The organism is Pseudomonas sp. P2S-1, assembly GCF_057197725.1.
The window spans coordinates 2,851,415-2,962,236 of record NZ_CM170068.1 but is presented as its reverse complement, the minus strand read 5'-3'; the positions used below and the strand labels follow the sequence as shown (position 1 = coordinate 2,962,236).

Here is a 110,822-nt window from a genome sequence, read left to right as displayed (position 1 = left end):
GACCGACGAGGAACTGGCCCGGCCACCGGCCTGGCGCTACTGGCGGGCGCTGCCGGCCAAGGGGCGGATGGGCGTGTTCTTCGGCAACTGGTACAGCCAGATGCTCCAGGGCCGGGTCCACGGGCATTTCAAGGACGCCGTGCTGGACCAGGCGATCAGCGCCTCCGAGCGCCTGGAGCAGATGCTCTGCGATGAAGGCGCGCTGATCTTCAAGTTCTGGTTCCACCTGTCCAAGAAGCAGATGAAGGCCCGCCTCAAGACGCTCAAGGACGACCCGGTGCACCGCTGGCGCATCAGCCCGCTGGACTGGCAGCAGTCGGAAACCTACGACCGTTTCGTGCGTTTTGGCGAGCGGGTGATCCGCCGGACCAGCCGCGAGTATGCGCCGTGGCACATTATCGAAGGTGCCGATCCGCACTATCGCAGCCTGGCCGTGGGCAAGCTCCTGCTCGAAGGCCTGCAGAATGCCCTGAAAGCCAAGGCGCTCAAGGACCCGACGCCGATTGCGCCGCTGGGCGAAAGCATCGACGAGCGCAGCCTGCTGGACAGTCTCGACCTGAGCGTTCATCTCGACAAGCACGACTACCAGGAGCAACTGGTGTTCGAGCAGGCGCGGCTCGCCGGGCTGCTGCGCGACAAGCGCATGAAGCATCACTCGCTGGTGGCGGTGTTCGAAGGCAATGACGCGGCGGGCAAGGGCGGGGCGATCCGTCGGGTGGCGGCGGCGCTGGACCCGCGCCAGTACAGCATCGTGCCGATCGCCGCGCCGACCGAGGAGGAGCGCGCGCATCCGTACCTGTGGCGCTTCTGGCGGCACCTGCCGGCCTACGGCAAGTTCACCGTGTTCGACCGTTCCTGGTATGGCCGGGTGCTGGTGGAGCGGGTCGAGGGCTTCTGCAGCCAGGCCGACTGGATGCGCGCGTATGGCGAGATCAACGACTTCGAAGAGCAGATCAGCAATGCCGGGGTGGTGGTGGTCAAGTTCTGGCTGGCCATCGACCAGCAGACCCAGTTGGAGCGCTTCCAAGAGCGCGAGAACATTCCGTTCAAGCGTTTCAAGATCACCGAGGAAGACTGGCGCAACCGCGACAAATGGGACCTGTATGCGCGGGCGGTGGGGGATATGGTCGACCGTACCAGCACCGAGATTTCCGCCTGGACCCTGGTGGAAGCCAATGACAAGCGCTGGGCGCGGGTGAAGGTGCTGCGCACCATCAATGAAGCGCTGGAGGCGGCGTTCCGCAAGCACAAGAAGTAATTCTTGAAGCTGACACCAAACCCTGTGGGAGCTGGCTTGCCAGCGATGAGGCCGGCACTGACAAACATGTCGTCAGATCTGGCCCTATCGCTGGCAAGCCAGCTCCCACAGGGTTCTTTTTGAGCTTCACGATCTTTTGTAATCCCTTTCCTACGCACTAGACTCTCGCCATCCACCACCCCGGGCTATCGAGGCCGTCATGCATATCTCTTCCGGACGCTGGGCCTACGGGCTGTTCCTGGCGCTGTTGACCGCCGTGCTGTGGGGCATCCTGCCGGTGAAGCTCAAGCAGGTCCTGCAGGTGATGGACCCGGTCAGCGTCACCTGGTACCGCCTGCTGGTGTCAGGCGGGCTGCTGTTCGCCTGGCTCGGGGCGCAACGCAACCTTCCGTCGTTCTCCGCCCTGGGTCGCCGTGGCAAGTGGCTGGTGGCCGTGTGCGTGCTCGGGCTCACCGGCAACTACGTGCTCTACCTGATCGGCCTGAACCTGGTCAGCGCCGGTACCGCGCAACTGGTGGTGCAGATCGGCCCGGTGCTGCTGCTGATCGGCAGCGTCTTCGTGTTCAAGGAATCCTTCACCGTCGGCCAGGGTATCGGCCTGGCGCTGCTGATGGTCGGTTTCGGCCTGTTCTTCAACCAGCGCCTGGATGAGCTGCTGACCTCCCTGGGTGCCTACACCACTGGGGTACTGGTGATCATCGCGGCGTCCTCGGTCTGGGTGTTCTACGCCCTCGGCCAGAAACAGTTGCTCACGGTGTGGAATTCCAAGCAGGTGATGATGGTGATCTACCTGTTCTGCGCGGTGCTCCTGACACCCTGGGCCAAGCCGCTGGAAGTGCTGCAGCTGAGCGCCCTGCAAGGCTGGATGCTGCTGGCCTGCTGCCTCAACACCCTGGTGGCCTACGGCGCCTTCGCCGAAGCGCTGGCGCATTGGGAGGCGTCGCGGGTCAGCGCGACCCTGGCGATTACACCGCTGGTGACTTTCGTGACCGTGGCCCTGGCTGCATGGGTGTGGCCGGCGTACGTCAGCGCCGAGCAGATCAACGGCCTGGGCTATTTCGGCGCGCTGGTGGTGGTGGCGGGGTCGGCGCTGACCGCCCTGGGGCCGTCGATCAGCGCCGGCTGGAAGGCCAGGCGCGTGCCCCCGGCCGCCTGACTCAGCCCTTGCCGCCGGCTTCGAGCATCTGCTCGGGACGTACCCACTGGTCGAACTGGGCATCGGTGAGATAACCCAGGACCAGCGCCGCCTCGCGCAGGGTGGTGCCTTCGGCGTAGGCCTTCTTGGCGATTTCCGCCGCCTTGTCGTAGCCGATATGCGGGTTCAGCGCGGTCACCAGCATCAGCCCGCGCTCCAGGTGCGCGGCCATCTGCTGGGCGTCCGGCTCGATCCCGGCCACGCAATGGCGCTGGAAGTTCTGGCAGCCGTCGGCGAGCAGTTCGATGGATTGCAGCAGGTTGTGGATGATCACCGGCTTGAACACGTTCAACTGCAAATGCCCCTGGCTCGCCGCGAAACCGATCGCGGTGTCGTTGCCGAGCACCTGGCAGGCCAGCATCGACAGGGCCTCGCACTGGGTCGGGTTGACCTTGCCGGGCATGATCGAGCTGCCCGGCTCGTTGGCCGGCAGGCGTACTTCGGCGATCCCGGCACGGGGGCCCGAGCCGAGCAGGCGCAGGTCGTTGGCGATTTTCATCACGGCCACGGCCAGGGTTTTCAGACCGCCGGCCAGGGTGGTCAGGGGCTCATGGCCGGCGAGGGCGGCGAACTTGTTCGGTGCGGTGACGAACGGCAGGCCGGACAGCGCTGCCAGCTCGGCGGCGATGGCCTCGGCGAAACCATGGGGCGCATTCAGCCCGGTGCCCACCGCCGTACCACCCTGGGCCAGTTCGCAGACTGCCGGCAAGGCGCTGCGGATGGCGCGCTGGGCGTAATCCAGCTGGGCGACCCAGGCCGACACTTCCTGACCGAAAGTGATGGGCGTGGCGTCCATCATATGGGTGCGTCCGGTTTTCACCAGGTGGGTGTGGCGCGCCGACAGCTCGGCCAGCCCCGAGGACAGCTCGGCGATGGCCGGCAGCAGCTTTTCATGCACCGCCTGGGCGGCAGCGATGTGCATGGCAGTGGGGAAACAGTCGTTGGAGCTCTGCGAGCGGTTGACGTGGTCGTTGGGGTGGACCGGGTCCTTGCCGCCGCGGCCCTTGCCGGCCAGCTCGTTGGCGCGCCCGGCGATCACCTCGTTGACGTTCATGTTGCTCTGGGTGCCGCTGCCGGTCTGCCAGACCACCAGCGGGAACTGGTCGTCATGCTCGCCGTCGAGCACTTCGTCGGCGGCCTGTTCGATCAACCGGGCGATATTCGCCGGCAGGTCGCCATTACGGTCGTTGACCCGCGCCGCCGCCTTCTTCACCAGGGCCAGGGCATGCAGCACGGCCAGCGGCATGCGTTCCTTGCCGATGGCGAAATTGATCAGCGAACGCTGCGTTTGCGCACCCCAGTAGACCTGATCAGGAACTTCGACCGGTCCGAGGCTGTCAGTTTCGATGCGGCTCATGTGCTACCCACTCCTTTGCAAGATGCAAGTTTGACCAGACAGTTTAGGTCTTGATTCGCCAGGCAGGTTCCATAGCCCACTCGTCCTATTGAGCGGCTGCGTCCGTGGGCGCAGAATGCTCTACGCTGGAAACACTCACTTACTCTTTTAAGGAATTCCGATGACCCGTCTCCGCGCCCTTTGCACGGCCGTCGCCCTGGTTTGCGCAAGCGGCCAGGTATTCGCTGCCGGCCCAAGCCACGACGCTGCGGCCGAGAAGTTTCTGACCCTGGCGCACGCCGACAAGCTCGGTACGCCGGTGTACATGCAGGTGCAGCAGATGTTCGCCCAGCGCTTCGAGCAGACCAAGGCGCCTGCCTCGAAGAAAGCCGTGCTCGATAGCTACCAGGCCAAAGCCAACGCTGCCCTGGACAACGCCATCGGCTGGAACAAGCTGAAGCCGGATATGGTCAAGCTCTACACCAGCACCTTCACCGAGCAGGAACTGAAAGACCTGGTGGCCTTCTACCAGTCGCCGCTGGGCAAGAAAGTCCTGGAGAAAATGCCGGTGGTGACCCAGCAGTCCGCCCAGCTGACCCAGCAGAAGCTGGAAAGCGCTGTGCCTGTGGTCAACAAGCTGCTCGCCGACATGACCAACGAACTCGACCCGAACGCCGGCAAGGCCGCCGCGCCGGCCAAGAAGCCCTAAGCGGAGCCACCGATGTCGATGCAGCAGAAGATCGAACAGAGCCTGTCGGCGCTGGAGCCCCGGCACCTGCAGGTCCTGGACGAGAGCCATATGCATAGTCGTGGCACCGAGACCCACTACAAGGCGGTCGTGGTCAGCGAGCAGTTCGAGGGCCTGAACAGCGTTAAGCGGCACCAGAAGGTCTACGCCACCCTCGGCGACCTGATGGGCCAGTTCCATGCCCTGGCGTTGCATACCTACACCCAGCAGGAATGGGAAAAGGTCGGTGTTGCACCGGCTTCCCCCACCTGTGCCGGAGGCAGCAAGCACTGATTTAACCATCGGTATTTGCTAGAATCCGCCCCCGCGCCGCTTGTCGGCGCGTTTTTATTTGTATTTTCAAACCCGGTCCGCCCTTTGCGAGGGTGACCACTGGAGAGTTGCAAGCATGACCCAACCGATCGTCGTGGCGGCGCTGTACAAGTTCGTCACCCTCGAAGACTACGTCGAACTGCGCGAGCCGCTGCTGGCTGCCATGGAAGCCAACGGCGTCAAAGGCACCCTGCTGCTGGCCGAGGAAGGCATCAACGGCACGGTTTCCGCCACCCGCGAAGGCATCGACGGCCTGCTCGCCTGGCTGCGCAACGACCCGCGCCTGGTGGATGTCGACCACAAGGAGTCGTACTGCGACGAGCAGCCGTTCTACCGGACCAAGGTCAAGCTGAAGAAAGAGATCGTCACCCTGGGCGTACCGGGCGTCGACCCGAACAAGGCGGTCGGCACCTATGTCGAGCCGCAGGACTGGAACGCCCTGATCAACGACCCGGAAGTGCTGCTGATCGACACCCGCAACGACTACGAAGTGGCCATCGGCACTTTCGAAGGCGCCATCGACCCGAAGACCACCACCTTCCGCGAGTTCCCCGAGTACATCAAGGCCAACTTCGACCCGGCGCGGCACAAGAAGGTCGCCATGTTCTGCACCGGCGGCATCCGTTGCGAGAAGGCGTCGAGCTATATGCTCGGTGAGGGCTTCGAAGAGGTCTATCATCTGAAAGGCGGGATCCTGAAATATCTGGAAGAAGTGCCTCAGGACCAGAGCAAGTGGCAGGGCGACTGCTTCGTCTTCGACAACCGGGTCACCGTGCGTCACGACCTCAGCGAAGGCGAGTACGACCAGTGCCACGCGTGCCGCCATCCGGTCAGTGTCGAGGACCGGGCCTCGGAGCACTACTTGCCAGGCATCAGCTGCCCGCATTGCTGGGACAGCCTGAGCGAGAAGACCCGCCGCAGCGCCATCGACCGGCAGAAGCAGATCGAACTGGCCAAGGCCCGCAACCAGCCGCACCCGATCGGGTTCAACTACCGCAAAGCCGAGGTGTGATGCATGACCGCTCGCCTGCTCTATGTGATGGACCCGATGTGCTCCTGGTGCTGGGGGTTCGCGCCGGTGGCTGCGGCCCTGATCGCCCAGGCGCGCCAGGCAGGGATTGAAACCCGCCTGGTGGTCGGCGGCCTGCGCACCGGCAGTTCGGCCCTGGACGCCTCGACCCGGCGCTACATCCTCGAGCACTGGCAAGCGGTCAACGAAGCCACCGGCCAGCCGTTCCAGCTTGAGGGCGCCATGCCCGACGGCTTTGTCTACGACACCGAGCCGGCCTGCCGCGCCCTGGTGACGGCGCGCAGCCTGGACGAGGGCAAGGTCTGGGACCTGCTGGCGCTGATCCAGCAGGCGTTCTACCAGCGGGCCGAAGACGTCACCCTGGCGCCGACCCTGGTCAACCTGGCGGAGCAGGCCGGTTTCGACCGCGCCAGCTTCGCCGCGGCCTTCGCCAGCAGCGAACAGCGCACGGCCACGGCCGCCGATTTCACCTGGGTCCAGGACCTGGGCATCGCCGGCTTCCCGACCCTGCTCGCCGAGCGCAACGGCCAACTGGCCTTGCTGACCAATGGCTACCAGGCGCTGGAGTCCCTCGAACCGCTGCTCGGCCGCTGGCTGGAGCGGGCTGCCTATGCTTGATCTGCCAGGCTCGCCCGACCCGGTACCCGGGCCTGCGGCGGCGTCTGCCGATCGCTTGAGCTGGGCGGAAATCCGCCGCCTGGCGCTGCACCACAAGAAAGCCCTGTGGATCGCCAATGGCGTTGCCGTGCTGGCGGCGCTGTGCAGCGTGCCGATCCCGCTGCTCCTGCCGCTGCTGGTGGACGAAGTGCTGCTCGGCCATGGCGACGCGGCGCTGAAGTGGATGAACCAGTTCCTCCCGGGCAATTGGCAGGTGGCGGCCGGCTATATCGGCCTGATGCTCTTCGTCACCCTGTTGCTGCGCAGTACCGCGCTGATCTTCAACGTGGTCCAGGCCAAGCTGTTCGCCGGCCTGGCCAAGGACATCGTCTACCGCCTGCGCATCCGCCTGATCGAGCGGCTCAAGCGCATCTCCCTGAGCGAATACGAAAGCCTCGGCAGCGGTACCGTCACCACCCACCTGGTGACCGACCTCGACACCCTGGACAAATTCGTCGGCGAAACCCTCAGCCGCTTCCTCGTGGCCATGCTGACCCTGACCGGTACCGCGGCGATCCTGATCTGGATGCATTGGCAACTGGCGCTGCTGATCCTGCTGTTCAACCCGTTGGTGATCTTTGCCACGGTGCAACTGGGCAAGCGGGTCAAGCACCTGAAGAAGCTGGAGAACGACAGCACCTCGCGCTTCACCCAGGCCTTGACCGAAACCCTCGACGCCATCCAGGAAATCCGCGCCGGCAACCGCCAGGGCTATTTCCTCGGGCGCCTGGGCCTGCGCGCCCAGGAAGTGCGCAACTACGCCGTGGCCTCGCAGTGGAAGAGCGACGCCAGCGGGCGAGCCAGTGGCCTGCTGTTCCAGTTCGGTATCGACATCTTCCGCGCCGCGGCCATGCTCACCGTGCTGTTCTCCGACCTGAGTATCGGCCAGATGCTCGCGGTGTTCAGCTACCTGTGGTTCATGATCGGTCCGGTCGAGCAACTGCTGAACCTGCAATATGCCTATTACGCGGCCGGCGGCGCCCTGAGCCGGATCAACGAGCTGCTGGCCCGTGCCGACGAGCCGCAGTTCGCTGGCGGCACCGACCCGTTCCAAGGCCAGACCACGGTGGGCATCGAGGTCCGCGGCCTGCGCTTCGGCTATGGCGAGGAGCCGGTGCTGGACCAGTTGAACCTGTCCATCGCCCCCGGCGAGAAGGTCGCCATCGTCGGCGCCAGCGGCGGCGGCAAGAGCACCTTGGTGCAACTGCTGCTCGGCCTGTACACCGCGCAGGCGGGGACCATTCGCTTTGGTGGCGCGACCCAGCAGGAAATCGGCCTGGATACCCTGCGCGAGAACGTTGCGGTGGTGCTCCAGCACCCGTCGCTGTTCAACGACACGGTACGCGCCAACCTGACCATGGGCCGCGACTGCACGGACGATGAATGCTGGCAGGCCCTGGCCATCGCCCAGCTCGACGAGACCATCGCTGCCTTGCCGCAAGGCCTGGACAGTGTGGTCGGGCGCTCCGGCGTGCGTCTGTCCGGCGGCCAGCGCCAGCGCCTGGCGATTGCCCGAATGGTCCTGGCCAAGCCCAAGGTGGTGATCCTCGACGAGGCCACCTCGGCCCTCGACGCCGCCACCGAATACAACCTGCACCATGCCCTGGCGCGCTTCCTCAGCGCCCGTACTACGCTGATCATCGCCCACCGCCTGTCGGCGGTGAAACAGGCCGATCGCGTGCTGGTCTTCGACGGTGGGCATGTCGCCGAGGATGGCGGTCACCAGCAACTGATCGCCGAAGGCGGCCTGTACGCCAAGCTGTACGGTCACTTGCAGCAAAGCTGAGTGTTTATTGTGCGAAATCACTTATCCGCATGAAGGCAAATGGCCTAGTCTGTATCGGAACAGAGTGAGGCTACTCACCGGTGCTGTCGCAAGGGACTTCATGAAGGGAAAACGGACGCTCGAAACGCCCAGGCTCCTGGGGCTTATCTGGCCATTTATCGCTGTGGTGCTGTTCCAGGCGCTGCTCGGCAGCATGAGCCTGTACGCGCTGTCGGCGATGCGCGCCTATGTGGCGGGGGAAAGCCTCTGGTCCAAGGGCCAGAAGGACGCCATCTATTACCTGAGCCTCTACGTCGACACCCGCGACGAGGAGAACTTTCGCAAATACCAGCAGGCCTTTGCCATTCCCGAAGGCAGCCATCGCCTGCGCCTGGCGCTGGATCTGGACCCGCCGGACCTGGAAGGCGCGCGCCAGGGCATCCTGGCGGGCGGCAACCACCCGGACGATGTGGCCAGCGTGATCTGGTTCTACTTGAATTTCCGCCATGTCAGCTACCTGGAGAAGGCCATCGACCGCTGGCAGGTGGGCGACAGTTTCCTCCAGGAGCTGGACACCCTGGCTCAGGAAGTCCACGCCGGCATTCGCGCCAACCAGGCCACGCCCTGGTACCTGGCGGAGTGGAAGCGCCGCATCGTCGCGATCAACGACAACGTCACCCCGGCCGCCCGGGCCTTCAGCGATGCCCTGGGCGAAGGCTCGCGCATGCTCTTGCGCCTGCTATTGCTGATCAACCTTGCTACTGCAGTGTTCCTCATCGCCCTGGCCTGGCTACGCTCGAGCAAGCTGCTGGCCCAGCGCCAGGCCTTCGCCAGCGCCCTGCAGGTGGAGAAGGAGCGGGCGCAGATCACCCTGGCGTCCATCGGTGACGGGGTGATCACCACCGATGTCGACGGTTGCATCCTGTATATGAACCCGGCCGCCGAGCAACTGACCCATTGGGATGCCCTGCATGCCCAGGGCCTGCCGCTGGCGGCGCTGTTCAGCCTGCTCGACGACAACGCCGAGAAGGACAGCCTGACCCTCACCGAACATATCCTCAACGGTGCGCTGAGCGGCGGTTCGGAGCATGTCCGGCAGATCCAGCGTCTGGACGGCAGTACCGTGGCCGTGGCCCTGGTCGGTGCGCCGATCATCAGCGAGGGACGCATCAGCGGCACCGTGCTGGTGCTGCACGACATGACCCGGGAGCGCCAGTACATCGCCAACCTGTCCTGGCAGGCGACCCACGATGCCCTGACCGGGCTGTCCAACCGGCGCGAATTCGAATACCGCCTGGAGCAGGCCCTGAACGAACTGGCCCGGCACAGCGGCCGGCATTCGCTGATGTTCCTCGATCTCGACCAGTTCAAGCTGGTCAACGACACCAGCGGGCATGCCGCCGGTGACGAACTGCTGCGGCATATCTGCGCGGTCTTGCAGTCGGCCCTGCGCGAGGGCGACGTGCTGGCGCGCTTGGGTGGCGACGAGTTCGGCGTGCTGCTGCACGATTGCCCGCCGGAGCAGGCCGAACGCATCGCCGAGAACCTGCGCCAGTCGGTGCAGAGCCTGCATTTCGTGTGGAAGGGCCGGCCGTTCATGAATACCGTGAGCATTGGCCTGGTCCATCTGGCGCAAGCACCGGAAACACTGGAGGCGGCGCTGCGAGCCGCCGACATGGCCTGCTACATGGCCAAGGAAAAGGGCCGCAACCGCGTTCAGTTGTACCAGGCCGACGATACCGAGCTATCGGTGCGCTTCGGCGAGATGGCCTGGATCCAGCGCCTGCATATCGCCCTGGAAGAAAACCGCTTCTGCCTGTACGCACAGGAAATCGCCGCCCTGCATCCCGAGGAGGGCAATGGCGGGCATCTGGAGATCCTTCTGCGCCTGCACGATGAAAGCGGCCGCATGATCCTGCCGGACAGTTTCATTCCGGCGGCCGAGCGCTTCGGCCTGATCACCGCCCTTGATCGCTGGGTGGTGAACAGCGTCTTCGGCACCATCCGCCAGTGCCTGGACGAGGGGGCGCAAGCGCCGCTGGCGATGTGTTCGATCAACCTCTCGGGCAACAGCATTGGCGACGACAAGTTTCTTGAGTACCTGCGCCGGCAGTTCTGCGAGCACGGTATCCCGCCTGAATTGATCTGTTTCGAAATAACCGAGACCAGCGCGATTGCCGATCTTGGCAGTGCCATTCGTTTTATCAACGAATTGAAGGGATTGGGTTGCAAATTTTCCCTTGACGATTTTTGCGCCGGGATGTCGTCGTTCGCGTATCTGAAACATTTGCCTGTAGACTTCCTCAAGATCGACGGAAGTTTCGTCAAGGATATGCTCGACGATCCGATTAACCGGGCGATGGTCCAGGTGATAAACCATATCGGCCACGTCATGGGTAAGCGCACCATCGCCGAGTTTGTCGAGACGCCGCTGATCGAACAGGCTTTGCGGGAGATCGGTGTCGACTACGCCCAGGGCTTCCTGATCGAGCGGCCCCAGGTCTTCTCCTGCGCCAGCCTGCAGCGTCAGCGCGACGCGGCCAGGCCCTTGCTGTTCGGCTCGCCGGGGACATTGCGCTGACGCTTCTATCCAAATCACAAGGACAAGGAGCTGACAGTGATTGATACCTTTACCCGGACCGGTCCATTGATGGACGCCAGCAGTTATCCCCTCTGGGCCCAACGCCTGATCCAGGAATGCGCCCCCAGCAAGCGCCGTGTGGTGGAACATGAGTTTTACCAGCGCTTGCGCGACGGCCAGGTTTCCAGCCGGACCATGCACCAGTACCTGGTGGGTGGCTGGCCGGTGGTCGAGCAATTCTCGGTGTACATGGCTCGCAACCTGACCAAGACCGTCTATGGCCGCCATCCCGGCGAGGACATGGCGCGGCGCTGGCTGATGCGCAATATCCGTGTCGAACTCAACCATGCCGACTACTGGGTGCACTGGTGCGAGGCCCATGGCGTGAGCCTGGAGGACCTGCAGACGCAGGACGTGCCGGCAGAGCTCCAGGCCCTGAGCGACTGGTGCGTGCATACCTGCACGGCGGATTCGCTGGTGGTGGCCATGGCGGCGACCAACTATGCGATCGAAGGGGCGGTGGGCGAGTGGTCGGCAGTGGTCTGTTCGACCGACACCTACGCCCAGGGCTTCCCCGAGGAAGGCCGCAAGCGCGCGATGAAGTGGCTGAAGATGCACGCCCAGTACGACGATGCCCACCCGTGGGAAGCGCTGGAAATCATCTGCACCCTGGCCGGCAACAGCCCGGGCAAGGCCCTGCAGAACGAGCTGAAGCGGGCGATCTGCAAGAGCTACGACTATATGTTCCTGTTCCTCGAACGCTGCATGCAGCTGGAACACGGTGAAGCAGGCCAGGACGTCCGTCGTCGGGGCGCCCTGGCCTGATCGTTACTGGGCGTTGAACGCCTGACCGTTGACCCCGGTGCTGTCCGGGCCCATCAGGTAGAGGTAGACCGGCATGATGGCCTCGGGCAGCGGGTTGTCCTGCGGATTTTCCGCCGGATACGCCTGGGCCCGCATGCTGGTGCGGGTCGCACCCGGGTTGACGCTGTTGGCCCGCACCGGCGCCACGCCTTCCAGTTCGTCCGCCAGGGTCTGCATCAGGCCCTCGGTGGCGAACTTCGATACCCCGTAGGCACCCCAGTAGGCCCGGCCCTTGCGTCCGACGCTGCTGGAGGTGAACACCACCGAGGCATCTTCCGACAGCTTGAGCAGTGGCAGCAGGGTCTGGGTCAGCATGAACATGGCGTTGACGTTGATGTGCATGACGCGCATGAAATTATCGCCGCTCAGTTGCTCGATCGGCGTGCGCGGGCCGATGATCGAGGCGTTGTGCAGCAGGCCGTCGAGGCGGCCGAAGGCGTTTTCCACCATCACCGCCAGCTCGTCGTACTGGTGGGGCAGGGCGGTTTCCAGGTTGAACGGGATGACCACGGGTTGCGGATGGCCGTCGGCCTCGATCTCGTCGTACACCGCTGCCAGGTTGGCTTCGGTCTTGCCCAGCAACAGCACGGTGGCGCCATGGGCGGCAAAGGCCTTGGCTGCCGCGGCACCGATCCCGCGACCGGCGCCGGTGACCATGATGACCCGGCCTTTGAGCAGTTCTGGACGGGCGGAATAGTCGAACATGGGAATTGCCTCGAAAAGGAAATGGCTTCAGGCCACGCCGTCGCGGCATGGCCTATGGGCGGGTGATCAGCAGCCGCAGAGGGCGCCGTCGAGCACCTTGCGCAGTTCCAGGGGGTGATCGACCACCACGTCCGCGCCCCAGTTGTTGGGGTTGTCCTCGGGATGAATATAGCCATAGCGCACGGCGGCGGTGCGGGTGCCGGCGTCGCGGCCGGACTCGATGTCGCGCAGGTCGTCGCCGACGAACAGGACGCTGGCCGGGTCCAGGCCGAGGGTCTTGCAGGCGAGGATCATCGGCTCCGGGTCGGGCTTGCTGTTCTTCACGTGATCCGGGCAGATCAGCAGCGACGAACGCTCGGCCAGGCCCAGGCGCTGCATGATCGGTTCGGCGAAGCGCACCGGCTTGTTGGTCACCACGCCCCACAGCAGCTTGCCGCGCTCGATGTCCTGCAGCAGCTCTTCCATGCCGTCGAACAGCTTGCTGTGCACGGCGCAGTCGCGCTGGTAGCGCTCGAGGAATTCCAGGCGCAGGGGCTCGAACTCAGGCGTCTCCGGGTCCATGCCGAAGGTCGCCGCGACCATCGCCCGGGCACCGCCGGAGATGACGTCGCGGATCAGCTTGTCGGCCACCGGTGGCAGGCCGCGCTCGGCGAGCATGGCCTGGCAGATGGCGATGAAATCCGGCGCCGTGTCGAGCAGGGTGCCGTCCATGTCGAAAAGTACTGCTCGCAAACGCATGTTCATTCCTCGCGAAGGGTCTGGATCATGTAGTTGACGTCAACGTCGGCGGCCAGCTTGTAGTGCTTGGTCAGCGGGTTGTAGGTCAGACCGATGATGTCCTTGACGCTCAGGCCTGCCGCACGGCTCCAGGCGCCGAGTTCGGAAGGGCGGATGAATTTCTTGAAATCATGGGTGCCGCGGGGCAGCAGCTTCATGATGTATTCGGCGCCGATAATGGCGAACAGGTAGGCCTTGGGGTTGCGGTTGATGGTGGAGAAGAACACCTGGCCGCCGGGCTTGACCATCTTGAAGCAGGCGCGGATCACCGAGGACGGGTCCGGGACGTGCTCGAGCATTTCCAGGCAGGTGACCACGTCGAACTGCTCGGGCATCTCTTCCGCCAGGGCTTCGGCGGTGATCTGCCGGTATTCGACGTTCACTCCGGATTCCAGTTGGTGCAACTGGGCCACCGCCAGCGGCGCCTCGCCCATGTCGATACCGGTCACGGTGGCGCCACGCAGGGCCATGGCCTCGCTGAGGATGCCGCCGCCGCAACCGACGTCGAGGACCTTCTTGCCGGCCAGCCTGACCCGCTCGTCGATCCAGTTGACCCGCAGCGGGTTGATGTCGTGCAGCGGCTTGAATTCGCTTTCGCGGTCCCACCAGCGATGGGCCAGGGCCTCGAACTTGGCGATTTCGGCGTGGTCGACGTTGCTCATGGAACAGTCCTCTGAAACGGTGAAAATTCGGTGCGGCAGCGCGGCTGCCGGCAGGTCATTCGGTACGGCCGGCGATACGCTTGCCCCAGGCCACGGCGCTGGCATGCAAGGCCTGTTCGTCCAGGCGGGTCAGGCGGCGCTCGTCGAGCAGCGCCTTGCCGGCGACCCAGACGTGCTTCACGCAGTCACGGCCGCTGGCGTAGATCAGTTGCGACACCGGGTCGTAGACCGGTTGCTGGGCCAGGCCGCTGAGGTCGAAGGCGACCAGGTCGGCAGCCTTGCCGATTTCCAGGGAGCCGGTGACGTCTTCCATGCCCAGGGCGCGGGCGCCATTGAGGGTGGCCATGCGCAGGGCGCGATGGGCATCCAGGGCGCTGGCCGAGCCAGCCACGGCTTTCGCCAGCAGGGCGGCGGTGCGGGTCTCGCCCAGCAGGTCGAGGTCGTTGTTGCTGGCGGCGCCATCGGTGCCGACGGCGACGTTCACCCCGGCCTGCCACAGGCGCTCCACCGGGCAGAAGCCGCTGGCCAGCTTGAGATTGGATTCGGGGCAGTGCACCACACTGGTGTTGCTTTCTACCAGCAATGCCAGGTCCTCATCGCTGACCTGGGTCACATGCACGGCCTGCAGGTTCGGCCCGAGCAGGCCAATGCGCGCCAGGCGCTGCAACGGGCGCTCGCCGCGCTGCTCCACGGAATCGTGGACTTCACTGGCGGTCTCGTGGATATGCATCTGGATCGGCGCGTCCAGCTCGTCGGCCAGCACCCGGACTTTTTCCAGGTTCTCGTCGTTGACCGTGTACGGCGCGTGGGGGCCGAGGGCGATGCGGATACGCGGATGATGGCGCAGGTCGCCGAACAGCTCGACGCCCAGGTGCAGGGCTTCGTCGAAATTGCGCGCGCCGGGGATCGGAAAGTCCAGCAGTGGGACGCAGATCTGCGCGCGCATACCGCTGTCGTGCACGCACTGGCTGGCGATCTTCGGATAGAAATACATGTCGCTGAAGCAGGTGATGCCGCCCTTGAGCTGCTCGGCGATGGCCAGGTTGGTGCCGTCGCGGACGAACTCCTCGTCGACCCAGCGGCCTTCGGCCGGCCAGATATGTTCCTGCAGCCAGGTCATCAGCGGCAGGTCGTCGGCCATGCCGCGGAACAGGGTCATGGCCGCGTGGCCGTGGGCGTTGATCAGGCCGGGGGCGAGCAGGCAGCCGGGCAGTTCGCGGACCTCGGCGGCGCTGAAGCGCCCGGTCTCGCTGCGCGGGCCGATAAACACGATCTGGCCGTCGCGCACGCCCAGGGCATGCTCTTCCAGGACCACCCCGGCCGGTTCGACGGGCACCAGCCAGGTCGGCAGGAGCAGCAGGTCGAGAGGGGCGCTGGACTTGGGCATCGGGGCGGATTTCCCTGGATCATGGGGTGGTGGCGAAGTATACCCGAGCGTCCGCGCTTGGGGCTCGTTATAATCGCCGGTTTTTGATGTCCGAATGACGGGGTGAGGCATGCGCGATCGACTTCTGGCTGCAGAGAAAGTAAGGGCCATCGAGTGGCGTGATGGCACCCTTTACTTGCTCGACCAGCGCGCCCTGCCGTTCGAGGAGACCTGGCTGGCGTACCAGGATGCCACCGGGGTGGCCGAGGCCATTCGCGCCATGGTGGTGCGCGGGGCCCCGGCCATCGGCATCAGCGCCGCCTATGGCCTGTTGCTGGGGCTGCGTCGGCGTCTGGTCGAGGGCGGTGATTGGCGCGAGGCGCTGGAGGCGGATTTCACCGTGCTGAGCGAGGCCCGGCCGACCGGGGTGAATCTGTCCTGGGCCCTGAACCGCATGCGCGAACGCCTGCAGCGGGTGAAGGAGGGCGACGATCCGTCGCAGTTGCTGGAGGCCGAAGCCCTGGCAATTCATGAAAGCGATCGTGAAGCCAACCTGACCATGGCCCAGCTCGGCATGGAGCTGATCCGCAAGTACCAGGGCAGCGAGCAGACCGTGCTGACCCACTGCAATACCGGCGCCCTGGCCACCGGTGGCTTCGGCACGGCGCTCGGGGTAATTCGTGCCGCCTGGCTGGAAGGCATGATCGAGCACGTCTACGTCGACGAGACCCGGCCCTGGCTGCAAGGCACCCGGCTGACCGCCTGGGAGCTGGCCAACGAGGGCATTCCGGTGATGGTCAACGCCGATTCGGCCGCCGCGCACCTGATGAAGACCAAGGGCATCACCTGGGTCGTGGTCGGTGCGGATCGGATTGCCGCCAATGGCGACGTGGCCAACAAGATCGGTACCTACCAGTTGGCGGTCAACGCCATGCACCACGGTGTGCGCTTCATGGTGGTGGCGCCGAGTTCGACCATCGACCTGGAAGTGCCCAGCGGCGATGAGATCATCCTGGAAGAGCGCGATGGCAATGAGTTGCTGGAGATTGCCGGCACCCGCATCGCGCCCGAGGTCGAGGCCTGCAATCCGGTGTTCGACGTGACCCCGGCGGACCTGATCGATGTGATCGTGACCGAGAAAGGCATCGTGGAGCGCCCGGATACCGCCAAGCTGGCGCAGCTGATGTGCCGCAAGCGCCTGCACTGATTCCTTTGTTGTCTGTACGTGCGCCGCGAACCCTGTGGGAGCTGGCTTGCCAGCGATGAGCATAGGTATCTACACAACTCCCATCATGGTCTATAAAAGAACCGCATGGATTCGAAATGACCGGGCTCGATGCCCGACTGATCAAGCGGTACGACGAGTTAGTGATGGGACATACCAACGCACTGGCGGGCTTGGCCGCCGGAATGAAGGCCCTGCCGCGTAGCGACAGGGCCTTTTCGCAAACACAGGCCATGTGGCGGTTTCTGGGAAACGACCGGGTTAAACCCAGTGATCTGGTGAAACCCTTGCTGGCATTGGCTCATGAGGGATGCAGCGAGGATTGCGATGAGTACGCACTGGTCATGCATGACTGGTCGCGTATCAATTTCATGCACCACCACAGCAAGACTGATCGCCTGCAGATGACCCATAAGGGCGATGTCGGTTACGAACTGCAAAGCAGCCTGCTGGTGAGTGATCGTGATGGATCACCCATCTGCACACCCGCTCAAAACCTGTCGTTCAAGGATGGAATACTCAGCACCCGGACTGATGAACTCATTGCTCATGGCAAGCACATGGACGAGTTGGTGGACCGTGCTGCATGGCTTGAACAGCAAGGCTTTGCCAAACCTTTGGTGCATATCGTCGATCGAGAAGCAGACTCGGTGGGGCATCTGAGGCAACTGCAAGCTGGCAACCATCTTTGGCTGGTGCGAGCCAGGATGAACTCCACGGCTAAGTACCAGGATCGATCGCGCTCAGTGAAGCTCATCGCTGAAGACCTGTCCTTTAGAGCCGCTCGGGACGTCGTTTTCAAGGGAAAGCCGGCGATACAGTGGGTCGCAGAAACAGACGTAGTGCTGACCCGAAAAGCCCAACCAACTGCCAAAAGCAGGGCAGAACGATTCAAGCTCCGCCAGCCAGGAGATCCTCTTCCTGCGCGCCTGGTTGTCAGCCGGGTCATGAGCGAATCGGGAGAACTCTTAGCCACTTGGTATCTGCTGAGCAATGTGGGCGGGAAAGCCAGTGCTGAGCAGATTGCGCTTTGGTACTACTGGCGGTGGCGAATCGAGTCCTACTTCAAACTGCTCAAGGAAGGTGGGCAACAGCTGGAAAGCTGGCAGCAGGAAAGTGGTGAGGCTGTGTTCAAACGACTGCTTATCGCAAGTCAGGCCTGTGCAGTGGCTTGGCGATTGATGCGTGCCGAGGGTCAGTTTGCCGAGCAAACCCGAACATTCCTGGTGCGATTATCTGGCCGCCAGATGAAACGATCCCAGCCTGTGACTGCTTCAGCGTTATTGGCAGGGCTGTACATGCTGTTAGCCATGACAGAAACGCTGGAGCAGTACAGTCCTCAGGAGCTTGCCGCGTTTGCAAATGAAGCTGTTGGCTGGCTACCGAGGCAAAGGCGTTAGAGATGTGTAGATACCCATGCAGCGATGAGGCCGGAACAGGCGCAGAATCAGGTCCTGCAAGGTGCATTTTTCCTCACGCCAAGCGGCGCTTTGCCATACTCCCATGCCCCCGGCGACTGTGGTAACATCCGGCGGTTTCCAAGAGCGCCCAGCGGGGCGTTCTTCACTACGCAGATCCATGGCATAACTCGTTGATTTGTCGTAAGTCGCCGCGCAGGAGGCCCTTCGCGGCGGCGAGCTTCGTTCGTCCCATATGGATGTGACGAAGTTTCACCCGAAAAAGGAATCAGGCTTCTCATGGGCGAACTGGCCAAAGAAATCCTCCCGGTCAATATCGAAGACGAACTGAGACAGTCCTACCTCGACTACGCGATGAGCGTCATTGTCGGGCGTGCACTGCCCGATGCGCGTGATGGCTTGAAGCCCGTGCATCGCCGCGTTCTGTATGCGATGAGTGAACTGGGGAACGACTGGAACAAACCGTACAAGAAATCCGCCCGTGTGGTCGGTGACGTCATCGGTAAGTACCACCCTCACGGCGACACTGCGGTCTACGACACCATCGTGCGTATGGCCCAGCCTTTCTCCCTGCGCTACCTGCTGGTCGACGGCCAGGGCAACTTCGGTTCGGTCGACGGCGACAACGCCGCGGCGATGCGTTACACCGAAGTGCGCATGACCAAGCTGGCCCACGAGCTGCTGGCCGACCTGCACAAGGAAACCGTGGACTGGGTGCCCAACTACGACGGCACCGAGCAGATCCCGGCGGTCATGCCGACCCGTATCCCCAACCTGCTGGTCAACGGCTCCAGCGGTATCGCCGTGGGCATGGCGACCAACATCCCGCCGCACAACCTCGGTGAAGTCATCGACGGTTGCCTGGCGCTGATCGACAACTCCGAGATCACGGTCGACGAACTGATGCAGTTCATCCCGGGCCCGGACTTCCCGACCGCCGGCCTGATCAACGGTCGCCAGGGCATCATCGAGGCCTATCGCACCGGTCGTGGTCGCATCTACATGCGTGCCCGTTCGACCATCGAGGACATCGACAAGGCCGGTGGCCGCCAGCAGATCGTGGTCACCGAGCTGCCGTACCAGCTGAACAAGGCGCGTCTGATCGAGAAGATCGCCGAGCTGGTCAAGGAGAAGAAGCTCGAAGGCATCACCGAGTTGCGCGACGAGTCCGACAAGGACGGCATGCGCGTGGTCATCGAGCTGCGCCGCGGCGAGGTGCCGGAGGTGGTGCTCAACAACCTCTACGCCCAGACCCAACTGCAAAGCGTGTTCGGCATCAACATCGTCGCCCTGATCGACGGTCGTCCGCGCCTGCTCAACCTCAAGGACCTGCTCGAAGCCTTCGTCCGTCACCGCCGCGAAGTGGTGACCCGGCGGACCGTGTTCGAACTGCGCAAGGCGCGTGAGCGCGGGCACATCCTTGAAGGCCAGGCGGTCGCGCTGTCCAACATCGATCCGGTCATCGCCCTGATCAAGGCCTCGCCGACCCCGTCCGAGGCCAAGGAAGCGCTGACCAGCACGCCGTGGGAATCCAGCGCCGTGCAGGTGATGGTCGAACGCGCCGGTGCCGACTCCTGCCGTCCGGAGAACCTCGACGAGCAGTACGGCCTGCGCGACGGCAAGTATTACCTGTCGCCGGAACAGGCCCAGGCGATCCTCGACCTGCGCCTGCACCGCCTGACCGGTCTGGAGCACGAGAAGCTGCTGGCCGAGTACCAGGAGATCCTCAACCAGATCGGCGAACTGATCCGCATCCTCAGCAGCGCCGAGCGCCTGATGGAAGTGATCCGCGAAGAGCTGGAACTGATCCGCGCCGAATACGGCGACGTGCGCCGCACCGAGATCATCGATGCGCGCCTTGATCTGACCCTGGGCGACATGATTCCGGAAGAAGACCGCGTGGTGACCATTTCCCACGGCGGCTACGCCAAGACCCAGCCGCTGGCCGCCTACCAGGCCCAGCGTCGCGGCGGCAAAGGCAAGTCGGCTACCGGCGTCAAGGACGAGGACTACATCTCGCACCTGCTGGTCGCCAACAGCCACACCACGCTGCTGCTGTTCTCCAGCAAGGGCAAGGTGTACTGGCTGAAGACCTACGAAATACCCGAAGCGTCCCGTGCCGCCCGCGGCCGTCCGCTGGTGAACCTGCTGCCGCTGGACGAAGGCGAGCACATCACCACCATGCTGCCGGTCGAGGAATACACCGAGGGTCACTACATCTTCATGGCCACCGCCAACGGTACCGTGAAGAAGACCCCGCTGGAGCAGTTCAGCCGCCAGCGCAGCGTCGGCCTGATCGCCCTGGAGCTGGACGAAGGTGACATCCTGATTTCCGCCTCCATCACCGATGGCGAGCGTGAGGTCATGCTGTTCTCCGACGCTGGCAAGGTGACCCGCTTCAAGGAATCCGATGTCCGCGCCATGGGCCGTACCGCCCGCGGTGTCCGCGGCATGCGCCTGGCCGAAGGGCAGAAGCTGATCTCGATGATCATCCCGGAGGAGGGCAGCCAGATCCTCACCGCCTCCGAGCGTGGCTACGGCAAGCGCACCGCGATCGCCGAGTTCCCCGAGTACAAGCGTGGCGGCCAGGGCGTGATCGCCATGGTCAGCAACGAGCGCAACGGCCGTCTGGTCGGTGCGGTACAGGTGCAGGAAGGCGAGGAGATCATGCTGATTTCCGACCAGGGCACCCTGGTGCGTACCCGTGTCGGCGAAGTCTCCAGCCTGGGTCGCAACACCCAGGGCGTGACCCTGATCAAGCTGGCCAGCGATGAAACCCTGGTTGGCCTGGAGCGGGTCCAGGAGCCTTCCGACGAAGGTGAAGACGACGAGCTGCTGGATGCCGAGGCAGATGGCGACAACCTCGAGGCGCCGCAGGCGGATGCTGCCGGCGAGGAAGAAGCCGTACAGGACTGAGTTGTAGAACGCGTGAAATACGGAAGCGGGGCTGGTCCCCGCTTCCGCCGTTATCTTGAGCAGAGCGAGAGTGGATGTGAGCAAACGAGCCTTTAACTTCTGCGCAGGCCCTGCCGCGCTCCCGGACGCTGTTCTGCAGCGCGCCCAGGCCGAAATGCTGGACTGGAACGGCAAAGGCCTGTCCGTCATGGAGATGAGTCACCGTAGCGACGACTACGTGGCCATCGCCGAGCAGGCCGAACAGGACCTGCGCGACCTGCTGTCCATCCCCTCGAACTACAAGGTGCTGTTCCTCCAGGGCGGCGCCAGCCAGCAGTTCGCCGAGATTCCGCTGAACCTGCTGCCCGAGAACGGCACTGCCGACTACATCGAGACCGGCATCTGGTCGAAGAAGGCCATCGAGGAAGCGCGTCGCTTCGGCAACGTCAATGTCGCCGCCTCGGCCAAGCCCTATGACTTCCTGGCCATTCCCGGTCAGAACGAGTGGAAGCTGACCCCGGGTGCCGCCTACCTGCACTACGCCTCCAACGAAACCATCGGTGGCCTGCAGTTCGACTGGGTACCGGAAGCCGGTGATGTTCCGCTGGTGGTCGACATGTCCTCGGACATCCTCTCCCGTCCGGTCGATATCTCGCAGTTCGGCCTGATCTACGCTGGTGCGCAGAAGAACATCGGCCCGAGCGGCCTGGTGGTGGTGATCGTCCGTGAAGACCTGCTGGGTCGTGCCCGCAGCGCCTGTCCGACCATGCTCGACTACAAGATCGCCGCCGACAACGGCTCGATGTACAACACCCCGGCCACCTACTCCTGGTACCTGTCCGGCCTGGTCTTCCAGTGGCTGAAGGAGCAGGGCGGTGTCGCCGCGATGGAGCAGCGCAACCGGGCCAAGAAAGAGCTGTTGTACGGCTTCATCGACAAGAGCGATTTCTACAGCAACCCGATCAGCGTCAACGCCCGTTCGTGGATGAACGTGCCGTTCCGCCTGGCCGACGAGCGCCTGGACAAGGCCTTCCTCGCCGGTGCCGACGCCCGCGGCCTGCTCAACCTCAAGGGTCACCGTTCGGTCGGCGGCATGCGTGCCTCGATCTACAACGCCCTGGGCCTGGAGGCCGTGGAAGCGCTGGTGGGCTACATGGCCGAATTCGAGAAGGAACATTCCTGATGTCCGAACAGGAACTCAAGGCGCTGCGGGTACGCATCGACAGCCTCGACGAGAAGATCCTCGAACTGATCAGCGACCGTGCCCGCTGTGCTCAGGAAGTGGCGCGGGTCAAGATGGGTTCCCTGGCCGAAGGCGAGGTGCCGGTGTTCTACCGGCCCGAGCGCGAGGCGCAGGTGCTCAAGCGGGTCATGGAGCGCAACCAGGGGCCCCTCGGCAACGAGGAAATGGCCCGTCTGTTCCGCGAAATCATGTCTTCTTGCCTGGCGCTGGAGCAGCCGCTGAAAGTGGCTTATCTCGGCCCTGAGGGTACCTTCACCCAGGCTGCGGCGATGAAGCACTTCGGGCATGCGGTGATCAGCAAGCCGATGGCGGCGATCGATGAAGTGTTCCGCGAAGTGGCCGCCGGTGCGGTCAACTTCGGCGTGGTGCCGGTGGAAAACTCCACCGAGGGTGCGGTCAACCACACCCTCGACAGCTTCCTCGAGCACGACATGGTCATCTGTGGTGAAGTCGAGCTGCGCATCCATCATCACCTGCTGGTGGGCGAGAACACCAAGACCGACAGCATCACCCGCATCTATTCCCACGCCCAGTCCCTGGCCCAGTGCCGCAAGTGGCTGGACGCGCACTACCCGAACGTCGAGCGCGTCGCGGTGGCGAGCAATGCCGAGGCGGCCAAGCGGGTCAAGGGCGAGTGGAACTCCGCGGCCATTGCCGGCGACATGGCGGCCGGCTTGTACGGCCTGACCCGCCTGGCCGAGAAGATCGAGGACCGTCCGGACAACTCCACCCGGTTCCTGATGATCGGCAACCAGGAAGTCCCGCCGACCGGCGACGACAAGACCTCGATCATCGTCTCCATGAGCAACAAGCCGGGCGCGCTGCACGAACTGCTGGTGCCCTTCCACGAGAACGGCATCGACCTGACCCGTATCGAGACCCGTCCGTCGCGCAGCGGTAAATGGACCTACGTCTTCTTCATCGATTTCGTCGGCCATCACCGCGATCCGCTGATCAAGGCCGTGCTGGAGAAGATCAGCCAGGAAGCGGTCGCCCTGAAAGTGCTGGGTTCCTACCCGAAAGCGGTGCTTTGAGGCGTGATGAAGCGTGATGTTTTGAACAGGGTCCAAGCGCAGTGATTGAAGTCGAAACGCAAAAAGGCGGTCCGCTGATCGGCCGCCTGGTCGTCGTGGGTCTGGGCCTGATCGGTGGCTCCTTCGCCAAGGGCGTGCGCGAAAGCGGCCTGTGTCGCGAGGTGGTCGGCGTCGACCTGGATCCGCAGTCGCGCAAGCTGGCGGTGGAGCTGGGTGTGGTCGACCGCTGCGAGGACGACCTCGAGGCCGCCTGCGTCGGTGCCGACGTGATCCAGCTGGCGGTGCCGATCCTGGCCATGGAGAAGGTGCTGGCCCGTCTGGCCAGCATGGACCTCGGCCAGGCGGTGCTGACCGATGTCGGCAGCGCCAAGGGCAACGTGGTCCGCGCTGCCCGTGCAGTCATGCCGGAGCGCCTGGCGCGCTTCGTGCCCGGTCACCCGATCGCCGGCTCCGAACAGAGCGGGGTGGAGGCCTCCAATGCCGAGCTGTTCCGTCGGCACAAGGTGATCCTCACGCCGCTGGCCGAGACCGATGCCGAGGCGCTGGCCGTGGTCGACCGCCTGTGGCGTGCGCTGGACGCGGATGTCGAGCATATGCAGGTCGAGCGTCACGACGAAGTCCTGGCTGCGACCAGCCATCTTCCTCATCTCTTGGCGTTCGGTCTGGTCGATTCCTTGGCCAAGCGCAATGAAAACCTCGATATCTTCCGCTACGCTGCCGGCGGTTTCCGCGATTTCACGCGGATTGCAGGCAGCGACCCGGTCATGTGGCATGACATTTTTCTCGCCAATCGCGAGGCGGTCCTGCGCACACTGGACACTTTTCGCAGCGACCTCGACGCTTTGCGCGATGCGGTCGATGCAGGGGATGGGCACCAGCTGTTGGGCGTTTTCACACGCGCCCGGGTTGCCCGCGAGCATTTCAGTAAAATCCTGGCCCGCCGGGCCTATGTGGACGCTATGAACTCCAACGACCTGATTTTCCTGGCACAACCTGGTGGACGCCTGTCCGGACGCATTCGTGTTCCTGGCGACAAGTCGATTTCCCACCGTTCGATCATGCTCGGCTCCCTGGCCGAGGGCACCACTGAAGTCGAAGGCTTCCTCGAGGGCGAAGACGCCCTGGCGACCTTGCAGGCCTTCCGTGACATGGGTGTGGTGATCGAAGGTCCGCACCATGGTCGCGTGACGATTCACGGCGTCGGCCTCAATGGCCTGAAACCGCCACCTGGCCCGATCTACCTGGGCAATTCCGGTACCTCGATGCGCCTGCTCTCCGGCCTGCTGGCTGCGCAGAGCTTCGACACCGTGCTGGCCGGCGACGCCTCGTTGTCCAAGCGCCCGATGAATCGCGTCGCCAACCCGCTGCGGGAAATGGGTGCGGTCATCGAAACCGCCGAGCAGGGTCGCCCACCGATGACCATTCGTGGCGGGCACGCGCTCAAGGCGCTGACCTACACGCTGCCGATGGCCAGTGCCCAGGTCAAATCCTGCCTGCTGCTGGCCGGCCTGTACGCCGAAGGCAAGACCACCGTCACCGAGCCGGCCCCGACCCGCGACCACACCGAGCGCATGCTGCGTGGCTTCGGCTACGAAGTGAATGTCGACGGTCCGACCGCTTCGCTGGTCTCCGGCGGCAAGCTGACCGCGACCCATATCGAAGTGCCGGCGGATATCTCCTCGGCGGCCTTCTTCCTGGTGGCGGCGTCGATTGCCGAGGGTTCCGAACTGGTGCTGGAGCACGTCGGCATCAACCCGACCCGTACCGGCGTGATCGACATCCTGCGCCTGATGGGCGGCGACATCACCCTGGAAAACCAGCGTGAAGTCGGCGGCGAGCCAGTGGCTGACCTGCGTGTTCGCGGCGCGAAGCTGAAAGGCATCGAGATCCCCGAGCACCTGGTGCCGCTGGCGATCGATGAATTCCCCGTGCTGTTCGTCGCTGCCGCCTGTGCCGAAGGGCGCACCGTGCTGCGCGGCGCCGAAGAGCTGCGGGTCAAGGAATCCGACCGTATCCAGGTCATGGCCGATGGCCTGCTGGCCCTGGGCGTGAAGTGCGAGCCGACTGCCGACGGTATCATCATCGATGGCGGCGTGATCGGTGGTGGCGAAGTCCATGGTCATGGGGACCACCGCATCTCCATGGCCTTCAGCGTCGCTTCGCTGCGCGCCACCGCGCCGATCCGCATCCATGACTGCGCCAACGTCGCCACTTCGTTCCCGAACTTCCTCGCCCTGTGCGCCGAAGTCGGCATCCGCGTTGCTGAAGAGGGCAAATCGTGAACCTGCAAGCGCCGGTCATCACCATCGACGGCCCGAGCGGCTCGGGCAAAGGCACGGTAGCTGGCCTGCTGGCCCGTCGCCTGGGCTGGAACCTGCTGGATTCCGGCGCCTTGTATCGCCTGCTGGCGTTCGCTGCGGGCAACCACGGCGTCGACCTGACCAACGAAGAACTGCTCAAGGCCCTGGCCGCCCATCTGGACGTGCAGTTCCTCGCCGCGGACGAAGGCCAGTTGCAGCGCATCATTCTCGAGGGCGACGATGTCAGCAATGACATCCGCAACGAGCAGGTCGGTGCCGGTGCCTCCCAGGTCGCCGCGCTGCCGGCGGTACGCGAGGCGCTGCTGCAGCGCCAGCGTGCGTTCCGCGAGGCGCCGGGCCTGATCGCCGATGGCCGGGACATGGGCACCGTGGTGTTTCCTGATGCGCCGCTGAAGATTTTCCTGACCGCCAGCGCGGAGGAGCGAGCACGTCGCCGTTACCTCCAGTTGAAGGCGAAAGGCGATGATGTTAGTCTGTCGAGTCTGCTGGATGAGATTCGTGCACGCGATGAGCGTGATACCCAGCGCTCGGTGGCCCCGCTCAAGCCGGCGGCCGACGCGATACAGCTGGATTCCACGGAGCTGTCCATCGAGCAGGTGCTGGAACGCATTCTGAGTGAAGTCGCCCTGCGCGACATCACCGGATGACCCGGGAAGGCTGCAGGATTACCAGTCAACGTCCTGCAGGCGACCCTTACTATGAACGAAACCCACATTGTCTGGAGTGTGGCTGATGGGCGGATTTATCGCCCGAATCTACAGGAATTAAAATGAGCGAAAGCTTTGCAGAACTCTTTGAAGAAAGCCTGAAAACCCTCAACCTTCAACCAGGTGCGATCATCACCGGTATCGTTGTCGATATCGACGGTGACTGGGTTACTGTCCACGCTGGTCTGAAATCCGAGGGCGTCATCCCGCTCGAGCAGTTCTACAACGAAGCTGGCGAGCTGACCATCAAGGTCGGTGACGAAGTTCACGTTGCGCTGGACGCGGTGGAAGACGGCTTTGGCGAAACCAAACTGTCCCGTGAAAAAGCCAAGCGCGCCGAGTGCTGGATTGTTCTGGAAGCAGCTTTCGCCGCCGAAGAAGTGGTCAAGGGCGTTATCAACGGTAAGGTTAAAGGCGGCTTCACTGTCGACGTTAACGGTATCCGTGCGTTCCTGCCGGGCTCCCTGGTTGATGTCCGCCCAGTGCGCGACACCACCCACCTCGAAGGCAAAGAGCTGGAATTCAAGGTCATCAAGCTGGACCAGAAGCGCAACAACGTTGTCGTTTCCCGTCGCAGCGTCCTGGAAGCCGAAAACAGCGCCGAGCGCGAAGCTCTGCTGGAATCGCTGCAGGAAGGCCAGCAGGTCAAGGGTATCGTCAAGAACCTCACCGACTACGGCGCATTTGTCGACCTGGGCGGCGTGGACGGCCTGCTGCACATCACCGACATGGCCTGGAAGCGTATCAAGCACCCATCGGAAATCGTCAACGTTGGCGACGAGATCGATGTCAAGGTTCTGAAGTACGATCGCGAGCGCAACCGCGTTTCGCTGGGTCTGAAGCAACTGGGCGAAGACCCATGGGTTGCTATCAAGGCTCGTTACCCAGAAAGCACCCGCGTCATGGCGCGCGTCACCAACCTGACCGACTACGGCTGCTTCGCTGAGCTGGAAGAAGGCGTTGAAGGCCTGGTGCACGTTTCCGAAATGGACTGGACCAACAAGAACATCCACCCGTCGAAAGTCGTTCAGGTTGGCGACGAAGTGGAAGTCATGGTTCTGGACATCGACGAAGAGCGTCGTCGTATCTCCCTGGGCATCAAACAGTGCAAGTCGAACCCATGGGAAGACTTCTCTGGCCAGTTCAACAAGGGCGACAAGATCTCCGGTACCATCAAGTCGATCACCGATTTCGGTATCTTCATTGGTCTGGACGGCGGCATCGACGGCCTGGTTCACCTGTCGGACATCTCCTGGAACGAAGTCGGCGAAGAAGCCGTACGTCGCTTCAAGAAGGGCGACGAGCTGGAAACCGTCATCCTGTCGGTTGACCCGGAGCGCGAGCGCATCTCCCTGGGCATCAAGCAGCTGGAAGACGATCCGTTCTCCAACTACGTGTCCATCAACGACAAGGGTGCCATCGTCAAGGGTGTCGTCAAAGAAGTCGACGCCAAAGGCGCCGTCATCACCCTGGCCGACGATATCGAAGCCACTCTGAAAGCTTCCGAAATCAGCCGTGACCGCGTTGAAGATGCGCGTAACGTCCTGAAGGAAGGCGAAGAGATCGAAGCCAAGATCATCAGCGTTGACCGCAAGTCCCGCAATATCAGCCTCTCCATCAAGTCGAAAGACGTTGAGGAAGAGAAAGAAGTCATGCAGAGCATCGCCAAGGCTCCAGAAGCCACTGGCGCCACTCTGGGCGACCTGCTGCGTGCGGCACAGGCCAAACAGAACTAAGTTCTGCTTGATCAAAAAAAGGCGACTTCGGTCGCCTTTTTTTATGCCTGAAATTTCAGTCGGTTAAGCGTAGCCCCCGTAGCTGCTGGCTTTGCGGGGCGGGTCGGCATTTTTCGACTCTCGGGATTTCGTGCAAGTCAAGAAGCGTACTGTTCAAATTCATCAAGCCGTGCTACAACCAATGGAGGCAATGACCTAGCTGCTTGATACAGAAGGGAAAAACATGACGAAGTCGGAGCTGATCGAACGCATTGTCACCCATCAGGGGTTGCTCTCGTCCAAGGACGTGGAGCTGGCAATCAAGACCATGCTTGAGCAGATGTCCCAATGCCTGGCCACGGGGGATCGTATCGAGATCCGCGGGTTTGGCAGTTTCTCGCTGCATTATCGTGCGCCTAGGGTGGGGCGTAACCCGAAGACCGGGCAGTCCGTGGAGCTTGATGGCAAGTTCGTGCCGCATTTCAAGCCGGGGAAGGAGTTGCGGGATCGGGTGAATGAGGAGGAGGTTCATGACTAATGGTGCGACGGAAGGAGTAGCCTGTGCGGAACTTTAGCCGTTTTTTCTTGGTCGTACTGACGTTGGTGGTTGGTCTTGTAGCCTTTATTTTCGCCTTGGAAAACCAGCAGCCAGTCAGTCTGGCGATTGTTGGTTGGTCTTCCCCTGTGTTGCCTGTATCAGTGCTAGTGCTTTTAGCGTTTGTTTTGGGGGCGTTGAGTGGCGCTGTTTTTCTAGCGGGGTTGCGGCTTCGCAAGGGCAGGGTGCGGTCTGACTGATTTTCGTGATTGATAGCAGTCAGTTAATGCTTGTTGTAGAGGTTGGCTGTTTTCAGGGGTTTGATCAGTATTTTGTTTCAGTAATCTATAACTAATAATAATTAAATGCCAACCGAGATGGGAATGAGTTGATAGATGCAAAATGACGTCAGCAAGGTTTTTTCAGAGCAGGAGGCCAATATTCTTGATGTTGTCTGGGTATTGTGGCGCTCAAAAATCATTATTTTGGTGTTTTCCTTCCTGGGGGTGCTGGCGGCTGCAGGTTATATTTTCTCAGAGCGGACGCTCTACGAAGCGAGGGTATTTGTGCTTCCCCCCACGCAGAATGGCATTGCCGACTTGAACTATGGGCGGACGCGCGAGAGTGAGTTGATACCTTTCAGCGTGAAAGATGTTTATGACGTTTTTCTGCGCAATTTGCAGGCAGAGTCCCTCAGGCGTGATTTTTTTACCCGCTACTACCTGCCGTCATTGAGTGATTCCGAAAGAAAAGCTCCGCTCGACAGCCTGTATTCTGAATTTTCACAAAGCCTGGTAGTGTCTGGGGATGCAAAGGCGTCTCCTGACGGATATTCGTTGACCCTCCGCGGCGAAGATCCTGCCGTCATTTCCGATTGGGTTCACCTTTACATCCAGAGTGCAGAAGATACTGCCAGGAAGGAAGTTATCAAGAACGCCTCACGTGAAGCGGAAGTGCGTGCTCGCAATTTGAATCAGCAAATTGTGGCATTACGTGAGCGGGGGCAAAGATCTCGCGAGGATCTCGTTATCCAGTTGCAAGAGGCTTTGAAGATCGCGCAAAGCATTGGTCTCGAGAATCCACCGATCCTGTCGGGTGGTCTGGGGGGAGAAGTGTCAGCGGATATGGGCGGGCAATTGACCTATATGCGCGGTTCTCGTGCCCTGCGAGCCGAAATCGAGAATCTGCAGCGCCGTCAGTCGGATGATCCATTCATTCCTGGTTTGCGCGCCCTGCAGGTCAAATACAGTCTGTTCAACAGCTTTGAGGTTGCGCCGGAGAATGTATCTGTCTACCGCCAGGATGGGCCTATCGAAATTCCCGATACGCCAGTGCGGGTAAAGGTAGGATTGATTCTGGCGATCGGATTGTTGTTGGGTTGTGTCTTGGGTGTGATAGTTGCGCTGGGTCGATGGCTGTTTAAAATCGCCCGAAAATAGATAGTTGGCCAGCTTTGTCAAGTCTTGAAATGCAAGGGATTGATGTCACACTGCCGCAGGGACTCGGATGCGACGGGATCCCAAGCATGGATTACAGTTCAAGGACGGATTCTGGCGGCCCTGATCTTCTTCGAAAAATTACTGCTTGGGAGCGTGTGTCCGAATAATCTATTTTTCGAAGGCGGGCATTACATTGAGCGGCTATTTTGAGGTACCCGACAGACCCTCCGGGGACGAGCTGGACTTTTGGGCGCTATTCCAGTCGCTCTGGAGGCAGAAACTCATCGTTGGAGGGTTTATGCTAGTGGCCGGGGCTTGCTCCGTTGGTTACGCCATGCTCAGCACACCCATCTTTCAGGCCCACAGTATCCTGAAGTCTGCACCGATCAACGAACTCGATGCACTTAACCGGTCGGAGGTCTACACCCTCCCACCCGCTGCTGCGTTGGCGAGGATTGCTTCTTCGCTAGGTTCGTATGAGATGCGTTTGAGCTTCTTCCGTGATAACCAGCAGCTGTTTGCCCCTTATATTATCCCGAATCAATCGATCGAGCAGAGCTTTGATGCGTTCAACAGAAGCGTCATGGCTTTGGATGCGCTTGATGTGGACAAGGACGCTGCCGACTTCGCCCGAGCTGTCAGTCTGACCCTTGATTATCCGAAAGGGGTGGAGGGTGCCTTCATCCTCAACAAGTTCGTCGACTATGTAATAGATGTTGAGCGCAAGCATATCTCGGCTGACGTCAGTGCGTTGATCAAGAATCGACTGGCCGAAATCCAGGGCAAGATCGATGCGGCCCGTGCAAGCTATCAGATGGACAAAGAAGCCAGGATCGCCGCGCTGACCGAAGCTGATAACGTGAGGAGGGCTCGCCTTCAGGACGAATTGAGTGCGTTGAGGGTGCAGCTCAAGTTGCTGCGCGCTGATCGCGTCGCGGTTTTGAATGAGGCCATCTCGATTGCTCGTAGTCTGGGTATCAGGAAACCTGCTACGCAGTCCTCATTGGCCGAGGAGGCGATGCCCGGTTCGGGTAGTGTCATCAAGACTGAGGTCAACAGCCAGCAGGCGCCCCTGTATTTTATGGGGACCGATGCGCTGGAGGCAGAGCTGGCCACACTTCGCGCGCGCAAATCCGATGACTTTGTGACATCGCGAACCTCGGAAATCGCTAAGGAACTGCAAATGTTGCAGGTCAACCGAGAGGTTGAGGGACTGAAGGCGCGCCACAGCGAGGACCTGTTCCTCGACAACGTTCAGCCCTTGCACGCGGAGGCTGCGCGCCTTCGGAGCTTGAGCACCGATTTTAGTCAGGTACAACTGGTTACGATCGATCAGCGCGCGCTACCGTCGGAGAGTCCGGTCAAGCCGCGCCGCGCTTTGATCGTACTCGCAGGTCTTATTGTGGGCTTGGGGCTGGGGCTTCTGGTCGCGTTTGCTCGCTATCAGGTCCAGTACATGCGAATCCGCTCCCTCAGGTCTGCTCCTCCTCGAGTGCTGGAGGCTCAGGACCCGCTCTTGCGTCCGGCGGAAACGGTAAGGATCGAGTGAGTGCGCGTTTGCCCTGGTGGGCTGCGTTTTTACAATGCGCTCGGTGGGTTAGATACGTATAATCCCTGCGGCCATAAATCGACAGGCCTATAGGTAACGGCCTGGTTTTCTGGCCAGCTCAAACATGCTGAGGCGTGGCCGTATGACATCAATGTCTATACGGCTCGCCGTATTTCAGACGCATTGCGGTATGACTTCCATCAAGGCTGTACTTATATCTCGGGCGCGCCCGCCATCCAATGGACGCGGCTAGCATTGGAACGGATTAGCCCCCAAGGCGTAGGGAAGCAGAATGTGTGGAATGTAAATGATTATCAAGCAGAGGTTGCCAGGATGGAAGCTGGGGCGGAAAAATGAATCTGATTAATCTTGTTGAAGTTCAGATTCTCGGCGATGAGCGTGGTCACCTGAACGTTCTTGAGGCGAACAGGAATATTCCGTTCGATATCCGACGTGTCTACTACCTCACCGGCACCCAGCCAGGCGTCGCACGCGGTTTCCATGCCCACAAGGAACTGGAGCAAATGGCAGTCTGCGTCGCCGGGAGCTGCCGCATGATCATGGATGATGGCCGTCGTTCGGAGGAGGTCATACTGGACTCTCCGGCCAAAGTGCTGCATGTCGGCAAGATGGTCTGGCACGAGATGCACGATTTTACCGAGGACTGCGTTCTGCTGGTCCTGGCCAACGACTACTACGATGAGAGCGATTACATTCGCAGTTACGAGCAGTTCCTGCAGGCCGTTGGCAGTGCCTGAGGAACTGGCGTCGTCCCCTCTACATGCGCTCATCAAGTACCCGGTGCGGGCACTTGTCGACGCGCTCCCTGGCGATTGATCCTTGCCCAGGAAAACCGGAAAAGTTATCAGGATGGTATCCCATGGTTGAATTCCTCGATTTGAAATCAATTAACAAACTCGATCGCGAGGCAATGATTGAAGCCTGCACTCGTGTAATTGATTCAGGCTGGTACATCTCCGGCAAGGAGCTCGCAAGCTTTGAGCGCGAATTCGCCGAGTTTTGCGGTACGCAGTTCTGCATTGGCGTCGCCAACGGGCTCGACGCACTGATCCTTACTCTGCAAGCATGGAAGCAGCTTGGCTTGCTGGTCGAAGGTGATGAGGTGATCGTTCCAGCCAATACCTATATTGCCAGCATTCTGGCAATCAGCCAGAACCAACTGGTGCCGGTTTTGGTCGAGCCGAACGAGGGAAGCTTCAACCTGTGTCCAATAGCTGCCGAGGCGGCCATCACCGACAAGACCCGGGTTATCCTCGCGGTGCATCTCTATGGTCAATTGGCAGACATGCCTGCATTGAGCAGCCTGGCGAAGCGCAAAAATCTGCTGTTGCTGGAGGACTCGGCACAATCCCACGGCGCCGCCATCGGCGGTCGTCGCGCGGGCAACTGGGGTGATGCCTCAGGCTTCAGTTTCTATCCGGGGAAGAACCTGGGAGCCTTGGGTGATGGCGGGGCGATCACCACCAATGATGCCAAGCTGGCGGAAACATTGCGGGCACTGCGTAATTACGGCTCCCATGAGAAGTACAAGAATCTTTTCAAGGGTGTCAACAGTCGGCTCGACGAACTTCAGGCTGCCGTGTTGAGTGTCAAGCTGAAGTCATTGGACGAACAAACCCAGCGTCGCCGGGAAATCGCACAGCAGTATCTGCAAGGCATCGATAATCCGCTGATCAAGCTACCTGTGGTCGATGCCGGCAGTGTGCTTGATTACCATCAGCACGCTTGGCACTTGTTCGTGATTCGCAGCGAACATCGTGAGGCGCTACAGAAGCATCTGTCGGACAACGGTGTACAGACGCTGATCCATTATCCGATTCCGCCACATAAACAACAGGCGTATGCGGAGTGGAACACGCTGTCTTTCCCGTTGACCGAGCGTCTGCATGAAGAAGTGCTCAGCTTGCCCATGGGGCCAACGCTGTCCGGCGAGGAGGCCGAGCAGGTCGTGGCTGCCTGCAACAGCTTCAGCGTGGCCAGTGTTAAATGACATTTCTGAAGACTAGTTTGTTAAACGGCATAGCCGTTCTTTTCAAACTGCTCACCTTGCTGGGTATCAACAAGATCCTGGCGGTCTACGTGGGGCCGGCCGGTTACGCGGCATTGGGTCAGTTTCAGAATGCCGTACAGATGATCACCACCTTTGGTTCCGGGGCGATCAATACTGGCGTGACGAAGTACACGGCTGAATACGATGGTGATGAAGAAAAGCAGCACCGGGTCTGGTCTACGGCGGGCACCATCGTATTTTCCAGCTCTGTCGTCGTCGGGCTTTTGATCGCGCTGTTCAACCGGAGTCTGGCAGCTTGGTTCCTCAAGGATGAGGCTTACGGCGGCGTGTTTCTCTGGTTCGCTGCGTCGCTGCTGCTGTTTACCCTGAACGCCATGCTTCTGGCGATTCTGAACGGCAAGAAGGACATTCCCCGTTACGTGCTGGCGAACATTTCAGGCAGTGTTTTCGCCTTGCTCGTGACTGCGGTCATGACCGTGATGTTCGGACTTTATGGCGCATTGGTAGCGTTGGCCATCTATCAGTCTCTCGCGTTTTTTGTGACCCTGCTCCTCTGCATCAAAGCGCCCTGGTTCCGTATCGCTTCTCTATTTGGCCGGATCGACAAGACGACTGCGCTGAATCTGGGCAAGTTCACCTTGATGGCGCTGGTCTCGGCGATTGTAGTGCCGCTCTCGCAGATTCTCGTGCGTAACCACCTTGGAGAGCATCATGGTTGGGTGGCGGCAGGATACTGGGAGGCCAGTTGGCGTCTGAGTACCGCTTACCTGATGGTGCTGACTACGACGTTGAGTGTGTATTTCCTGCCGCGATTTTCAGAGATCAAGTCTGCTCGCGAACTGACGTCGGAAGTACTGCTGGGCTACAAGTTCATTGTTCCTGCAACGATCGTGATAGGCGTCGTCCTGTATGCGCTGAGAGACTGGGTGGTGGTCATCCTGTTCAGTTCTGAATTCTATGAGATGCGAGATCTTTTTTTCTGGCAGATCATAGGTGACACGCTAAAGGTCTTGAGCTGGGTACTGGCCTACGTCATGACCGCGCGAGCACTCTGGAAGCCTTATATTATCGGTGAACTGTTGTTTGGTGCGTCGTTCTATGGCTGGGTCGTTGTGTTTGATCAATACGGTGCGGTGGGGGCGACCATGGCCCATGCCATGAACTACCTGTTGTACTTTATTTTTGTTTTCGTAGTGCTGAAGAGACACAAGGTGTTTTCTTTGAAGGCGGATGACGATAAACGATTCGCTGGTGAAAAGTCTTAGTCCAGCAATGACGTGACAGGTGGTGTCCTTTCATCCATTGCTTCAGGGAGTATTAAAGCGTGAAGATATTGCTCATTGGTGAGTACAGTGGCTTGCATAAGGAATTGAAAGGTGCGCTCACCGCCTTGGGGCATGAGGTGACGCTGGCCGCTGCCAGCGATTTCTGGAAGAAATTCGAAGCCGATATCAACCTTGGATACGGCTCTAATATCTACAGTTATAAAGCACGTCAATTGATCCTGCCTTTCTTAAAGATGAAGGCGTTTCGCGGATACGACGTGGTGCACCTGATCAATTTTTATGTATTTCCGCGCCTGCCTTATCTGAATCTTCTCTTCGCCAAATATCTGAAGCGGCATAACAAAGTGGTTACGCTCTCCGGGTCGGGGGATGATCCGTTCTTCGTAAGGTATTCCGAAGAAACAATGCGCTATAGTCCAATCCCTTGGCACGAAAAATACGATCGCAACGAGCCTTATTATATGAGGGGCAAGTCTCACCTTAAGGCGATGCATGACTATATGCAATGTGTCGATGGGGTAATACCGATCATGTTCGAGTATTACTCCACCTTTTGTGCTGCGGGGTACAAGGAAAAAATTTCCGAGCCTGTTCCCATTCCGATTTCGGTAGAAAGAATTCCGTTTGCCGAGAACCGCGAAGCCGATGGCAAGTTGGTGTTCTTTCATGGCTTGAATCGCCGAGGATTCAAAGGAACCTTCCTGGTAGAGAAGGCGTTTGACCGCCTGCAGTCCAAATACCCTAACGACGTAGAGTGCTGCATCAAAGGGCATATGCCGTTCGACCAATACATGGCGTTGTTGTCCAAGGTCAACGTCTCAGTGGATCAAGTGTTTTCCTATAGCTTGGCGATGAATGCGCTGTACTCCATGGCTCAAGGAAAAGTCGTTGCCGGTGGCGCGGAGCCCGAGTCTTCGATCCTGTACGGCGGTGAGTTGCCACCTATCTACAACCTGCCGGGTGAGCAGGCAGGGCTGGACCAGGCACTGGAAAAAATCCTGGATGAGCGCGAGAGTATCGGCGAACGCTCGATTGCCTCGCGCGAGTTCGTAGTGAAGCACCACTCCCCGATCAAGGTGGCGGAGGCTTACCTAAATTACTGGAGCCGCTTCCTGTGATCTACGTCTTGTTCCTCGCGATCATCGTATTTTTCAAGGTGATGTTTTTTGCCTTCTACGTATTCAACCCGCAGAGCTTATTTAGAGGCGGAAACGATGCGGATTATTACGATTCCTATGCGCGGGGAACAAATTATCCGACGTCCAGCATCTGGCCGGATTTCTTACGTGCCCTCAATGACCTGGGACTTTACTCACGAGAGGGTGTCAGCTTCGTAATGATGTTGTTGGGGGTAATAGCCATTCCGCTGCTGGTTACCCGCCTGTCCATGTTGCGTGGCTCAATTGCCAATAATCGGATTTGCGTGATCGCGGCAATTGTGGTCAGTTTCTATCCGACACTTTTTTATTACACGCTGGATATTTATCGCGATGTCCTCATGGTGTTCCTGTTTCTGGTCGGATTGGTCGGAATCAAGGCGTTCACCGAAAGCCGCTCGCCAGCCGGCCTCTTGGGCAGCAGCCTGATGGTTGTCGTTGTCGCTGTGGTACTATTTTTGTTTCGTGGGTATCTGGGGTTCGCGTTTTTGCTGGCATTTTTCTGCTTCCGTTATGTGAGGTTTTCGAAGTTCTCGCTCATGGGGCATGTGGCGCCGATGTTGATTGGTTTGAATGTTCTGTTCGCCGCGGGGGCGCTGAGACCCGTGCTTAACTATCGAAGCCTGTTCAACGAGGTACAGAGTGCTACGAATCTAGGCATTCAATTCGACTCGGCTTCCCGATTCATACCTGACTTCATGAATAGTCTGCTGTCTCAACTTTTTGGGTTTTTCTATCCGAATCTGAGTTCTGTAATCGCATTCGCCCTAGAGAGCGTGCCCTTCTGTCTCGGATTCTTTTATCTGGTGAGGAATCGCAGGTTTTCCAACAGCCTTGTGGACTTCATCGTGGTCTTCTCCATTATCTACTCGATCATCTGGTTGCTCGGTAACGACAACCTGGGCACGGCAATGCGCTTGCGCATGTACAGCTACGTCGGTGTGCTCATTGCATGTACCATCGTTTATCAGCGCAAAGCTTATTTCTTCAAGGTATCGGCGCTTCAGCAGGTCGCTGCGAATAGCGATTCGCCTGGCAGGTAGCGTTTTTTCTTCCTGCTTGTGAGTACAAGGTTTAATGAGGACTCTCATGAATATAGCTATCACTGGTGCCAGCGGATTTATCGGACGATTGCTCACTGATGAGCTTGACGCTCTCGGTGACAAAGTTGTTCGACTCTCGAGAATCGCCGGCGACGGCGATTCGGTGATCAAGGGTGACCTGACCGAAGCGTCTGGCGCGCTGGATGATTTCGTCGCGAATGCAGAGGTCATTTATCACTGTGCGGGGGAGATCAAGAACCCCAAGCTCATGTATTCGTTGCATGTCAGGGGAACGGCAAATCTTCTGGCAGCCGTGCAACGGAGAATCCGACGCGACGGCAAACCCGTGCATTGGGTTCAACTCAGCAGTACCGGCGCTTATGGCAAGCAAAGCGACAGAGCAATTGTCGACGAGTCATTCCAACCAGAGCCTGCTGGTGAGTATGAAGTGACCAAAACCATTGCCGATGAGATGGTCCTGGCCCTGGCGCAAAGTGAACCGCTGTTCACCTGTACTTTGGTACGGCCGTCGATTGTCGTGGGTGCGAGCATGCCCAATCGATCGTTCTTTCAGCTTGCCATGATGGTCAGGAAGAAAATGTTCTTCTACATAGGCAACAGGACGATCAACACGTTCACCTACGTCCATGTCGATGATGTCGTGCGCGCCTTGATTGCCTGTGGGCGTGACCCTCGCGCTGCCGGAGAAACATTTATCCTTTCTGCGGATTGCCTGCAACAGAAGGTCATACAGGCTATCGCTGCGTGGGCGGGAGTTTCCGAACCCGTCTTTGGCGTTCCTGAGAAGTTGCTGCGCCTGCTACTGGGAGTGATTCCGTCCAGCATCCGCCTGCCGCTGACCAGTGAGCGTGTCGATGCGCTTACTAAAACGGGAGGCTTCGATAGCCGTCATATCGGCGAGCGACTGGATTTCAGGTTCTTGCACGATATTCCGCAGAGCGTACCTGCCATTTTGGCGGGTGAACAGAACGAACGATCGAGTCAAGGATGAGGCCGGCAGGATGACCAAGAAGAAGATCTGTATAGTCGCTACGGTTCCCGTAGCCCTGCGCGTTTTCATGCTGGAGCATATCCGCGCGCTATCAAGCTATTATGATATTACGCTGATGGCCAACGCTGAACGCTCTGAAATGGAGAACCTGTTTAGCGAGAACGTCAGATTTGTCCCGCTGCCTATCCAGAGAAAAGTGTCCCTTCTGAGTGACGTTATTTCGCTCTGGCAAGTTTACCGAATGTTTCGCAAAGAGCGCTTCGATTGTGTTTTCTCGATCATGCCCAAATCCGGTCTGCTCTCCATGGTTGCGGCCTTTGTAGCCAGGGTTCCGCATAGAATTCACATGTTTACTGGCCAGGTCTGGTTTACCAAGTCAGGCATCGTCAGGGCCGGTCTCAAGTTTCTTGACAAGGTACTGGCATGGAGCGCCACTGATGTGCTCGCCGATAGTCCTTCGCAGCGACAATTTCTGATCGACAACAAGATAGTCGATGCGCGGAAAATATCGGTGCTGGGCAAAGGCTCTATCAGCGGCGTGGATATCAGTCGCTTCAAGCCTGATGCCCTCGCGCGGCTAAAATATCGGCAGGAACTGGGCATTATCGGGGACGCCGTGGTCTTCCTGTTCATGGCACGTCTGACCCATGTAAAAGGAATATTGGAGTTGGGCCGTGCTTTCAGTGACGTCGCGCGGGAAATGCCAAATGCTCATTTACTGGTCATCGGACCGGATGAGGACGGAGTCGAGGGCGATTTGCTACGGATGCTCGAGCCTTTCAAATCGCGTGTCCACCGCGTAGGTTACACCTACGATCCGGAGGGCTATATGGCTGCGGCTGACGTGTTCTGCATCCCGAGTTACCGCGAAGGCTTCAGTCTTGCCACTATCCAAGCTGCGGGCGTGGGCCTGCCGGCAATAGCGTCGCACATCTATGGACTCAGCGACGCCGTTCAGCGGGATATGACCGGCATTTTTCACGAGCCCGGTAACCTTGCTGAAATGATCGAAGCGCTGAAAAAGATGTATTTCGACGAACATCTCAGGGCCCGGCTTTCAAGGCAGGCTCATGAGCGAGCGCATTCGGAATTTTCCCAGGATGTTATCGTGAACGAAATGGTCGCGTTCATCCGAAAACGCCTTAAATGAACGTGAAAAAGGCCTTTGGGCCCCTGCTTGGATTGAAAATGACATGAAACGTCTTCTCGATATCATCGTTTCCCTGGCTGCATTGCTTGTCCTTTCCCCAGTCATCGCGATTGTGGCGTGGAAGATAAGAAAGAACCTCGGTTCGCCAGTATTGTTCCGCCAGACTCGTCCAGGGAAAAACGGAAAGCCGTTCGAAATGATCAAGTTTCGAAGTATGCGTGATGCAGTGGACGAGCACGGCACGCCACTGCCGGACGCCGAGCGGATGACGCCTTTTGGTTCTTTTCTGCGTGCCTCCAGCCTGGACGAGTTACCCGGGCTGTGGAATGTACTGAAGGGCGACATGAGTTTGGTGGGGCCGCGCCCTTTGCTTATGGAGTATTTGCCGCTCTACTCCGCTGAACAGTATCGCCGGCACGAAGTGCGTCCCGGTGTGACGGGCTGGGCTCAGGTAAACGGGAGAAATGCCTTGAGCTGGGAAGAAAAATTCAAGCTGGATGTCTGGTATGTCGACAATCGTTCTTTGATGTTGGATATCAGGATACTGTTCATGACAGCGTCGAAAGTCGTCAAGCGAGATGGGATCAGCGCGGCGGGTGAGGCGACCATGTCCAGATTCACCGGTAACCGCTCGTGAGTCGCCTGGCTATTCTGGGCGCCAGCGGACACGGAAAAGTGGTTGCTGACATTGCAGAGTGTTGTGGTTGGCAAGAACTGGCGTTCTTTGATGATGCCTGGCCAGCCCGCTCCCTCAATGGCGTTTGGCCAATTATCGGCAATACCGAATCGTTGCTCGCGAGACTCCACGAGTTCGATGGCGTGATCGTCGGAATAGGCAACAACAGGATCCGCCACGAAAAAATGCAGATGCTGATGGAGGCGGGAGCCCGCCTCATATCGCTGGTGCATCCGCATGCCATCGTCAGTCGTCATGCAGTGGTCGGAACAGGCAGCGTGGTAATGGCAGGGGCTGTGATCAACGTCAGTACGGTTGTAGGTCGTGGTGTGATATTGAACACTTCAAGCAGCGTGGATCACGATTGCTCGCTGGGTGATTTCGTGCATGTGAGTCCTGGGGCGAATCTCGCCGGCGGAGTGGAGGTCGGTCAGCACGCTTGGATTGGTATCGGGGCGAGCGTTCGCCAACTGGTAAAGATTGGTGCGGGTGTAGTCGTCGGCGCCGGAGCTGCCGTGGTCGGCGACGTTGCCGATGGGATTACCGTTGTGGGTGTTCCTGCACGTCCCCTATAGTGCGCAGCAGGAAAGTACTCTAGTCATTCATGCGATAAGTTAACGGGTAAACAAGATGTTAAATACGCCATTTTCGCCCTGGCCGTCTTTTTCCGAAGAAGAAGCTGACGCGGTGCGGGACGTGATTCTGTCCAACAAGGTGAATTACTGGACAGGGCAGGAATGCCGACAGTTTGAAGCCGAGTTTGCGGCATGGTCGGAATGTGAATACGCCGTTGCTGTAGCGAACGGTACCGTTGCACTTGACCTGGCTTTGAAAGCCTTGGACATTGGTGCCGGTGACGAAGTAATCGTTACCTCGAGAACATTCCTTGCTTCCGTTTCCTCTATCGTGAATGCCGGTGCTGTTCCCGTCTTTGCCGATGTTGACGAATCCACTCAAAACATTACTCCTGAGTCCATTCGTGCAGTGATGACTGAACGAACGCGTGCCATCATCTGTGTCCATCTCGCTGGCTGGCCGTGCGATATGGATCCGATCATGGACATCGCCCGCGCGCATGACCTGAAGGTCATCGAGGATTGCGCCCAGGCCCATGGTGCGCGATACAAAGGACGGTCCGTGGGTTCCATTGGACACGTCGGCGCCTGGTCGTTCTGTCAGGACAAGATCATGACCACTGGCGGTGAAGGTGGCATGGTTACAACCAACGACCGAGCCTTGTGGTCCGCCATGTGGTCCTATAAGGACCACGGGAAGAGCTGGGAGTCGGTTTATAGCAAGCAGCATCCTCCAGGTTTCAGGTGGCTTCATGACAGTTTCGGCACCAACTGGCGGATGATCGAAACCCAGGCGGCCATCGGGCGCATCCAGCTCGGCAGGATGTCGGCCTGGCAGGCCACACGTCTCGCCAATGCACAGCGCATCTGGGCTGTTGCCCGTGACCTCCAAGGTCTGCGGGTGCCTGTCGTACCTGCGGACATCGTGCATGCGGCATACAAATGCTACGTCTTCGTAGAGCCAGAAGCTCTGAGCCAAGGCTGGGATCGGGATCGTATCGCCAGCGAGATCAATGCGTTAGGTGTTCCTTGCTTCTCCGGATCGTGCTCCGAGGTCTATCTGGAAAAGGCTTTTGACGACACTGGCTGGAGGCCTGCAAAACGTCTCCCCGTCGCCAGGACCTTGGGTGACACCAGCCTCATGTTTCTAATTCATCCAACCCTTACCGAAGAAGAAATTGACAAGACTTGTCAGGCTCTTCGCAGTGTTTTGCTGGCCGCGACGCACTAGCGCCAATTTCCCGGCGAGGAGTTGTCCTCGCCGGGATGATTGGCTGCAATATACTGACTTACACGGATTTCTGACCTCAGGACCCCTTCGTCCGTTCCGCCTTGTTCTGATTACAGCAGAGTGAGCGCATGATCTTTTTCGGGCGCTAGTTTCGATTTGTGTTAAATTGCGCCGTTGATAGAAACGAGCGTAGCGCTCGAGAATTAAGTCATGTCAGAGTGCCAATCTATCCAAGTTGGCGCCGGCTTGAAAAGCAGGAGAAGCGTAAGGTGTTTGAGAGCGTTATGGACAAGGTTCGCACTAGACTGCTCAGCTTGCCACGTCGACGGAAACGATTACTGCAAATTGCAGTTGATGTGATATTGATCTGGATTGCTCTCTGGCTCGCATTTGCTGTCCGCCTCGGTATCGATGAGATGGAGAGCCCGGTTCGCGATCACCTGTGGCTGTTCGCAAGTGCACCGCTGGTCGCTATCCCCTTGTTTATTCGCTTCGGTATGTATCGTGCGGTAATGCGTTATTTTGGCAATGACGCACTCATTACGATCATCAAGGCGGTGAGTCTGTCATCGTTGATTCTCGCGGCCTTGATCTTCTGGCGTGCGAATACCCAGGCCATCGTTCCGCGCTCGATCATTTTCAACTACTGGTGGTTGAGCCTGGTCACCATAGGCGGGCTGCGTCTGGCGATGCGCCAATATTTCCTGGGCGACTGGTTTGCAGCTGCACGCCATGTTCCCTTCGTCGGTCGGGACGATGGTCTCGTCAAGGTCGCCGTCTATGGCGCAGGGGCCGCAGGCAACCAGCTGGTTGCCGCACTGCGCATGGGGCGCGTGATGCGTCCTGTCGCTTTCATCGATGATGATAGCGGCATTGCCGATCGCGTCATCTCCGGGCTGCAGGTATTCAAGTCCTCCAGCATTCAGAAAATGATCGACATCACCGGCGCGCAGGAGATCCTGCTCGCAATTCCTTCGGCTTCCCGCGGTCGTCGTCGTGAGATTCTCGGCTATCTCGAGGGATTCCCGCTCCATGTCCGCAGTGTGCCGAGCGTTATGGACCTGGCCAGTGGCCGGGTCAAGGTCGATGACATCCAGGAAGTCGATATTGCCGACCTGCTTGGTCGTGATGCTGTTCCGGCCCAGTGCGAGTTGCTCGAGCGCTGCATATCCGACCAGACGGTTCTGGTCACGGGAGCAGGAGGCTCGATCGGTTCGGAACTGTGCCGTCAGATCCTCTCGCTCCAGCCGACGACACTGCTCTTGTTTGAACACAGCGAGTTCAACCTGTACAGCATCCTCAGCGAGCTGGAACAGCGAGTGGCGCGTGAGGCGCTGCCCGTACGGGTACTGCCTATTCTCGGGAGTATCCGCAACCAGGGCCAGCTGCTGGACGTCATGAAAACCTGGCGCGTCGATACCGTTTACCACGCGGCAGCTTACAAGCATGTACCGATGGTGGAACACAACATTGCCGAGGGCGTGTTGAACAATGTGGTCGGTACCTTGAACACTGCCCAGGCCGCGCTCCAGGCCGGTGTTGCAAACTTTGTCCTGATCTCTACGGACAAAGCTGTGCGCCCGACTAATGTGATGGGAAGTACCAAACGTCTGGCCGAGATGACGTTGCAGGCACTGAGCCGCGAACAGGCTCCGGTCCTGTTTGGTGACGATAGTAACGTTTCCTACGTGAACAAGACCCGCTTCACCATGGTGCGCTTCGGTAACGTCCTGGGATCCTCAGGCTCGGTGATCCCGCTTTTCCACAAGCAGATCACCGGAGGCGGTCCACTGACCGTCACCCATCCAAAGATCACTCGCTACTTCATGACCATTCCCGAGGCTGCGCAGTTGGTGATCCAGGCGGGCTCCATGGGGCTGGGTGGCGATGTGTTTGTTCTCGATATGGGAGAGCCCGTACGCATTGTCGAACTGGCTGAGAAAATGATTCACCTGTCAGGCCTCAGCGTGCGTTCGGAAAGGAACCCCCATGGCGACATTGCCATAGAGTTCACTGGTTTACGTCCTGGTGAGAAGCTGTACGAAGAGCTGCTTATCGGTGACAACGTGGTGGCTACCCAACACTCCATGATCATGAGCGCCAACGAAGACTTCCTCGAGTGGGGTGTCCTCAAGGGGCGTCTGTCTAGCCTATTGGCAGCGGTGCATGAGGATGATTATGCCGCAGTGCGCCAGTTGTTGCGCGAGACAGTGAGTGGCTATACGCCTGACAACGAGATTGTTGACTGGATCTACCAGCAGCGCCGTCTTGAGCCCTGACATCGAAGCAGTAAAAAGGCCGCTCGCTGAGCGGCCTTTTTGCAATTGGGTCATTCAGATTTGGTAAAGAATGCATATTTGACCCTGTACGGTGAACGACTAGGTTTGAAAGGCGGCCAAGGAAACGCTGCCACCGTCATTCAAACCCAAGGAGCTTCACCCATGCGCAAAACCTATCTCGCCTCACTCCTGATCGCCCTGTTCGGCATCCTTTCCCTGCCACTGAATGCGGCGCCAGGCAATCCGGCATCTGCAGGCGTGACTTCTGCGCAAGCCGAGTCAGCCAGGCTCGACCTGAACAAGGCAGACGCCATGGCCTTGCAAAGCCAGTTGAGCGGTATCGGCAAGAGCAAGGCAGAGGCCATCGTGGCCTATCGCGAGGAGCACGGTGACTTTGCCTCGATTGACGAACTGCTGGAGATAAAGGGAATCGGTAAAGCCTTGCTGGATCGCAACCGGGACAAGCTGACCGTGAACTGAGGTCAGCAGAGATGAAAGGCCGATCCTGTCGATCGGCCTTTTCAGCGATAGTCGCTAACGATCCCGCGCCTCCTTCGCATCCATCTCCGCATTGCGCTCATGGATCTTTCTCAACTGCTCGTCCGTCAACGGCAGCTTCTTCGCGGTGTCCCTGAGCATCATCAGGCCACCGACGATCGAACCGAGCGCCACCAACAGAATCAACCAGGCATACCAGGGCATGACGTTCTCCTTCATACGGCAATGAGTCCGTATCTGTAATATCGAGTAAAACTTGGCGCAGATGGTTCAATTATAGGCTGCGGCATTCAAGCCTGATTCACGATCACCGGCCCCCGCTGCGCCTTCGCATCGTTTACAATGCGCGCCGTTTTCGACTTGCCAAGAGACCCTGCCCATGTCCGCCTGCCAGACGCCCCTGATTGTCGCCCTGGATTTTCCCACCCGTGACGCCGCCCTGAAGCTGGCCGATCAGCTGGACCCTGCGCTGTGCCGGGTGAAGGTCGGCAAGGAGCTGTTCACCAGCAGCGCTTCCGGTATCGTCGAAACCCTGTGCAGCAAGGGTTTCGAGGTCTTCCTCGACCTGAAATTCCACGACATCCCCAACACCACGGCGATGGCGGTCAAGGCTGCGGCCGAGATGGGCGTGTGGATGGTCAACGTGCATTGCTCCGGCGGCCTGCGCATGATGTCTGCCTGCCGCGAAGAGCTGGCCAAGCGCAGCGGTCCGCAGCCGCTGCTGATCGGCGTAACCGTGCTGACCAGCATGGAGCGTGAGGACCTGGCCGGCATCGGCCTGGACATCGAGCCGCAGGAGCAGGTCCTGCGCCTGGCCGCGCTGGCGGAAAAAGCCGGGATGGACGGCCTTGTCTGCTCGGCCCTCGAAGCCCCGGCCCTCAAGGCCGCGCACCCGTCGCTGCAACTGGTGACCCCGGGCATTCGTCCGGCGGGCAGCGCCCAGGACGACCAGCGCCGCATCCTTACTCCGCGCCAGGCGCTGGATGCCGGCTCCGACTACCTGGTGATCGGTCGCCCGATCAGCCAGGCCGCTGACCCGGCCAAGGCGCTGGCGGCGGTGGTCGCGGAAATCCGCGGTTGATTTATAAGCCATAAGCTGCAAGCGGCAAGTAAAAGCGGTCATCACTCCGGCCGCTCTTTCTTGCTGCTTAAAGCTTGAAGCTTCCCGCTGTTCTCAGACCTTCAGCACCAGCTTGCCGAAGTTCTCCCCGCTGAACAGCTTCAGCAGCGTCTCGGGGAAGGTCTCCAGCCCCTCGACCACATCCTCCTTGCTCTTCAGCTTGCCGCTGGCCAGCCAGCCGGCGACCTCCTGACCCGCTGCGCCATACTGCGCGACATGGTCCATCACCACGAAACCTTCCATGCGCGCGCGGTTGACCAACAGCGCAAGGTAGTTGGCTGGCCCCTTCACCGCCTGCTTGTTGTTGTACTGGCTGATCGCGCCGCAGATCACCACCCGCGCCTTGAAATTCAGGCGGCTGAGCACGGCATCGAGGATGTCGCCGCCGACGTTGTCGAAGTACACGTCCACACCGTTCGGGCACTCGCGCTTGAGGCCTTCGAGCACGTCCTCGGCCTTGTAGTCGATGACCCCGTCGAAGCCCAGTTCATCCTTCAGGTACTGGCACTTCTGCGCACCACCGGCGATACCCACCACGCGGCAACCTTTGATCTTCGCGATCTGCCCGGCAATGCTGCCCACCGCCCCGGCGGCACCGGAGATCACCACGGTCTCGCCTTCCTTCGGCGCGCCGACTTCGAGCAGGGCGAAGTAGGCGGTCATGCCGGTCATGCCTAGCGCGGAGAGATAGCGCGGCAGCGGCACCAGCTTCGGGTCGATCTTATAGAAGCCTTGCGGTTCGCCGAGGAAGTAGTCCTGCACGCCCAACGCGCCATTGACGTGGTCGCCCACGGCGAACTTGGGATTGCGCGAGGCGATCACTTCGCCGACGCCCAGCGCGCGCATCACCTGGCCCAGGCCGACCGGCGGGATATAGGACTTGCCTTCGTTCATCCAGCCACGCATGGCCGGGTCGAGCGACAGGTAGAGGTTTTTCACCAGTATCTGGCCGTCGGCGGGTTCGCCCACCGGTACCTGTTCGAAGCTGAAATCGTCCCGGGTCACGGCGCCCACCGGGCGTTTGGCGAGCAGGAAGCGGCGGTTGGTCTGGGCAGTCATGGAAGCCTCGCGAAGGTTGGGCAAAAGTCTTGTGATAGACGTTCGCTGCCCGTTCGGCAAGTTCGTCCTGAGCCACGAATATCCGACTATCCAGCGGGATGATAAACCAGGGCGTAGATAATCATCGCTTCGCATGGTGCTCCAACCGGCGTCCTGATGATGCTGCCCAAGCGCCCTGTAGCCTGGCTAGACTCTCGGCCATTGTCCTCACCCCTGTTGCAGGAGCTATCGATGAGTATGACGTTCAGCGGCCAGGTTGCCCTGGTCACCGGTGCCGCCGCCGGTATCGGCCGGGCCACGGCCCTCGCATTTGCCCGGGAAGGGCTCAAGGTGGTGGTCGCCGACCTCGACGTGGCCGGTGGCGAAGCCACGGTGGAGGAGATTCGGTCGGCGGGTGGCGAGGCGATCTTCGTGGCGTGCAACGTGACCAGGGACACCGAGGTGCAGCACCTGATGGCCCGCACTATCGAAACCTTCGGCCGCCTCGATTATGCGTTCAACAACGCCGGCATCGAGATCGAGCAGGGCCGTCTGGCGGACGGCAGCGAGGCGGAGTTCGATGCGATCATGGGCGTCAACGTCAAGGGCGTGTGGCTGTGCATGAAGTACCAGTTGCCGCTGCTGCTGGCCCAGGGCGGCGGGGCGATCGTCAATACCGCCTCGGTGGCCGGCCTGGGTGCGGCACCGAAGATGAGCATCTATGCGGCCTCCAAGCATGCGGTGATCGGCCTGACCAAGTCTGCCGCCATCGAATACGCGAAGAAGCAGATCCGCGTCAACGCGGTGTGTCCGGCGGTGATCGACACCGATATGTTCCGCCGCGCCTACGAGGCCGACCCGCGCAAGGCCGAGTTCGCCGCAGCGATGCACCCGGTCGGGCGCATCGGCAAGGTCGAGGAAATCGCGGCCGCCGTGCTTTACCTGTGCAGCGATGGTGCCGCGTTCACCACCGGCCAGGCCCTGGCCGTGGACGGTGGGGCGACGGCTATCTGATCGCGGCGAGCGTGGCGTTACGACTGGCGCGCACCAGCGCGCCAGCCACCAGCACGCAGCCGGTCAGCAGCAGGGTGCCGAACAGTGCCAGCGCGGTGCCGGCGCCGAAGCGGTCGGCGAGCAGGCCGGTAAAGATCACCGGCAGGCTGAAGCCCAGGTAGGCCAGCAGGAAGAAGCCGGCGCTGGCGCGGGTTTTTTCCGAGCCGGCCAAAGCATTCACCGCTGACAATCCTCCCAGATAGATAAACCCGTAGCAGGCACTGCTGGCGCCGATCGCGCCCAGCAGTACCGCCACGAGCAACCCGCCGTGGGCGCCCCAGGCCAGCAGGGCATAGCTGCACGGCAGCACCAGCAGGCCAAGCAAGGTCGAGCGCGCCGAGGTCATGCGCCGGGCCAGCGGCTGGAACAGCAGGCCGCAACTGATCACGCAGAAGGTCGACAGTCCCGACCAGTTGGCCAGTTGATGCCGGGCCAGGATCGACGGCATCAGGGCGATCACCAGGCCGACACAGGCCCAGGCCAGCAGGATCGCCAGGCCGTAGGGCAGGCTGCCCTGTGGATAAAACGGCAGGCGCAGCAGGGCGGTGTTGCGCCGCTGTACCGGATCGGGCAGGCCCAGTACCGCCACGAACGCCAACGCAGCGAGGGCCAAATGCAAGGGAAAGCTCCCCGGCGCCAGGCTCGGGCCCTGCAACAGGAACAGGCTGGTCACCGCAGCCCCCAGGCCAAAACCCAATGACGTGCTTGCAGTCACCCGATTGGCTGCGGCGCGGGCGTCGCCGTCCTGTATCAGTTCGCACATGTAGGCGGTGCCGGTGGCTGACGCCAACGCCGTACCGACACCCAGCAAGGTGCGGGCGAAGGCCAGTTGGGTCAGGCCGGGTGCCAGCAGCATCAGCAGGGTGGCCAGCATCGACAACGCCAGCGCCGCGAGGATCAGGCGCTTGTGCCCGACCCGGTCTGCCAGCCCGCCCAGCAGCAACAGCACTGGCAACACGCCGATCACATACCCGGAAAAGGCCACCGCCGTCGCCGCCGCGCCCTGCCCGGAAAGGGCCGCATAGGCGGTGTAGAGCGGGGCCTGGAGATTGACCGCGAAGGTCACCAGGCACAAGGCGAAGGCCAGGGTGGCGGGGGCGTGACGGCTGATCATGACGAACTCCTTGGATGGCCCGCCGATTGTCCGAGCCGCGCCACGGAGGGAAAAGGCACAACCCCGGGGCTTTTGTGATTAACTGTTCGGTCAAAACAGACGAACACTTTCGCCATGCAGCTGAATCTCGACCGGCAACGTTCCATTCCCCTGGTGCAACAGTTGGCTGACGGCCTGCGCGACTGGATCAGCAGCCAGCGCCTGCGTCCCGGTACGCGACTGCCGTCGATTCGCCAGGTAGTACGCGAGCAGGGTGTCAGCCAGTCCTGCGCCATCGAAGCCTACGACCGCCTGGTCTCGCTGGGCTGGCTGGAAGCCCGCCACGGTGTCGGTTTTTTCGTCGCCGAGCGCAGGGGCCAGGCGCCGTTCGCCGAGGAACCGGCCTGGGACGAAGGCGCCGAGGGGCGCTGGCGGCTGTTCAGCGACGAGCAGGAAGACCTGCTGCGCCTGGGTTGCGGCTGGTTGCCGGGCAACTGGCGGCAGAGCGAGGAGATCGCCCTGGCGATTCGCCAGGTCAGTCGCGGTGCCGAGCAGGACCTGTTCGGCTATGGCCCGCCCTTGGGGCTGACCGCCTTGCGCCAGCAGGTGCGCAAGCGCCTGGCCCTGATCGGCATCCAGGTGCAGCCCGAGCAGATCCTCGCCACCCAGGGCGCCAGCCAGGCCCTGGACCTGCTGGTGCGCACCCTGCTCAAGCCCGGCGATGCGGTGCTGGTGGAAAGCCCCGGTTACTACAACCTCTACAACCTGCTGCGCCTGCATGGTGTGCGCCTGCTGGAGGTGCCGCGCACGCCCGAAGGGCCGGATCTCGAGGTGATGGTTGCGCTGCTGCGCGAACACCGTCCGCGCTACCTGTTCATCAACAGCCTGTACCAGAACCCCACCGGCACCAGCCTCACCCCGCGTACCGCCCAGCGCCTGCTGGAACTGGCCGGTGAGCACGATCTGCGCATCGTCGAGGACGATATCTACGCCGATTTCCAGGAAGGCCCGGCGACCCGCCTGATCACCCTCGACAGTCAACAGCGGGTTATCTACCTGGCGAGCTTTTCCAAGACCCTCAGCAGTTCGCTGCGGGTCGGTTACCTGGTGGCAGAGCCCGCGCTGGTCGCACGTCTGGCGGAGGTGAAGATGATCACTGGCATCGGCGCCTCGCGTTTTGCCGAACAGGTGGTAGCGCAGTTGCTCGGCAGCGGGGTCTACCGCAAGAGCGTGCAGCGCTTGCGCCTGCGTCTGGCCGAGCATATGGCCAGTGCCCTGCGCCTGCTCGAAACCCACGGCTGGGAAGTCTTCGCCGAACCCTACGGTGGCATGTTCGTCTGGACCCGCTACCCGGGTGTCGACTTTGCCGGCCTGCAGCGCATCGCCCAGGAGCAGGGCGTGCTGCTCTCGCCGGGTTCGGCCTTCGACCCGCAAGGCCGCGACAGCGACTGGTTGCGCATCAATGTCGCCTACGCTCGGGATCACCGCGCCAAGGGCTTTTTCCAGGCTGTCGCGCAAGCATCGTCGCGGCGACCTCCAGCATCCTGAAAACGACGGCCTCGTAGCTTTTTGCCATGATTGCGACAGGGGTGGCTTGTGCAGCGCCCGGCGCCGTTGCCACTCTGCGTTCCTGGATATCCGGGGTTTTCCAAGGGCAGCAGGAGAGGGCAGCGCGCAATGAAGTCAGGCACGAATGGCGGTTTTGCCAATCTGGGCATGGCCCGCAAGCTGGGGCTGGGATTCACCCTCGTGCTGTTGCTGACGGCGGTGGTGGCGGCAATCGGGATCGCTGCGCTGTATGGCCTGGGCCAACGCTTTGACGGGCTCAAGCAGGTCACCGCGTTCAACAATGGTGTCCTGGCCTTGCGCCTGCATGAACAGCGTTACGCCCAGCGTTCCGATCCCAAGGAGGCCGAGGCCCTGCGCAAGGGCGTGGAAGCGCTGGAAGGCCAGATCGCGCTGTTGCCCCAGCTGGGCGGCAGCGATGTCGGCAGCGCACTGGCCGATTACCGCAAGGCCTTCGATGAGTTCGTCGAGCTGACCCAGTCCAAGGAGCTGGCCCTGGACATGGCCAGTTGGTCGGTGTCCAGCGTAGCCAACAACCTCGATGTGCTGCAGTCCGGGCTGGCGGATGACGGCACCTGGACCTTGAAGGACTCCCAGGGCCAGAAGGGCGCCGAGTTCGTCGAGCAGGCCGGCCAGGTCGCCCAGGTGGCGCGCCTGATGCTGCAGGCCATGGATGAAGCGCGGGTGCGCCTGGAGCAGAACCGCAAGGGCGCCGAAGACCTGCGCCAGGGCCGTATCGAACAGGCCGAACAGGCCGCGCAACTGGCCGATCAGCTCAAGGGGGTGATCCAGGATCCCGGCTACCAGAGCGTACTCGGCGAAGTCATCACCCATATCGCCAGCTTTGGCGAGAAGCTGGGTGAATACACCGACCTGCTGGCTCGCGAGGCGCAATTGCGCAAGCAGTTGCAGGAGCGCGCCGACCAGGTCACGACCCGGGTCGAACAGATCAACGGGGCGATCGATGCCAGCATGCAGAGCGAGCTGAAGCGCAATGCCCTGCTGATCCTCGTGTCGTCGCTCGCGGCGCTGCTGGTCGGTGTGGTGGCGGCCATCCTGATCACCCGGGCCATCGTCCAGCCGCTGCGCCGGGTCATCGGCCGGGCCCAGGAAATTGCCGCCGGTGATCTGCGCGGGCAGATCGTCGTCGACCGCCGTGACGAGGTTGGCCAGTTGCTGCTGGCCATGCAGCAGATGGGCAGCGGCCTGAGCGGCATCGTCAGTGGCCTGCAGACCGGCATCGACAAGCTGGCCAGCAGTGCCCACACCCTGTCGGCGGTGACCGAGCAGACCAACCGCGAGGTCAGCAGCCAGAAGGACGAGACCGACCAGGTCGCCACCGCCATGCAGCAGATGACCGCCACGGTGCACAGTGTTGCCCGGGATGCCGAGGAAGCCGCCCAGGCCGCGCAATCGGCAGACGGCAAGGTGGAGAGCGGCCAGCAGGTGGTGCGCCAGAGCATGCAGCGCATCGAGCGCCTGGCCAGTGCGGCGGATTCCGCCAGCCACAGCATCGAAAGCCTCAGCGCAGAGATCCAGCACATCGGCTCGGTGCTGGAAGTGATCAAGAGCGTCGCCGAGCAGACCAACCTGCTGGCACTCAATGCCGCTATCGAAGCGGCCCGGGCCGGCGAGCAGGGCCGTGGCTTTGCAGTGGTGGCGGACGAGGTGCGCGCGCTGGCCCAGCGTACCCAGCAATCCACCGGTGAGATCGAACGCCTGGTCAGCAGCCTGCGCAGCAACGCCCAGGCTTCGGTCGCGCAGATCCAGGACAGCGGCGAGCTGGTCAAGCTGGCGGTGGCCGATGCCCTGCAGACCGAAAGCGCCCTCGGCAGCATCGCCAGCGCGGTGTCGCTGATTCAGCAGATGAACCAGCAGATCGCCGCCGCAGCCGAGCAGCAGAGCTCGGTGGCCGAGGAGATCAGCCGCAGTGTCACCCAGATCCGCAGCAGCGCCGATCAGTCGGCCATGGCCATGCGCGGCAACGCCAGCTCGAGTATCGAGCTGGCGCAGTTGGGGGCGGAGCTGAAGGGAATGGTCGGACACTTCCGGATCTGAGTCCGCAAGCGTCTGTCAGGCGTTTTTGCGCCAGTTGAGGATCAGCAGGGTCAGCACCCCGGCGACGATGCCCCAGAAGGCCGAGCCGATGGAGAACAGGGTGAAACCGGAGGCGGTGACCATGAAGGTGATCAGCGCCGCTTCCCGTTCTTTGGCCTCGTTCATCGCCACGCTCAGGCCGTTCATGATCGAGCCGAACAGGGCCAGGGCGGCGATGGACAGCACCAGCTCCTTGGGCAGCGCGGCGAACAGGGCAGCGAGGGTGGCGCCGAAGGTCCCGGCGATGCCGTAGAAGATCCCGCACCAGACCGCCGCTGTGTAGCGCTTGTTCGGGTCTTCATGGGCGTGGGGGCCGGTGCAGATGGCCGCGCTGATCGCCGCCAGGTTGACCCCGTGGGAGCCGAACGGCGCCAGCAGCAGCGAAGCGATGCCGGTGACCGAAATCAACGGCGAGGCCGGCACCTGGTAACCGTCGGCGCGCAGCACGGCGACCCCGGGCATGTTCTGCGAGGTCATCGCCACGACGAACAGCGGGATGCCGATGCTGATGGTCGCGGCCAGGGAGAAGCTCGGCGTGGTCCACACCGGGGTTGCCACCTCCAGCTTGAAATGACTGAAGTCCAGCAGCCCGAGCACGGCGGACAGTCCGGTTCCCACCAGCAGCGCCGCCAGCACGCAATAGCGCGGTGACAGGCGCTTGACCAGCAGGTAGCTGAAGAACATCCCCAGCACCAGCGTGGTGCGGTGTTGCGCCGCGACGAAGATCTCGCTTCCGATCTTGAACAGGATCCCCGCCAGCAAGGCCGCGGCCAGGGACGCCGGGATGCGCCGCACCAGACGCTCGAAGCTGCCGGTCAGGCCGCAGATCACCACCAGCACCGCACAGGTGATATAGGCGCCGATCGCCTCGCCGTAGGTCACGCCGCCCAGGCTGGTGATCAGCAGCGCCGCGCCGGGGGTCGACCAGGCCACTGTCACTGGTGTGCGGTAGCGCAATGACAGGCCGATGCTGCACACTGCCATGCCGATGGACAGGGCCCAGATCCACGAGGAGATCTGCGCGCTGGTGAGTCCTGCGGCCTGGCCGGCCTGGAACATCAGCACCAGCGAGCTGGTGTAGCCGGTGAGCATGGCGATAAAGCCGGCGACTACCGCCGAGGGAGACGAGTCGGCCAGCGGCCGCAGGTGTGCGGAAGTGGCGTTGGGCATGGGAAATTCCTTGTTCTTCGGGTGTAAGCAGATTTTTCAGACTACCGTGCGTACTGCCCGCGAGTGCGGTACAGCGAGCGTTGCATTTAGCCGTACAGTCAGCGATTCCGTTTGGCGTAAAAGAGGGGAGGGGCACGATGTACAAGGTCTATGGGGATTACCAGTCGGGCAACTGCTACAAGATCAAGCTGATGCTGCATCTGCTTGATCTGCCGTACACCTGGCTGCCGGTGGATATTCTCAAGGGAGAGACGGAGACCCCGGAATTCCTGGCGATGAACCCCAACGGCAAGGTACCGGTGTTGCAACTGGAAGATGGCACCTGCCTGTGGGAGTCCAACGCGATTCTCAATTTCCTCGCCGACGGCAGCGAGTTCCTGCCCAGCGAGCCGCGCTTGCGCACCCAGGTCCTGCAATGGCAGTTCTTCGAGCAGTACAGTCATGAGCCGTACATTGCCGTGGCGCGTTTTATCCAGTTCTACCTGGGGCTGCCGGACGAGCGCCTGGAGGAATACCGCAAGCTGCACAAGGGCGGGCACAAGGCGCTGAAAGTGATGGAGCGGCAACTGGAAGTGACGCCGTACCTGGTGGGGGACCAGTACTCGATCGCCGATGTGGCGTTGTATGCCTACACCCATGTAGCCCATGAGGGCGGCTTCGACCTGGCGGTGTATCCGAAGGTCAGGGAGTGGCTGGCGCGGGTGGCGGAGCATCCGCGGCATGTAACCATGCTGGGTTGATGTTGAAGCTGCTGGCCCTATCGCTGGCAAGCCAGCTCCCACAGGAATTGCATGCACCGCGATCCTGTGGGAGCTGGCTTGCCAGCGATGAGGCCAGTACTCACACCGCCGAGAATCGCTTGTCCAGATACTCGATGATCACCTTGGACTCATACATCCAGGTAGTCTTGCCATCTTCCTCGATCCGCAGGCACGGCACCTTGATCTTGCCGCCGCCTTCGAGCAGCGCCTGACGGTCCTGCTCGTTGTTCTTCGCATCCCGCAGCGCCACCGGCACGTTCAGGCGGTGCAGGGTGCGGCGGGTCTTCACGCAGAACGGGCAGGCATGGAACTGGTACAGGGTCAGGCCGCGTGCCTGTTCCTCGACCCGGGCTTGCGCCGCCGGGTCACGCTTGAGCTTGGCCGGACGGCTGATCCAGTCGAAAAAGACGATCATTTGGCCGAGGCCGACCCGCAGGGCTTTGACGATCATGATGATTCCTCGCAATAAAAAGCCGACCTGAAAAGGTCGGCTCGAACAACGCACCCGTTCACTTGATCAGGCTGAGAAACTCGCTGCGGGTCGCCGCATTGTCGCGGAAGGCGCCGAGCATCACCGAAGTGATCATCGACGAGTTCTGCTTCTCCACACCGCGCATCATCATGCACATGTGCTTGGCTTCGATGACCACGGCCACGCCGGTCGCGCCGGTGACCTGCTGCACCGCCTCGGCGATTTCGCGGCTGAGGTTTTCCTGGATCTGCAGGCGACGGGCATACATGTCGACGATCCGTGCCACCTTGGACAGGCCCAGCACCTTGCCACTCGGGATGTAGGCGACATGCGCCTTGCCGATGAACGGCAGCAGGTGGTGTTCGCACAGCGAGTACAGCTCGATGTCCTTGACCAGGACCATTTCGCTGTTGTCGGAGCTGAACAGTGCGCCGTTGGTGACTTCTTCCAGGGTTTGGTTGTAACCGCGGCAAAGGTACTGCATGGCCTTCGCGGCCCGTTTCGGCGTGTCGAGCAGGCCTTCGCGGGAGACATCCTCGCCGAGTTGGCCAAGGATCGCGGTGTAATGCTGTTCCAGGGACATGGATCTACCTGTGGTGTATTTCGCAAACGCGAAGGGTACGGCGGCTGTGGCGCCGCCGCAAGTGCGGCGTTACTCGTCGCGTCCTTCGAGCATGGTCCGCTTGAGCATCACGTACACCGCGCCCGTGCCGCCGTGACGGGCCTGGCACGAGGTAAAACCGAGGACTTGCGGGTGCTGGCGCAGCCAGGTGTTGACGTGGCTCTTGATCATTGGCCGCTTGCCGTCCAGACGCACGGCCTTACCGTGGGTGACGCGCACGCAGCGAATTTCGAAGCGGGTGGCCTCGGCGAGGAAGTCCCAGAGGATCTCCCGGGCCTTTTCCACGCTCATGCCGTGCAGGTCGAGGCTGCCTTCGAAGGGGATCTGGCCGATCTTCAGCTTGCGCATCTGGCTTTCCTGCACGCCGTCGCGGCTCCAGTGCAGGTCGTCTTCCGGCCCGACATCGATAACGAACTGGTCGGACAGGCCATCGACCACAGTCTGGTCGCTGCGCACCGTGGCGTTCTGCCTCAGGCTGGCGAGCTGCTTGCGGTCGGCCTTGGGTTTGCCGGTGTCGGCGCGGTCATGCTTGATCTGCTTGACGCCGCGCATCTCGCTCTTGAACAGGGAAAAATCATCGTCTTGCATGTAAAGCCTCCGCCAGAACCGCGCAGAGTCTACGCAGTCAGTCGTGTTTTTTCATCAGGTGCGGGGACAGGTTCAGTTCGCGGCCCCGGCGCAGGCGCAAGCGGCGGCGGCGCCAGACCCAGATGCCGAGATACAGCACGAACAAGCCGCCAACCAGGATCAGGCTGGCGGCGGCGGGATTGTCATTGAGCTCGCCCAGGGCGGCGGGGCGCCCGAGCAGGCTGGCGGCGCCGGCCATGGTCAGGAGCACGCCGAGGGTGGTCAGGAGCATGGCGAAGATCGCGGCCAGACGCGCACCCCAGGCGCCCGGCTGACGCGGGCGCAGGCGTTTGGCGTCGAAACCGTCGGATATTTTCATGCCGATCTCCTCAGTAAAGATCCGGCTTTTGACCGGAAATCGCCGAGGTGGTTCCGTACGCCAGCCGGGTCAGATCAGGCTGTCGACCGGAGTCACGCAGGCAAAGTTGTCGGCCATGATCGCCATTTCGCTCTGCTGGATCTGTGCGGCGGGGATCACGCCGTCCTTGAACGGCAGGTCGCGGGTGGCGCAGCCATCTTCCACCAGGGTGCAGCGGTAGCCGTAGTCCTTGGCCCGGCGCACGGTGGTGCTGACGCTGGAGTGGCTCATGAAGCCGCAGACGATGATGTCCAGGTGCCCGAGTTCCTGCAGGGTTTCATGCAGCTTGGTGTTCTTGAACGCGTTGGGCATGCGTTTTTCGATGATGATTTCATCGCCCTGCGGCTCCAGGCCCGGGATGAATTCGCCGCGCGGGCCTTGCGGGTCGAACAGGCCGCCGACGGTACCCAGGTGACGCACATGGATGATCGGACGACCGGCTTTGCGTGCCGCTTCGAGCAGTTTGCCGATGTTCGCCACGGCGTGGTCCATGCCCGACAGCGCCAGGGGACCGCTGAGGTACTCCTTCTGCGCATCGATAATCACCAGGCTGGCATTGCTCAGCTTGGCTGGCGGGTAGCCGCGTCCACTGAGGTGGAACATCGTCGTTGGAACAGACATTAAGGGCTCCTTTGGCTAGGGCTTTTTGGCTATTCTCCCTTGCTTGGCCGCCGATGTGAATCGCTTCGCGCACAAGTGGCGCAGTTAGTGGCTCCCAGCCATGTCAGCGATTGGCTCATTTTCGCCGTGGCGGCCAATCCTGGCGCGGGGCTGGTAGACTTGCCGGTCGTCTTCCAAGGAGTCTGCCGTGATCACTTCCCGCCTGCGCACGTTGCGCGACCATATTCGCTGGGCTGTCAGCCGTTTCCATGAACACGACCTGTTCTTCGGGCACGGTGCCGACAACGCCTGGGACGAAGCCCGCCTGCTGGTGCTGGGCGCGGTGCACCTGCCATGGGAAGTGGCCGACAGCTACCTCGACTGCCGCCTCGAAGACGACGAACTGGTCAACCTGCAGCGCCTGCTCAAGCGCCGTATCGAAGACCGCGTGCCCACCGCCTATCTGCTTGGTGAGGCGTGGTTCTGCGGCATGTCGTTCATTGTCGACGAGCGCGTGCTGGTACCGCGTTCGCCGATCGGCGAGCTGATCGAAAAGCGCTTCGAGCCCTGGCTGGCGGCGGAGCCTGCGCGGATTCTTGACCTGTGCACCGGTTCCGGCTGCATCGGTATCGTCAGTGCCGAGGTCTTCCCCGACGCCGAAGTGGTCCTGGCCGACCTGTCCTTCGAAGCCCTCGAAGTGGCCAACCAGAATATCGAGCGGCATGGCCTGGACCAGCGCGTCTACACCGTCCAGGGTGATGGTTTCGCCGGCCTGCCGGGGCAGCGTTTCGACCTGATCCTGTCCAATCCGCCGTATGTCGATGCCGAGGACTTCGCCGACATGCCAGCGGAATATCATCACGAACCCGAGCTGGGCCTGGCCTGTGGCAACGATGGCCTGGACCTGGTCCGGCGCATGCTGGCCGAGGCGGCTGAGCACCTGACCGAGAAAGGTCTGCTGATCGTCGAGGTGGGCAACAGCCAGGTGCATGTGGAGCAGCTGTACCCGGAAGTGGACTTCGCCTGGCTGGAGTTCGAGCGCGGTGGGCATGGGGTGTTCATGCTGACGGCGGAGCAGTGCCGCCAGCATCAGGCGTTGTTCGCCTCGCGGGTCTAAGAAATTACCTAGGTCCTGTGTCGGCTGCACTATTGCAATCGCTGGCAAGCCAGCTCCCACAGGGACCGCGCCGCCCTTAGGGGCAGCGGTAAACCTGTGGGAGCTGGCTTGCCAGCGATGCTTTTTAGCGGTGGGTTGCGATCCAGATCAGCAACCCGGCCTGGAACACGGCAAACGCCACCAGGCAGGTGATGGTAAAGCGCAGACCGCTGTCCTCGCGCTTGAACTTGGCCACCCGTTCATCCCGCTCGCGCAGTTGCGCTTCCTTCTCGTGCAGCTTCTGCTCGGCCTGCTGGAGCATGCTGGCGGCATCGATGATGTCCACCCGCTGCAGCTTGTCGGTGTTCCAGCCGCCTTTGAGCTGGCCGACCTGGGTTTGCGCGTAACTACCCTTCAGATGCTGGGCATCGGCGTATTCCACCTGCACGCCACTGGCCTGCAGTACATGGTCGCGACGCAGGCGGGTGTCTTCGTTGAGCGCATCCTTGTTCGCCAGCAGGCCGCCTTCGAGCTGGTAGCCCGACCAGCGCCGCTGCGCCCACTGTACGCCCTGGGCCACGAGGAAGCGGCCGATCCCGCGGTTCAGCGGCTCGACCTGCAGGCCGCTGTCCGGGCCGATGGTCACCAGGCGCTGGGCGTGATCGACACGGATATCGAGGACGTTCTGTTCCTTGCGGGTCTTCTGCCCGGGCAGGCGGATCTCCATGCGCAGCAGGCTGTGCTCCTTGCTGTGCCGTTCGGCATAGCCGTACTGGACGAAGCGCAGCGGGCGCGGACCGCTGGCGCGGTCGGTGGGCAGCGGCGCCAGGCGCAGCAGCTGGAAATGCTCCGGGGCCAGGTCCGCCCAGGGCAGCGGGGCAGCTTCCGGCGCAGCCGGCTCGTCGGTCGCTTCGGCAGCGTCCTGGGTGGGTGCATCAGTCATCACGGAGGTCCTCTTTTATGCGCGCCAGGCAGCCTGCAATGGCGTTGCCTGCAATCGGTCTATCGGCCGGCGCGGCAAGGACTGGAGGGCAATTTGCTCAACCCGGTGTCAACTGGCGCACAAAAGCGACGATCCGCTCGCCCAAGGCGCTGGCCAGGGGCAGTTCGGGATTGGTGTAGGCGTCGCGCTGCTGGCCGATGCCCGGCGGGCTGATGCGCAGCATATGGTTCATGCCGTCGATCAGGGCCAGTTCCGCATCGGGTTTGGCGGTATGCAGGGCGCGGGCATCGGCCGGGCTGACCTGGATATCGTTGCGGCCCTGGATGATCAGCGCCGGCACTTTCAAGGCCGCGAAGGCCGCCGCCGGGTCCTGGCGGAACAGGGAAATCAGGTAGGGCTGCACGCTGGGGCGGAAAACGTCTTTCAGTGGTGCGGGTATCTGCTTGGTCTGCTGGCCGGCCTTGAGCTGGTCGATCAGCGTCTGGGCGCGCGTGAGCTCCTTGGGTGGCAGTTGCTCCGCCAATTGCTCGCGCAGCACCTGGTCGATCGGCCGACCACTGCCGGCGAGGGCGATCACCCCGTTGGCACCCGCCGGCCCGGCGGCCAGGCTGGCGATCAGCGCGCCCTCGCTATGGCCCAGCAGGATCAGCGGCCCGAAGCGCGGATCGGTCTTGATCGTGCGGCTCCAGGCCACGGCGTCGGCGACGTAGCGCTCGACACTCAGATTGCGTTCGTCCGGGGTCGCCGCCAGGCTTTCGGCAACCCCGCGCTTGTCGTAGCGCACGCTGGCGATGCCGTTGCGCGCCAGCTGCAGGGCCAGGCGCTTGAGGATATCGATACGGCCCACGGCCGGGTTGTTGCCGTCGCGGTCGGTGGGCCCGGAGCCGGCGATGATCAGCACCACCGGCGGTGGCGTCTCGGTGCGCGGCAACAGCAGGCTGCCGCGCAGGATGCCCTGGCCGGTATCGAGGCTGACCGGACGCTGGAACACCGTCGGGGCAGCCTGGGCGAAGCAGGAGACGAACAGCAGGAGGAGGGCGGCGAGGCGCGGCATCATCGAACACACATGAAGGGATGCCATTCAGACCGAAGCGGCAGAGGAAGGTTCTGCATCAGGGATGAACTGATGGGTTAGCCTGCGTATACTGGCGGCCTTGTTCAAATCAGGCTGATTTCGCGGAGCGTCTGCATGTCCGGCAATACCTACGGCAAGCTGTTCACTGTCACCACCGCTGGCGAAAGCCATGGTCCGGCGTTGGTCGCCATTGTCGATGGCTGCCCGCCGGGCCTGGAGATTTCCCTCGAGGACCTGCAGCGCGACCTGGACCGGCGCAAGCCCGGCACCAGCCGCCACACCACCCAGCGCCAGGAAGCCGACGAGGTCGAGATCCTATCCGGCGTGTTCGAGGGCCGCACCACCGGGTGCGCCATCGGCTTGCTGATCCGCAATACCGACCAGAAGTCCAAGGACTACTCGGCGATCAAGGACCTGTTCCGCCCGGCCCACGCCGACTACACCTACCACCACAAGTACGGTGAGCGCGACTACCGTGGCGGCGGCCGCAGCTCGGCGCGGGAAACCGCCATGCGCGTGGCCGCTGGCGCCATCGCCAAGAAGTACCTGGCCACCCAGGGCATCCGCATTCGCGGCTACATGAGCCAGCTCGGCCCGATCGAGATCCCGTTCAAGACCTGGGACTCGGTGGAAGAAAACGCCTTCTTCAGCCCCGACCCGGACAAGGTCCCGGAGCTGGAGGCCTACATGGACCAGTTGCGCCGTGACCAGGATTCGGTCGGCGCGAAGATCACCGTGGTCGCCGAAGGCGTGATGCCGGGCCTCGGCGAGCCGATCTTCGACCGTCTCGACGCCGAACTGGCCCATGCCCTGATGAGCATCAACGCGGTCAAGGGCGTGGAAATCGGCGCCGGTTTCGCCTGCGTCGCCCAGCGTGGCACCGAGCACCGCGACGAGCTGACCCCGGAAGGCTTCCTCAGCAACAACGCCGGCGGCATTCTTGGCGGGATTTCCTCGGGCCAGCCGATCGTCGCCCACCTGGCGCTGAAGCCGACCTCCAGCATCACCACCCCGGGTCGCTCCATCGACAAGGACGGCAACCCGGTGGACGTGATCACCAAGGGCCGTCACGACCCGTGCGTAGGCATTCGCGCCACGCCGATCGCCGAAGCCATGATGGCCATCGTGCTGATGGATCATCTGCTGCGTCATCGCGGGCAGAACGCCGATGTCCGGGTCAGCACGCCGGTACTGGGCCAGCTCTGATGCCCCGCATCACCCCGCGCGCCACGGCTCTCTAGCCGTGGCGCTGCCTTACTGGCGCCTGTCCAGTTTCTACCTGTTCTATTTCGCCCTGCTGGGTGCCACCGCGCCGTTCCTGGCGCTGTACTTCGACCACCTCGGGTTTTCCAGTGCGCGGATCGGCGAGTTGGTGGCTATCCCGATGCTGATGCGCTGCGTGGCGCCCAACCTCTGGGGCTGGCTCGGGGATCGCAGCGGCCAGCGCCTGCTGATCGTGCGGGTGGGGGCGCTCTGTACCCTGGCCAGCTTCGCCCTGATCTTCGTCGACAAGAGCTACACCTGGCTGGCGCTGGTGATGGCCCTGCATGCCTTCTTCTGGCACGCCGTGCTGCCTCAGTTCGAGGTCATCACCCTGGCCCACCTGCAGGGGCAGACCGGGCGCTACAGCCAGATCCGCCTGTGGGGCTCGATCGGTTTCATTCTCACCGTGGTCGGCCTGGGCCGGCTGTTCGAATGGCTGAGCCTGGATGTCTACCCGGTGGCGCTGGTGTGCATCATGGCCGGCATCGTCTGCGCCAGCCTGTGGGTGCCCAATGCGCAACCGGTGGAACATGCCGAACGGCCGGCCAGCGGTGGCTTCCTCAAGCAACTGACCCGTCCCGGGGTGCTGGCCTTCTATATCTGCGTCGCCCTGATGCAGCTCAGTCACGGCCCGTACTACACCTTCCTAACCCTGCACCTGGAAAGCCTCGGCTACAGCCGCGGCATCATCGGCATGCTCTGGGCCCTAGGAGTGCTGGCGGAGGTGCTGCTGTTCGTGGTGATGAGCCGGATTCTCGCGCGTTTCTCGCTGCGTCGGGTATTGCTGGCCAGCTTCCTGTTGGCGGCGCTGCGCTGGTTGCTGCTGGGGGCGTTCGCCGAGCACCTGGCGGTGTTGCTGCTTGCCCAGTTGATGCACGCGGCGACCTTCGGTGCTTTCCATGCCTCATGCATCGCCTTCGTCCAGCGCAGCTTCGGCGCGCGCCAGCAAGGGCAGGGACAGGCATTCTATGCGGCGCTGTCCGGCACCGGCGGTGCCTTGGGCGCCTTGTATGCGGGCTACAGCTGGAAGACCCTGGGCCCGACCCTCACCTTTAGTATTGCCAGCGTCGCGGCGCTGGCTGCAGCCGTTATCATTGCCACCCGCTTGAAAGAGGACGCGGCCTAGCGTCCTTTCCCAGATTTCGAAAGATCAGGAGTTGCCCCTTGAGCATCCTCAGCGTTTATCACCAGTCCAGCCCCGACAGTCCGAACAAGGTCCTCACCCATGCCGACGATATCGCCGCGACCCTGGCCGAGCAGGGCGTGCGTTTCGAGCAGCGCGAGGTGGTGCAGCGGATCCGGCCGGGCACGCCCGAGGCCGAGGTGATCGCCAGTCTGGGCGGTCAGGTCGAGGCCTTGCGTGGCGAGTTTTCGGCGGCGCTGGTCGAGGTGTTGAGCGTCAATCCGGAGCATCAGCAGAAGGATGAGCTGCGCGCCGGGCTGATCGATGAGAGCACGCATGCGGGGGACGATGTGCGGTTTTTCGTCAGTGGGCGTGGACTGGTGAATATGCGGATCGGCGAGTACGTCTATGGGCTGATCGGGGAGAGGGGGGATTTGTTGGTGGTGCCGGCGGGGGTGGCGCAGTGGTTCGATATGGGCGAGCAGCCGAATCTGGTGCTGGTGCGGTTGTTGAGCAAGGAAGGTCAAAAGGCTCAATTGACTGGGGGTGAAAGTGCTCGGTCGTACCCGGGACTGGATGACACCTTCTAAGGCCTCATCGCTGGCAAGCCAGCTCCCACAGGGTCGGCGGCGTACGCGGTCCCTGTGGGAGCTGGCTTGCCAGCGATGCTCTTAGCGGTAGGTCGGCAGGGCAAAGCGCTGCTGGCTCTGCAGCATCGAAATCACTGGCAACTCACTGGCCTGCTCGGCCAGGTCACGGCGGATCGCGCTGATCGCCCAGGACAGCTGCTCGGCGTTGTGCAATTGGGCATAGGACAGGCAACGACGAGTCTGCTTGCCATCGGCAGCGCGCAGGGTCAGCAGGATGCCACCGTCGGGGCGGGCCTGAGTGGTGACCTGGTAGGCGGAGAATACCGAGGCGAATTTTTCCTGAATAAGGTCCATATCAGCTCCTGGCTGTGGTTGGCAGACATGGAGTGATGGGTGCAGCGTGCGTGCCAGCTTTTCATGATTAAAAAATCGTTATAAATCAATGAGTTAAAAAATTGAACCAAAGACACTGTCGTGCATCGTGCAAGGTCGTGCAATTTGCACAGTGCATTTTGCAAGGTGCGATTTTCCTGGCACGCCGATGGAATTATTCCCGCGAATCGCGGATCAACCCCTGACAGACGATTTGGCCTTGCGCCGTTCAGGAGGTTCCCGATGTCCGACCAGCAGCCCGCCAGCATGAACGCCGATGAACAGCAGGCCTTCGCCGAACAGGTCTTCGACCGCGCTCGCCAGGGCGATGCCGACATGCTTCGCCGCCTGCTGGAAAACGGTCTGCCAGCCAATCTGCGCAACCACAAGGGCGATACCCTACTGATGCTGGCGAGTTATCACGGCCATCTCGATGCATCGCGGGTATTGCTGGAGCACGGCGCCGACCCCCTGATCGCCAACGACAACGGCCAGCTCCCGGTAGCGGGCGCGGCGTTCAAGGGCAACCTGGAGATGGTCCGCCTGCTGGTGGAACAGGGTGGCGACCCGGATGCCGCGGCCGGCGACGGGCGCACGGCACTGATGATGGCGGCGATGTTCAACCGCGTGGCCATCCTCGACTACCTGCTGGAACAGGGCGCCGACCCGACCCGGCGCGATACCCGTGGCGCTGACGCCCTGGCCTCGGCCCGGGCCATGGGCGCGAGCGAAACCGCCGCGCGCCTGCTGGCGCTGGCCGGCTGACCCCCGGGCGGCTATCCTTGGCGCCTTTTTCCAGGTGTCACAGGGCCTCCCCCATGAAAGAACAACTCGTCGAACTCATCGGCAAGATCAGCTCCGGCTGCCTGTCCGACCAGGATATCGAGCGCATCGCCGACGAAGCGGCCCAGGCCTACGCCGACCCGGAAGGCTTCCTCGCCGCCAATCCCGACATCAACTACGACGACACCTTCCCGATTTCCCTGGGCGAATGGGTCGTGGTCGGCAGCCTGCCGGATACCGTGCTGTTCCAGGCCGACACCTACGAAGACCTGTTCGCCAGCATCGTCGCCTCCTTCGACAAGAGCGTGCCGTTCAATATCAAGCCCAAGCAACTGGCCAAGGTCGAGGCGCTGACCGCGCTGAACCGCATCCAGGTGCAGATGGGCAGCATGAACAAGGAAGCCGGCGGCTATGTGCTGATGAACCTCAGCCAGTTGCTCGACGATGAACTGCAGATGGTCCTGGTCTGCGGTAACGACCTGCCGCGGGTGCTGGAGCTGTGCGCCGAGCTGAACATCGCCGCAGCGCCCGCCCTGGAAGCGCTGCGGGTGGCGGTTCACGTTTAACCGAGCGCCGTATCGAGGAACATCATCACCGCGAAACCGCCCATCAAGCCGAGGGTTGCCGAGGTCTGGTGGCCGTTGCGGTGGGTTTCCGGAATCACTTCGTGGGACACGACGAAGATCATCGCCCCCGCCGCGAGGCCCATGCTGATCGGGTAGGCGAGGGCGAACCCGCTGGAAATGCCCAGGCCGATCACCGCGCCGATGGGCTCCATCACCCCTGAACCGATCGCCACCAGCGCCGCTTTCAGGCTCGACAGCCCGGTGGCACGCAGGGCCAGGGCCACGGCCAGGCCTTCGGGGATGTCCTGGATGGCGATGGCGCTGGTCAGCGGCAGGCCGACATTCAGGTCGCCCGTGGTAAAGCTCACGCCAATCGCCATGCCTTCCGGCAGGTTGTGCAGGGTGATCGCCAGCACGAACAGCCAGACTCGGTTGATCCTTTCCGCCTCGGGGCCGCAGGGGCCGGTGCTTTCGTGCTCGTGCGGAGTGAAGCGGTCCAGGCCGAGCATCAGCAGCACCCCCAGGCCCATGCCGACCACTACCGTCAGGGCGGCGAACGGGCCGTTGCCGGTGATCTCGCGGGCCGCGTCCAGCCCCGGCAGGATCAGCGAGAACGAGCTGGCGGCGAGCATCATTCCGGCGGCGAAGCCAAGCATCACATCCTGGGTGCGGGAGCTGACCTCGCGCAGCACCACGGCCAGGATCGCGCCCAGCGCGGTGGCGGAAAACCCGGCCAAACCGCCGAGCATGGCCATGTGCAGGTTTTCCTGATGGTCGCCATGGATCGCATTCCAGGCACTGGCGCCCATCAACCACAACACTGCCAGCAGGCTCAGGCCCAGGCCGGCACTTAGCCAGGGCGTGGCTTGCACCTGTTGCAGCCACGCGCTGTACATCGAGGCAGGGGCGCTGGGGTTCTGGGATGGTGGCATGAAGACTCTCCGGCAAGACTTATGTAAGCGAGTGTAACGAAGCGATCGGAACGCCATCGATGCAAGGGCGTCTATAAGGCCGATAGCCATCTATTCTTTGGGTAGCGTTTACTGGGAGTTTCAACATGGGTTCGATGTTCAATGGCCTGGCCGGCCTGATTATCCTGGCCCTGGATATCTGGGCGATCCTCAACGTGGTCAAGAGCAGCGCCGGCGGCGGCGCCAAGGTCTTGTGGATCCTGCTGATCATCCTCCTGCCGGTCCTCGGTCTGATCATCTGGGCCATCGCCGGGCCGCGGGGCAACGTGCGGATCTAGGTCGGCAACAGGCCGATTCACACGCGGATTTGTGTTAGCCGGGCAACCCGGCTAGCCTGATCCGCGTTCACGCCGCTTCAACGAAATTTTCACAATCGATTGAAGACAATCGCGCGCGTTTTTACCCATTCGTCCAATCGCTGCCCCTCCGGAACCTCTTCCCCGGAGCGGCGCCGTTTTGCGTCGATGTGCTTTCTATAACCAGAATCCCAGGGATCCTCCACTTCATGGCTAAAACGGACGCCTCGCGCCTGCAACCGACGGTCAAATCACACCTGCTCTACACCCTCCTGTGCGGCCTGGTGATCATGCTGATGCTGAGCGCCGTGCGGTTCGCGCTGCTGGTCTACAACAGCGACATGATCGGCGACACCCCGTACTCGACCGTTGCCGAAGGCTTCTTCAACGGCCTGCGCTTCGACCTGCGCGTGGTGGTGTACCTGAGCATCCCGCTGCTGCTGGCCATCCTCAGCGCCCGGGCCATGGCGGCCCGCGGCCTGTTCCGCCTGTGGCTGACCGTCGCCGGCAGTGCCACGCTGTTCCTCGGCCTGGTGGAGATGGACTTCTATCGCGAGTTCCACCAGCGTCTCAACGGCCTGGTGTTCCAGTACATCAAGGAAGACCCGAAGACCGTGTCCAGCATGCTCTGGTACGGCTTCCCGGTGGTTCGCTACCTGCTGGCCTGGGTCGCCGGTACGGTGATCATGAGCCTGGCGTTCAAGGCCATCGACCGCCTGACCCGTCCGCGCGGCCAGTACCAGAGCAACGTCGCCGGCGTGCGCAGCGTGGCGCCGTGGTACGTGCGTGGCGTAGTGTTCTTCATGATCCTGCTGGTGGCCGTGATCGCCGCCCGCGGTACCCTGCGCCAGGGCCCGCCGATGCGTTGGGGTGATGCCTACACCACCGATTCCAACTTCATCAACCAGCTCGGTCTGAACGGTACCCTGACCCTGATCGACGCCGCCAAAAGCCGCTTCTCCGAAGATCGCGACAACATCTGGAAGGCCACCCTCGATCCGCAAGTGGCCCAGCAGACCGTGCGCGACATGCTGCTGACCCCACACGACAAGCTGGTGGATGCCGACAGTGCAGCGGTTCGACGTGATTTCACCCCGCCGGCGGAAAACACCCTGCCGATCAAGAACGTGGTGGTGATCCTGATGGAAAGCTTCGCTGGCCACTCAGTCGGCGCGCTTGGCGCCGAGGGCAATATCACCCCGTATTTCGACAAGCTGGCCGAGGAAGGCCTGTTGTTCGACCGCTTCTTCTCCAACGGCACCCATACCCACCAGGGCATGTTCGCCACCATGGCCTGCTTCCCCAACCTGCCGGGCTTCGAATACCTGATGCAGACCCCGGAAGGTGGTCACAAGCTGTCCGGCCTGCCGGCGCTGCTCAGTGCCCGCGACTATGACGACGTCTACGTCTACAACGGTGATTTCGCCTGGGATAACCAGTCCGGCTTCTTCGGCAACCAGGGCATGACCACCTTCATCGGCCGCAACGACTACGTCAACCCGGTGTTCTCCGACCCGACCTGGGGCGTGTCCGACCAGGACATGTTCGACCGCGGTGCCCAGGAGCTGGCCCACAACTACGGCAAGAAGCCGTTCTATGCCCTGCTGCAGACCCTGTCCAACCACACGCCATATGCGCTGCCGAAGAACCTGCCGGTCGAGCCGGTCACTGGCCAGGGCCGTCTGGACGAGCACCTGACGGCCATGCGCTATTCCGACTGGGCCCTGGGCCAGTTCTTCGAGAAAGCGCGCAAGGAGCCGTACTTCAAGGAAACCCTGTTCGTCATCGTCGGCGACCACGGCTTTGGCAACACCCAGCAGGTCACCGAAATGGACCTGGGGCGCTTCAACGTGCCGCTGCTGCTGATCGCGCCGGGCATCCAGGAGAAGTTCGGCAAGCGCAACCATACCGTCGGTACGCAGATCGACATCGTGCCGACCATCATGGGTCGTCTCGGTGGCGAAACCCGTCATCAGTGCTGGGGCCGCGACCTGCTCAACCTGCCGGAAGGCGACCAGGGCATCGGTATGGTCAAGCCATCTGGCAGCGAGCAGAACGTGTTCCTGATCCAGGGCGACCGCATTCTCATGGAGTCCAAGGATTCGGCCCCGATGATGTGGCGCTACCAGCTCGGTCGCAAGTTCAGCGCCGAGCGCATCGACGATGCCGACAAGGCCATCATGGCGCAGAAGCTCGAAGCCTTTATCCAGACTGCGACCAAGAGCTTGCTGGATAACACGGCCGGCGTGGTGCACGGCATTCCGGACTGATTGACCGCTGTCCGCGCTGAAAACCCAGGACCCCGGCATTGCCGGGGTCTTGTTTTTTGGCGGCAAGCTTCATGCTGCAAGTCATAAGAAAAAAGCGATAGTGCTGCCGTCGAGCTTTTTCTTATGACTTGAGGCTTATGGCTTGAGGCAGGATCAAAAAACCGGAACAACGCCCCCCGCCCAAGGTCAACGGAAGGTAGGCCGGAAATACCTTGTACTTCCCTTCGAGGACAACGCCAGATGAAAGAGTGGGAAATCACCTTTGTGGACCAGAAGGGCGAACGCACCTCGCTGCTGCTCGCTTGCGAACACCGCCCGAGCATTGAAGACGCTGCGCGGCGGGTGAGGGGCCACCTCTTCCCGATCATGGACGAACTCGACCTCAATGACTTCCAGGACCGCGCCGCCTGTCCGACCGCCAAGTGGCTTAAAGAGCAGAACGGCGTGGAAATAACCGGCATCGCCGAAAGGCCCTGAATCGTCACAGCTGGCGATCTGCCCAGCCTGACGCTACGCTGCAAACACGGTCGTCGTTTTTTCCGGCGACGGCCGTTGCCGTCGTTACATCCGCTCGAGACCCCCACCCGACACGGGTGCATTGGGGGTGGCGTTACAGCGCCGAAAGTCTATCCATCGTGATTGAGGAGGACGATTCAATGAGCAACCTGTACGAAGACATCAGCAGCATCGTGCTGCGCCGCATGAAAGAGGGCGGTTTCGACTTCACCCAAATCCATCCCATCGAGTTTTACGCGGTATTCCCGGACGAGGAACGGGCGCGCAGGGCTGCAGGCAAGTTTCGTGGCGAGTCGCTGTGTGCCTCGGTGCATGAAAGCGACGAAGGCTGGCAGTTGGAATTGCAAAAGATCATGTACGCCACCCATGGCGGGATCGACGAGTTCGAGCATGACTTCGAGGCTGTGGTCAGGCCCTTGGGTGGCGAAGCCCAGGGCTGGGGCGTCAAGCAAGAGCGTGTGCTGACCTGAAACCCCTGCCGGGGCGGCGCCTGGCGCGGCCCCGGTTTCACCCGCGCTTCGCTATGAAGCGTGCGCCCCACAAGCGTGGCGATAGCTGCACAAGTCTGGTGCGGCATCTTTTTCGATTCTTCGCAACTGCTTGATTCATAAGCCTTATTGTCGCTGGCACGGGCTTTGCGATACTCCTTGGGCACGGGTGACAAGGAGTTCGGCATGATTCGCAGTTTCTATGATGAGATGTACGCCGCCGACGGTCAGCTCCGTCCGCATTACCGGGAATTCGCCCGCTGGCTGGGGCAAACGCCGCCGGAACTGCTGGCCCAGCGGCGCCGCGAGGCCGACCTGCTGTTCCATCGCGCCGGCATCACCTTCACGCTCTACGGCGACGAGCAGGGCACCGAGCGCCTGATCCCCTTCGACACCATTCCCCGGGCCATCCCGGCCAGCGAATGGCGGGTGGTGGAGCGCGGCTGTATCCAGCGGGTCAAGGCGCTGAACCTGTTCCTCGCCGACCTGTACCACGAGCAGCGCATCCTGCGTGCCGGGATCATTCCCGCCGAGCAGGTCCTGGCCAATGACCAGTACCAGTTGGCCATGCAGGGCCTGAGCCTGCACCGCGACCTCTACGCGCACATTTCCGGGGTCGATCTGGTGCGCGATGGCGATGGCAGCTACTACGTCCTCGAAGACAACCTGCGCACCCCCAGCGGGGTCAGCTACATGCTCGAGGACCGCAAGATGATGATGCGGCTGTTTCCCGAGCTGTTCGCCGCCCAGCGCATCGCGCCCATCGATCATTATCCCAACCTGCTTCTGGAAACCCTGAAAAGCTCCAGTCCGCTGGATAACCCCAGCGTCGTGGTGCTGACTCCGGGGCGCTTCAACAGCGCCTTCTTCGAACATGCGTTCCTGGCCCGGGAGATGGGTGTGGAACTGGTGGAGGGCGCCGACCTGTTCGTCCGCGACGAGCGGGTGTTCATGCGTACCACGGGCGGTCCGAAACCGGTGGATGTGATCTACCGCCGCCTCGACGATGCCTACCTCGACCCCCTGGCCTTCAACCCGGAATCGATGCTCGGCGTGCCCGGCCTGCTGTCTGCCTATCGCTGCGGCAACGTGGTGCTGGCCAATGCCATCGGCACCGGGGTGGCCGACGACAAGTCGGTCTACCCCTATGTCACCGAGATGATCCGTTTCTACCTCGACGAGGAGCCGATCCTGAAGAACGTGCCCACCTGGCAATGCCGCAACCCTGCCGAGCTGTCCCACGTACTGGCCAACCTGCCGGAGCTGGTGGTCAAGGAAACCCAGGGGTCCGGCGGCTACGGCATGCTGGTCGGGCCGGCCTCGACCCAGGCCGAGATCGCCGCCTTCGCCGAACGCATCAAGGCCCGCCCGGCGGCCTATATCGCCCAGCCGACCCTGTCGCTGTCGACCTGCCCGACCTTCGTCGAGAACGGCATCGCGCCGCGGCATATCGACCTGCGGCCGTTCGTCCTGTCCGGACGCGAAACCCGTGTGGTCCCCGGCGGCCTGACCCGGGTGGCGCTGCGTGAAGGCTCGCTGGTGGTGAACTCGTCCCAGGGCGGCGGCACCAAGGACACCTGGGTGGTGGAGGACTGAACCATGCTCAGCAGAACCGCTTCCGACCTGTACTGGATGTCACGTTACCTGGAGCGCGCGGAAAACCTCGCGCGCATGCTCGATGTCAGCTATTCGCTGTCGCTGATGCCCCAGGATGGCAGTGGCGATGGCCTTGATGAAATGACCCTGGCCCTGCGCATCACCGGCACTCTCGACGACTATTTGGCACGTCATGGCGAGCTGCATGCCGAGCGCCTGCTGCACTTCTTCGCCCTCGATCCGGAAAACCCGGCGAGCATCTACAGTTGCCTCGGTGCGGCGCGGGCCTGCGCTCACGCCGTGCGCGGCAAGATCACCGCCGACATGTGGGAGAACATCAACGCCACCTGGCTGGAGATTCGCGGCATCGCCGAGCAGGGCCTGGGCCGTTATGGCATGAGCCGCTTCAGCGAGTGGATCAAGGAGCGCTCGCACCTGTTCCGTGGCGCCACCTACGGCACCATCATGCGCAACGATGCTTTCCGCTTCATTCGTCTCGGGACCTTCATCGAGCGCGCCGACAACACCTTGCGCCTGCTGGACGCCCGCTACGAGATGTTCGGCGAGGCGGCGGAGAGTGTCAGCGACAGCTCCGCCCGGGGTTACTACCAATGGAGCGCCTTGCTCCGCGCCCTGTCCTCGTTCGAGGCCTATACCGAGATCTACCGCGACGCCCCCACGGCGCGCCATGTAGCCGAACTCCTGCTCCTGCGTGCCGATGTGCCCCGTTCGTTGCGCGCCTGCACCGAAGAAATCGACCAGATCCTCGCCAGCCTGCAGGGCAGCAACGGCCGTCCGGCCCAGCGCCTGGCGGCGGAGGTGGATGCCCGCCTGCGCTACACCGGCATCGACGAAGTGCTCTCGCAAGGCCTGCATCCCTGGTTGAACCACTACATTCCGCTGGTGCGCGAACTGGGCAACGCCATCCACAGTGCCTACCTGGAGGTCGTATGAGACTGACAATCAGCCACGAAACCGCTTACCACTATGAAGATCAGGTGCGCACCAGCATCCAGTACCTGCGCCTGACCCCGCCGGACAACCAGCGCCAGCAGGTACTGCAATGGCAACTGGACCTGCCGCGCCCGGTCCAGGCCCGGCGCGATCCGTTCGGTAATATCCTGCACGTCCTCAGCCTGGAAGAGCCGCATGCCGACCTGTTGATCGCTGCCCGTGGCGAGGTGGAAATCGACCCGGACCTGGAAGCCGAACAGGACAGCCAGTCACCGCTGCCCTTTCTGCGCTCCACCCGCCTGACCGAAGCCGACGAAGCCTTGCGCGCCTTCGCCAGCCAGCACTGCGGTGAGTATCGCGATCGCGGCGCGCTGATCGGCCTGATGGGCGCGCTGCATGACCATATCGCCTATCGTCCCGGCGCCACGGCGGTGGACACCAGTGCCGCCCAGGCCTTTGCCGGTGCGGCTGGTGTCTGCCAGGATCACGCCCACGCCTTCATCGCCTGCGCCCGCAGCCTGCAGGTGCCGGCCCGCTACGTCTCGGGCTATCTGTTCGACAACGACAACCAGCACATGGCCAGCCACGCCTGGGCCGAGGCCTGGCTGGACGACGCCTGGTACAGCTTCGACGTGACCAACCAGCTCGCCGTGCCGGAGCGCCATCTCAAGCTGGCGGTGGGCCTGGACTACCTGGACGCCTGCCCGGTGCGCGGCATGCGTCGCGGCGGCGGCTACGAGCAGATGCACGCCAATGTGCTGGTGACTTCCGGGTTCAACCAGTAGCCGTCAGCGCTTGTGCCGGGCCATATGGCCGAGATAGGCGAGCAGGGCGTCGAGATCGGCGTCCGGCAGCACCTCGGCGGTGAACTCCGGCATGCGCGCCTGGGGCCACTGGCGCAGGCTTTGCGGATTGCGGATATAGCGCTTGAGGAATTCCGGGCGGAAGTACTCGGTCGGGTTGTACGGCCGGTTCAGGTCCGGACCGAACTGGGCGTCACCGGCGCCATTGAGGCGATGACAGGCCAGGCAGTTTTTCTGGAACAGTTCAAAGCCGCGGGTGACCGTGGCGCTGGCATCCTTGGCCGGCAGCAGGGCGGGGAACCGCGTCGCGACCGGCTCAAGACGGCGGATGGTCGCCACCTGGTAAGGCCATTGTTCGGGCCTGATATTGCCGGCCTTTGGGTTGGTCCAGACCAGGTAGAAAGGGCCGGCCCCCGGTTTGTCCTGGCCCAGCGGCGGCCAGGGTTTTGCCGGATCTTCCACGGCGATCCAGGCGCGTGCCGGTCCCGATTTCAGTAGCGGCCCGGCAGGCATTTCCGCGGCGAAACCGTCGAGGGCCACGGCTTGCAGGTGATCATCCGGCGTGATGCCCTCGAGCAGCGCAGCAAGCGGCACTGCGCGATAATCCATGGTCTTCTTGTAGGAAACGTCCTGGTCGATGCGGATATCCCGGGCCTGCGGATGCGTGAGCAGCGCCTCGCTATCCCACTGCTTGCGGGTGCTGCCCAGTTCCAGGGTCAGTTGCGCGGCGTGCAGCGGCAGGCTCGCCAGGGCAAGCAGGAAGATGAGGCAACGGCGCATGGACGAGTCTCCAACCAGTGAGGGTCGGCAGCATACACCAGAGCTGAAATGACACTGGAAGGCGATCGCTCAACCGAACAGGCGCGTCAGGTTGGGCAGGATCAGCAGCAGTGTGGTGGCGAACAGAATAAGTCCCGCCTGACGTACCTTGTGTTGTTTGAACATGGCTATCTGCCTTTTTGTTGTTATTCCTGCAAGCCGGATGGCATCCGTGTCTCCGGTCCGGTGGGTGTCTCTGGGGGCACTTGTTTCGGACCTGCTATCAATGGGTATACAACCTGGAATGCCTCAACGTTACCGCCGATTTAGAACGCTTTCGTCTGTACTTTGGTCGACAAAGACCATTCGTTTATGAGGCCTTATGCCATCTGCGTACGACCTCCCTGACTAGACACATGCATCGGGTACACGCGCGGATTACAAGGAAATGACCGTTCGTCCGAGGGAATACTTGCTTGATACCAATATTCGCGGCAGGCTTCACCGGTGTTTTTCACCACTGTCGTTCAGGGCCAAGTCTATGTCGTTACGCATCTGCATCCTGGAAACCGACGTCCTGCGACCCGAGCTGGTCGAGCAGTATCAGGGCTATGGACGGATGTTCGAGCAACTGTTTACCCGCCAGCCGATCGCCGCCGAATTCAGCGTCTACAACGTGATGAACGGCCACTATCCACCGGAGGATGAAGTCTTCGATGCCTACCTTGTGACGGGCAGCAAGGCGGATTCGTTCGGTAATGATCCGTGGATCGCCCGGCTCAAGGCATTCCTCCTGGATCGCTACCAGCGTGGCGACAAGCTGCTGGGCGTGTGTTTCGGCCACCAGTTGCTGGCGCTGTTGCTCGGCGGCAAGACCGAGCGCGCCACCCAGGGTTGGGGTGTCGGTACCCATCGCTACGTGATGGCGGCCCGCGCCCCGTGGATGAGCCCGCAGGTGGAAGAACTGACCCTGCTGATCAGTCACCAGGACCAGGTCACCGCGCTACCGGAAAACGCCACGGTGATCGCCTCCAGCGATTTCTGCCAGTACGCGGCGTACCACATCGGCGACCAGGTACTGTGCTTCCAGGGCCACCCGGAGTTCATCCACGACTATTCCCGCGCGCTGCTCGACCTGCGCCAGGACAGCCTGGGCAGCGAGGTCTACCAGAAGGGCATCGACAGCCTGGGCGTGGATCACCAGGGCCAGACCGTCGCCGAATGGATGATGCGATTCGTCGCCCAGCCTAAAGCCAGCCAGAACGCTTGAAGCTGGCGAACAGCGCGGCGCAGCCCACCGCGATCCCGCCCAGCACGGCGAAATAGCCGTAGTGCCAGCTCAGCTCCGGCATGTTCTGGAAGTTCATGCCGTAGATCCCCGCGATCGCCGTGGGGAACGCGAGGATCGCCGCCCAGGCGGCGAACTTGCGTTGCACGATGCTCTGCCGTGACGACTCCAGCAGCATGCCGATCTCGATGGTCTGGCTGGCCAGGTCGCGGATCCCCGCAAGGTCTTCCATCTGCCGGGTCACGTGAATCTGCACATCGCGGAAGTACGGGCGCATGTTCTTGTCGATGAAAGGGAAGGTCAGGCGCTGCAGTTCCTCGCTGACTTCGACCATCGGCGCCACGTAGCGGCGCAGGCGCAGGATGTCGCGGCGCAGGTTGTGGATGCGGCGGATATCCTCTTCCACCAGCGAGCCGGCGAGCACGCTCTGTTCCAGTTCCTCGATCTCGCCGTGAATGGCTTCGCTGACCGGCTGGTAGTTCTCGGTGACGAAGTCCAGCAGGGCATACAGCACGAAATCCTCCCCGTGCTCCAGCAATAGCGGCCGCGCTTCGCAGCGCTGGCGCACCAGGGCGTAGGACTTCGAATGGCCATTGCGGCAGGTGATGATGTAGCCCTTGCCGGCGAAGATATGGGTTTCGATGAATTCCAGCTTGCCGTCCTGGCGCACCGGCGAATAGGTGACGATGAACAGTGCGTCGCCGAAGGTTTCCAGCTTCGGCCGGCTGTGTTTTTCCAGGGCGTCCTCGATGGCCAGTTCATGCAGGTTGAACTGGCATTGCAGGTTGGCCAGCTCCTGGGCGTTGGGCTCTTCCAGGCCGATCCACACGAAGTGCCCGGGCTTGCTCGCCCATTCGGCCCCTTCATCGATGCTGATATTGGTGACCTTGCGCCCGGCGCTGTACACCGCTGCTGCTACGACTCGACCCATGGTTGCGCGAATCCTCCGTTTGACGTGTCAGACAGCTTGGTCTGACCTCGGCGAAACGGCAACTGCTCAGCTGCGAGTGCGTTCCCGTTCCATCTGATCGATGCAGGCCTGCATCTGGGTCCGGCATTGCTCCATCAGTGCCGGAATATCCTGCTGGGTCAGGCCGGCGGTGGAGATCGGCGGCAGCGAGCGGATTTCCACCTGGGTCTTGCGCCAGCCATTGAGGTTCAGGCGCTTGCCATAGCGGCTGGCGCACACCGGCACGATCGGCACGCCAGCGTCGATGGCCATATGGAAGGCGCCTTTCTTGAAGGGCTTCAGCTCAACATCGGGGTTGCGCGTGCCTTCCGGGAAAATCCAGATCGAGGTGTCCTTCTGCAGGGTCTGGCTGGTGGTCTGCAGGGCGCGGCGGGCCTGGTAGGCGTTGCCGCGGTCCACCAGCACGTTGCCGCCGAGCCAGAACAACTGGCCGAACAGCGGAATCCAGCCAAGGCTCTTCTTGCCGATGCACACGGTGCGCGGCGGCACCACATGACCGAGCACGAACAGGTCGAAGTTGGACTGGTGGTTGGCAATGATCACGCAGCCGGGTGGCTGGTCGAACAGCGGGCCGACCTCGGCCTTGATCTCCAGGCGCAGCAGCCAGCTGGCCGGCCAGGCGTACAGGCGCGCATACAGGCGGCTGTTATCCGGATTGAACGGACGGCACAGGCCGATCACCAGGCCGATCAGGCCCACCAGGATGAAATGGATGCCCAGCAGGAGCATGCGAGGAAGAAAGAGCATCGGATGACTCACTCGACAAAACGCGAGGCAGTGTACGGGTGTACTCCGATGGCGGCAAACGGACTGTTTGGGGAAATGCGACGAGGGCCGGACAGCGTGGCGTGTCCGGCCCTCGTGATCAGGCGAAGTGTTCCTGGTCGCGGATGATCGCGTCGTCGAGGGTTTCCAGCAGGTCCTTGCGCACTTTCAGCTTGGTGTTCTTGTGCGCCAGCATATTGATCTTCTTCAAATGGCGGGCGGCGGCCAGGGCGGTTTCGGCCAGTTGTTCGGCAGGCACCACCTTGTCGAGGAAGCCGGCGGCGATGGCGCTGGCCGGGTCGAACATCTCGGCGTTGATCACCGAGCGCTGGAACGCTGCCTTGTCCAGGCGATTGCGGGCCAGTTCGATACCGGCGTGGTGCATGGTCATGCCGATCTGCACTTCGTTCAGGCCGATGCTGAACGGGCCCTCGACGCCGATGCGGTAATCGGCTGACAGCAGCAGGAAGGCGCCCTTGGCCACGGCATGGCCGGGGCAGGCGACGATGATCGGGTAGGGGTGGGAGAGCATGCGCCGGGCCAGGGTCGAGCCGGCGGTGACCAGGGCCATGGCGGCTTGCGGGCTGGAGGTCATGACCTTGAGGTCGTAGCCGCCGGAAAGAATGCCTGGTTGGCCGGTGACGATGACCACGGCGCGGTCTTCTTTCGCCTGATCCAGGGCAGTGTTGAAGGCGGCGATCACGTCGGGCGAAATGGCGTTGACCTTGCCGTTGTTCAGGGTCAGGGTGGCGATGCCATCATCGAGGTGGTAGTTGATCAGCTCACTCATGACGGGTTTCCTTATAAGGACAAGTGGCGAGAAAGTGGCACGACGTTACCCAGCCGCTGCGGTCAGGTAAAGCACGATGACTGACCGTGCGGTCACCGTTCAGGCTGGCGGCCGCGTCTTCTGGCGAAACCGCGGCAGAACCTGTCAAAGCACACCACGGATTGGCCAAATTGCCATGTCGCCTCGCGGATTTCCGGGCTTCGGCATAAATATCTGAAAATTCTGAAAAAAACCTTTGCCAATTGAAAAGGTTTCGACTAAATTAGCGCGCCTCGACAGGCTGAAAGGCTTGAAGAGATCCGGTGAAGTGTCCGAGCGGTTGAAGGAGCACGCCTGGAAAGTGTGTATACAGGAAACTGTATCAAGGGTTCGAATCCCTTCTTCACCGCCACTTTCGATGTACCAAAAAGCCCCTGGAAACGTGAGTTTCCGGGGGCTTTTTGCATTCCGGGGTTTTAGTGTTGTTCTCTCGGGCCTCATCGCTGGCAAGCCAGCTCCCACAGGTTCAGCGGTGCACACTAACCTGTGGGAGCTGGCTTGCCAGCGATAGGGCCCGAAAGAGCCCCACAATTCTCAGAAACTGACCGAAGCCGAAACACGCGCCGTCCGCGGCGCCCCCTGGAACAGATAGTTGTCCCCCAGGTAATCCCCCACATCCCGCCAGTAGCGCTTGTCGAAGAGGTTATCCACCGTCAGGCGCAACACCGTGTCGTACCCGGCGATCTTGGTGCTGTAGCGGCTGCCCAGGTCGAACACGGTGTACCCGCCGACTTCCACCGTCCCCTCCTGGTTGGCGTATTTGCTGGCGCTGTAGCGCATGCCGCCGAGCAGGGCCAGGCCGGGTACGCCGGGGATGCTGTAGTCGGCCTGCAAGGCTGCACGCAGACGCGGTACGTTCAGGGCCTGGTGATCGTCGTACGTGTCGGTGCCGCTGTCTTCGACCCGAGCACGGGTCGCGGCGACGCTGGCGTTGATCTGCAGGTCCGAGGTCAGCCAGCCGCTGGCGCCCAGTTCCAGGCCGATGTTCTTCTGCTGGCCCTGTTGCACATAGTCACCGCCCGGCTGGGTGTATTGATAGGCCTGGCGAAGCTGGAACACGGCAGCGCTGAAACTCATGCGTTGCCAGTCGCGTTTGATGCCCAGTTCGATCTGATGCGAAGTGGTGGGCGGGAGGATGTCCGGGTAATTCCCCGCAAACCATGGCGAAGCCCCGCCAGACGACAGCCCTTTGCTGTAGCTGGTGTAGATCGAAATGTCCGGCCGGGGTTTGTAGATGACGGCGGCATTGGGTAGCAGCTCATACTGCCGAGTATGGCGATCCGAAACGCCAGACGCGTCGAAAGACTCCTCGTCCAGGCGCACTTCACGAGCACCGATGACGGTCTGCCATTGTTCGTTGAAACTGATCCGGTCGCTGAAGAATACGCCGTACTGGCGGCTGTCCAGGCGGCGCTCGGAAGGGGCTGGCGTGCCCGGCGCCGAAGGGAAGGCGGGCGTCGGCTGATAGATATTGCCGTTGCCTACCCATTCGTTGAAGTAACCTCGCTGGTCGACCGTACGCCGTTGTGCGCTGGTCCCGAGGGTCAGTTCATGGTTCACGCCAAGTGCGTCGAAGCGCCCGGTGAGGGTGGCCTGGGCTTCGTCGATGCGTCGGGTGTCATTCGGGCTGCGGTAGTCGTAGATGTCGTAATTGCCTTCAGGGCTGAAGGTGTTGCCCAGGCTGCCGTAGCCGCCCCAGGCAAACGAACTGTAGTCATCGATCACCACCCGGCTACGCGACGCACTCACCGCCCCGGTCCAGGCATCGTTGAAGCGATACTCGAACCGTCCACCCAGGTTCAGCGAGTCGCTCTGCACCTGCCGCGCCCAATCCTGCCAGGCCAGGCGGTCCTTCGGGTCGATGCCATGGGGCACGCTGGTGCCGCCCAGCAACTGATAGCCCGGCACCGAGTACTGCTCGCGGTGCTGGTATTCGACATCCAGTTGCAGCAGGGCATCCGGGGTCATCTGCCAGTCGAAGGCCAGGGAGGCGAAGTCGCGCTTGCCGTCGGCATGGTCGACGTAGCTGCGGATATCCTCGTGGGCCAGGTTGGCACGCAGGCCGAACTGGCGCTCGCTGCCGAACCAGCCGCCGAGGTCGGTGGCGATATAGCGTTCGCCCTGCTCGTTGCTGGACAGGGTCACCGAGCGCACATCCTCCGGACGCTTGGTCATGTAGTTGATCACCCCGCCGGGCTCCGACACGCCGCTCTGCAAGCCGGACAGCCCCTTGAGCAGCTCAACCTGCTGCTTGTTCTCCAGCGCCACGTTCTGCTCGCCGGTGATGGTCTGGCCGTTGATCTTGTAGCTGTGCGCCGCGTCGAGGCTGAAGCCGCGCACATTGAAGTTCTCGTAGTAGCCGATCGGCGCGTAGGACTCGCCCACCGAGGCATCGCTTTGCAGCACTTCGCTGAGCAAACGGACCTGGCGGTCCTGCAACAGCTGCTCGGTGAACACCGAGACCGAGGCCGGGGTATCCAGCAGCGGTGCTGAAGAGAATCCGGCGACCTGGGCCTGACGCGGCTGATAGCCATCGCTCCAGGTGTCGGACACTTTCACCGGGGCGAGGACGACGCTGTCTTCGGCAAGGGCGTACGGGGTGCTCAGGGCCAGGCCGACGGTAAGCAGGCTGAGCGGCAGGCGGGGGCGTTGCAAGGACATGCGGCAAAACTCCTTGGGGGCCCGCAGCGGGCGCACCGTTAGTGTTCGGAGCTGCCATTGGCTGAAGACCCGGTACGGCGAGAAGAAGGCACGGGCGAAGGGGGACTGGCATTGCGCCAGAGGGCGCCGGAGCGCGGGCGCATCTTAGCAGGGGCGACCGCGTTGCGGTGCCCCGATTTGCCGTGATGCTGCCTACAGGAAGAACGAAGAAGGAGGGCGCAAATTCAGGATTTTGCCGGTTGCGACGGCTGGGTGCGGCGGCGCCAGGTGCCGTCCAGTTTCGACCAGGTCTTGCCGTCGGTCACGGCCAGTAATTTGCGACCATCCTTGAAGGTGGCGAGGAAGGTGATTTCCTCATCCTTGCTGCCCAGCCAGAGCCCGGCCAGCAGGCCCAGCGGCCCGGCCATCAGGCAGCCGGCGAAGCCCCAGCCGAGGGCGCTGCCAAGATTGCGGCTGGTTTCCTGGTTGGCGACCTTCATGTCCTTGATGCGTGAGAGTGCGATTTTTTCGCCCGGTGAGGGGCTCGCGGCGGTCTTGAGTGTGAGCGATCCATTGCGGTACTCGCCGTCACCTTGCAAGAAATCGCCGGATTGAACCGTGAGTCTTGTCATAAGGGTATCCAGGTTGAGAGGGCTATTGACCAGCGCCTACTCAGCCCTCCGGATACCCCCAAGTCAATCGCCAGGCGACGGAGGGTAGGACGTCCGTCAGACGGTTCTGACCTGCATCACTTTCCGCCCCGCCAGCCACCAGATCAGCAGGCCGACTGCACCGATGCCCAGCCCGGCGATGACGATGGCGTTCCAGCCCCAGGCCTGGAACAGTTGGGTACCGAGCAGCGAACCTGTGGCGCCGCCGATGAAATAGCAGGTGATATAGCCGGCGTTCAGGCGGTTGCGCGCTTCCGGGCGCAGGGCGATCACGGCGTTCTGGTTGCTGACGTGGACCAGTTGCACCGCCAGGTCAAGCAGCAGCACGCCGGCCAGCAACGCTGCCAGCGAGGTCGGGGCGAAGGCCAGTGGCACCCAGGACAGCAACTGCACCAACAAGCCGACCGTTGTGCCTTGCGCGCCCTTGCCCTTGTCGGCCAGGCGCCCGCCCCAGTTGGCGGCCAGGGCACCGGCGGCACCGGCCAGTCCGAACAGTCCGATCACCCCGTCGGAATACTCGTAGGGCTCGGCCTTCAGCAGAAACGCCAGGGGTGTCCAGAACAGGGCGAACAGGCAGAAGGAAATCGCCCCGAGCAATGAACGAAGACGCAGTACCGGCTCTTCGGCAAACAGCCGGAACACCGAGCCGATCAGCGCCGGATAGGCCAGCCCGGCATGTTGGTGGCGCTGGGGCAGGGCGCGGTACAGGGCGATGGCGCTGAGGACCATGAGTGCGGCGGCGAGCATATAGATGCTGCGCCAGTCGCCGAGGCTGGCCATGAAGCCGGCGGCGGTACGGGCCAGGAGAATGCCCAGCAGCAGGCCGCCCATCAGGGTGCCGACCACCCGGCCGCGTTCGCTTGGGTCGCTGAGTCCGGCAGCCATCGGCACCAGGACCTGGGCCACCACCGAGAACAGGCCGGTCAGGGTGGTGCCCAGCAGCAACCACGGCAGGCTGGGGGAGAAGGCGCTGATCAACAGGCCGACGGTGGCGATGCTGATCATGCTGACGATCAGCCGGCGCTGTTCGAACAGGTCGCCCAGCGGCGCCAGCAGGAACAAGCCGGCGCCGTAGCTGAGTTGTGCGGCGATAACGATCCAGCCGGCGCTGGCGGTGCTCAGGCCGAAATGCTCGGCGATGCTGTGCAGCAGCGGTTGCGCGTAATAGTTGCTGGCCACCGCCAGGCCGGTGGCGGTGGCCATCAGCAGGATCAGGGCGCGGCTCAGGGCAGGTGTGGAACTCATGGGTGTCTCCTTTCAAGAGCCGACAGTATCGGAAATCGACTAGCATGACGCCAACGCATAGTTTTCATCGGATCAATCTCGAAAGCAGATGGATAAATGAACCTCAAGCAGATCGAATACGCCCTGGCCGTCGCCGAAACCGGCAGCTTCACCAAGGCAGCGCAGCGTTGCCATGTCGTGCAGTCGGCGCTGAGCCATCAGATCGCCCGGCTGGAAGAACAGTTGGGCACCCAGTTGTTCGAGCGCAGTTCGCGTTGGGTCCGCCTGACCACCGCCGGCGAAGCCTTCGTACCCAATGCCCGTATCGCCCTGGATGCAGCGCGGCGGATCGCCGACGAGGTGGCTGCGGCCACCGGTGAAGTCCGCGGGCGCCTGTCCATCGGCGAGATCAGTTCGCTGACCGAGCTGGACCTGGTCGACCTGCTGGCCGGCTTTCACCGTGAATACCCCAAGGTGGATATCCGCTGGCTGATGGGCAAGAGCGAGCTGATGATCGGCGATGTCCGCGAGCGGCGCCTGGATGTGGCGTTTATCGGGGTCTGGCCGGGAGAGTCGCTGGAGGGGGTCGAGCATCGCCTGCTGGCCAAGGAGGAGCTGGTGGCGGTGTTGCCGCGGGAGCATCCGCTGGTTATCCACAGGCGCCTGTCGTTGGCGCAACTGGAGGACCAGCCGCTGGTGGACTTCCAGGCTGGCACCGGGGCGCGTCGGCAGACCGATGAAGCCTTCGCCACCGCCGGTCTGCGCCACCGGGTGCAGTTCGAAGTGGGCACCACCAACCTGATCGAGAAGTTCGTCCAGCGCGGTCTGGCCCTGGGGCTGGTGGCCGAGCGGGTGGCCGCCGGTTTCCAGCGGGTGAAGGTGCTGCCGATCAGCGATGCGCCGGTGCGTCATGTGTATGCCATCTGGTCGAAAACCCCGACCCCGGCCGCCAGTGCCTTTATCCAGTTGCTGGAACGGCACCTGGCGGCGCGGTGAACATCAGGCGGCGAAACCGCCGTCGATGGTCAGGCTGGCGCCGGTGATGTAAGCGGCTTCCGGGCCGGCCAGGTAGGCGACGAAGCTGGCGATCTCTTCCACATGCCCGTAGCGCCCGACCGCCATCAAGCCCATCAGGCTGTCGGCGAATTCGCTGTCGGCGGGGTTCATATCGGTGTCCACCGGGCCGGGCTGCACGTTGTTGATGGTGATGCCGCGTGGGCCGAGATCGCGGGCCAGGCCACGGGTCAGGCCGACCAGCGCCGACTTGCTCATGGCATAGGTGGCGCCACCGGCGAAGGGCATGCGTTCGGCGTTGGTGCTGCCGATATTGATGATCCGCCCGCCCTGGCCCATATGCCGGAGCGCGGCCTGGCTGGCGACGAAGACGCTGCGCACGTTGACCGCCAGGGTACGGTCGAAGTCGTCGAGGCTGAACTCGGCGATATCGCCGATGGCCAGCACGCCGGCGTTGTTGACCAGGATATCGAGGCGGCCGAAGTGTTCGGCAGTCAGGTCCACCGCTTGCTGCACGGCGGCCGCGTCGGCGCTGTCGGCCTTGAGGGCCAGGGCCTTGCCGCCGTTCTGGCGGATCTCGTCCTGCAGCTGTTCGGCAACGGCCTGCGAGCTGACGTAGGTGAAGGCCACTGCCGCACCCTGTTCGGCCAGACGCTTGACGATGGCCGCGCCGATACCGCGTGAGCCGCCCTGGACCAGTGCCACTTTGCCGCTGAGGTTGTGTTGAGTCGACATGCTTGATGCTCCGAAAGAACAAGGCTGGATGCCTTGTGAATGGAACCGAGTATCTGCCTGGGATTAGCGCCCGATAAGCCGGTAATCGCTATAGTCTGAATAAACCTTTGGTATGGAATCCCCGATGGAAAGCTTCAGCAGCATCGAGTGTTTTATCCGTAGCGCCGAGGTCGGCAGCTTCGCTGAAGCCGCACGGCGCCTGAGCCTTACCCCGGCTGCGGTGGGCAAGAATGTCGCCGGTCTGGAGGCGCGCCTGGGCGTGCGGTTGTTCCAGCGTAGTACCAGAAGTCTGACCCTGACCGAGGCCGGGCAGCGTTTTCTTGCCGAAGTGCGGGACAGTTTCCAGACCATCCAGCATGCGGTGAACAACCTGGCCAGCGCCGAAGGGCAGCCGGCGGGGACCTTGAAGGTCAGCATGGGGACGGTGTTCGGGCGGCTCTACATCCTGCCGCTGTTGGGAGAATTCCTGGGGCGTTATCCGGCGATCACGCCGGACTGGCACTTCGATAACCGTCAGGTGGATCTGATTGCCCAGGGTTTCGATGCGGCCATAGGCGGAGGTTTCGACCTGCCGCCCGGGGTAGTGGCACGCAAGCTGGCGCCGGCGCACCGGATCCTGGTGGCGTCGGCCGGGTATCTGGCGCGCTGCGGCGAGGTGCGCACGCCGGAGGACCTGGTCAGGGCGGACGGGATACTGATCCGCTCGCCGCAGACCGGGCGAGTGCGTTCGTGGCCGTTGACCAGCCGCTGGCAGGAGCAGAGTCCCTTGAGTTTGCGTCAGCGCATGACCATGACCGATTCCGAAGCGGCCTGTGCGGCGGCGGAGCAGGGCCTGGGGGTGGCGTTGGTGAGCATGCCGTTTGCCGTGCCGTATCTGCAGCGCGGCAGCCTGGTGCGGGTGTTGCCGGACTGGTATGTGGATGACGGGAATATCTCGTTGTACTACGCGCAGCACAAGCTGCTGCCGGGGAAGACCCGGGTGTTCGTGGATTTCGTGAGGGAGAAGTTTCTGGAGCAGGGGTTGGCGGGGCGGTTTGATGCGTTGGGCTGATCCGGAATTTGCTTTGCTCTCTCGGGCCTAATCGCTGGCAAGCCAGCTCCCACAGGTTCACCACTGTTCTTGAGAGCACCGCTGTACCTGTGGGAGCTGGCTTGCCAGCGATTAGGCCCGGAAGAACAACCTCTATCTCACAGAAATAACGGCCAACACCTGCCGCCCATTACCCACCACCAAATCCAGCTCATCGTCCTCAAACTTGCCCAACAGTTGCTGCCCCAGCGGCGATCTCGGGGTAATCACCGTCACCAGCCCATCCCCCTCGCCAATCTTCAACCCGGCCGCCTCGGGCCCGAGAAACAGCCACTGCCGGCGCCCGTCCTGATCCTCCAGCAACACCAGGTTGCTCACCTGGATGCCGCGTTCGGCGTCGTACTCACGCACGACCAACTGCTGATAAGCCGCCCGCGCCTGACGAATCTCTTCCATGCGCCGGGCCTGTCCGGTGGCCAGATAGGACGCTTCCAGGCTCAGGGTGTCGTACTTGTTCTCGGCGATGTTCTCTTCCGCGGTGGCCGCTTCATACGCGGTTTGCGCGGCACGCTGGATCATGTCCAGGTCGATGCCCAGGCGCTCGACGATGGCCTGCAGCAGCTCGTGCTTGTTCGGTTCAGCGGCAGAATTCAAGGACATTGGCCCGGCTTTTCTCGGTAGGTGCAGTGCGGTTCTGTTGCAGCCAGAACTGGCATTTGGGGTTGGACAGGTTGCGCGGGTTCCTCTCCGCGCTCTCGACGGCATCCTCGATCTGCTGTGTCTGCAAGGATTGCTGGTACTGCTCGAACATGTGGTTCTGCTCCGGCGACTGTTCCTGCGCACCCGGGCGCTGTGCTGCGGGTGGTTGCGGCGGGGCAGGGGGCGTCAGCGGCTGGCTGATCACCGCCGTCACCGGTTCGCGCACCTCGGGCACGAACTGCCAGACACCCCAAAGGGCCAGGCCGATGGCGATGAAACCCAGCCACAGTCCGAGGGCGACACCCAGGGCCAGCGGCAGGATTTTCGGAGAAATCTTGAAGGTACGAGGACGGGTTCGGTAGGACATGACAGCCTCCTGGCCAGGACAGGGACGGGATTGTCGCACGACGGATCTTTTTTCAGGGCCCGATAACCCGGACAATCGACGATTATTTGTTCGCGGCGCAAGAGGGCCTGCCATGAAACCGACCTGGGATATCTTCTGCTGCGTCGTCGACAACTACGGTGATATCGGCGTGACCTGGCGCCTGGCCCGGCAACTGGTGGCCGAGCACGGGGTGGCGGTGCGCCTGTGGGTCGATGAGCCGAAGGCGTTCGTACGTCTGTGTCCGGAGGCGGACGGCGAGGCACTGTGCCAGGTCCGCGATGGCGTCGAGGTACGCCGCTGGTTGGCAGAGTGGCAACCGGTGGCGGTAGCCGACGTGGTGATCGGCGCCTTCGCCTGCCAGTTGCCGGCGGCCTATGTCGAGGCGATGGCCGAACGCACCGCCCCGGCCCTGTGGCTGAACCTGGATTACCTCAGCGCCGAGGACTGGGTCGAAGGTTGCCATGGCCTGCCGTCGCCGCAGGCCAACGGGTTGCGCAAGGTGTTCTTCTTCCCCGGCTTCACCGAACGCACCGGTGGTTTGCTGCGCGAATCGGGATTGCTGGAGCGGCGCGACGCCTTTGATCGTCAGGCATTTCTGAATGGTCTGCAGATCCATCCTCAGCCCGAGGCTCGGCTGATTTCCCTGTTTGCCTATGAAAATCCCGGACTTGCCAGCTGGTTCGATGCCCTCGCCGAAGACGCCCGGCCCAACCATGTGCTGGTCCCGGAAGGGCGGGTACTCGGCGATGTAAAAGCCTGGCTGGCTGTGGATAACCTCGCTGTCGGAGATATCCACAGGCGCGGCGCCCTGACCGTGCAGATCCTGCCCTTCGTCAGCCAGGATGATTACGACCGCCTGCTGTGGAGCTGCGACTTCAACGCGGTGCGTGGCGAAGACTCCTTCGTCCGCGCGCAATGGGCCGGCCAGCCGCTGCTCTGGCATATCTATGTGCAGGAGGAGTACGCCCACTGGGAAAAGCTCGAAGCGTTCCTCGACCGCTACACCCAGGGCCTGGCGCCTGCCGCCGCGGCAGCGCTGGTGGAATTGTGGCGGGCCTGGAACATGGATCGGGACATGGGCGAGGCGTGGAAACAGCTGCTGCCGCACTGGCATGAACTGGCCGTGCACGCCCGTGGCTGGTGCGCGGAGCAGGCCGCTCGGCCGGACCTTGCCAAGGCGCTGGTACAGTTTTACCGAAATTGGATATGATACGCGGCCTCGATTTTTATAAATCCATCCAGATTCGGATACTTCGTAATGAAAACTGGTAAAGAGCTGAAACCCGGTACCGTACTGCGTATCGACAACGACCCGTGGCTGGTCCAGAAAGCTGAGTTCACCAAATCGGGCCGTAACAGCGCGATCATGAAGACCAAGCTGAAGAACCTGCTGACCGGCTACAAGACCGAAACCGTATACGGTGCGGACGACAAGCTGGACGACGTGATCCTGGATCGCAAAGAAGCGACCCTGTCGTTCATCAGCGGTGACTCGTACACCTTCATGGACACTTCCGACTACACCATGTACGAACTGAACGCCGAAGACATCGACGCCGTTCTGCCGTACATCGAAGAAGGCATGGAAGACATCTGTGAAGCCGTCTTCTTCGAAGGCCGCCTGGTTTCCGTAGAGCTGCCGACCACCATCAGCCGTCAGGTCGTCTACACCGAGAACGCTGCTCGTGGCGACACCTCCGGCAAGGTCATGAAGCCTGCCAAACTGAAGAACGGTACCGAGATCCAGGTTGCCGACTTCATCCAGATCGACGAGTGGATCGACATCGATACTCGCGACAACAGCTTCAAGGGCCGTTCCAAGAAGTAATCTTCCTGGCGTCCACGAAAAACCCGGCCTCGGCCGGGTTTTTTCATTTCTGAGCTCCAAGCCTCAAGCTTTAAGCCTCAAGCAAGAGCGACGCGGACCGCTGTTTCTTGCAGCTTACGGCTTGAAGCTTACAGCTCGCTTCATCAAACGCTTACGTGCAGGCGTACATCGACGTTGCCGCGGGTGGCGTTGGAGTACGGGCAGACCTTGTGCGCGGCGTCGACCAGGGCCTGGGCGTCGGCTTGTTCGAGGCCCGGCAGGCTGATGCGCAGGTCGATATCGAGACCGAAGCCGCCTTCGATCTGGCCAATGCCGACTTCGGCGGTGATCGCGGTTGCCGCAGGCAACTGGCGTTTGCCCTGGCCGGCAACGAATTTCAGGGCGCCGATGAAGCAGGCCGAGTAGCCGGCGGCGAACAGTTGTTCCGGGTTGGTCGCCGCGCCGCCGGCACCGCCGAGTTCTTTCGGGGTGGCCAGTTTCACGTCGAGGATGCCGTCGTTGGAAACGGCACGACCATCGCGGCCACCAGTGGAGGTTACGTGTGCGGTGTAGAGCGCTTTCATGGAAATGTCCTCGAACCTTGATAAGTGTTTGGCACCGGGGAAGGGTGCCATCTGGGTACGGGGATTAAGTTAGTTCACAAATATTTAGTGCGCAAGATAAATTTTAGGACTTTTTCCGGTCAGGCCAGGCGACGGGGCAGGCGCTTGCCTCAAAAGCCCCGTCGCAGAGCCATCAGAGGCTCTTTTGCAGTTGTTCGCGCAACGCCAGTAATTGCGCCTGGAGCTTCTGCAGTTGCTCCATCGACTGGCCGCTGGCGCCGAGAATGCAATGTGGAACCTTGCGCGCCTGCTGCTGCAGTTCACGTCCGGCCTCGGTGAGTTCGACGATCACCACCCGCTCATCCTCGCGGCTGCGGGTGCGCTTGAGCAGGCCTTCGGCCTCCAGGCGCTTGAGCAGCGGGGTGAGGGAACCCGGATCGGTGAGCAGGCGCTGGCTGATTTCGCCGACGGTCAGGGCGTCCTCTTCCCACAGCACGAGCATCGCCAGGTACTGTGGATAAGTCAGCCCGAGGGCCTGCAGCAGAGGTTTGTAGACTTTGGTCATCAGCAGCGAAGTGGAATGCAGGGCAAAGCACACCTGGTTATCCAGGAGCAGTTCGTCGCAACGGTCGGGAGCTTGGGTATCGGCGTTCATGCAGATCCTTGTAATCGTCTGGCCCTTGAATGTTAGCACGCAAGTTTTTAGCGCGATCGCCAGCTCAGTTCGCTCTGCAGCGCGAGATCCCAGGGCGGCACCGGGCTAAAACGGCTCTTGAGGAATTCGAGCAGCAAACGGCTGCGAGAGTTCGTTTCATGTTCAAGACGAAGCGCATAGACCCCACTGGTCTCGGTAGCGGGCAGGCCGTTTTCGCAGAACAGCGGAAGCAAATCGCCACGCAGCAGATACTCGCTGATCAGCCAGGTCGGCAGGTGGGCGATGCCCAGGCCGGCGAGCGCGCCGAACAGCAGGGTTTCGGCGTTGTTTGCGGTCATGCGCATCCGTGATGGGCGGAACAGACGCATCTGTCCTTCCAATTCGAAGCGCCAGGCGAAGGGCGGGGCCAGGCCATCCCAGTCCAGGCCGTCGTGTTCGGTCAACTCGGCCGGGCTGGCCGGCACGCCGCGCTGGCGCAGGTAAGCAGGGCTGGCACAGGCGATGCGCACCATATAGGCCAGCGGGGTGGCCACCAGTCGGGTATCCGCGAGCGGGCCGGCGCGCAGCACCAGGTCCACCTCGCCAAGGTGCGACCCGTGCATATCGACGAAGCTGTCGATCAGGCGCAGTTGCACATCGAGCCCGGGGTAGGCGACGAGGAAGTCGGCGATGGCCGGCGCCAGGTGACGTCGACCGAAGGCCGCTGGCGCATCGATGCGGATCAGGCCTTCCGGCGCGTTGCTCAGTGAGACTGCTTCGGCCCGGGCCAGGCGCAGCTCCTCGACGATCCGCCGGGCGCGCTCGGCAAAGGCGTTGCCGGCCGGAGTCGAGCGTACGGCATGGGTACTACGAACGAAAAGGCGGCTGCCTACCGCGTTCTCCAGGTTGTCGATGCGCCGCGCCACCGCCGAAGGCGTCAACGGATGGCGCCGCGAGGCGGCGGAAAAGCTACCGGTTTCGAGGACATCGAGAAACAGCGTGAGCTGTTCGGTCAGAGCATCGGGGTTCATGGTGATCGTTTGCTTGTGCGGAATTGGCACAGCCATTGTGCGTTGCTATGCGTTTCCCCGCTAGGCGCAGATCGGTAGCATGCTTGCCATTGAATAGCGGGTGAGGCCGGCATGATCGAGTGGTTGATGTATATCGTCCTGGGCGCGGCCCTGGGCACCGTGGGTGGTCTGTTCGGCATCGGTGGCGGCCTGATTGCGATTCCGGCGCTGGGGGTGCTGTTCGGCCTGGACCAGCAACTGGCCCAGGGTACGGCGCTGGTCATGGTGGTGCCCAACGTGATGCTGGCGTTGTGGCGTTATCACCAGCGCAACCGCATCGAGGCGCGGCATGCGTTGCCGCTGGCGGCGGCCGGTTTCGTCTTCGCCTGGCTCGGTTCGCTGTGGGCCGTGGGCGTGGATGCGCGGGCGATGCGCATTGGTTTCGTCGCGTTTCTCGTGGCCTTGGCGGCCTGGAATGTGGTGAGGATGTTCATGAAGACTTCGCCGCCTTCCAGTGAACTGCGTCATCCCTGGCCGTGGCTGGGTGTGTTGGGCAGTTTTTCCGGGGTGATGGGGGGCTTGTTCGGCGTTGGTGGCGCGGTGGTGGCGACGCCGGTGCTGACCAGTGTGTTCGGCACGACCCAGGTGGTCGCACAAGGCCTTTCGCTGGCCCTGGCCTTGCCGAGTACGGCGGTGACTCTGGCGACCTACGGTTTCCACCAGCATGTGGAATGGACCATGGGTATCCCGCTGGCGGTAGGTGGCCTGCTCAGCATCAGTTGGGGGGTGAAGCTGGCGCATGCGATGCCGGAGAAGATGCTGCGCTCGCTGTTCTGTGGATTCCTGGTGGTCTGCGCGCTGATGCTCGGCTTCAAAATCTAGACCCAAATCCACGGAACAACACAAAACCCTGTGGGAGCTGGCTTGCCAGCGATGAGGCCAGACCTGACAACATCTTTGTCATTGCCGGCCAAATCGCTGGCAAGCCAGCTCCCACAGGTGTATTCAGCGGCGAACCTGCTTTAGGGTCTCGGCAATCAGAAACGCCAGCTCCAGCGACTGATCGGCATTCATCCGCGGATCACAGTGCGTGTGATACCGATCGGACAAGCCATCCTCGGTAATCGGCCGCGCGCCACCGATGCACTCGGTGACATTCTGCCCGGTCATTTCGATATGAATCCCGCCGGCATGGGTCCCTTCGGCCTGGTGCACCTGGAAGAACTGCTTCACCTCGCTGAGGATCTGCGCGAAATCCCGGGTCTTGTAGCCGCTACTGGCCTTGATGGTGTTGCCGTGCATCGGGTCCGAGCTCCACAGCACCTGGCGGCCTTCGCGCTCGACGCTGCGGATCAGGTTGGGCAGATGATCACCGACTTTCTCCGCACCCATGCGCACGATCAGGTTGAGGCGCCCCGGGTCGTTGGCCGGGTTGAGAATATCGATCAGGCGGATCAGCTCCTCGGTGTTCATGCTCGGGCCGACCTTGACCCCGATCGGGTTGTTTACCCCACGCAGGAATTCGACATGGGCGCCGTCCAGCTGACGGGTCCGGTCGCCGATCCAAAGCATGTGTGCCGAGCAGTCGAACCAGTCCCCGGTCAGGCTGTCCTGGCGCACGAAGGCCTGCTCGTAATTGAGCAGCAGTGCTTCGTGGGCCGTGAAGAAGCTGGTCTCGCGCAGTTGCGGTGCGGTGTCCAGGCCGCAGGCGCGCATGAAGGACAGGGTCTCGTCGATGCGGTCGGCGAGCTGGCTGTATTTTTCGGCCAGGGCCGAGTTGGCGATGAAGTCCAGGTTCCACTTGTGCACCTGGTGCAGGTCGGCGAAACCGCCCTGGGCGAAGGCGCGCAGCAGGTTGAGGGTGGCGGTGGCCTGGTGGTAGGACTGCAGCAGGCGCTCCGGGTCCGGCACGCGGCTTTTTTCGTCGAAGCCGATGCCGTTGACGATGTCGCCGCGGTAGGCCGGCAGGGTCACGCCGCCGATGGTTTCATCACCGGAGGAGCGCGGCTTGGCGAATTGCCCGGCCATGCGCCCGACCTTCACCACCGGGCAGCCGGCGGCGAAGGTCATGACGATCGCCATCTGCAGCAGCACCTTGAAGGTGTCGCGGATCTTCGCGGCGGAGAACTCGGCAAAGCTTTCCGCACAGTCGCCGCCCTGGAGCAGGAAGGCACGGCCCTGGGTCACCTCGGCGAACTGCCGGCGCAGCTCGCGGGCTTCCCCGGCGAACACCAGCGGCGGGTAGCTGGCCAGGGTCTGTTCGACCTTGAGCAGGTGGGCGGCGTCAGGATAGACGGGTTGTTGCTGGATCGGCAGCGCGCGCCAGCTTTCGGGACTCCAGGGTTGGCTCATCACAGGCTCGGTTCTTTTATTGGCTGAGGCAAAAATGCATGCCTGCCATGCTATCACCCGGCACACGCCTTGTTGCACTGCACACATTGACGGACAATGCCGGCTTTTGCTTGGGGCACACAGGGTTGCCGGGAGACAGCATGACAGAGCGGGAAGAGCGGCTGCTGGCGCAGGTGCACGACCAGTTCGGCACCATCAGCGTGTACGAGGTCGAGGACTACCGCTTCCTGGAATTCGGCGAGGCCATCGAGCAGAGCTGCGTGTTCACCGCCGATCCGAGCTGGCTGGAGTACGACTACACCCGCGCCATGCTGGTCGGCGCGCTGTGCCATGAACAGCCGGAAAGCGCGCTGTTTCTCGGCCTCGGTGCCGGCACCCTGACCCAGGCCTGCCTGAAATTCCTGCCGCTGGACGATGTCGAGGCCATCGAACTGCGCCCGGACGTGCCGCGCCTGGCCATCGAGTACCTCGGCCTGGACGACGATCCACGCCTCTACATCCGCGTCGGCGATGCCCTTGAACTGCTGCCGACGGCTGAACCTGCGGACCTGATCTTCGTCGACCTGTATACCGACCATGGTCCGGGCGTCGGTCATCTGGCCTGGGGCTTCCTCGAAGACTGCCAGAAGCGCCTGAATCCCGGCGGCTGGCTGGTGATCAACCAGTGGGCCGGTGACGACGGCCGACCGCTGGGCGCGGCCCTGCTGCGTGGCCTGTATTCCCGCCACTACTGGGAACTGCCGGTGAAGGAGGGCAACGTGATCCTGCTGGTGCCCGCCGACCTCGACCAGACCCTCGACGAAGCCGGGCTGCGCGCCCGTGCCGAAGCCCTGGCGCCGCGCCTGGGTTACTCCTTGCAATACTTGATCGAGGTGCTCCGACCGGCGTCCTGAGTAAATCGTTTCAGCGAGCAAGCCCCCGTCTCAGGCAACCTGGGGGCCTTGGAGATCGGCAGGGCTTGTCGTTCCAAGGCTTGCGCTTGTCGTTTTCCGAAAAAAACCTCTCACCGAACGAACGAATTCAGGTATAGTGCGCGCCGGTCTTTTAACGGACCTCGTTCAAGGCAGTGCTCCGAAGTCAACTTCGGCTGCGTGTCCGCTTCGCGGACGCTTCCGGGACGTTCTTTTCTTTATCTTCAATCGTTTTCGCAAATCCCCGCCGACAAAGCTGCCAGGGTGACCTTCGGGTCTTACAAGGCATGCGCAGCTTTGGAGCATGGGTCTTTGCGGATGCACTTAGAGGCAGACCCATGACCCAGGAAACCGGCGGCTTCGCCGCTCTCGATCTTCATCCAAGTATTGTTGCTGCCGTTCTGGCTACCGGCTACGAAGAGCCGTCCGCCATTCAGCAACAATCTATCCCGATCATTCTCGCCGGTCATGACATGATCGGTCAGGCGCAGACCGGTACCGGTAAAACCGCCGCCTTCGCCCTGCCCATCCTGAACCGCATCGACCCGAGCAAGCGCGAGCCGCAAGCCCTGATCCTGGCGCCAACCCGTGAGTTGGCGCTGCAAGTCGCTACCGCATTCGAAACCTACGCCAAGCAGATGCCGGGCGTAACCGTGGTAGCTGTATACGGTGGTGCCCCGATGGGCCCACAACTGAAAGCCATCCGCAACGGCGCGCAAATCGTCGTGGCAACCCCTGGCCGTCTGTGCGACCACCTGCGTCGCGACGAGAAAGTCCTGGCCACCGTGAACCACCTGGTTCTCGACGAAGCCGACGAAATGCTCAAGCTGGGCTTCATGGATGACCTCGAAGTGATCTTCAAGGCCATGCCGGAAAGCCGTCAGACCGTACTGTTCTCGGCCACCCTGCCGGCATCGATCCGTGCCATCGCCGAGCGCCACCTGCGCGAGCCGAAGCACGTCAAGATCCAGAGCAAGACCCAGACCGTGACCGCCATCGAGCAGGCGCACCTGATGGTCCATGCCGACCAGAAGGTTTCCGCTGTCCTGCGTCTGCTGGAAGTGGAAGAGTTCGACGCCCTGATCGCCTTCGTCCGCACCAAGCAGGCCACCCTGGACCTGGCCAGCGCCCTGGAAGCCAAAGGCTACAAGGCCGCTGCGCTGAACGGCGACATCGCCCAGAACCAGCGTGAGCGCGTGATCGACTCGCTCAAGGACGGTCGCCTGGACATCGTCGTCGCTACCGACGTCGCTGCCCGTGGTCTGGACGTACCGCGTATCACCCACGTGTTCAACGTCGACATGCCGTACGATCCGGAGTCCTACGTACACCGTATCGGCCGTACCGGCCGTGCCGGTCGCGAAGGTCGTGCGCTGCTGCTGGTCACCCCGCGTGAGCGCCGCATGCTGCAGGTGATCGAGCGTGTGACCGGGCAGAAGGTTGCCGAAGTTCGCCTGCCGAACGCTCAGGCCGTTCTCGATGCACGCATCAAGAAACTGACCAACAGCCTGGCGCCGCTGGTTGCCGATGCCGAAGCTACTCATGGCGACCTGCTGGACCGCCTGACTGCCGATATCGGTTGCAGCCCGCGTGCCCTGGCCGCAGCCCTGCTGCGCAAGGCCACCAACGGTCAGGCCCTGACCCTGGAAGCCGTGGAGAAAGAGCAACCGCTGGTGCCGTCCTACACGCCGCGTGAGCGTACCGGTGGCGAGCGTTCCGAGCGTAGCGGTGGTGAGCGCGAGCGTCGCGCACCGATGCCGTTGGGCGAAGGTCGTGCCCGTTGCCGTACCGCGCTGGGCGCGCGTGACGGTATCGCCGCGAAGAACCTGCTGGGCGCCATCCTCAACGAAGGCGGCCTGGCCCGCGAAGCCATCGGCCGCATCCAGGTGCGTGACAGCTTCAGCCTCGTTGAGCTGCCGGAAGAAGGTCTGGACCGTCTGCTGGCCAAGCTCAAGGACACCCGCGTTGCCGGCAAGCAGCTGAAGCTGCGCCGTTATCGCGAGGATTGATCCTCGGCTGAATGAAAAATCCCCGACTGGTTCGGGGATTTTTTTTGCCTGTCTGGATGGCTTCCACAATGGTTGCGGCGACGCAGATCCCTGTGGAAGCCGGCGATGACGCCATCAGAAACACAGAAAAGCATCAGTCGAACCTGTAGATATCCATCCCCAGCGCCCCCAGGGTGAACCCCTGGTGCTCGATCCCGAACCGCTCCCCGGCCCCCCGGGCAAAGTACAGCGGCAGCAGATGCTCATCACTCGGATGATTGCGCACCGCAAACGGTGCCTGCCTGCGGTAGTCCAACAGCGCTGCACTATCGTCAGCCGCCAGCTTCTCCACCATCCAGTCCCGGAAGGCCAGGGCCCATGGCGTCGAGCCGTTGTCGGTCGCACGCCAGTCCAGCTCGCCGAGGTTGTGGGTAATGCTCCCCGAACCGATCAGCAGAATCCCGTCAGCCCGCAGCGAAGCGAGGGCGTGTCCCACTCGTTCCTGCAAGGCGGGGCCCTGCCGGCTGGGCAGCGAGACCTGGACCACCGGAATATCCGCCTGCGGATACATCAGTGACAGCGGTACCCAGGCGCCGTGGTCGAACGGCCGTTTCGGATCCAGCCCGGCGGGCAGGCCCGCCTCCTGGAGCAGCCCGGCCACACGCTCGGCCAGCGCCGGATCGCCGGGCGCCGGGTACTGCACGGCGAACAGCGCAGGCGGGAAGCCGCCAAAGTCATGCCAGGTGGCCGGGTGCGCTGCGCTGGCGACCCGCAGGTCGTGGCTTTCCCAGTGGGCCGAGACCACGACGATGGCCTTGGGTCGCGGCAGGCTGGCGGCCAGCCGTGCCAGGGCCGGACCGCTTTCGCCCGGTTCCAGGGCCAACATGGGTGAACCATGGGAAATGAACAGGCTGGGAAGCATGCTGAGTGTCCTGAGAGGTATGATGACCACTATCTTCAGGCAGATCATTGATCTAATTCCAATATAAGTTTTCGCAGTATTTGATCGAAATCTTCGAGGTCAGCATGCAAGCGGATTTTTGGCACAAGCGCTGGGAGCGCAATCAGATCGGTTTCCACCAGGACCAGGTCAATCCTTATCTGGCGCGGTATTGGCCAACCCTGATGATCGACGCTGGCAGCCGGGTGCTGGTGCCCCTGTGCGGCAAGAGCCTGGACCTGGCCTGGCTGGCGGGGCAGGGGCTGCGGGTGCTGGGCGTGGAACTGTCGCAGCGGGCGGTGGAGGATTTCTTTGCCGAACAGCAGGTGCAGCCGGAGCGCTATCAGCACGGTGCTTTCAGTTGCTATCGCAGTGAGGGTGTGGAGATCTGGTGCGGGGATTTCTTCGCGCTGACTGCAGAGGATGTAGCTGATTGCGTGGGGCTTTACGACCGTGCGGCGTTGATTGCCTTGCCGCCGGAGATGCGCCGGCGCTACGTGGCGCACCTGGGGGCAATATTGCCCAAGGGCTGCCGTGGCGTGCTGGTGACCATGGACTATGACCAGTCGAAGCTGGACGGCCCGCCGTTCTCGGTGGCGGATGCTGAGGTGCAGGCGCTGTATGCCGGGCGCTGGCAGGTGAGTGAGGAGGCGGTGCAGGACATTCTTGGGGAGAGCTGGAAGTTCGTGCAGGCGGGTGTCGGTAGCCTGTTGGAACGGGCCTACATTCTCAGAAGCTGAACGCCTAACCTGTGGGAGCTGGCTTGCCAGCGATTGCGGCGGTGAATTCACCACAGCTATCGCTGGCAAGCCAGCTCCCACAGAGGTTGACGGTGTGCCATGAAAAAGCCCGCCGAAGCGGGCTTTTCCTGTTACGGGTATCGCTTAACCGCGGCGACGCAGGGCTTCGATGCGGTCTTCCAGCGGCGGGTGGCTCATCAGCAGGCCGGCCAGACCGTTCTTCAGGCCGCCGTTGATGCCGAAGGCGCTCATGGTGCTTGGCATCTGCACTGGCACGCCCTGTTCCGAACGCAAGCGCTGCAGCGCGTTGATCATCGCCCCGGTGCCGGCCAGGCGGGCACCAGCGTCGTCGGCGCGGAATTCGCGTTTGCGCGAGAACCACATGACGATGATGCTGGCGAGGATGCCCAGGATCAGCTCGGCGATGATGGTCGCGATGTAGTAGGCAATGCCCTGGCCTTCTTCGTTCTTGAAGATCACCTTGTCGACGAAGTTACCGAAGATCCGCGCGAAGAACATCACGAAGGTGTTCACCACGCCCTGGACCAGCGCCAGGGTGACCATGTCGCCGTTGGCGACGTGGCCGATCTCGTGGGCCAGCACGGCACGCACTTCATCGGGCGAGAACCGCTCCAGCAGGCCCTGGCTGACCGCGACCAGGGCATCGTTGCGGTTCCAGCCGGTGGCGAAGGCGTTGGCCTCGTAGGCCGGGAAGATACCCACCTCCGGCATCTTGATGCCGGCGTTGCGGGACAGCTCCTCGACGGTCTGCAGCAGCCATTGCTCATGGCGGGTACGCGGCTGGCTGATGATCTGGGTGCCGGTGCTCATCTTCGCCATCCACTTGGAGATGAACAGCGAGATCAGTGAGCCGGCGAAGCCGAACACGGCACAGAACACCAGCAACGAGTCGAGTTTCAGGTCGACCCCGTTAGCCGCCATGATCCCGTTGAAGCCGAACAGGCTCAGGGTGATGCTGGCAACCAGCACGACCGCAAGGTTGGTGGCTACAAACAGCAAAATGCGCATCATGGTTGTTACGTTCTCCTGACGGATGGATATGTAGCGTATGCGGCTATATAAGGTGCGCGCCCCGGTGATTCAACTGATCGACTATTTCAAACTGTGTACGCGTCTGACCGTCGGGCACGCCAATCCAACCCGCGGCCCAGAGCCGCGGGTGGAAAAATCTGACGAGAGGAGTGTCGATACCCGCGTTTTTCCTACACGGGTATGACTGTAGGTTACTGCCGATAGGACTTCAGGAAATTTCCGATACGTCCGATGGCCTGCTCCAGGTCATCGACCCGTGGCAAGGTCACCACGCGGAAGTGGTCCGGGCTTGGCCAGTTGAAGGCGGTACCCTGGACGACCAGCAGTTTTTCCGAAAGCAGCAGATCAAGGACGAATTTCTCGTCGTTGAAGATCGGGCAGACCTTCGGGTCGATCCGCGGGAAGGCATAGAGCGCACCCATTGGCTTGACACAACTGACGCCGGGGATGTCGTTGAGCAGCTCCCAGGTGCGGTTGCGCTGTTCCAGCAGGCGGCCGGCGGGCAGGACCAGGTCGTTGATGCTCTGGTAGCCGCCGAGGGCGGTCTGGATCGCGTGCTGCGACGGCACGTTGGCGCACAGGCGCATGTTGGCCAGGATATCCAGGCCTTCGATGTAGCTCTGGGCGTGCTGCTTGGGCCCGGAGATGATCAGCCAGCCGGAACGGAAGCCGGCGACCCGGTACGACTTGGACAGGCCGTTGAAGGTCAGGCACAGCAGGTCCGGGGCCAGGGAGGCGGTGCTGACGTGCACGGCTTCGTCGTAGAGGATCTTGTCGTAGATCTCGTCGGAGAACACCACCAGGTTGTGCTGGCGTGCCAGCTCGAGCATGCCCAGCAGGACCTCGCGGGAGTACACCGCGCCGGTCGGGTTGTTCGGGTTGATGATCACCAGGGCCTTGGTGTTCGGGGTGATCTTCGCCTTGATGTCTTCCAGGTCAGGGAACCAGTCGGCACCCTCGTCGCACAGGTAGTGCACCGGACGGCCACCGGCCAGGCTCACGGCGGCGGTCCACAGCGGGTAGTCGGGAGCCGGGATCAGCACTTCGTCGCCGTTGTTGAGCAGGGCCTGCATCGACATCACGATCAGCTCGGACACGCCGTTGCCGAGGTAGATGTCCTCGATGCCAACGCCTTCGATCTGCTTCTGCTGGCAGTACTGCATGACGGCCTTGCGCGCGCTGAACAGGCCCTTGGAGTCGCTGTAGCCCTGGGCGGTCGGCAGGTTGCGGATCACGTCCTGGAGAATTTCTTCCGGCGCTTCGAAACCAAAGGGCGCCGGGTTGCCGATGTTCAGCTTGAGGATGCGATGGCCTTCCTCCTCCAGGCGTTTGGCGTGCTTGAGCACCGGGCCGCGAATGTCATAGCAGACATTGGCGAGCTTGTTCGATTTGCTGACCTGCATGATGTGATCCCGATAATGAAGATATCGCCGCCTGCCGCGCCTTTAAAAGGTTTGAAAAGCGGGTAACCCGGGTGCCAGACTGATGTCTGAATTGAGGCGCAATAATACGTCTCGCCCGTGCCGACGAAAAGAAGCAGCACGGGCTTTTTATTTGCCGAGGCCTGCCCATGGAAAAGATTGAGAAAACCCTAGAAGAATGGCGTGCGATGCTCGACCCCGCGCAGTACCAGGTCTGTCGCCTGAAGGGCACTGAACGCCCGTTCAGCGGAAAGTACAATTCGACCAAGACCGATGGCGTCTACCATTGCATCTGCTGCAAGGCGCCGCTGTTCGATTCCCGCGCCAAGTTCGACTCCGGCTGCGGCTGGCCGAGCTTCTACGAGCCGATCGAGGACAGCGCGATGATCGAGATCCGCGACACGTCCCACGGCATGATCCGTACCGAAGTCACCTGCTCGCGCTGCGACGCGCACCTAGGCCATGTGTTTCCCGATGGCCCGCCGCCGACCGGCCTGCGCTACTGCATCAATTCCGTCTGTCTGGAACTGCAACCGCGCTGAAGCGCGGGTTCTCAACAATCAAGGAGTGGCCTATGGCTTTGCTGGAGATTCCCTGCACCACCATCAAGGGCGAACAGAAGACCCTCGCGGACTTTCCGGCCAAGGCGGTGCTGATCGTCAACACCGCCAGCCAGTGCGGCTTCACCCCGCAGTACAAGGGGCTGGAAAAGCTCTGGCAGGATTATCGCGAGCGTGGCCTGGTGGTCCTTGGCTTCCCCTGCAACCAGTTCGGCAAGCAGGAGCCGGGGGATGAAAAGGCCATTTCGCAGTTCTGCGAGCTGAACTTCGGCGTCAGCTTTCCGCTGTTCCGCAAGGTCGACGTCAATGGCCCGGGCGCCCACCCGCTGTTCGTTGAGCTGAAGAAGCGTGCGCCGGGCCTGCTCGGTTCCCAGGGGATCAAGTGGAACTTCACCAAGTTCCTGCTGGACCCGAAGACCGGCAGCGTCAGCCGTTATGCTCCCACCACCAAGCCGGATGCCCTGAGCGCCAGCATCGAAGCGCTGCTCAAGTGATCGGCGGCGAGGCCCAGTGGTCGATCAGGGCCTCCAGTTCCTCGCGCCGGAACGGTTTGGCCAGGTAGTCGTTCATGCCCGCAGCGCGGCAGCGTTCGCGCTCCTCGGGCATGGCATTGGCGGTCAGGGCGACGATCGGCAGGTTCGGCCAGCGTCCGCTCTGGCGGATGCGCCGGCTGGCTTCGTAGCCGTCCATCACCGGCATGTTGCAGTCCATCAGGACCAGATCGAACGGGCCGCCCTCCAGTTGCTCCAGGGCTTCGGCGCCATGGGCGGCAACGCTCACTTCGCAGCCGAGCTTGGCCAGCATGCCCTTGGCCACCAGTTGGTTGACCGGGTTGTCCTCGACCAGCAGGATCCGTCCCCGGCCGGTACTGGCCGGTTTGTCGGTCTGTTCCACTGACGCTCCTTCGTCCACCCGTGCAAGCACCCGGCGCAAGGCCTGGTACAGCGCGCTGCGCGCCAGCGGCCGGGCCTGTTGCTGCAGCGGCGCCAGGCTCGCCGCCTGCTCGCCCGGAAGGAAGTTACCGTAGGCGGTAATCAGCAGGATCGGCGCCTTGCTCGCCGGGCGCAGGGTCAGGACGCAGTCCAGGTCATCGGTGATCAGCAGGTCGGGGCTGTCGCCATCGAGTTGATCGTGGCTATCCAGGCGCTTGTAGTGCAGACCCCAGCGGGGCAGCAGGGTTTGCAACAGCTCGGCCAGGCCGCTCTTGGCATTGCTGATGGCCACCACCTGGCCGCGCAGCGGGTCCGGCATGATCGCCGCGGTATGGGCGGGGAGCGGCAGTTCGGCGCTGAATTGGCTGCCAAAGCCGCTCTCTGAACTGATGCTCAGGCGTCCGTGCATGGCCTCGCAGAGGTTGTTGGTCAGGGTCAGGCCGAGGCCGGTGCCACCGTACTGCCGGGTGATGCCGGCGGCAGCCTGGGTGAAGGGCTGGAAGATACGGGTCTGGGCTTCTGCATCGATGCCGATGCCGGTATCGCAGACATCGATGCGCACGCCACCGTTTTGCGTGGTCAGGCGCACGTCGACACGGCCGAAACGGGTGAACTTGAGGGCATTGGACAGCAGGTTGCTGACGATCTGCCGGACCCGGGTCGGGTCGCCAAGGACCAGGTAGGGAAATTTCGGATCGATCAGGCAGGTCAGTTCGACGTTGGGCGCGGTGTTCTGCGACAACAGGTTGGCGGTGTCCTCCACCAGCGCGCCGAGGTCGAAGGGAATGCGTTCCAGCTCCAGCTGGCCGGCGTCGAACTTGGACAGGTCGAGGATATCGTTGAGCAGTTCCACCAGAACCTTGCCCGAATCGTGGGCAATCGACAGCTGCTGGCGCTGCTCGGTGGTCAGCGGGCTGTCCAGCGACAGGGCGATCATGCCCAGCAGGCCGTTGAGCGGGGTGCGGATCTCGTGGCTCATGTTGGCCAGGAAGGCGGCGCGGGCCTGGGCCATGTCGAGGGCGCGGCGGCGGGCGTCTTCCAGTTCGAGGTTGGACTGGCTGAGGCGATTGTTGCTCGCCTTGAGTTCGTTGGTGCGCGCCGAGACGATGTTTTCCAGTTGGTTGAGGTAATCGGTGAGGCGGTTTTCTGCCGTGCGCCGTTGCTGGATCTCGGTGGCCATGGTGACGAACTGCTGGTTGGCGACCTTGACCAGTACCCCGATTTCGTCGTGTTCGTGGCCGACCGGAAAGGGCAGTTTGCCTTGCTTGCCATTCTGTGGGTCGCTGTGGCTCAGGGCGCTGATGACCCGCACCAGCGGTTTGGTCAGCATCATGTAGAACAGCGCCAGGAGAAGGCCGGTCAGCAGCAGGCTGCGCACGAAGCCGTTCAGCAGGGTGACTTCCGCACGCTTGAGGAAGCGGCTGCCGAAGGCGAAGGTGTCGACGTCGATGTACAGGGTGCCCAGGTACTCGCTGGGCATGTGGCTGAGAAACAGGCGATTGCGGAATTCCCGGGTGTTGCCGAACAGGAAGTCGCTGATCGCCCGGTAGGCGCTTTCCTCGCGGGGGCGCTGCATATCGGCGAGGACCGTGTCGTTGTTATCGATCAGGCGGGCGCGAATGATCGCCGGGGACTGCAGCAGGCCGAGGGTCAGCTCCTGGGCCAGTTCGGCGTCGATGTTATAGGCGATACGCGATGCGGTGTTGTGGCTGATATCCAGCAGGGCCTGCATCTCGCGGTTGATGGAAGCGTCTTCGCTGGCATAATCGATGCCTATCTGGATGAGACTGAGCAAGGTTCCCAGGATGAAGCCGACGAGGACGGTCAACCGGGCTTGCTTGTACGACAGGCGATTGGTGAACTTGATATCCATGGTCCCGAGCCAGTTCCACATTCCATGCGCTGCGCAAGCATAGCCGATCAACCCCGGCTGCTGGCATGTACTGTCACACATTCGGTTCACTCGTTATTGACTGATCTGACCGAGGAATTCTTCGTGGACTCTCGTTTGAATGCGTTTCTCGATCGCGCCGAAAGTGTCCTGGCGCGTCTCGAACCCCTGTTGCCGATGTCTCGCCCGGAGATCGACTGGAGCACGTGCCTGGCTGCGCGCTGGCAGCGTGACGGGCGTAGCGGTTTTCTCCTGCCGCTGGACGTGAGCCTGGACATTCGCCTGTCCGACCTGATCGGGGTGGATCAGCAGCGTGACCAGTTGGGCCGCAATACCCGTCAGTTCCTCGATGGCATGCCGGCCAACCACGCGTTGCTGTGGGGTTCCCGGGGCACCGGCAAATCGTCGCTGGTGCGCGCCTTGCTTGCCGAGTACGCCGGCGCCGGCCTGCGCCTGATCGAGATCGAGCGCGATCACCTGGCCGACCTGCCGCGGGTGGTCGAGCAACTGCACAAGTTGCCGCAGCGCTTCGTGCTGTTCTGCGATGACCTTTCCTTTGAAGCCGGGGAGGGCGATTACCGGGTACTGAAGAGCGTGCTCGACGGTTCCCTGGAGCAGGCGCCGGACAACGTGTTGTTGTACGCCACCTCGAACCGCCGCCATCTGGTGCCGGAAAAGCAAAGCGACAACGAAAACTGGAAGATGGTCGACGGCGAGTTGCATCCCAACGAAGCCGTGGAGGACAAGATTGCCCTGTCCGACCGTTTCGGCTTGTGGCTGTCGTTCTACCCGTTCAGCCAGGAGCATTTCCTCGATGTCGTCGAGCACTGGATCAGCCAGTTGGCCAAGGGCCCGGGGCTGGCCTGGGCGCGCGACGAAGAACTGGACAAGGCCGCGATCCGCTGGGCAACCGGCCGCGGCAACCGTAATGGCCGTTGTGCCTATCAGTTCGCCCGCTACTGGGTCGGACTCAAACTGCTGGAGCAACATAGATGATCGATTTGAATGCGGCGGGCGCCGGCCTGGGTGGTTACGCGCTGCTGGCGGCGCAACTGGAGGCCCTGCTTTCCGGTGAGCGTGATTTCATTGCCAACGCCGCGCAGTTTTCTGCCTTCCTCTATAGCCAGGTCGAGGACTTGAACTGGGCAGGTTTCTATCTCAACCGCGATGGCGAGCTGGTCCTGGGTCCGTTCCAGGGCCAGGTGGCCTGCGTGCGCATCGCCTTCGGGCGTGGCGTGTGCGGCGCAGCGGCGGCGAGCCTGGAGACCCAGCGTGTCGAGGATGTGCATGCATTCCCCGGGCATATCGCCTGCGACAGCGCTTCCAACAGCGAGTTGGTGATTCCGCTGGTCAAGCAAGGCCGGTTGATTGGTGTACTGGATCTGGACAGCCCGAAGCTGGCGCGCTTCGCTGTGGAGGATCAGATGGGGCTGGAGCGCCTGGTGGAGATTTTCCTGCAGGCGACTGACTGCAACTTCTAGCGGCAAGCCATAAGCTTCAAGCTGCAAGAAAAAGCCCGGTTACCGCGGACGGCTTTCTTGCAGCTTGAGGCTTGAAGCTTGTGGCTGGTTGTTCAGTCGTAGATGACCTTCTTCTTCCAGTTCTCTTCCTCGTCCGACTTCAAGCCCTCGGTCAGGGCGTTGACGTCGTCGGCGCTGGGTTCGATGGTGTCGAGGACCATGGCGTTGGCCCGGTTCAGCATCTTCTCCATATATTCCAGCTGCTCGCGATACTGCGCGGGCTCCGGTTGCTTGCGCAGGTACTGCACGCCGCGCTCGAAGGCCAGGCGGGCATGCCCCGGCTGGTTCTGTTGCAGGGCCGCCTGGCCGAGGTTATTGAAGAACTCGATATGCAGCACCACGAGGATGTGGCGGATTTCCTTGACCCAGTACTTGGCTTCGTTGGTGGCCAGGAAACCTTCCTGGCAGGCACGCACCACCTGGCTGTGCAGCGCCTCCAGGAGGAAACGGATGTCCTTGGCCTTGGCTTCGGTCTGGATCGGCGAGGGCGGGTTGGTCACCGGCAGCGATTCGCCCTGGGCGATCAGGGTGTCCAGTTCGCCGATGCGTGCGCGGATGGCATCGTTGCTCTTGTCTAGGGCCAACTGGCGCTGGTTGAGGTTGAGCTCGAGGCGGGTCAGCAGCAGCTTGAGGGCCGGGTTCATCAACTGGCCGGGGAAGGTTTCGGTGATCTCGCCCACGCGACGCAGGCGGTCGGCCAGTTCGACCTTCAGGCGCGCGCGCTCCAGCTTATTGTTCTCGACCACATTGTTCAGGTAGCCGATCACGATCAGCAAGGCGATACCCGCCACTATAAGCAGGGTAATCATTAGTGGTGTCACCGTTCACGCCTCGTCAGTCAGGTATACCGATTGAGTGTAGTGGCTTCCCATTTGCCCGGATAGAGCAGTTTGGCAGAAGCCGGCAGGGGATTGATGGCAATTTGCCGTGAGTCACAGTTGGACAACAGGATCCCCGCTTTTTCTGTGTCGGCATGGCTACTGGAAACAAGAGGGCAGGGGCTGCCCGGAAGTCTGAAAACGCTTCGAAGTCATTGATTTAAATAAATTTCTATTTGGGGGTTGACGACCTCTCAAAGCATCCCTAGAATGCGCGCCACTTGCAGCGTAAAGCACACAGCGAAACGCGGCAGGGAGTGAAAAGTTGTAGCGTGTCCCCTTCGTCTAGTGGCCTAGGACACCGCCCTTTCACGGCGGTAACAGGGGTTCGAGTCCCCTAGGGGACGCCAATGCGGGAATAGCTCAGTTGGTAGAGCACGACCTTGCCAAGGTCGGGGTCGCGAGTTCGAGTCTCGTTTCCCGCTCCAGTTTACAAAGGCTTCGCTTAACGGCGGAGCTTGTAAAAATCCAGTATCGAGGCCCATGCTTCTGATGCCGGTCACTGAAATGAACGAAAGTCGTTTCAGGAAGAGTCCCCTTCGTCTAGTGGCCTAGGACACCGCCCTTTCACGGCGGTAACAGGGGTTCGAGTCCCCTAGGGGACGCCAATATGCGGGAATAGCTCAGTTGGTAGAGCACGACCTTGCCAAGGTCGGGGTCGCGAGTTCGAGTCTCGTTTCCCGCTCCAAATATGGCGCTACTGGATCTTCGGGTCGGGTAGCCAGGAAAAAAGGACCTTCGGGTCCTTTTTTCGTTTCTGCTGAAAAACACAATTCATAAATGCGGCGCGGACCCTGTGGGAGCTGGCTTGCCAGCGATTACGGTAGTGAATTCACCATCGCTATCGCTGGCAAGCCAGCTCCCACAGGGTCCGCGTCGTGCTTTTGCTCAGTTGCTTAGTGCTTGCTGTCCTGCTCGGACATGCTCAGCAACTGCTTCTCCTGGTTCCAGTCGAACGGCTCGTCGTTCTGCTCGGCGGCGTAACGGCGCTCTTCCAGTTCCTGATACAGGTCCAGCTCTTCATCCGGCATGAAGTGCAGGCAGTCACCGCCGAAGAACCACAGCAGGTCCCGCGGTACCAGGTGGGCGATCTGTGGATAACGCTGGATGACCTGGCACATCAGGTCCTGGCCCAGGTACTGGCTTTCCAGTGGATCCTGCGGCAGTTGTTCCAGCAGTTCGTCGAAGCGCTCGAGAAACAGTCCGTGGCTTTCTTCCGGGACCTGCTCGGCTTCGCCCAAGGCGGCGAGGATGCTGCGCAGGTGGTTGAGCAGGACGAGGTGGTAGTCCAGGTGTGCATTGGCCATGCGGGCGATCCTCTAAAGCAAAAACGGGCGCGGGAGTATACGGCTCCCCGCGCCCGATGTCCCGGTCGGATGACGATCAGCGCACCTTGCCGGCGCTCGGCAGCAACTCCTCCTTGGTGAAGGCGTCGACATCGATGACCTTGCGCCGCGCCGCTTCGGCCGCACGTAGTTTCTCCGCCTGCACTGTGTCCAGAGCGCCACTGCGCACCGCCGCGTCGATCAGCGACTCGCCGGCATTCACCGTGAATTCGCCTTTCTTCAAGGCATGGCGCAGGTTCTTGTGGGCCTCGGCGCTGTCAGTCAGCAACGCGCTGGCGTGTTGCAGTGCCCCGACCGGGTCCTGTGGATCGGTCGGGCGATAGCACCCGGCAAGCAAGGCCTCCAGTGCCGGATCTCCAGCGCCGCGACCGATCAAGGTGGCAATCTCCGCGTCCAGCTCGTCGCTCGGCCCGGTGTGCCGGCGCCCGAACGGGAACACGATCACCCGCAGCGCACAGCCGAGCAAGCGGCTGGGGAAGTTGTCGAGCAGACGGTCCAGCGCCTGTTCCGCCTGGCCGAGGCTTTCCTCCATGGCCCAGCGCAGCAGTGGTTGCAGGTGCGAGGGCGAGTTGAGGTCGTGATAGCGCTTGAGTGCTGCCGAACCCAGGTACAGGTAGCTGAGCACATCGCCCAGTCGCGCCGACAGGCGTTCGCGGCGCTTGAGCTCACCGCCCAGCAGCATCATGCACAGGTCGGCAAGCAGGGCGAAGGCCGCAGCCTGGCGGTTCAGCGCACGGAAATAACCCTGGCTCAGCGGATCACCCGGGACTTTCTCGAAATGCCCGAGGCCCAGGCCAAGCACCAGCGTACTGGCCGCGTTCCCTACGGCGAAACCGACGTGCTGCAACAGCAACTGGTCGAACTCCCGCAGCGCCTGGTCACGGTCCTCGCGTCCGGCCAGGGCCATTTCCTTGAGCACGAATGGATGGCAGCGGATCGCGCCCTGACCGAAGATCATCAGGTTGCGCGAAAGGATATTGGCGCCTTCCACGGTGATGAAGATCGGCGCCCCCTGCCAACTGCGCCCCAGGTAGTTGTTCGGGCCCATGATGATGCCCTTGCCGCCGTGGATATCCATGGCGTGCTGGATGCACTCGCGGCCGCGTTCGGTAAGGTGGTACTTGAGGATCGCCGACAGCACCGAGGGTTTCTCGCCCAGGTCCACGGCCTTGGCGGTGAGCAGGCGGGCGCTGTCCATCAGCCAGGCGTTGCCGCCGATGCGTGCCAGGGACTCCTGGATGCCTTCGAACGCCGCCAGCGGCACGTTGAACTGCTCGCGGATCTGCGCGTACTGGCCGCTGACCAGGCTGGTGAACTTGGCCGCCCCGGTGCCCACTGCCGGCAGGGAGATCGAGCGACCCACCGACAGGCAGTTCATCAGCATCATCCAGCCCTTGCCAAGCATCTCCTGGCCGCCGATCAGGTAGTCCAGGGGGATGAACACGTCCTTGCCTTCGTTGGGGCCGTTCATGAAGGCCGCGCCCAGGGGCAGGTGGCGCTTGCCGATCTCGACGCCGGGTGTATCGGTGGGGATCAGCGCCAGGCTGATGCCCAGTTCTTCCTGGTCACCGAGCAGATGTTCCGGGTCATGGGCCTTGAAGGCCAGGCCTAGCAGGGTGGCGACCGGTCCCAGGGTGATATAGCGCTTTTCCCAGTTCAGGCGCAGGCCGATGACTTCCTCGCCTTTCCACTGGCCCTTGCAGATGATCCCGGTGTCCGGCATAGCACCGGCATCGGAGCCGGCCAGCGGTCCGGTCAGGGCGAAACAGGGGATCTCATCGCCGCGGGCCAGGCGCGGCAGGTAATGGTTGCGTTGTTCGTCGGTGCCGTAGTGCAGCAGCAGTTCGGCAGGGCCGAGGGAGTTGGGGACCATCACGGTGGACGCCAGGTCGCCGCTGCGGGTGGCCAGCTTCATTGCCACCTGGGAGTGGGCGTAGGCGGAGAAACCCTTGCCGCCATATTCCTTGGGAATGATCAGGGCGAAGAAGCCGTGGGTCTTGATGTGTTCCCAGGCTTGCGGTGGCAGGTCCATGTCCTGGCCGATCTGCCAGTCGCTGACCATGGCGCAGAGTTCTTCGGTCGGGCCGTCGATGAAGGCCTGTTCTTCCGCAGTCAGTTCGGATTTCGAGTAGCCCAGCAGGGTGTCCCAGTTCGGCCGGCCGCTGAACAGTTCGCCATCCCACCACACCGTGCCGGCATCGATGGCCTCGCGCTCGGTCACCGACATCGGCGGCAGGGTGCGCTGGAACCAGGCGAACAGCGGTGCGCTGAAGAACTTGCGGCGCAGGTCCGGGAGCAGAAGGGGCAGGGCGATGGCCGCGACCACCAGCAGCAGCAGGAAGGTCAGCCAGCCTGGCGCCCGGGAGAAGATACCCATGGCAATCACGTACACCGCCACCACGGCCAGGGCAGGCAGGGCCGGTGTCCGCCGATGGGCGAGCCAGGCGGCCCCGAGTACGAGCACAAGCAACCACAACAGCAACATAGTCTTTCCTCCTGGAAACCTTTCACGTGTCAGGACATCCGTCAGAGCGTAGTTGCTCTGGGCGTAACGGCCTCGTCTGAACAGTGACAGGAGCTTTCCGGAGGAGTTCGGCGGCGATTGCCTGGGCGCCGTGCTGGGGTAGACTGGGCCTCCCTTGCAGGTAACAGGATGTAAAAAATGCTCAAGATCTGGGGTCGGAAAAATTCCAGCAACGTACGCAAAGTGCTGTGGTGCGCGGAAGAGCTGGGGCTGGATTACCAGGCGGTGGATGCCGGCGGTGCCTTTGGCGTGGTCAACGAGCCACATTACCGGGCGCTCAATCCCAATGGCGTGGTGCCGACCATCGAGGATGACGACCTGGTGCTCTGGGAGTCCAACACCATCGTGCGCTACCTGGGCGCCAAGCACGCCCCGGGCACGCCGTGGTACCCGGAGGATCCGGTGGTGCGGGCCAAGGCGGAGAAATGGATGGACTGGACCACCTCGTCCCTGGCCACGCCGTTCCGCCCGCTGTTCTGGGGCATCCTGCGCACGCCGGCGGAGCAGCAGGACTGGGTGGCGATCAACGCCGCGCACAAGTCCTGCGCCAACCTGCTGTCGATCGCCGATGAGGCCCTGGCCTCGCAGCCGTACCTTTCCGGCGCGGAAGTCGGTATGGGTGATATTCCCCTGGGCTGCTTCGTCTACGCCTGGTTCGAGATGCCTATCGAGCGTCCCGAGATGCGCCACCTGCGCGCCTGGTACGAGCGCCTGCGCGAGCGTCCGGCCTATCAGGCCGCGGTGATGACCGCGCTGACCTGATCGCTTCGCCCGGTTCGATAGTTAATATCGATAGTGTTGACTGTACTTGTGTGGCCAAGGCCAGCACCATGGCCACATTACTCGTGACCGGTACGTCCGGCACCGCCTGATTTTCCGAACAATTCCAACGGTACGCAGACCCGCTATGAGTTCAGCCCTGTCCATCCGGCAGCTAACCAAGACCTACGGCAACGGTTTCCAGGCCCTCAAGGGCATCGACCTGGATGTCGCCGAAGGTGACTTCTTCGCTTTGCTCGGCCCCAACGGCGCCGGCAAATCCACCACCATCGGCATCCTTTCGACCCTGGTGAACAAGACCAGCGGCAGCGTCAGCGTCTTCGGCCATGACCTCGATCGCCAGCCCGCCGCGCTCAAGCGCAGCATTGGCGTGGTGCCGCAGGAGTTCAACTTCAACCAGTTCGAAAAGACCTTCGATATCGTCGTGACCCAGGCGGGTTACTACGGCATCCCGGCGAAGCTCGCCAAGGAGCGCGCCGAGCAGTACCTGACCCAGTTGGGCCTGTGGGACAAGCGCGACGTGCCGTCCCGCTCGCTGTCCGGCGGCATGAAGCGCCGTCTGATGATCGCCCGTGCGCTGATCCACGAACCGCGCCTGCTGATCCTCGACGAGCCCACCGCCGGCGTGGATATCGAGCTGCGCCGGTCGATGTGGAGCTTCCTCACCGAGCTGAACCAGAAGGGCATCACCATCATCCTCACGACGCACTACCTCGAGGAGGCCGAGCAGCTGTGCCGCAATATCGGCATCATCGACCACGGCACCATCGTCGAGAACACCAGCATGCGCCAGTTGCTGGGCAAGCTGCATGTCGAGACCTTCGTTCTCGACCTCAGGCGTGACCTGGCCCAGGCACCACAGCTGGCTGGTTATCCGTGCCGCCTGATCGATGCGCATACCCTGGAAGTCCAGGTGGACAAGGATGTGGGCATCACCGCGCTGTTCGGCCAGTTGGCCCTGCAGAACATCGAGGTGACCAGCCTGCGCAACAAGACCAACCGTCTCGAGGAGCTGTTCGTGTCCCTGGTTGAAAAGAATCTGTCCAAGGTGGCGATATGAGCTCGGAACTGCGCGCCAACCTGGTCGCCCTCAACACCATCGTCTATCGCGAAGTACGCCGTTTCACGCGGATCTGGCCGCAGACCCTGCTGCCCCCGGCGATCACCATGGTCCTGTACTTCGTCATCTTCGGTAACCTGATCGGCCGGCAGATCGGCGACATGGGTGGCTTCAGCTACATGGAGTACATCGTGCCGGGGCTGATCATGATGTCGGTGATCACCAACTCCTACGGCAACGTGGTCTCGAGCTTCTTCGGCAGCAAGTTCCAGCGCTCGATCGAGGAACTGATGGTCTCGCCGGTGTCGCCGCACATCATCCTCATCGGCTACACCCTGGGCG

General features: G+C 62.2%; 106 protein-coding genes, 5 tRNA genes and 1 pseudogene (2 of these 112 running past the window's edge). 73 read left to right on the top strand and 39 right to left on the bottom strand.

Annotated elements, in window-relative coordinates; genetic code table 11:
- A protein-coding gene (gene pap, locus AC2CQI_RS12965; RefSeq protein ID WP_484580378.1) for a polyphosphate:AMP phosphotransferase crosses the window boundary here: on the top strand, positions 1–1,258 show its 3' portion. 233 nt of this gene lie to the left of the window's left edge; 1,258 of the gene's 1,491 nt are visible here — the last part of the coding sequence; the start codon falls outside the window, past its left edge; the stop codon is at positions 1,256–1,258.
- Between the two features lie 199 nt (positions 1,259–1,457).
- Positions 1,458–2,414 (top strand): DMT family transporter, encoded by a 957-nt coding sequence (locus AC2CQI_RS12960; RefSeq protein WP_484580377.1) that lies wholly within the window; start codon positions 1,458–1,460, stop codon positions 2,412–2,414.
- Between the two features lies 1 nt (position 2,415).
- On the opposite strand, the gene AC2CQI_RS12955 is transcribed toward AC2CQI_RS12960, so the two are convergent.
- Entirely contained in the window at positions 2,416–3,810 is a 1,395-nt protein-coding gene (locus AC2CQI_RS12955; protein WP_484580376.1) for a class II fumarate hydratase, read from the bottom strand.
- A gap of 160 nt (positions 3,811–3,970) precedes the next feature.
- Here AC2CQI_RS12955 and AC2CQI_RS12950 point away from each other — a divergent pair, with 160 nt between their 5' ends.
- The 7 genes from AC2CQI_RS12950 to AC2CQI_RS12920 all read left to right on the top strand — a co-directional run bounded on the left by AC2CQI_RS12950 (position 3,971) and on the right by AC2CQI_RS12920 (position 11,707).
- Positions 3,971–4,498, top strand: coding sequence for a DUF2059 domain-containing protein (locus AC2CQI_RS12950; protein WP_075803784.1), 528 nt, complete (start codon positions 3,971–3,973; stop codon positions 4,496–4,498).
- Positions 4,499–4,510: 12 nt separating this feature from the next.
- On the top strand, positions 4,511–4,810 hold the full coding sequence (locus tag AC2CQI_RS12945) for a BolA family protein (protein WP_484580375.1): 300 nt from the start codon (positions 4,511–4,513) through the stop codon (positions 4,808–4,810).
- 115 nt (positions 4,811–4,925) lie between these two features.
- Positions 4,926–5,861, top strand: coding sequence for an oxygen-dependent tRNA uridine(34) hydroxylase TrhO (gene trhO / locus AC2CQI_RS12940; RefSeq protein WP_484580374.1), 936 nt, complete (start codon positions 4,926–4,928; stop codon positions 5,859–5,861).
- A gap of 3 nt (positions 5,862–5,864) precedes the next feature.
- Positions 5,865–6,497, top strand: a complete 633-nt coding sequence (locus AC2CQI_RS12935) for a DsbA family protein (RefSeq protein ID WP_075803787.1) — start codon at positions 5,865–5,867, stop codon at positions 6,495–6,497.
- Complete coding sequence (locus tag AC2CQI_RS12930; protein WP_484580373.1) at positions 6,490–8,322, top strand: ABC transporter ATP-binding protein; 1,833 nt, start codon at positions 6,490–6,492, stop codon at positions 8,320–8,322. Before AC2CQI_RS12935 ends, AC2CQI_RS12930 begins: the two co-directional genes overlap by 8 nt.
- A 100-nt stretch (positions 8,323–8,422) precedes the next feature.
- Positions 8,423–10,882 carry an EAL domain-containing protein gene (locus AC2CQI_RS12925; RefSeq protein ID WP_484580372.1) on the top strand — a complete coding sequence of 820 codons (2,460 nt, stop codon included), beginning with the start codon at positions 8,423–8,425 and terminating at the stop codon, positions 10,880–10,882.
- A 36-nt stretch (positions 10,883–10,918) separates the two neighbouring features.
- Positions 10,919–11,707, top strand: coding sequence for an iron-containing redox enzyme family protein (locus tag AC2CQI_RS12920; protein WP_484580371.1), 789 nt, complete (start codon positions 10,919–10,921; stop codon positions 11,705–11,707).
- A gap of 3 nt (positions 11,708–11,710) precedes the next feature.
- Here AC2CQI_RS12920 and AC2CQI_RS12915 read toward each other — a convergent pair whose 3' ends face one another.
- From AC2CQI_RS12915 to AC2CQI_RS12900, 4 genes are all read right to left on the bottom strand, one after another.
- A complete protein-coding gene (locus AC2CQI_RS12915) occupies positions 11,711–12,451 on the bottom strand; it encodes a YciK family oxidoreductase (protein ID WP_075803791.1) in 741 nt (246 codons plus the stop codon).
- Between the two features lie 66 nt (positions 12,452–12,517).
- On the bottom strand, positions 12,518–13,189 hold the full coding sequence (mupP, locus tag AC2CQI_RS12910) for an N-acetylmuramic acid 6-phosphate phosphatase MupP (RefSeq protein WP_484580370.1): 672 nt from the start codon (positions 13,187–13,189) through the stop codon (positions 12,518–12,520).
- Positions 13,190–13,191: 2 nt separating this feature from the next.
- Complete coding sequence (gene ubiG / locus AC2CQI_RS12905; RefSeq protein ID WP_075803793.1) at positions 13,192–13,890, bottom strand: bifunctional 2-polyprenyl-6-hydroxyphenol methylase/3-demethylubiquinol 3-O-methyltransferase UbiG; 699 nt, start codon at positions 13,888–13,890, stop codon at positions 13,192–13,194.
- A gap of 55 nt (positions 13,891–13,945) precedes the next feature.
- Positions 13,946–15,277: a TRZ/ATZ family hydrolase gene (locus AC2CQI_RS12900; RefSeq protein WP_484580369.1), complete on the bottom strand. Its 1,332-nt coding sequence runs from the start codon at positions 15,275–15,277 to the stop codon at positions 13,946–13,948.
- A gap of 109 nt (positions 15,278–15,386) precedes the next feature.
- On the opposite strand from AC2CQI_RS12900, the gene mtnA reads away from it, so the two are divergent.
- The 24 genes from mtnA to AC2CQI_RS12780 all read left to right on the top strand — a co-directional run bounded on the left by mtnA (position 15,387) and on the right by AC2CQI_RS12780 (position 44,258).
- The gene (gene mtnA, locus AC2CQI_RS12895) at positions 15,387–16,463 is read left to right on the top strand and encodes an S-methyl-5-thioribose-1-phosphate isomerase (protein ID WP_484580368.1); all 1,077 of its coding nucleotides are present in this window, start codon (positions 15,387–15,389) and stop codon (positions 16,461–16,463) included.
- Positions 16,464–16,579: 116 nt separating this feature from the next.
- Positions 16,580–17,881, top strand: coding sequence for a transposase (locus tag AC2CQI_RS12890; RefSeq protein WP_484578524.1), 1,302 nt, complete (start codon positions 16,580–16,582; stop codon positions 17,879–17,881).
- Positions 17,882–18,178: 297 nt separating this feature from the next.
- Positions 18,179–20,815, top strand: a complete 2,637-nt coding sequence (gene gyrA, locus AC2CQI_RS12885) for a DNA gyrase subunit A (protein ID WP_484580367.1) — start codon at positions 18,179–18,181, stop codon at positions 20,813–20,815.
- Between the two features lie 76 nt (positions 20,816–20,891).
- Positions 20,892–21,977 carry a 3-phosphoserine/phosphohydroxythreonine transaminase gene (gene serC / locus AC2CQI_RS12880; RefSeq protein ID WP_484580366.1) on the top strand — a complete coding sequence of 362 codons (1,086 nt, stop codon included), beginning with the start codon at positions 20,892–20,894 and terminating at the stop codon, positions 21,975–21,977.
- On the top strand, positions 21,977–23,071 hold the full coding sequence (gene pheA, locus AC2CQI_RS12875; RefSeq protein WP_009407557.1) for a prephenate dehydratase: 1,095 nt from the start codon (positions 21,977–21,979) through the stop codon (positions 23,069–23,071). The genes serC and pheA overlap by 1 nt, the downstream gene beginning before the upstream one ends.
- Positions 23,072–23,145: 74 nt before the next feature.
- Positions 23,146–25,353, top strand: a complete 2,208-nt coding sequence (locus tag AC2CQI_RS12870; protein WP_484580615.1) for a bifunctional prephenate dehydrogenase/3-phosphoshikimate 1-carboxyvinyltransferase — start codon at positions 23,146–23,148, stop codon at positions 25,351–25,353.
- Positions 25,350–26,039, top strand: coding sequence for a (d)CMP kinase (gene cmk, locus AC2CQI_RS12865; protein ID WP_178392002.1), 690 nt, complete (start codon positions 25,350–25,352; stop codon positions 26,037–26,039). The genes AC2CQI_RS12870 and cmk overlap by 4 nt, the downstream gene beginning before the upstream one ends.
- Positions 26,040–26,161: 122 nt before the next feature.
- The gene (gene rpsA / locus AC2CQI_RS12860) at positions 26,162–27,835 is read left to right on the top strand and encodes a 30S ribosomal protein S1 (protein ID WP_075803798.1); all 1,674 of its coding nucleotides are present in this window, start codon (positions 26,162–26,164) and stop codon (positions 27,833–27,835) included.
- 223 nt (positions 27,836–28,058) lie between these two features.
- Complete coding sequence (ihfB, locus tag AC2CQI_RS12855) at positions 28,059–28,352, top strand: integration host factor subunit beta (protein WP_075803799.1); 294 nt, start codon at positions 28,059–28,061, stop codon at positions 28,350–28,352.
- Between the two features lie 23 nt (positions 28,353–28,375).
- Positions 28,376–28,609, top strand: a complete 234-nt coding sequence (locus AC2CQI_RS12850) for a lipopolysaccharide assembly protein LapA domain-containing protein (protein WP_484580365.1) — start codon at positions 28,376–28,378, stop codon at positions 28,607–28,609.
- Positions 28,610–28,744: 135 nt separating this feature from the next.
- On the top strand, positions 28,745–29,788 hold the full coding sequence (locus AC2CQI_RS12845) for a Wzz/FepE/Etk N-terminal domain-containing protein (RefSeq protein WP_484580364.1): 1,044 nt from the start codon (positions 28,745–28,747) through the stop codon (positions 29,786–29,788).
- A gap of 145 nt (positions 29,789–29,933) precedes the next feature.
- A complete protein-coding gene (locus AC2CQI_RS12840) occupies positions 29,934–31,337 on the top strand; it encodes a Wzz/FepE/Etk N-terminal domain-containing protein (RefSeq protein WP_484580363.1) in 1,404 nt (467 codons plus the stop codon).
- Positions 31,338–31,690: 353 nt separating this feature from the next.
- Positions 31,691–32,095 (top strand): sugar 3,4-ketoisomerase, encoded by a 405-nt coding sequence (locus AC2CQI_RS12835; RefSeq protein ID WP_075803803.1) that lies wholly within the window; start codon positions 31,691–31,693, stop codon positions 32,093–32,095.
- Between the two features lie 122 nt (positions 32,096–32,217).
- Positions 32,218–33,348 (top strand): DegT/DnrJ/EryC1/StrS family aminotransferase, encoded by a 1,131-nt coding sequence (locus tag AC2CQI_RS12830; protein WP_075803804.1) that lies wholly within the window; start codon positions 32,218–32,220, stop codon positions 33,346–33,348.
- Complete coding sequence (locus AC2CQI_RS12825) at positions 33,345–34,634, top strand: O-antigen translocase (RefSeq protein ID WP_484580362.1); 1,290 nt, start codon at positions 33,345–33,347, stop codon at positions 34,632–34,634. The genes AC2CQI_RS12830 and AC2CQI_RS12825 overlap by 4 nt, the downstream gene beginning before the upstream one ends.
- Positions 34,635–34,693: 59 nt before the next feature.
- The gene (locus AC2CQI_RS12820) at positions 34,694–35,773 is read left to right on the top strand and encodes a glycosyltransferase family protein (RefSeq protein ID WP_484580361.1); all 1,080 of its coding nucleotides are present in this window, start codon (positions 34,694–34,696) and stop codon (positions 35,771–35,773) included.
- The gene (locus tag AC2CQI_RS12815; RefSeq protein ID WP_484580360.1) at positions 35,770–36,855 is read left to right on the top strand and encodes a hypothetical protein; all 1,086 of its coding nucleotides are present in this window, start codon (positions 35,770–35,772) and stop codon (positions 36,853–36,855) included. The genes AC2CQI_RS12820 and AC2CQI_RS12815 overlap by 4 nt, the downstream gene beginning before the upstream one ends.
- A gap of 46 nt (positions 36,856–36,901) precedes the next feature.
- Positions 36,902–37,867 (top strand): NAD-dependent epimerase/dehydratase family protein, encoded by a 966-nt coding sequence (locus AC2CQI_RS12810; protein WP_484580359.1) that lies wholly within the window; start codon positions 36,902–36,904, stop codon positions 37,865–37,867.
- Between the two features lie 10 nt (positions 37,868–37,877).
- The gene (locus tag AC2CQI_RS12805; RefSeq protein WP_484580358.1) at positions 37,878–39,017 is read left to right on the top strand and encodes a glycosyltransferase family 4 protein; all 1,140 of its coding nucleotides are present in this window, start codon (positions 37,878–37,880) and stop codon (positions 39,015–39,017) included.
- A gap of 43 nt (positions 39,018–39,060) precedes the next feature.
- Positions 39,061–39,654: a sugar transferase gene (locus AC2CQI_RS12800; RefSeq protein WP_484580357.1), complete on the top strand. Its 594-nt coding sequence runs from the start codon at positions 39,061–39,063 to the stop codon at positions 39,652–39,654.
- The gene (locus tag AC2CQI_RS12795; protein ID WP_484580356.1) at positions 39,651–40,268 is read left to right on the top strand and encodes an acetyltransferase; all 618 of its coding nucleotides are present in this window, start codon (positions 39,651–39,653) and stop codon (positions 40,266–40,268) included. Before AC2CQI_RS12800 ends, AC2CQI_RS12795 begins: the two co-directional genes overlap by 4 nt.
- 55 nt (positions 40,269–40,323) lie before the next feature.
- Positions 40,324–41,499 carry a DegT/DnrJ/EryC1/StrS family aminotransferase gene (locus tag AC2CQI_RS12790; protein ID WP_484580355.1) on the top strand — a complete coding sequence of 392 codons (1,176 nt, stop codon included), beginning with the start codon at positions 40,324–40,326 and terminating at the stop codon, positions 41,497–41,499.
- Between the two features lie 284 nt (positions 41,500–41,783).
- Positions 41,784–43,778, top strand: coding sequence for a polysaccharide biosynthesis protein (locus AC2CQI_RS12785; RefSeq protein WP_484580354.1), 1,995 nt, complete (start codon positions 41,784–41,786; stop codon positions 43,776–43,778).
- 162 nt (positions 43,779–43,940) lie between these two features.
- Entirely contained in the window at positions 43,941–44,258 is a 318-nt protein-coding gene (locus AC2CQI_RS12780) for a ComEA family DNA-binding protein (RefSeq protein ID WP_075803810.1), read from the top strand.
- 54 nt (positions 44,259–44,312) lie between these two features.
- Here the strand turns inward: AC2CQI_RS12780 and AC2CQI_RS12775 are convergent, their stop codons facing one another.
- Entirely contained in the window at positions 44,313–44,480 is a 168-nt protein-coding gene (locus AC2CQI_RS12775) for a DUF2897 family protein (protein ID WP_075803811.1), read from the bottom strand.
- A gap of 175 nt (positions 44,481–44,655) precedes the next feature.
- On the opposite strand from AC2CQI_RS12775, the gene pyrF reads away from it, so the two are divergent.
- Positions 44,656–45,357: an orotidine-5'-phosphate decarboxylase gene (gene pyrF / locus AC2CQI_RS12770; RefSeq protein WP_186656029.1), complete on the top strand. Its 702-nt coding sequence runs from the start codon at positions 44,656–44,658 to the stop codon at positions 45,355–45,357.
- 93 nt (positions 45,358–45,450) lie between these two features.
- Here pyrF and AC2CQI_RS12765 read toward each other — a convergent pair whose 3' ends face one another.
- Positions 45,451–46,455, bottom strand: a complete 1,005-nt coding sequence (locus AC2CQI_RS12765) for an NADP-dependent oxidoreductase (protein ID WP_484580353.1) — start codon at positions 46,453–46,455, stop codon at positions 45,451–45,453.
- A gap of 231 nt (positions 46,456–46,686) precedes the next feature.
- Between AC2CQI_RS12765 and AC2CQI_RS12760 the strand changes: the two genes are divergently transcribed.
- Positions 46,687–47,448: an SDR family oxidoreductase gene (locus tag AC2CQI_RS12760; RefSeq protein WP_075803814.1), complete on the top strand. Its 762-nt coding sequence runs from the start codon at positions 46,687–46,689 to the stop codon at positions 47,446–47,448.
- On the opposite strand, the gene AC2CQI_RS12755 is transcribed toward AC2CQI_RS12760, so the two are convergent.
- Positions 47,441–48,601 carry an MFS transporter gene (locus tag AC2CQI_RS12755; RefSeq protein WP_484580352.1) on the bottom strand — a complete coding sequence of 387 codons (1,161 nt, stop codon included), beginning with the start codon at positions 48,599–48,601 and terminating at the stop codon, positions 47,441–47,443. The two genes, AC2CQI_RS12760 and AC2CQI_RS12755, sit on opposite strands and share 8 nt — an antisense overlap.
- A gap of 114 nt (positions 48,602–48,715) precedes the next feature.
- Between AC2CQI_RS12755 and AC2CQI_RS12750 the strand changes: the two genes are divergently transcribed.
- From AC2CQI_RS12750 to AC2CQI_RS12740, 3 genes and pseudogenes are all read left to right on the top strand, one after another.
- On the top strand, positions 48,716–50,128 hold the full coding sequence (locus AC2CQI_RS12750; RefSeq protein ID WP_484580351.1) for an aminotransferase-like domain-containing protein: 1,413 nt from the start codon (positions 48,716–48,718) through the stop codon (positions 50,126–50,128).
- A gap of 129 nt (positions 50,129–50,257) precedes the next feature.
- Positions 50,258–51,292: pseudogene (locus tag AC2CQI_RS12745) on the top strand (methyl-accepting chemotaxis protein); the annotation flags it as partial.
- A 39-nt stretch (positions 51,293–51,331) separates the two neighbouring features.
- A complete protein-coding gene (locus AC2CQI_RS12740) occupies positions 51,332–52,204 on the top strand; it encodes a methyl-accepting chemotaxis protein (protein ID WP_484580614.1) in 873 nt (290 codons plus the stop codon).
- 15 nt (positions 52,205–52,219) lie between these two features.
- Here AC2CQI_RS12740 and AC2CQI_RS12735 read toward each other — a convergent pair whose 3' ends face one another.
- Entirely contained in the window at positions 52,220–53,413 is a 1,194-nt protein-coding gene (locus AC2CQI_RS12735) for a benzoate/H(+) symporter BenE family transporter (protein ID WP_075803818.1), read from the bottom strand.
- Between the two features lie 137 nt (positions 53,414–53,550).
- Between AC2CQI_RS12735 and AC2CQI_RS12730 the strand changes: the two genes are divergently transcribed.
- A complete protein-coding gene (locus tag AC2CQI_RS12730) occupies positions 53,551–54,153 on the top strand; it encodes a glutathione S-transferase family protein (RefSeq protein ID WP_484580350.1) in 603 nt (200 codons plus the stop codon).
- A 100-nt stretch (positions 54,154–54,253) separates the two neighbouring features.
- On the opposite strand, the gene AC2CQI_RS12725 is transcribed toward AC2CQI_RS12730, so the two are convergent.
- The 5 genes from AC2CQI_RS12725 to AC2CQI_RS12705 form a co-directional block, all read right to left on the bottom strand.
- Positions 54,254–54,625 (bottom strand): glutathione S-transferase N-terminal domain-containing protein, encoded by a 372-nt coding sequence (locus AC2CQI_RS12725; protein ID WP_075803820.1) that lies wholly within the window; start codon positions 54,623–54,625, stop codon positions 54,254–54,256.
- A gap of 58 nt (positions 54,626–54,683) precedes the next feature.
- Positions 54,684–55,229 (bottom strand): GTP cyclohydrolase I FolE, encoded by a 546-nt coding sequence (gene folE, locus AC2CQI_RS12720; protein ID WP_075803821.1) that lies wholly within the window; start codon positions 55,227–55,229, stop codon positions 54,684–54,686.
- A gap of 69 nt (positions 55,230–55,298) precedes the next feature.
- Positions 55,299–55,856 carry a Smr/MutS family protein gene (locus tag AC2CQI_RS12715; protein ID WP_075803822.1) on the bottom strand — a complete coding sequence of 186 codons (558 nt, stop codon included), beginning with the start codon at positions 55,854–55,856 and terminating at the stop codon, positions 55,299–55,301.
- A gap of 37 nt (positions 55,857–55,893) precedes the next feature.
- Entirely contained in the window at positions 55,894–56,214 is a 321-nt protein-coding gene (locus AC2CQI_RS12710; RefSeq protein WP_075803823.1) for a hypothetical protein, read from the bottom strand.
- Positions 56,215–56,283: 69 nt separating this feature from the next.
- Entirely contained in the window at positions 56,284–56,874 is a 591-nt protein-coding gene (locus AC2CQI_RS12705; RefSeq protein WP_075803824.1) for a cysteine hydrolase family protein, read from the bottom strand.
- Positions 56,875–57,061: 187 nt separating this feature from the next.
- Here AC2CQI_RS12705 and prmB point away from each other — a divergent pair, with 187 nt between their 5' ends.
- Positions 57,062–57,970: a 50S ribosomal protein L3 N(5)-glutamine methyltransferase gene (gene prmB / locus AC2CQI_RS12700; RefSeq protein ID WP_075803825.1), complete on the top strand. Its 909-nt coding sequence runs from the start codon at positions 57,062–57,064 to the stop codon at positions 57,968–57,970.
- Positions 57,971–58,094: 124 nt separating this feature from the next.
- Here prmB and AC2CQI_RS12695 read toward each other — a convergent pair whose 3' ends face one another.
- Entirely contained in the window at positions 58,095–58,892 is a 798-nt protein-coding gene (locus AC2CQI_RS12695; RefSeq protein ID WP_075803826.1) for a hypothetical protein, read from the bottom strand.
- A 97-nt stretch (positions 58,893–58,989) separates the two neighbouring features.
- Complete coding sequence (locus tag AC2CQI_RS12690) at positions 58,990–59,949, bottom strand: alpha/beta hydrolase (RefSeq protein ID WP_075803827.1); 960 nt, start codon at positions 59,947–59,949, stop codon at positions 58,990–58,992.
- A gap of 132 nt (positions 59,950–60,081) precedes the next feature.
- Here AC2CQI_RS12690 and aroC point away from each other — a divergent pair, with 132 nt between their 5' ends.
- From aroC to AC2CQI_RS12675, 3 genes are read left to right on the top strand one after another with little or no spacing between them, the layout of a single operon-like run.
- Positions 60,082–61,173 carry a chorismate synthase gene (aroC, locus tag AC2CQI_RS12685; RefSeq protein WP_484580349.1) on the top strand — a complete coding sequence of 364 codons (1,092 nt, stop codon included), beginning with the start codon at positions 60,082–60,084 and terminating at the stop codon, positions 61,171–61,173.
- Between the two features lie 37 nt (positions 61,174–61,210).
- On the top strand, positions 61,211–62,356 hold the full coding sequence (locus tag AC2CQI_RS12680; protein WP_484580348.1) for an MFS transporter: 1,146 nt from the start codon (positions 61,211–61,213) through the stop codon (positions 62,354–62,356).
- A 38-nt stretch (positions 62,357–62,394) separates the two neighbouring features.
- Complete coding sequence (locus tag AC2CQI_RS12675) at positions 62,395–62,943, top strand: acireductone dioxygenase (protein ID WP_484580347.1); 549 nt, start codon at positions 62,395–62,397, stop codon at positions 62,941–62,943.
- A gap of 81 nt (positions 62,944–63,024) precedes the next feature.
- Here the strand turns inward: AC2CQI_RS12675 and AC2CQI_RS12670 are convergent, their stop codons facing one another.
- Positions 63,025–63,297: a DUF3509 domain-containing protein gene (locus AC2CQI_RS12670; protein WP_484580346.1), complete on the bottom strand. Its 273-nt coding sequence runs from the start codon at positions 63,295–63,297 to the stop codon at positions 63,025–63,027.
- A 261-nt stretch (positions 63,298–63,558) separates the two neighbouring features.
- Here AC2CQI_RS12670 and AC2CQI_RS12665 point away from each other — a divergent pair, with 261 nt between their 5' ends.
- Positions 63,559–64,080 (top strand): ankyrin repeat domain-containing protein, encoded by a 522-nt coding sequence (locus AC2CQI_RS12665; RefSeq protein ID WP_484580345.1) that lies wholly within the window; start codon positions 63,559–63,561, stop codon positions 64,078–64,080.
- Between the two features lie 53 nt (positions 64,081–64,133).
- Positions 64,134–64,664 (top strand): hypothetical protein, encoded by a 531-nt coding sequence (locus AC2CQI_RS12660; protein WP_484580344.1) that lies wholly within the window; start codon positions 64,134–64,136, stop codon positions 64,662–64,664.
- Here the strand turns inward: AC2CQI_RS12660 and AC2CQI_RS12655 are convergent.
- Positions 64,661–65,560: a ZIP family metal transporter gene (locus tag AC2CQI_RS12655; RefSeq protein ID WP_372239123.1), complete on the bottom strand. Its 900-nt coding sequence runs from the start codon at positions 65,558–65,560 to the stop codon at positions 64,661–64,663. The two genes, AC2CQI_RS12660 and AC2CQI_RS12655, sit on opposite strands and share 4 nt — an antisense overlap.
- Before the next feature lie 161 nt (positions 65,561–65,721).
- On the opposite strand from AC2CQI_RS12655, the gene AC2CQI_RS12650 reads away from it, so the two are divergent.
- From AC2CQI_RS12650 to AC2CQI_RS12620, 7 genes are all read left to right on the top strand, one after another.
- A complete protein-coding gene (locus AC2CQI_RS12650; RefSeq protein WP_075803835.1) occupies positions 65,722–65,913 on the top strand; it encodes a PLDc N-terminal domain-containing protein in 192 nt (63 codons plus the stop codon).
- Positions 65,914–66,140: 227 nt separating this feature from the next.
- A complete protein-coding gene (locus AC2CQI_RS12645; RefSeq protein WP_075803836.1) occupies positions 66,141–68,201 on the top strand; it encodes an LTA synthase family protein in 2,061 nt (686 codons plus the stop codon).
- Between the two features lie 240 nt (positions 68,202–68,441).
- The gene (locus AC2CQI_RS12640) at positions 68,442–68,678 is read left to right on the top strand and encodes a hypothetical protein (RefSeq protein WP_075803837.1); all 237 of its coding nucleotides are present in this window, start codon (positions 68,442–68,444) and stop codon (positions 68,676–68,678) included.
- A gap of 179 nt (positions 68,679–68,857) precedes the next feature.
- Positions 68,858–69,187 (top strand): ribonuclease E inhibitor RraB, encoded by a 330-nt coding sequence (locus AC2CQI_RS12635; RefSeq protein WP_075803838.1) that lies wholly within the window; start codon positions 68,858–68,860, stop codon positions 69,185–69,187.
- A gap of 204 nt (positions 69,188–69,391) precedes the next feature.
- The gene (locus tag AC2CQI_RS12630) at positions 69,392–70,801 is read left to right on the top strand and encodes a circularly permuted type 2 ATP-grasp protein (RefSeq protein ID WP_075803839.1); all 1,410 of its coding nucleotides are present in this window, start codon (positions 69,392–69,394) and stop codon (positions 70,799–70,801) included.
- A gap of 3 nt (positions 70,802–70,804) precedes the next feature.
- Positions 70,805–71,755 carry an alpha-E domain-containing protein gene (locus AC2CQI_RS12625; RefSeq protein WP_484580343.1) on the top strand — a complete coding sequence of 317 codons (951 nt, stop codon included), beginning with the start codon at positions 70,805–70,807 and terminating at the stop codon, positions 71,753–71,755.
- The gene (locus AC2CQI_RS12620) at positions 71,752–72,540 is read left to right on the top strand and encodes a transglutaminase family protein (protein WP_075803841.1); all 789 of its coding nucleotides are present in this window, start codon (positions 71,752–71,754) and stop codon (positions 72,538–72,540) included. Before AC2CQI_RS12625 ends, AC2CQI_RS12620 begins: the two co-directional genes overlap by 4 nt.
- A 3-nt stretch (positions 72,541–72,543) precedes the next feature.
- Here the strand turns inward: AC2CQI_RS12620 and AC2CQI_RS12615 are convergent, their stop codons facing one another.
- On the bottom strand, positions 72,544–73,338 hold the full coding sequence (locus AC2CQI_RS12615; RefSeq protein WP_484580342.1) for a c-type cytochrome: 795 nt from the start codon (positions 73,336–73,338) through the stop codon (positions 72,544–72,546).
- 520 nt (positions 73,339–73,858) lie between these two features.
- On the opposite strand from AC2CQI_RS12615, the gene AC2CQI_RS12610 reads away from it, so the two are divergent.
- A complete protein-coding gene (locus AC2CQI_RS12610) occupies positions 73,859–74,587 on the top strand; it encodes an amidotransferase (RefSeq protein WP_075803843.1) in 729 nt (242 codons plus the stop codon).
- Here the strand turns inward: AC2CQI_RS12610 and AC2CQI_RS12605 are convergent.
- The 3 genes from AC2CQI_RS12605 to AC2CQI_RS12595 all read right to left on the bottom strand — a co-directional run bounded on the left by AC2CQI_RS12605 (position 74,565) and on the right by AC2CQI_RS12595 (position 77,130).
- On the bottom strand, positions 74,565–75,536 hold the full coding sequence (locus AC2CQI_RS12605) for a magnesium and cobalt transport protein CorA (RefSeq protein ID WP_075803844.1): 972 nt from the start codon (positions 75,534–75,536) through the stop codon (positions 74,565–74,567). The genes AC2CQI_RS12610 and AC2CQI_RS12605 overlap by 23 nt on opposite strands.
- A 66-nt stretch (positions 75,537–75,602) precedes the next feature.
- A complete protein-coding gene (locus AC2CQI_RS12600; protein WP_075803845.1) occupies positions 75,603–76,322 on the bottom strand; it encodes a lysophospholipid acyltransferase family protein in 720 nt (239 codons plus the stop codon).
- A gap of 118 nt (positions 76,323–76,440) precedes the next feature.
- A complete protein-coding gene (locus tag AC2CQI_RS12595; RefSeq protein ID WP_484580341.1) occupies positions 76,441–77,130 on the bottom strand; it encodes a crotonase/enoyl-CoA hydratase family protein in 690 nt (229 codons plus the stop codon).
- A gap of 301 nt (positions 77,131–77,431) precedes the next feature.
- Here AC2CQI_RS12595 and AC2CQI_RS12590 point away from each other — a divergent pair.
- Positions 77,432–77,521: transfer RNA gene (locus AC2CQI_RS12590), tRNA-Ser, on the top strand.
- 182 nt (positions 77,522–77,703) lie between these two features.
- On the opposite strand, the gene AC2CQI_RS12585 is transcribed toward AC2CQI_RS12590, so the two are convergent.
- The 3 genes from AC2CQI_RS12585 to AC2CQI_RS12575 all read right to left on the bottom strand — a co-directional run bounded on the left by AC2CQI_RS12585 (position 77,704) and on the right by AC2CQI_RS12575 (position 81,725).
- Positions 77,704–79,830 carry a TonB-dependent siderophore receptor gene (locus AC2CQI_RS12585; protein WP_484580340.1) on the bottom strand — a complete coding sequence of 709 codons (2,127 nt, stop codon included), beginning with the start codon at positions 79,828–79,830 and terminating at the stop codon, positions 77,704–77,706.
- Between the two features lie 224 nt (positions 79,831–80,054).
- Entirely contained in the window at positions 80,055–80,441 is a 387-nt protein-coding gene (locus AC2CQI_RS12580; RefSeq protein WP_484580339.1) for a hypothetical protein, read from the bottom strand.
- A gap of 96 nt (positions 80,442–80,537) precedes the next feature.
- Positions 80,538–81,725: an MFS transporter gene (locus tag AC2CQI_RS12575; protein WP_484580338.1), complete on the bottom strand. Its 1,188-nt coding sequence runs from the start codon at positions 81,723–81,725 to the stop codon at positions 80,538–80,540.
- A gap of 96 nt (positions 81,726–81,821) precedes the next feature.
- On the opposite strand from AC2CQI_RS12575, the gene AC2CQI_RS12570 reads away from it, so the two are divergent.
- Positions 81,822–82,700 (top strand): LysR family transcriptional regulator, encoded by an 879-nt coding sequence (locus AC2CQI_RS12570; RefSeq protein WP_075803850.1) that lies wholly within the window; start codon positions 81,822–81,824, stop codon positions 82,698–82,700.
- Positions 82,701–82,703: 3 nt separating this feature from the next.
- Here AC2CQI_RS12570 and AC2CQI_RS12565 read toward each other — a convergent pair whose 3' ends face one another.
- Entirely contained in the window at positions 82,704–83,453 is a 750-nt protein-coding gene (locus tag AC2CQI_RS12565) for a 3-oxoacyl-ACP reductase family protein (protein WP_484580337.1), read from the bottom strand.
- 124 nt (positions 83,454–83,577) lie between these two features.
- Between AC2CQI_RS12565 and AC2CQI_RS12560 the strand changes: the two genes are divergently transcribed.
- A complete protein-coding gene (locus tag AC2CQI_RS12560) occupies positions 83,578–84,504 on the top strand; it encodes a LysR family transcriptional regulator (protein ID WP_484580336.1) in 927 nt (308 codons plus the stop codon).
- 132 nt (positions 84,505–84,636) lie between these two features.
- Here AC2CQI_RS12560 and AC2CQI_RS12555 read toward each other — a convergent pair whose 3' ends face one another.
- Positions 84,637–85,143 carry a GreA/GreB family elongation factor gene (locus AC2CQI_RS12555; protein WP_075803853.1) on the bottom strand — a complete coding sequence of 169 codons (507 nt, stop codon included), beginning with the start codon at positions 85,141–85,143 and terminating at the stop codon, positions 84,637–84,639.
- Entirely contained in the window at positions 85,121–85,549 is a 429-nt protein-coding gene (locus tag AC2CQI_RS12550; protein WP_484580335.1) for a hypothetical protein, read from the bottom strand. The genes AC2CQI_RS12555 and AC2CQI_RS12550 overlap by 23 nt, the downstream gene beginning before the upstream one ends.
- 112 nt (positions 85,550–85,661) lie before the next feature.
- On the opposite strand from AC2CQI_RS12550, the gene earP reads away from it, so the two are divergent.
- Together earP and efp are read left to right on the top strand one after the other, a co-directional pair.
- The gene (earP, locus tag AC2CQI_RS12545) at positions 85,662–86,780 is read left to right on the top strand and encodes an elongation factor P maturation arginine rhamnosyltransferase EarP (protein WP_484580334.1); all 1,119 of its coding nucleotides are present in this window, start codon (positions 85,662–85,664) and stop codon (positions 86,778–86,780) included.
- A 48-nt stretch (positions 86,781–86,828) separates the two neighbouring features.
- Positions 86,829–87,398 (top strand): elongation factor P, encoded by a 570-nt coding sequence (gene efp / locus AC2CQI_RS12540; RefSeq protein ID WP_008092676.1) that lies wholly within the window; start codon positions 86,829–86,831, stop codon positions 87,396–87,398.
- Between the two features lie 143 nt (positions 87,399–87,541).
- Here efp and AC2CQI_RS12535 read toward each other — a convergent pair whose 3' ends face one another.
- The 3 genes from AC2CQI_RS12535 to AC2CQI_RS12525 all read right to left on the bottom strand — a co-directional run bounded on the left by AC2CQI_RS12535 (position 87,542) and on the right by AC2CQI_RS12525 (position 89,605).
- Positions 87,542–87,961 carry an organic hydroperoxide resistance protein gene (locus tag AC2CQI_RS12535; protein ID WP_484580333.1) on the bottom strand — a complete coding sequence of 140 codons (420 nt, stop codon included), beginning with the start codon at positions 87,959–87,961 and terminating at the stop codon, positions 87,542–87,544.
- A gap of 172 nt (positions 87,962–88,133) precedes the next feature.
- A complete protein-coding gene (locus tag AC2CQI_RS12530; RefSeq protein WP_484580332.1) occupies positions 88,134–88,595 on the bottom strand; it encodes a MarR family winged helix-turn-helix transcriptional regulator in 462 nt (153 codons plus the stop codon).
- A gap of 47 nt (positions 88,596–88,642) precedes the next feature.
- Positions 88,643–89,605, bottom strand: coding sequence for a LysR family transcriptional regulator (locus AC2CQI_RS12525; RefSeq protein WP_484580331.1), 963 nt, complete (start codon positions 89,603–89,605; stop codon positions 88,643–88,645).
- Positions 89,606–89,716: 111 nt separating this feature from the next.
- Here AC2CQI_RS12525 and AC2CQI_RS12520 point away from each other — a divergent pair, with 111 nt between their 5' ends.
- Positions 89,717–90,466: a sulfite exporter TauE/SafE family protein gene (locus AC2CQI_RS12520; protein ID WP_075803859.1), complete on the top strand. Its 750-nt coding sequence runs from the start codon at positions 89,717–89,719 to the stop codon at positions 90,464–90,466.
- 123 nt (positions 90,467–90,589) lie between these two features.
- On the opposite strand, the gene AC2CQI_RS12515 is transcribed toward AC2CQI_RS12520, so the two are convergent.
- On the bottom strand, positions 90,590–91,936 hold the full coding sequence (locus AC2CQI_RS12515; RefSeq protein ID WP_075803860.1) for a class II 3-deoxy-7-phosphoheptulonate synthase: 1,347 nt from the start codon (positions 91,934–91,936) through the stop codon (positions 90,590–90,592).
- A 140-nt stretch (positions 91,937–92,076) separates the two neighbouring features.
- On the opposite strand from AC2CQI_RS12515, the gene AC2CQI_RS12510 reads away from it, so the two are divergent.
- Entirely contained in the window at positions 92,077–92,829 is a 753-nt protein-coding gene (locus AC2CQI_RS12510; RefSeq protein WP_484580330.1) for a spermidine synthase, read from the top strand.
- Between the two features lie 356 nt (positions 92,830–93,185).
- Positions 93,186–94,856, top strand: a complete 1,671-nt coding sequence (locus tag AC2CQI_RS12505) for a DEAD/DEAH box helicase (protein WP_075803862.1) — start codon at positions 93,186–93,188, stop codon at positions 94,854–94,856.
- Positions 94,857–94,989: 133 nt separating this feature from the next.
- On the opposite strand, the gene AC2CQI_RS12500 is transcribed toward AC2CQI_RS12505, so the two are convergent.
- Positions 94,990–95,757 (bottom strand): DODA-type extradiol aromatic ring-opening family dioxygenase, encoded by a 768-nt coding sequence (locus tag AC2CQI_RS12500; protein ID WP_075803863.1) that lies wholly within the window; start codon positions 95,755–95,757, stop codon positions 94,990–94,992.
- 104 nt (positions 95,758–95,861) lie between these two features.
- Here AC2CQI_RS12500 and AC2CQI_RS12495 point away from each other — a divergent pair, with 104 nt between their 5' ends.
- Complete coding sequence (locus tag AC2CQI_RS12495) at positions 95,862–96,515, top strand: thiopurine S-methyltransferase (protein ID WP_075803991.1); 654 nt, start codon at positions 95,862–95,864, stop codon at positions 96,513–96,515.
- 144 nt (positions 96,516–96,659) lie between these two features.
- Here AC2CQI_RS12495 and htpX read toward each other — a convergent pair whose 3' ends face one another.
- The gene (gene htpX / locus AC2CQI_RS12490) at positions 96,660–97,547 is read right to left on the bottom strand and encodes a protease HtpX (protein ID WP_075803864.1); all 888 of its coding nucleotides are present in this window, start codon (positions 97,545–97,547) and stop codon (positions 96,660–96,662) included.
- A gap of 212 nt (positions 97,548–97,759) precedes the next feature.
- Positions 97,760–98,971 (bottom strand): pyridoxal phosphate-dependent aminotransferase, encoded by a 1,212-nt coding sequence (locus AC2CQI_RS12485; RefSeq protein ID WP_075803865.1) that lies wholly within the window; start codon positions 98,969–98,971, stop codon positions 97,760–97,762.
- A gap of 167 nt (positions 98,972–99,138) precedes the next feature.
- Here AC2CQI_RS12485 and msrB point away from each other — a divergent pair, with 167 nt between their 5' ends.
- Together msrB and AC2CQI_RS12475 are read left to right on the top strand one after the other, a co-directional pair.
- Entirely contained in the window at positions 99,139–99,531 is a 393-nt protein-coding gene (gene msrB, locus AC2CQI_RS12480; protein WP_484580329.1) for a peptide-methionine (R)-S-oxide reductase MsrB, read from the top strand.
- 32 nt (positions 99,532–99,563) lie between these two features.
- The gene (locus tag AC2CQI_RS12475; protein WP_075803867.1) at positions 99,564–100,043 is read left to right on the top strand and encodes a glutathione peroxidase; all 480 of its coding nucleotides are present in this window, start codon (positions 99,564–99,566) and stop codon (positions 100,041–100,043) included.
- Here AC2CQI_RS12475 and AC2CQI_RS12470 read toward each other — a convergent pair.
- Positions 100,036–102,354, bottom strand: coding sequence for a hybrid sensor histidine kinase/response regulator (locus AC2CQI_RS12470; RefSeq protein WP_075803868.1), 2,319 nt, complete (start codon positions 102,352–102,354; stop codon positions 100,036–100,038). The genes AC2CQI_RS12475 and AC2CQI_RS12470 overlap by 8 nt on opposite strands.
- A gap of 123 nt (positions 102,355–102,477) precedes the next feature.
- Here AC2CQI_RS12470 and AC2CQI_RS12465 point away from each other — a divergent pair, with 123 nt between their 5' ends.
- Both AC2CQI_RS12465 and AC2CQI_RS12460 read left to right on the top strand, forming a co-directional pair.
- A complete protein-coding gene (locus AC2CQI_RS12465; RefSeq protein ID WP_484580328.1) occupies positions 102,478–103,368 on the top strand; it encodes an ATP-binding protein in 891 nt (296 codons plus the stop codon).
- Positions 103,365–103,853, top strand: coding sequence for a GAF domain-containing protein (locus AC2CQI_RS12460; protein WP_484580327.1), 489 nt, complete (start codon positions 103,365–103,367; stop codon positions 103,851–103,853). The genes AC2CQI_RS12465 and AC2CQI_RS12460 overlap by 4 nt, the downstream gene beginning before the upstream one ends.
- Positions 103,854–103,945: 92 nt before the next feature.
- Here the strand turns inward: AC2CQI_RS12460 and AC2CQI_RS12455 are convergent, their stop codons facing one another.
- Positions 103,946–104,713 carry a hypothetical protein gene (locus AC2CQI_RS12455; RefSeq protein WP_075803870.1) on the bottom strand — a complete coding sequence of 256 codons (768 nt, stop codon included), beginning with the start codon at positions 104,711–104,713 and terminating at the stop codon, positions 103,946–103,948.
- A 331-nt stretch (positions 104,714–105,044) separates the two neighbouring features.
- Between AC2CQI_RS12455 and AC2CQI_RS12450 the strand changes: the two genes are divergently transcribed.
- From AC2CQI_RS12450 to AC2CQI_RS12435, 4 genes are all read left to right on the top strand, one after another.
- A tRNA-Glu gene (locus tag AC2CQI_RS12450) sits at positions 105,045–105,120 on the top strand.
- Between the two features lie 2 nt (positions 105,121–105,122).
- Positions 105,123–105,198 (top strand) — tRNA-Gly (locus AC2CQI_RS12445).
- A gap of 104 nt (positions 105,199–105,302) precedes the next feature.
- Positions 105,303–105,378, top strand: a tRNA-Glu gene (locus AC2CQI_RS12440).
- 4 nt (positions 105,379–105,382) lie between these two features.
- Positions 105,383–105,458 (top strand) — tRNA-Gly (locus tag AC2CQI_RS12435).
- A 208-nt stretch (positions 105,459–105,666) separates the two neighbouring features.
- Here the strand turns inward: AC2CQI_RS12435 and AC2CQI_RS12430 are convergent.
- Both AC2CQI_RS12430 and AC2CQI_RS12425 read right to left on the bottom strand, forming a co-directional pair.
- Positions 105,667–106,077 carry a PA2817 family protein gene (locus AC2CQI_RS12430; RefSeq protein WP_075803871.1) on the bottom strand — a complete coding sequence of 137 codons (411 nt, stop codon included), beginning with the start codon at positions 106,075–106,077 and terminating at the stop codon, positions 105,667–105,669.
- Positions 106,078–106,153: 76 nt separating this feature from the next.
- Positions 106,154–108,601 (bottom strand): acyl-CoA dehydrogenase, encoded by a 2,448-nt coding sequence (locus AC2CQI_RS12425; protein WP_484580326.1) that lies wholly within the window; start codon positions 108,599–108,601, stop codon positions 106,154–106,156.
- Positions 108,602–108,778: 177 nt separating this feature from the next.
- On the opposite strand from AC2CQI_RS12425, the gene AC2CQI_RS12420 reads away from it, so the two are divergent.
- From AC2CQI_RS12420 to AC2CQI_RS12410, 3 genes are all read left to right on the top strand, one after another.
- Complete coding sequence (locus AC2CQI_RS12420) at positions 108,779–109,402, top strand: glutathione S-transferase family protein (protein ID WP_484580325.1); 624 nt, start codon at positions 108,779–108,781, stop codon at positions 109,400–109,402.
- Between the two features lie 145 nt (positions 109,403–109,547).
- A complete protein-coding gene (locus AC2CQI_RS12415; RefSeq protein WP_484580324.1) occupies positions 109,548–110,480 on the top strand; it encodes an ABC transporter ATP-binding protein in 933 nt (310 codons plus the stop codon).
- A protein-coding gene (locus AC2CQI_RS12410; protein WP_484580323.1) for an ABC transporter permease crosses the window boundary here: on the top strand, positions 110,477–110,822 show its 5' portion. The gene runs 434 nt beyond the window's last position; the window shows 346 of its 780 coding nt (coding positions 1–346); its start codon is at positions 110,477–110,479; its stop codon lies off the right edge, out of view. The genes AC2CQI_RS12415 and AC2CQI_RS12410 overlap by 4 nt, the downstream gene beginning before the upstream one ends.

What these genes read in the sequence shown, in the direction of transcription:
- AC2CQI_RS12665 (WP_484580345.1), top strand. Translation starts at nt 63,559, where the DNA reads ATGTCCGACCAGCAGCCCGCCAGCATGAACGCCGATGAACAGCAGGCC.
- htpX (WP_075803864.1), bottom strand. Translation starts at nt 97,547, where the DNA reads ATGATGCGCATTTTGCTGTTTGTAGCCACCAACCTTGCGGTCGTGCTG.
- pyrF (WP_186656029.1), top strand. Translation starts at nt 44,656, where the DNA reads ATGTCCGCCTGCCAGACGCCCCTGATTGTCGCCCTGGATTTTCCCACC.
- AC2CQI_RS12550 (WP_484580335.1), bottom strand. Translation starts at nt 85,549, where the DNA reads ATGTCCTACCGAACCCGTCCTCGTACCTTCAAGATTTCTCCGAAAATC.
- AC2CQI_RS12785 (WP_484580354.1), top strand. Translation starts at nt 41,784, where the DNA reads ATGGACAAGGTTCGCACTAGACTGCTCAGCTTGCCACGTCGACGGAAA.
- AC2CQI_RS12650 (WP_075803835.1), top strand. Translation starts at nt 65,722, where the DNA reads ATGGGTTCGATGTTCAATGGCCTGGCCGGCCTGATTATCCTGGCCCTG.
- AC2CQI_RS12425 (WP_484580326.1), bottom strand. Translation starts at nt 108,601, where the DNA reads ATGTTGCTGTTGTGGTTGCTTGTGCTCGTACTCGGGGCCGCCTGGCTC.
- AC2CQI_RS12420 (WP_484580325.1), top strand. Translation starts at nt 108,779, where the DNA reads ATGCTCAAGATCTGGGGTCGGAAAAATTCCAGCAACGTACGCAAAGTG.
- AC2CQI_RS12835 (WP_075803803.1), top strand. Translation starts at nt 31,691, where the DNA reads ATGAATCTGATTAATCTTGTTGAAGTTCAGATTCTCGGCGATGAGCGT.
- AC2CQI_RS12500 (WP_075803863.1), bottom strand. Translation starts at nt 95,757, where the DNA reads ATGCTTCCCAGCCTGTTCATTTCCCATGGTTCACCCATGTTGGCCCTG.
- AC2CQI_RS12725 (WP_075803820.1), bottom strand. Translation starts at nt 54,625, where the DNA reads ATGATCGTCAAAGCCCTGCGGGTCGGCCTCGGCCAAATGATCGTCTTT.
- AC2CQI_RS12960 (WP_484580377.1), top strand. Translation starts at nt 1,458, where the DNA reads ATGCATATCTCTTCCGGACGCTGGGCCTACGGGCTGTTCCTGGCGCTG.
- AC2CQI_RS12640 (WP_075803837.1), top strand. Translation starts at nt 68,442, where the DNA reads ATGAAAGAGTGGGAAATCACCTTTGTGGACCAGAAGGGCGAACGCACC.
- AC2CQI_RS12775 (WP_075803811.1), bottom strand. Translation starts at nt 44,480, where the DNA reads ATGCCCTGGTATGCCTGGTTGATTCTGTTGGTGGCGCTCGGTTCGATC.
- AC2CQI_RS12560 (WP_484580336.1), top strand. Translation starts at nt 83,578, where the DNA reads ATGGAAAGCTTCAGCAGCATCGAGTGTTTTATCCGTAGCGCCGAGGTC.
- AC2CQI_RS12415 (WP_484580324.1), top strand. Translation starts at nt 109,548, where the DNA reads ATGAGTTCAGCCCTGTCCATCCGGCAGCTAACCAAGACCTACGGCAAC.
- AC2CQI_RS12495 (WP_075803991.1), top strand. Translation starts at nt 95,862, where the DNA reads ATGCAAGCGGATTTTTGGCACAAGCGCTGGGAGCGCAATCAGATCGGT.
- AC2CQI_RS12570 (WP_075803850.1), top strand. Translation starts at nt 81,822, where the DNA reads ATGAACCTCAAGCAGATCGAATACGCCCTGGCCGTCGCCGAAACCGGC.
- AC2CQI_RS12950 (WP_075803784.1), top strand. Translation starts at nt 3,971, where the DNA reads ATGACCCGTCTCCGCGCCCTTTGCACGGCCGTCGCCCTGGTTTGCGCA.
- AC2CQI_RS12510 (WP_484580330.1), top strand. Translation starts at nt 92,077, where the DNA reads ATGACAGAGCGGGAAGAGCGGCTGCTGGCGCAGGTGCACGACCAGTTC.
- AC2CQI_RS12710 (WP_075803823.1), bottom strand. Translation starts at nt 56,214, where the DNA reads ATGAAAATATCCGACGGTTTCGACGCCAAACGCCTGCGCCCGCGTCAG.
- AC2CQI_RS12915 (WP_075803791.1), bottom strand. Translation starts at nt 12,451, where the DNA reads ATGTTCGACTATTCCGCCCGTCCAGAACTGCTCAAAGGCCGGGTCATC.
- AC2CQI_RS12695 (WP_075803826.1), bottom strand. Translation starts at nt 58,892, where the DNA reads ATGACTGATGCACCCACCCAGGACGCTGCCGAAGCGACCGACGAGCCG.
- AC2CQI_RS12810 (WP_484580359.1), top strand. Translation starts at nt 36,902, where the DNA reads ATGAATATAGCTATCACTGGTGCCAGCGGATTTATCGGACGATTGCTC.
- msrB (WP_484580329.1), top strand. Translation starts at nt 99,139, where the DNA reads ATGGAAAAGATTGAGAAAACCCTAGAAGAATGGCGTGCGATGCTCGAC.
- efp (WP_008092676.1), top strand. Translation starts at nt 86,829, where the DNA reads ATGAAAACTGGTAAAGAGCTGAAACCCGGTACCGTACTGCGTATCGAC.
- AC2CQI_RS12555 (WP_075803853.1), bottom strand. Translation starts at nt 85,143, where the DNA reads ATGTCCTTGAATTCTGCCGCTGAACCGAACAAGCACGAGCTGCTGCAG.
- trhO (WP_484580374.1), top strand. Translation starts at nt 4,926, where the DNA reads ATGACCCAACCGATCGTCGTGGCGGCGCTGTACAAGTTCGTCACCCTC.
- mupP (WP_484580370.1), bottom strand. Translation starts at nt 13,189, where the DNA reads ATGCGTTTGCGAGCAGTACTTTTCGACATGGACGGCACCCTGCTCGAC.
- AC2CQI_RS12805 (WP_484580358.1), top strand. Translation starts at nt 37,878, where the DNA reads ATGACCAAGAAGAAGATCTGTATAGTCGCTACGGTTCCCGTAGCCCTG.
- AC2CQI_RS12635 (WP_075803838.1), top strand. Translation starts at nt 68,858, where the DNA reads ATGAGCAACCTGTACGAAGACATCAGCAGCATCGTGCTGCGCCGCATG.
- AC2CQI_RS12605 (WP_075803844.1), bottom strand. Translation starts at nt 75,536, where the DNA reads ATGGGTCGAGTCGTAGCAGCAGCGGTGTACAGCGCCGGGCGCAAGGTC.
- folE (WP_075803821.1), bottom strand. Translation starts at nt 55,229, where the DNA reads ATGTCCCTGGAACAGCATTACACCGCGATCCTTGGCCAACTCGGCGAG.
- mtnA (WP_484580368.1), top strand. Translation starts at nt 15,387, where the DNA reads ATGCGCGATCGACTTCTGGCTGCAGAGAAAGTAAGGGCCATCGAGTGG.
- AC2CQI_RS12935 (WP_075803787.1), top strand. Translation starts at nt 5,865, where the DNA reads ATGACCGCTCGCCTGCTCTATGTGATGGACCCGATGTGCTCCTGGTGC.
- AC2CQI_RS12705 (WP_075803824.1), bottom strand. Translation starts at nt 56,874, where the DNA reads ATGTCTGTTCCAACGACGATGTTCCACCTCAGTGGACGCGGCTACCCG.
- AC2CQI_RS12730 (WP_484580350.1), top strand. Translation starts at nt 53,551, where the DNA reads ATGTACAAGGTCTATGGGGATTACCAGTCGGGCAACTGCTACAAGATC.
- AC2CQI_RS12525 (WP_484580331.1), bottom strand. Translation starts at nt 89,605, where the DNA reads ATGAACCCCGATGCTCTGACCGAACAGCTCACGCTGTTTCTCGATGTC.
- AC2CQI_RS12670 (WP_484580346.1), bottom strand. Translation starts at nt 63,297, where the DNA reads ATGGACCTTATTCAGGAAAAATTCGCCTCGGTATTCTCCGCCTACCAG.
- AC2CQI_RS12430 (WP_075803871.1), bottom strand. Translation starts at nt 106,077, where the DNA reads ATGGCCAATGCACACCTGGACTACCACCTCGTCCTGCTCAACCACCTG.
- AC2CQI_RS12520 (WP_075803859.1), top strand. Translation starts at nt 89,717, where the DNA reads ATGATCGAGTGGTTGATGTATATCGTCCTGGGCGCGGCCCTGGGCACC.
- AC2CQI_RS12660 (WP_484580344.1), top strand. Translation starts at nt 64,134, where the DNA reads ATGAAAGAACAACTCGTCGAACTCATCGGCAAGATCAGCTCCGGCTGC.
- AC2CQI_RS12655 (WP_372239123.1), bottom strand. Translation starts at nt 65,560, where the DNA reads ATGTACAGCGCGTGGCTGCAACAGGTGCAAGCCACGCCCTGGCTAAGT.
- AC2CQI_RS12575 (WP_484580338.1), bottom strand. Translation starts at nt 81,725, where the DNA reads ATGAGTTCCACACCTGCCCTGAGCCGCGCCCTGATCCTGCTGATGGCC.
- AC2CQI_RS12930 (WP_484580373.1), top strand. Translation starts at nt 6,490, where the DNA reads ATGCTTGATCTGCCAGGCTCGCCCGACCCGGTACCCGGGCCTGCGGCG.
- AC2CQI_RS12830 (WP_075803804.1), top strand. Translation starts at nt 32,218, where the DNA reads ATGGTTGAATTCCTCGATTTGAAATCAATTAACAAACTCGATCGCGAG.
- AC2CQI_RS12735 (WP_075803818.1), bottom strand. Translation starts at nt 53,413, where the DNA reads ATGCCCAACGCCACTTCCGCACACCTGCGGCCGCTGGCCGACTCGTCT.
- AC2CQI_RS12760 (WP_075803814.1), top strand. Translation starts at nt 46,687, where the DNA reads ATGAGTATGACGTTCAGCGGCCAGGTTGCCCTGGTCACCGGTGCCGCC.
- AC2CQI_RS12595 (WP_484580341.1), bottom strand. Translation starts at nt 77,130, where the DNA reads ATGAGTGAGCTGATCAACTACCACCTCGATGATGGCATCGCCACCCTG.
- AC2CQI_RS12790 (WP_484580355.1), top strand. Translation starts at nt 40,324, where the DNA reads ATGTTAAATACGCCATTTTCGCCCTGGCCGTCTTTTTCCGAAGAAGAA.
- AC2CQI_RS12755 (WP_484580352.1), bottom strand. Translation starts at nt 48,601, where the DNA reads ATGATCAGCCGTCACGCCCCCGCCACCCTGGCCTTCGCCTTGTGCCTG.
- ubiG (WP_075803793.1), bottom strand. Translation starts at nt 13,890, where the DNA reads ATGAGCAACGTCGACCACGCCGAAATCGCCAAGTTCGAGGCCCTGGCC.
- AC2CQI_RS12750 (WP_484580351.1), top strand. Translation starts at nt 48,716, where the DNA reads ATGCAGCTGAATCTCGACCGGCAACGTTCCATTCCCCTGGTGCAACAG.
- AC2CQI_RS12610 (WP_075803843.1), top strand. Translation starts at nt 73,859, where the DNA reads ATGTCGTTACGCATCTGCATCCTGGAAACCGACGTCCTGCGACCCGAG.
- AC2CQI_RS12630 (WP_075803839.1), top strand. Translation starts at nt 69,392, where the DNA reads ATGATTCGCAGTTTCTATGATGAGATGTACGCCGCCGACGGTCAGCTC.
- AC2CQI_RS12645 (WP_075803836.1), top strand. Translation starts at nt 66,141, where the DNA reads ATGGCTAAAACGGACGCCTCGCGCCTGCAACCGACGGTCAAATCACAC.
- AC2CQI_RS12460 (WP_484580327.1), top strand. Translation starts at nt 103,365, where the DNA reads ATGATCGATTTGAATGCGGCGGGCGCCGGCCTGGGTGGTTACGCGCTG.
- AC2CQI_RS12955 (WP_484580376.1), bottom strand. Translation starts at nt 3,810, where the DNA reads ATGAGCCGCATCGAAACTGACAGCCTCGGACCGGTCGAAGTTCCTGAT.
- AC2CQI_RS12740 (WP_484580614.1), top strand. Translation starts at nt 51,332, where the DNA reads ATGCAGCAGATGGGCAGCGGCCTGAGCGGCATCGTCAGTGGCCTGCAG.
- AC2CQI_RS12505 (WP_075803862.1), top strand. Translation starts at nt 93,186, where the DNA reads ATGACCCAGGAAACCGGCGGCTTCGCCGCTCTCGATCTTCATCCAAGT.
- aroC (WP_484580349.1), top strand. Translation starts at nt 60,082, where the DNA reads ATGTCCGGCAATACCTACGGCAAGCTGTTCACTGTCACCACCGCTGGC.
- AC2CQI_RS12765 (WP_484580353.1), bottom strand. Translation starts at nt 46,455, where the DNA reads ATGACTGCCCAGACCAACCGCCGCTTCCTGCTCGCCAAACGCCCGGTG.
- AC2CQI_RS12475 (WP_075803867.1), top strand. Translation starts at nt 99,564, where the DNA reads ATGGCTTTGCTGGAGATTCCCTGCACCACCATCAAGGGCGAACAGAAG.
- AC2CQI_RS12515 (WP_075803860.1), bottom strand. Translation starts at nt 91,936, where the DNA reads ATGAGCCAACCCTGGAGTCCCGAAAGCTGGCGCGCGCTGCCGATCCAG.
- pheA (WP_009407557.1), top strand. Translation starts at nt 21,977, where the DNA reads ATGTCCGAACAGGAACTCAAGGCGCTGCGGGTACGCATCGACAGCCTC.
- AC2CQI_RS12690 (WP_075803827.1), bottom strand. Translation starts at nt 59,949, where the DNA reads ATGATGCCGCGCCTCGCCGCCCTCCTCCTGCTGTTCGTCTCCTGCTTC.
- ihfB (WP_075803799.1), top strand. Translation starts at nt 28,059, where the DNA reads ATGACGAAGTCGGAGCTGATCGAACGCATTGTCACCCATCAGGGGTTG.
- AC2CQI_RS12780 (WP_075803810.1), top strand. Translation starts at nt 43,941, where the DNA reads ATGCGCAAAACCTATCTCGCCTCACTCCTGATCGCCCTGTTCGGCATC.
- AC2CQI_RS12600 (WP_075803845.1), bottom strand. Translation starts at nt 76,322, where the DNA reads ATGCTCTTTCTTCCTCGCATGCTCCTGCTGGGCATCCATTTCATCCTG.
- AC2CQI_RS12615 (WP_484580342.1), bottom strand. Translation starts at nt 73,338, where the DNA reads ATGCGCCGTTGCCTCATCTTCCTGCTTGCCCTGGCGAGCCTGCCGCTG.
- AC2CQI_RS12825 (WP_484580362.1), top strand. Translation starts at nt 33,345, where the DNA reads ATGACATTTCTGAAGACTAGTTTGTTAAACGGCATAGCCGTTCTTTTC.
- AC2CQI_RS12580 (WP_484580339.1), bottom strand. Translation starts at nt 80,441, where the DNA reads ATGACAAGACTCACGGTTCAATCCGGCGATTTCTTGCAAGGTGACGGC.
- AC2CQI_RS12715 (WP_075803822.1), bottom strand. Translation starts at nt 55,856, where the DNA reads ATGCAAGACGATGATTTTTCCCTGTTCAAGAGCGAGATGCGCGGCGTC.
- AC2CQI_RS12585 (WP_484580340.1), bottom strand. Translation starts at nt 79,830, where the DNA reads ATGTCCTTGCAACGCCCCCGCCTGCCGCTCAGCCTGCTTACCGTCGGC.
- AC2CQI_RS12470 (WP_075803868.1), bottom strand. Translation starts at nt 102,354, where the DNA reads ATGGATATCAAGTTCACCAATCGCCTGTCGTACAAGCAAGCCCGGTTG.
- AC2CQI_RS12945 (WP_484580375.1), top strand. Translation starts at nt 4,511, where the DNA reads ATGTCGATGCAGCAGAAGATCGAACAGAGCCTGTCGGCGCTGGAGCCC.
- AC2CQI_RS12530 (WP_484580332.1), bottom strand. Translation starts at nt 88,595, where the DNA reads ATGAACGCCGATACCCAAGCTCCCGACCGTTGCGACGAACTGCTCCTG.
- AC2CQI_RS12800 (WP_484580357.1), top strand. Translation starts at nt 39,061, where the DNA reads ATGAAACGTCTTCTCGATATCATCGTTTCCCTGGCTGCATTGCTTGTC.
- AC2CQI_RS12625 (WP_484580343.1), top strand. Translation starts at nt 70,805, where the DNA reads ATGCTCAGCAGAACCGCTTCCGACCTGTACTGGATGTCACGTTACCTG.
- AC2CQI_RS12535 (WP_484580333.1), bottom strand. Translation starts at nt 87,961, where the DNA reads ATGAAAGCGCTCTACACCGCACACGTAACCTCCACTGGTGGCCGCGAT.
- AC2CQI_RS12890 (WP_484578524.1), top strand. Translation starts at nt 16,580, where the DNA reads ATGACCGGGCTCGATGCCCGACTGATCAAGCGGTACGACGAGTTAGTG.
- AC2CQI_RS12485 (WP_075803865.1), bottom strand. Translation starts at nt 98,971, where the DNA reads ATGCAGGTCAGCAAATCGAACAAGCTCGCCAATGTCTGCTATGACATT.
- gyrA (WP_484580367.1), top strand. Translation starts at nt 18,179, where the DNA reads ATGGGCGAACTGGCCAAAGAAATCCTCCCGGTCAATATCGAAGACGAA.
- AC2CQI_RS12845 (WP_484580364.1), top strand. Translation starts at nt 28,745, where the DNA reads ATGCAAAATGACGTCAGCAAGGTTTTTTCAGAGCAGGAGGCCAATATT.
- AC2CQI_RS12925 (WP_484580372.1), top strand. Translation starts at nt 8,423, where the DNA reads ATGAAGGGAAAACGGACGCTCGAAACGCCCAGGCTCCTGGGGCTTATC.
- earP (WP_484580334.1), top strand. Translation starts at nt 85,662, where the DNA reads ATGAAACCGACCTGGGATATCTTCTGCTGCGTCGTCGACAACTACGGT.
- AC2CQI_RS12565 (WP_484580337.1), bottom strand. Translation starts at nt 83,453, where the DNA reads ATGTCGACTCAACACAACCTCAGCGGCAAAGTGGCACTGGTCCAGGGC.
- rpsA (WP_075803798.1), top strand. Translation starts at nt 26,162, where the DNA reads ATGAGCGAAAGCTTTGCAGAACTCTTTGAAGAAAGCCTGAAAACCCTC.
- AC2CQI_RS12620 (WP_075803841.1), top strand. Translation starts at nt 71,752, where the DNA reads ATGAGACTGACAATCAGCCACGAAACCGCTTACCACTATGAAGATCAG.
- AC2CQI_RS12900 (WP_484580369.1), bottom strand. Translation starts at nt 15,277, where the DNA reads ATGCCCAAGTCCAGCGCCCCTCTCGACCTGCTGCTCCTGCCGACCTGG.